Origin of the sequence: Collinsella sp. TF05-9AC, assembly GCF_003438495.1 — a bacterium.
In the GTDB taxonomy this organism is placed as follows: domain Bacteria; phylum Actinomycetota; class Coriobacteriia; order Coriobacteriales; family Coriobacteriaceae; genus Collinsella.
Map to the genome: position 1 here is coordinate 1 of NZ_QSSH01000002.1, position 115,343 is coordinate 115,343.

At 59.9% G+C, this 115,343-nt stretch carries 93 protein-coding genes, 7 tRNA genes and 1 riboswitch (1 of these 101 running past the window's edge); of the genes, 81 read left to right on the top strand and 19 right to left on the bottom strand.

Features of this window, described 5'->3' with window-relative positions; genetic code table 11:
• Window positions 1–118 precede the first annotated feature (118 nt).
• The 11 genes from DXC52_RS00675 to DXC52_RS00725 all read left to right on the top strand — a co-directional run bounded on the left by DXC52_RS00675 (window position 119) and on the right by DXC52_RS00725 (window position 10,606).
• Window positions 119–970: a type III pantothenate kinase gene (locus DXC52_RS00675; protein WP_117745749.1), complete on the top strand. Its 852-nt coding sequence runs from the start codon at window positions 119–121 to the stop codon at window positions 968–970.
• 84 nt (window positions 971–1,054) lie between these two features.
• Complete coding sequence (locus DXC52_RS00680) at window positions 1,055–1,579, top strand: dCMP deaminase family protein (RefSeq protein ID WP_099432128.1); 525 nt, start codon at window positions 1,055–1,057, stop codon at window positions 1,577–1,579.
• Window positions 1,580–1,751: 172 nt separating this feature from the next.
• Window positions 1,752–2,030, top strand: coding sequence for a NifU family protein (locus tag DXC52_RS00685; protein ID WP_117745750.1), 279 nt, complete (start codon window positions 1,752–1,754; stop codon window positions 2,028–2,030).
• Window positions 2,031–2,139: 109 nt separating this feature from the next.
• Complete coding sequence (gene lgt / locus DXC52_RS00690) at window positions 2,140–2,961, top strand: prolipoprotein diacylglyceryl transferase (RefSeq protein WP_117745751.1); 822 nt, start codon at window positions 2,140–2,142, stop codon at window positions 2,959–2,961.
• A gap of 143 nt (window positions 2,962–3,104) precedes the next feature.
• Window positions 3,105–5,288 (top strand): DUF6020 family protein, encoded by a 2,184-nt coding sequence (locus DXC52_RS00695; protein WP_233504698.1) that lies wholly within the window; start codon window positions 3,105–3,107, stop codon window positions 5,286–5,288.
• Between the two features lie 164 nt (window positions 5,289–5,452).
• Window positions 5,453–6,259: a YebC/PmpR family DNA-binding transcriptional regulator gene (locus DXC52_RS00700; RefSeq protein ID WP_006234926.1), complete on the top strand. Its 807-nt coding sequence runs from the start codon at window positions 5,453–5,455 to the stop codon at window positions 6,257–6,259.
• Between the two features lie 166 nt (window positions 6,260–6,425).
• Window positions 6,426–6,971, top strand: a complete 546-nt coding sequence (locus tag DXC52_RS10185; protein WP_233504699.1) for an alkaline shock response membrane anchor protein AmaP — start codon at window positions 6,426–6,428, stop codon at window positions 6,969–6,971.
• The gene (locus DXC52_RS10190) at window positions 6,964–7,341 is read left to right on the top strand and encodes a DUF2273 domain-containing protein (RefSeq protein ID WP_233504701.1); all 378 of its coding nucleotides are present in this window, start codon (window positions 6,964–6,966) and stop codon (window positions 7,339–7,341) included. Before DXC52_RS10185 ends, DXC52_RS10190 begins: the two co-directional genes overlap by 8 nt.
• 44 nt (window positions 7,342–7,385) lie before the next feature.
• Entirely contained in the window at window positions 7,386–7,901 is a 516-nt protein-coding gene (locus DXC52_RS00715; RefSeq protein ID WP_117745754.1) for an Asp23/Gls24 family envelope stress response protein, read from the top strand.
• A gap of 206 nt (window positions 7,902–8,107) precedes the next feature.
• Window positions 8,108–9,130 (top strand): YitT family protein, encoded by a 1,023-nt coding sequence (locus tag DXC52_RS00720; RefSeq protein ID WP_117745755.1) that lies wholly within the window; start codon window positions 8,108–8,110, stop codon window positions 9,128–9,130.
• A gap of 150 nt (window positions 9,131–9,280) precedes the next feature.
• Entirely contained in the window at window positions 9,281–10,606 is a 1,326-nt protein-coding gene (locus DXC52_RS00725; protein ID WP_255413385.1) for a DUF4013 domain-containing protein, read from the top strand.
• Between the two features lie 131 nt (window positions 10,607–10,737).
• Here DXC52_RS00725 and DXC52_RS00730 read toward each other — a convergent pair whose 3' ends face one another.
• Window positions 10,738–12,201, bottom strand: a complete 1,464-nt coding sequence (locus DXC52_RS00730; RefSeq protein WP_117745757.1) for a M20 family metallopeptidase — start codon at window positions 12,199–12,201, stop codon at window positions 10,738–10,740.
• Window positions 12,202–12,363: 162 nt separating this feature from the next.
• Between DXC52_RS00730 and DXC52_RS00735 the strand changes: the two genes are divergently transcribed.
• The 3 genes from DXC52_RS00735 (at window position 12,364) to groL (ending at window position 16,957) form a co-directional block, all read left to right on the top strand.
• The gene (locus tag DXC52_RS00735; RefSeq protein ID WP_233504703.1) at window positions 12,364–14,007 is read left to right on the top strand and encodes an amidohydrolase; all 1,644 of its coding nucleotides are present in this window, start codon (window positions 12,364–12,366) and stop codon (window positions 14,005–14,007) included.
• Between the two features lie 921 nt (window positions 14,008–14,928).
• Window positions 14,929–15,222, top strand: coding sequence for a co-chaperone GroES (gene groES / locus DXC52_RS00740; protein WP_040358989.1), 294 nt, complete (start codon window positions 14,929–14,931; stop codon window positions 15,220–15,222).
• A 97-nt stretch (window positions 15,223–15,319) separates the two neighbouring features.
• The gene (groL, locus tag DXC52_RS00745; protein WP_117745758.1) at window positions 15,320–16,957 is read left to right on the top strand and encodes a chaperonin GroEL; all 1,638 of its coding nucleotides are present in this window, start codon (window positions 15,320–15,322) and stop codon (window positions 16,955–16,957) included.
• A 145-nt stretch (window positions 16,958–17,102) separates the two neighbouring features.
• Here the strand turns inward: groL and DXC52_RS00750 are convergent, their stop codons facing one another.
• Entirely contained in the window at window positions 17,103–17,693 is a 591-nt protein-coding gene (locus DXC52_RS00750; RefSeq protein ID WP_117745759.1) for a hypothetical protein, read from the bottom strand.
• A gap of 169 nt (window positions 17,694–17,862) precedes the next feature.
• Between DXC52_RS00750 and DXC52_RS00755 the strand changes: the two genes are divergently transcribed.
• The 15 genes from DXC52_RS00755 to DXC52_RS00825 all read left to right on the top strand — a co-directional run bounded on the left by DXC52_RS00755 (window position 17,863) and on the right by DXC52_RS00825 (window position 37,481).
• Window positions 17,863–19,119: an RNA-binding domain-containing protein gene (locus tag DXC52_RS00755; protein ID WP_117745760.1), complete on the top strand. Its 1,257-nt coding sequence runs from the start codon at window positions 17,863–17,865 to the stop codon at window positions 19,117–19,119.
• A gap of 707 nt (window positions 19,120–19,826) precedes the next feature.
• The gene (locus tag DXC52_RS00760) at window positions 19,827–20,021 is read left to right on the top strand and encodes a hypothetical protein (RefSeq protein WP_117745761.1); all 195 of its coding nucleotides are present in this window, start codon (window positions 19,827–19,829) and stop codon (window positions 20,019–20,021) included.
• Between the two features lie 79 nt (window positions 20,022–20,100).
• A complete protein-coding gene (locus tag DXC52_RS00765; protein WP_117745762.1) occupies window positions 20,101–23,094 on the top strand; it encodes a SpaA isopeptide-forming pilin-related protein in 2,994 nt (997 codons plus the stop codon).
• Between the two features lie 39 nt (window positions 23,095–23,133).
• Window positions 23,134–24,990, top strand: coding sequence for a SpaA isopeptide-forming pilin-related protein (locus tag DXC52_RS00770; RefSeq protein WP_158554564.1), 1,857 nt, complete (start codon window positions 23,134–23,136; stop codon window positions 24,988–24,990).
• 166 nt (window positions 24,991–25,156) lie between these two features.
• Window positions 25,157–26,296: a class C sortase gene (locus tag DXC52_RS00775; protein WP_199409402.1), complete on the top strand. Its 1,140-nt coding sequence runs from the start codon at window positions 25,157–25,159 to the stop codon at window positions 26,294–26,296.
• 203 nt (window positions 26,297–26,499) lie between these two features.
• Complete coding sequence (locus tag DXC52_RS00780) at window positions 26,500–27,738, top strand: ATP-binding protein (RefSeq protein ID WP_117745764.1); 1,239 nt, start codon at window positions 26,500–26,502, stop codon at window positions 27,736–27,738.
• 174 nt (window positions 27,739–27,912) lie between these two features.
• Window positions 27,913–28,105: riboswitch (FMN riboswitch) on the top strand.
• A 5-nt stretch (window positions 28,106–28,110) separates the two neighbouring features.
• Entirely contained in the window at window positions 28,111–28,701 is a 591-nt protein-coding gene (locus DXC52_RS00785) for an ECF transporter S component (protein WP_117745765.1), read from the top strand.
• Window positions 28,698–30,602, top strand: a complete 1,905-nt coding sequence (locus tag DXC52_RS00790) for an energy-coupling factor transporter ATPase (protein WP_117745766.1) — start codon at window positions 28,698–28,700, stop codon at window positions 30,600–30,602. Before DXC52_RS00785 ends, DXC52_RS00790 begins: the two co-directional genes overlap by 4 nt.
• Window positions 30,602–31,402 (top strand): energy-coupling factor transporter transmembrane protein EcfT, encoded by an 801-nt coding sequence (locus DXC52_RS00795; RefSeq protein ID WP_117745767.1) that lies wholly within the window; start codon window positions 30,602–30,604, stop codon window positions 31,400–31,402. The genes DXC52_RS00790 and DXC52_RS00795 overlap by 1 nt, the downstream gene beginning before the upstream one ends.
• A 30-nt stretch (window positions 31,403–31,432) precedes the next feature.
• Window positions 31,433–31,879 carry a pyridoxamine 5'-phosphate oxidase family protein gene (locus DXC52_RS00800; RefSeq protein ID WP_117745768.1) on the top strand — a complete coding sequence of 149 codons (447 nt, stop codon included), beginning with the start codon at window positions 31,433–31,435 and terminating at the stop codon, window positions 31,877–31,879.
• A gap of 44 nt (window positions 31,880–31,923) precedes the next feature.
• Window positions 31,924–32,334, top strand: coding sequence for a pyridoxamine 5'-phosphate oxidase family protein (locus DXC52_RS00805; RefSeq protein WP_117745769.1), 411 nt, complete (start codon window positions 31,924–31,926; stop codon window positions 32,332–32,334).
• A 257-nt stretch (window positions 32,335–32,591) separates the two neighbouring features.
• A complete protein-coding gene (argC, locus tag DXC52_RS00810) occupies window positions 32,592–33,662 on the top strand; it encodes an N-acetyl-gamma-glutamyl-phosphate reductase (protein WP_117745770.1) in 1,071 nt (356 codons plus the stop codon).
• A 135-nt stretch (window positions 33,663–33,797) separates the two neighbouring features.
• Window positions 33,798–35,066, top strand: a complete 1,269-nt coding sequence (gene argJ / locus DXC52_RS00815; RefSeq protein WP_117745771.1) for a bifunctional glutamate N-acetyltransferase/amino-acid acetyltransferase ArgJ — start codon at window positions 33,798–33,800, stop codon at window positions 35,064–35,066.
• A gap of 81 nt (window positions 35,067–35,147) precedes the next feature.
• Complete coding sequence (gene argB / locus DXC52_RS00820) at window positions 35,148–36,128, top strand: acetylglutamate kinase (protein ID WP_055252306.1); 981 nt, start codon at window positions 35,148–35,150, stop codon at window positions 36,126–36,128.
• Window positions 36,129–36,197: 69 nt separating this feature from the next.
• Window positions 36,198–37,481 (top strand): aminotransferase class III-fold pyridoxal phosphate-dependent enzyme, encoded by a 1,284-nt coding sequence (locus DXC52_RS00825; RefSeq protein WP_117745772.1) that lies wholly within the window; start codon window positions 36,198–36,200, stop codon window positions 37,479–37,481.
• 609 nt (window positions 37,482–38,090) lie between these two features.
• Here the strand turns inward: DXC52_RS00825 and DXC52_RS00830 are convergent.
• Window positions 38,091–38,166 (bottom strand) — tRNA-Val (locus tag DXC52_RS00830).
• 187 nt (window positions 38,167–38,353) lie between these two features.
• Here DXC52_RS00830 and asnB point away from each other — a divergent pair.
• The 21 genes from asnB to DXC52_RS00935 all read left to right on the top strand — a co-directional run bounded on the left by asnB (window position 38,354) and on the right by DXC52_RS00935 (window position 63,997).
• Window positions 38,354–40,234 (top strand): asparagine synthase (glutamine-hydrolyzing), encoded by a 1,881-nt coding sequence (gene asnB, locus DXC52_RS00835; RefSeq protein WP_117745773.1) that lies wholly within the window; start codon window positions 38,354–38,356, stop codon window positions 40,232–40,234.
• A 111-nt stretch (window positions 40,235–40,345) separates the two neighbouring features.
• Complete coding sequence (locus DXC52_RS00840) at window positions 40,346–41,908, top strand: Mur ligase family protein (RefSeq protein WP_117745774.1); 1,563 nt, start codon at window positions 40,346–40,348, stop codon at window positions 41,906–41,908.
• Between the two features lie 107 nt (window positions 41,909–42,015).
• Window positions 42,016–42,927, top strand: coding sequence for an HAD family hydrolase (locus DXC52_RS00845; protein ID WP_055309432.1), 912 nt, complete (start codon window positions 42,016–42,018; stop codon window positions 42,925–42,927).
• A 51-nt stretch (window positions 42,928–42,978) separates the two neighbouring features.
• Entirely contained in the window at window positions 42,979–43,863 is an 885-nt protein-coding gene (murI, locus tag DXC52_RS00850) for a glutamate racemase (protein WP_117745775.1), read from the top strand.
• Between the two features lie 54 nt (window positions 43,864–43,917).
• Complete coding sequence (rph, locus tag DXC52_RS00855; RefSeq protein ID WP_117745776.1) at window positions 43,918–44,643, top strand: ribonuclease PH; 726 nt, start codon at window positions 43,918–43,920, stop codon at window positions 44,641–44,643.
• 145 nt (window positions 44,644–44,788) lie between these two features.
• Window positions 44,789–45,430: an RdgB/HAM1 family non-canonical purine NTP pyrophosphatase gene (rdgB, locus tag DXC52_RS00860; protein ID WP_117745777.1), complete on the top strand. Its 642-nt coding sequence runs from the start codon at window positions 44,789–44,791 to the stop codon at window positions 45,428–45,430.
• Between the two features lie 3 nt (window positions 45,431–45,433).
• Complete coding sequence (gene dtd, locus DXC52_RS00865) at window positions 45,434–45,880, top strand: D-aminoacyl-tRNA deacylase (RefSeq protein ID WP_055286755.1); 447 nt, start codon at window positions 45,434–45,436, stop codon at window positions 45,878–45,880.
• A 183-nt stretch (window positions 45,881–46,063) separates the two neighbouring features.
• Entirely contained in the window at window positions 46,064–46,360 is a 297-nt protein-coding gene (locus tag DXC52_RS00870) for a Veg family protein (RefSeq protein ID WP_006234957.1), read from the top strand.
• A gap of 2 nt (window positions 46,361–46,362) precedes the next feature.
• A complete protein-coding gene (gene ispE, locus DXC52_RS00875; RefSeq protein WP_233504705.1) occupies window positions 46,363–47,271 on the top strand; it encodes a 4-(cytidine 5'-diphospho)-2-C-methyl-D-erythritol kinase in 909 nt (302 codons plus the stop codon).
• A 37-nt stretch (window positions 47,272–47,308) separates the two neighbouring features.
• A tRNA-Pro gene (locus DXC52_RS00880) sits at window positions 47,309–47,385 on the top strand.
• A 112-nt stretch (window positions 47,386–47,497) separates the two neighbouring features.
• A complete protein-coding gene (gene tatA, locus DXC52_RS00885) occupies window positions 47,498–47,773 on the top strand; it encodes a twin-arginine translocase TatA/TatE family subunit (RefSeq protein WP_158554565.1) in 276 nt (91 codons plus the stop codon).
• 106 nt (window positions 47,774–47,879) lie between these two features.
• A complete protein-coding gene (gene greA, locus DXC52_RS00890; RefSeq protein WP_006234960.1) occupies window positions 47,880–48,350 on the top strand; it encodes a transcription elongation factor GreA in 471 nt (156 codons plus the stop codon).
• A gap of 78 nt (window positions 48,351–48,428) precedes the next feature.
• Window positions 48,429–50,393 carry a lysine--tRNA ligase gene (gene lysS / locus DXC52_RS00895; protein WP_117745779.1) on the top strand — a complete coding sequence of 655 codons (1,965 nt, stop codon included), beginning with the start codon at window positions 48,429–48,431 and terminating at the stop codon, window positions 50,391–50,393.
• A 321-nt stretch (window positions 50,394–50,714) separates the two neighbouring features.
• Window positions 50,715–52,283, top strand: a complete 1,569-nt coding sequence (locus tag DXC52_RS00900) for a threonine/serine exporter ThrE family protein (protein WP_199409403.1) — start codon at window positions 50,715–50,717, stop codon at window positions 52,281–52,283.
• 313 nt (window positions 52,284–52,596) lie between these two features.
• Complete coding sequence (locus tag DXC52_RS00905) at window positions 52,597–53,145, top strand: hypothetical protein (RefSeq protein ID WP_055285230.1); 549 nt, start codon at window positions 52,597–52,599, stop codon at window positions 53,143–53,145.
• Window positions 53,146–53,426: 281 nt separating this feature from the next.
• Entirely contained in the window at window positions 53,427–57,866 is a 4,440-nt protein-coding gene (locus tag DXC52_RS00910) for an acyl-CoA dehydratase activase (protein ID WP_117745780.1), read from the top strand.
• Entirely contained in the window at window positions 57,850–58,539 is a 690-nt protein-coding gene (locus DXC52_RS00915; protein WP_117745781.1) for a TetR/AcrR family transcriptional regulator, read from the top strand. Before DXC52_RS00910 ends, DXC52_RS00915 begins: the two co-directional genes overlap by 17 nt.
• A 192-nt stretch (window positions 58,540–58,731) precedes the next feature.
• A complete protein-coding gene (locus tag DXC52_RS00920) occupies window positions 58,732–61,374 on the top strand; it encodes an ATP-dependent Clp protease ATP-binding subunit (protein ID WP_117745782.1) in 2,643 nt (880 codons plus the stop codon).
• A 124-nt stretch (window positions 61,375–61,498) separates the two neighbouring features.
• Window positions 61,499–61,867 carry a type II toxin-antitoxin system RelB/DinJ family antitoxin gene (locus DXC52_RS00925; protein WP_158554566.1) on the top strand — a complete coding sequence of 123 codons (369 nt, stop codon included), beginning with the start codon at window positions 61,499–61,501 and terminating at the stop codon, window positions 61,865–61,867.
• On the top strand, window positions 61,864–62,391 hold the full coding sequence (locus DXC52_RS00930; protein WP_117745784.1) for a PIN domain-containing protein: 528 nt from the start codon (window positions 61,864–61,866) through the stop codon (window positions 62,389–62,391). Before DXC52_RS00925 ends, DXC52_RS00930 begins: the two co-directional genes overlap by 4 nt.
• Window positions 62,392–62,539: 148 nt before the next feature.
• Window positions 62,540–63,997: an aminoacyl-histidine dipeptidase gene (locus DXC52_RS00935; protein WP_117745785.1), complete on the top strand. Its 1,458-nt coding sequence runs from the start codon at window positions 62,540–62,542 to the stop codon at window positions 63,995–63,997.
• Window positions 63,998–64,124: 127 nt separating this feature from the next.
• On the opposite strand, the gene DXC52_RS00940 is transcribed toward DXC52_RS00935, so the two are convergent.
• The 3 genes from DXC52_RS00940 to DXC52_RS00950 all read right to left on the bottom strand — a co-directional run bounded on the left by DXC52_RS00940 (window position 64,125) and on the right by DXC52_RS00950 (window position 66,602).
• Window positions 64,125–65,429 (bottom strand): type II toxin-antitoxin system HipA family toxin, encoded by a 1,305-nt coding sequence (locus DXC52_RS00940; RefSeq protein WP_117745786.1) that lies wholly within the window; start codon window positions 65,427–65,429, stop codon window positions 64,125–64,127.
• 3 nt (window positions 65,430–65,432) lie between these two features.
• A complete protein-coding gene (locus DXC52_RS00945; RefSeq protein WP_158554567.1) occupies window positions 65,433–65,903 on the bottom strand; it encodes a helix-turn-helix domain-containing protein in 471 nt (156 codons plus the stop codon).
• A 120-nt stretch (window positions 65,904–66,023) separates the two neighbouring features.
• A complete protein-coding gene (locus DXC52_RS00950; protein ID WP_117745788.1) occupies window positions 66,024–66,602 on the bottom strand; it encodes a manganese efflux pump MntP family protein in 579 nt (192 codons plus the stop codon).
• A gap of 373 nt (window positions 66,603–66,975) precedes the next feature.
• Here DXC52_RS00950 and disA point away from each other — a divergent pair, with 373 nt between their 5' ends.
• The 6 genes from disA (at window position 66,976) to DXC52_RS00980 (ending at window position 72,480) form a co-directional block, all read left to right on the top strand.
• Entirely contained in the window at window positions 66,976–68,016 is a 1,041-nt protein-coding gene (gene disA, locus DXC52_RS00955) for a DNA integrity scanning diadenylate cyclase DisA (protein ID WP_369796797.1), read from the top strand.
• On the top strand, window positions 68,016–68,744 hold the full coding sequence (ispD, locus tag DXC52_RS00960) for a 2-C-methyl-D-erythritol 4-phosphate cytidylyltransferase (RefSeq protein WP_035137545.1): 729 nt from the start codon (window positions 68,016–68,018) through the stop codon (window positions 68,742–68,744). Before disA ends, ispD begins: the two co-directional genes overlap by 1 nt.
• On the top strand, window positions 68,734–69,228 hold the full coding sequence (ispF, locus tag DXC52_RS00965) for a 2-C-methyl-D-erythritol 2,4-cyclodiphosphate synthase (protein WP_006234975.1): 495 nt from the start codon (window positions 68,734–68,736) through the stop codon (window positions 69,226–69,228). The genes ispD and ispF overlap by 11 nt, the downstream gene beginning before the upstream one ends.
• A gap of 3 nt (window positions 69,229–69,231) precedes the next feature.
• Entirely contained in the window at window positions 69,232–70,698 is a 1,467-nt protein-coding gene (gene cysS / locus DXC52_RS00970; RefSeq protein WP_117745789.1) for a cysteine--tRNA ligase, read from the top strand.
• A gap of 186 nt (window positions 70,699–70,884) precedes the next feature.
• Window positions 70,885–71,799, top strand: coding sequence for a 23S rRNA (guanosine(2251)-2'-O)-methyltransferase RlmB (gene rlmB, locus DXC52_RS00975; protein WP_117745790.1), 915 nt, complete (start codon window positions 70,885–70,887; stop codon window positions 71,797–71,799).
• Window positions 71,800–71,802: 3 nt separating this feature from the next.
• On the top strand, window positions 71,803–72,480 hold the full coding sequence (locus tag DXC52_RS00980; protein WP_006234978.1) for an NYN domain-containing protein: 678 nt from the start codon (window positions 71,803–71,805) through the stop codon (window positions 72,478–72,480).
• Between the two features lie 27 nt (window positions 72,481–72,507).
• On the opposite strand, the gene DXC52_RS00985 is transcribed toward DXC52_RS00980, so the two are convergent.
• Complete coding sequence (locus DXC52_RS00985) at window positions 72,508–73,848, bottom strand: DNA-binding protein (protein ID WP_117745791.1); 1,341 nt, start codon at window positions 73,846–73,848, stop codon at window positions 72,508–72,510.
• A 224-nt stretch (window positions 73,849–74,072) separates the two neighbouring features.
• Between DXC52_RS00985 and DXC52_RS00990 the strand changes: the two genes are divergently transcribed.
• The 11 genes from DXC52_RS00990 (at window position 74,073) to rplA (ending at window position 79,342) form a co-directional block, all read left to right on the top strand.
• Window positions 74,073–74,147: transfer RNA gene (locus DXC52_RS00990), tRNA-Thr, on the top strand.
• Window positions 74,148–74,960: 813 nt separating this feature from the next.
• A tRNA-Tyr gene (locus DXC52_RS00995) sits at window positions 74,961–75,042 on the top strand.
• A gap of 10 nt (window positions 75,043–75,052) precedes the next feature.
• A tRNA-Thr gene (locus DXC52_RS01000) sits at window positions 75,053–75,128 on the top strand.
• A gap of 3 nt (window positions 75,129–75,131) precedes the next feature.
• A tRNA-Met gene (locus DXC52_RS01005) sits at window positions 75,132–75,208 on the top strand.
• A gap of 96 nt (window positions 75,209–75,304) precedes the next feature.
• A complete protein-coding gene (gene tuf, locus DXC52_RS01010; RefSeq protein WP_035137538.1) occupies window positions 75,305–76,495 on the top strand; it encodes an elongation factor Tu in 1,191 nt (396 codons plus the stop codon).
• A gap of 279 nt (window positions 76,496–76,774) precedes the next feature.
• Window positions 76,775–76,924, top strand: a complete 150-nt coding sequence (gene rpmG / locus DXC52_RS01015) for a 50S ribosomal protein L33 (protein WP_022093895.1) — start codon at window positions 76,775–76,777, stop codon at window positions 76,922–76,924.
• 13 nt (window positions 76,925–76,937) lie between these two features.
• Window positions 76,938–77,013 (top strand) — tRNA-Trp (locus DXC52_RS01020).
• 76 nt (window positions 77,014–77,089) lie between these two features.
• A complete protein-coding gene (gene secE / locus DXC52_RS01025) occupies window positions 77,090–77,428 on the top strand; it encodes a preprotein translocase subunit SecE (protein ID WP_035137537.1) in 339 nt (112 codons plus the stop codon).
• Between the two features lie 3 nt (window positions 77,429–77,431).
• On the top strand, window positions 77,432–77,968 hold the full coding sequence (gene nusG / locus DXC52_RS01030) for a transcription termination/antitermination protein NusG (RefSeq protein ID WP_099432095.1): 537 nt from the start codon (window positions 77,432–77,434) through the stop codon (window positions 77,966–77,968).
• Window positions 77,969–78,088: 120 nt separating this feature from the next.
• Window positions 78,089–78,517 carry a 50S ribosomal protein L11 gene (gene rplK, locus DXC52_RS01035; RefSeq protein ID WP_117745792.1) on the top strand — a complete coding sequence of 143 codons (429 nt, stop codon included), beginning with the start codon at window positions 78,089–78,091 and terminating at the stop codon, window positions 78,515–78,517.
• 117 nt (window positions 78,518–78,634) lie between these two features.
• Window positions 78,635–79,342 (top strand): 50S ribosomal protein L1, encoded by a 708-nt coding sequence (rplA, locus tag DXC52_RS01040; protein ID WP_022093892.1) that lies wholly within the window; start codon window positions 78,635–78,637, stop codon window positions 79,340–79,342.
• A gap of 125 nt (window positions 79,343–79,467) precedes the next feature.
• Here rplA and DXC52_RS01045 read toward each other — a convergent pair whose 3' ends face one another.
• From DXC52_RS01045 to DXC52_RS01090, 10 genes are all read right to left on the bottom strand, one after another.
• Window positions 79,468–80,178 carry a metallophosphoesterase gene (locus DXC52_RS01045; RefSeq protein ID WP_055250284.1) on the bottom strand — a complete coding sequence of 237 codons (711 nt, stop codon included), beginning with the start codon at window positions 80,176–80,178 and terminating at the stop codon, window positions 79,468–79,470.
• Window positions 80,175–82,091, bottom strand: coding sequence for a BMP family ABC transporter substrate-binding protein (locus DXC52_RS01050; RefSeq protein WP_117745793.1), 1,917 nt, complete (start codon window positions 82,089–82,091; stop codon window positions 80,175–80,177). Before DXC52_RS01050 ends, DXC52_RS01045 begins: the two co-directional genes overlap by 4 nt.
• A gap of 93 nt (window positions 82,092–82,184) precedes the next feature.
• Window positions 82,185–82,952 carry a mechanosensitive ion channel family protein gene (locus DXC52_RS01055; protein WP_055250280.1) on the bottom strand — a complete coding sequence of 256 codons (768 nt, stop codon included), beginning with the start codon at window positions 82,950–82,952 and terminating at the stop codon, window positions 82,185–82,187.
• 128 nt (window positions 82,953–83,080) lie between these two features.
• Window positions 83,081–85,105 carry a bifunctional UDP-sugar hydrolase/5'-nucleotidase gene (locus DXC52_RS01060; protein ID WP_117745794.1) on the bottom strand — a complete coding sequence of 675 codons (2,025 nt, stop codon included), beginning with the start codon at window positions 85,103–85,105 and terminating at the stop codon, window positions 83,081–83,083.
• A gap of 158 nt (window positions 85,106–85,263) precedes the next feature.
• Complete coding sequence (locus tag DXC52_RS01065) at window positions 85,264–86,058, bottom strand: ABC transporter ATP-binding protein (RefSeq protein ID WP_022093887.1); 795 nt, start codon at window positions 86,056–86,058, stop codon at window positions 85,264–85,266.
• Window positions 86,051–86,974, bottom strand: coding sequence for an ABC transporter permease (locus DXC52_RS01070; RefSeq protein ID WP_006234992.1), 924 nt, complete (start codon window positions 86,972–86,974; stop codon window positions 86,051–86,053). Before DXC52_RS01070 ends, DXC52_RS01065 begins: the two co-directional genes overlap by 8 nt.
• A gap of 203 nt (window positions 86,975–87,177) precedes the next feature.
• Window positions 87,178–88,158 (bottom strand): ABC transporter substrate-binding protein, encoded by a 981-nt coding sequence (locus DXC52_RS01075; RefSeq protein ID WP_117745795.1) that lies wholly within the window; start codon window positions 88,156–88,158, stop codon window positions 87,178–87,180.
• A gap of 160 nt (window positions 88,159–88,318) precedes the next feature.
• Window positions 88,319–89,104 (bottom strand): hypothetical protein, encoded by a 786-nt coding sequence (locus DXC52_RS01080; protein WP_117745796.1) that lies wholly within the window; start codon window positions 89,102–89,104, stop codon window positions 88,319–88,321.
• Between the two features lie 258 nt (window positions 89,105–89,362).
• The gene (gene asnS / locus DXC52_RS01085; RefSeq protein WP_117635367.1) at window positions 89,363–90,766 is read right to left on the bottom strand and encodes an asparagine--tRNA ligase; all 1,404 of its coding nucleotides are present in this window, start codon (window positions 90,764–90,766) and stop codon (window positions 89,363–89,365) included.
• A 181-nt stretch (window positions 90,767–90,947) separates the two neighbouring features.
• A complete protein-coding gene (locus DXC52_RS01090) occupies window positions 90,948–91,511 on the bottom strand; it encodes a PTS glucose transporter subunit IIA (RefSeq protein ID WP_040359007.1) in 564 nt (187 codons plus the stop codon).
• A 243-nt stretch (window positions 91,512–91,754) separates the two neighbouring features.
• On the opposite strand from DXC52_RS01090, the gene DXC52_RS01095 reads away from it, so the two are divergent.
• The 3 genes from DXC52_RS01095 to DXC52_RS01105 all read left to right on the top strand — a co-directional run bounded on the left by DXC52_RS01095 (window position 91,755) and on the right by DXC52_RS01105 (window position 97,467).
• Window positions 91,755–92,654 carry an alpha/beta hydrolase gene (locus DXC52_RS01095; protein ID WP_117745797.1) on the top strand — a complete coding sequence of 300 codons (900 nt, stop codon included), beginning with the start codon at window positions 91,755–91,757 and terminating at the stop codon, window positions 92,652–92,654.
• Window positions 92,655–93,076: 422 nt separating this feature from the next.
• Complete coding sequence (feoB, locus tag DXC52_RS01100) at window positions 93,077–95,488, top strand: ferrous iron transport protein B (protein ID WP_117745798.1); 2,412 nt, start codon at window positions 93,077–93,079, stop codon at window positions 95,486–95,488.
• Between the two features lie 314 nt (window positions 95,489–95,802).
• Window positions 95,803–97,467 carry a PTS transporter subunit EIIC gene (locus DXC52_RS01105; RefSeq protein WP_158554568.1) on the top strand — a complete coding sequence of 555 codons (1,665 nt, stop codon included), beginning with the start codon at window positions 95,803–95,805 and terminating at the stop codon, window positions 97,465–97,467.
• A gap of 62 nt (window positions 97,468–97,529) precedes the next feature.
• On the opposite strand, the gene DXC52_RS01110 is transcribed toward DXC52_RS01105, so the two are convergent.
• Window positions 97,530–98,282 (bottom strand): MurR/RpiR family transcriptional regulator, encoded by a 753-nt coding sequence (locus DXC52_RS01110; protein WP_158554569.1) that lies wholly within the window; start codon window positions 98,280–98,282, stop codon window positions 97,530–97,532.
• Between the two features lie 175 nt (window positions 98,283–98,457).
• Here DXC52_RS01110 and DXC52_RS01115 point away from each other — a divergent pair, with 175 nt between their 5' ends.
• The 5 genes from DXC52_RS01115 to DXC52_RS01135 all read left to right on the top strand — a co-directional run bounded on the left by DXC52_RS01115 (window position 98,458) and on the right by DXC52_RS01135 (window position 104,224).
• Complete coding sequence (locus tag DXC52_RS01115) at window positions 98,458–99,831, top strand: 6-phospho-beta-glucosidase (RefSeq protein WP_117646072.1); 1,374 nt, start codon at window positions 98,458–98,460, stop codon at window positions 99,829–99,831.
• Window positions 99,832–99,927: 96 nt separating this feature from the next.
• Entirely contained in the window at window positions 99,928–100,749 is an 822-nt protein-coding gene (locus tag DXC52_RS01120) for a hypothetical protein (RefSeq protein WP_138113115.1), read from the top strand.
• A 175-nt stretch (window positions 100,750–100,924) separates the two neighbouring features.
• Window positions 100,925–102,121, top strand: a complete 1,197-nt coding sequence (locus DXC52_RS01125) for an MFS transporter (RefSeq protein ID WP_117745802.1) — start codon at window positions 100,925–100,927, stop codon at window positions 102,119–102,121.
• Window positions 102,122–102,274: 153 nt separating this feature from the next.
• Window positions 102,275–103,651, top strand: a complete 1,377-nt coding sequence (locus DXC52_RS01130; protein ID WP_117745803.1) for an alpha-amylase family glycosyl hydrolase — start codon at window positions 102,275–102,277, stop codon at window positions 103,649–103,651.
• A gap of 3 nt (window positions 103,652–103,654) precedes the next feature.
• The gene (locus DXC52_RS01135; protein WP_117745804.1) at window positions 103,655–104,224 is read left to right on the top strand and encodes a uracil-DNA glycosylase family protein; all 570 of its coding nucleotides are present in this window, start codon (window positions 103,655–103,657) and stop codon (window positions 104,222–104,224) included.
• On the opposite strand, the gene DXC52_RS01140 is transcribed toward DXC52_RS01135, so the two are convergent.
• On the bottom strand, window positions 104,221–104,877 hold the full coding sequence (locus DXC52_RS01140; RefSeq protein ID WP_117745805.1) for a hypothetical protein: 657 nt from the start codon (window positions 104,875–104,877) through the stop codon (window positions 104,221–104,223). The genes DXC52_RS01135 and DXC52_RS01140 overlap by 4 nt on opposite strands.
• A gap of 93 nt (window positions 104,878–104,970) precedes the next feature.
• On the opposite strand from DXC52_RS01140, the gene DXC52_RS01145 reads away from it, so the two are divergent.
• From DXC52_RS01145 to DXC52_RS01170, 6 genes are all read left to right on the top strand, one after another.
• A complete protein-coding gene (locus DXC52_RS01145; RefSeq protein WP_117745806.1) occupies window positions 104,971–106,107 on the top strand; it encodes a pyridoxal phosphate-dependent aminotransferase in 1,137 nt (378 codons plus the stop codon).
• Window positions 106,108–106,611: 504 nt separating this feature from the next.
• A complete protein-coding gene (rplJ, locus tag DXC52_RS01150) occupies window positions 106,612–107,133 on the top strand; it encodes a 50S ribosomal protein L10 (protein WP_117745807.1) in 522 nt (173 codons plus the stop codon).
• Between the two features lie 102 nt (window positions 107,134–107,235).
• Complete coding sequence (rplL, locus tag DXC52_RS01155) at window positions 107,236–107,613, top strand: 50S ribosomal protein L7/L12 (RefSeq protein WP_006235005.1); 378 nt, start codon at window positions 107,236–107,238, stop codon at window positions 107,611–107,613.
• 314 nt (window positions 107,614–107,927) lie between these two features.
• Window positions 107,928–108,836, top strand: coding sequence for a UTP--glucose-1-phosphate uridylyltransferase (locus DXC52_RS01160; RefSeq protein ID WP_117745808.1), 909 nt, complete (start codon window positions 107,928–107,930; stop codon window positions 108,834–108,836).
• A gap of 350 nt (window positions 108,837–109,186) precedes the next feature.
• Complete coding sequence (locus DXC52_RS01165) at window positions 109,187–112,615, top strand: DNA-directed RNA polymerase subunit beta (protein WP_233504709.1); 3,429 nt, start codon at window positions 109,187–109,189, stop codon at window positions 112,613–112,615.
• 6 nt (window positions 112,616–112,621) lie between these two features.
• A protein-coding gene (locus tag DXC52_RS01170) for a DNA-directed RNA polymerase subunit beta' (protein ID WP_199409406.1) crosses the window boundary here: on the top strand, window positions 112,622–115,343 show its 5' portion. Its footprint extends 1,757 nt past the window's final position; the window shows 2,722 of its 4,479 coding nt (coding positions 1–2,722); the start codon lies at window positions 112,622–112,624; its stop codon lies off the right edge, out of view.

Sequence of the window (115,343 nt, forward strand, 5' to 3'; positions counted from 1 at the left end):
CGATATGGCACCGTGGGGACACATGTATGTCAATCCTGGTCTAACAGAGCCTTTTTAAATCCCCGTCCCAGAACAATCATCGGGATATACTGCTGGGCAGACGAAAGGAGCGCCGACGATGCTTAATGGGTGCGCATATATATTGACGGTCGACGTGGGTAACACGTTCATTCGCTTTGGTCTGTTTGCCGAGGATTCGGCCGCGGCGCAGGAATGCCCGCTTGCGACGTGCGAGATCACGACGCCGTTGAGCATTACGGCCGACGAAGTGCGTATGCGTCTCACTCAAGTCATGGCCGCGCTGGCGGCCGATGCGGGCATGCCGGGCGCACTTGTGCCCACGGCTGCCGTGCTGAGCTGCGTGGTGCCGGCGCTCGAGCGCCCGTGGAAGACGGCGCTTTCCCGTACCTGCACGAGACGCGTACTCACCGTGGGGCCGGGCCTCAAGACCGGCATGCCCGTGCATTACGACGACCCGGCCGAGATCGGCCCCGACCGCATCGCCGACGCCGTGGCGGCACGCGCCGTCTACGGCTCTCCCTGCATCGTGATCGACTTGGGTACCACGACCAATATCGAGGTCATCGACGCGCGCGGCACCTTTGTGGGCGGCGTCATCGCGCCGGGTCTGGCGCTTGGCGCCCGCTCGCTTTCGGCTGCTGCGGCGCGCCTGCCGCAGGTCGAGCCCTCGGCACCCGCGCATGTGATCGGTCGCAACACGCGCGAGGCCATGCGTTCGGGCGTGGTTCTGGGCGAGGTGGCACGCATCGACGGCATGCTCGACATGGTGCTCGCCGAGATGCGCGCGACCAAGGCCGCGGGGGAGGGCGACGTTCCCATCGTCATTACCGGCGACGACGCTGAGGCACTCGCGGCGTTGGTCGGCCACAGCCTGACGGTCGACGACGCGCTGACGCTGCGGGGTCTCGCCGAGCTCTACCGCATCAACCAAAAGCCCCGCCGCGTGTAAAAGTGAGGGCGCCGGTGGGACAAACGCCTCCACCTTTCACCTGCTACAATGGGTCAAACTATTGCGATTACGGAGGTGTCTGCCATGTCGGACGATCTTCATCAAACTTCGTCAGGCAAGCGCCTGGACGTCATTAGCTGGGACGAGTTCTTTATGAGCGTGGCCATCGCCGCGCAGCGCCGCAGCAAGGACCCCAACACGCAGGTGGGTGCGTGCATCGCCAGCACCAACCACCGCATCCTTTCGGTGGGCTACAACGGTACACCCTCGGCGCTCAACGACGACTTTTTCCCGTGGGGTACGAGCGACGACCCGCTGCAGGACAAGCACAACTACGTGGTCCATGCCGAGGCAAACGCCGTGCTCAACTACCGTGGCTCGCTCAAGGACCTCGAGGGTTCCACGGTCTACGTCACGCTGTTCCCGTGCCACGACTGCGCCAAGATTTTGGCGCAGGTGGGCGTGGGCGAGGTTGTCTACCTGGACAACAAGTACGCCGACACCGATGATGGACGCATCAGCCGCCGCATCCTCGATTCCTGTGGCATCAGCTACCGCCAGGTTATCGTCGATGTTCACATCGGCACCGAGGGGCAGGCTCAGCAGTAGCGCGTGGCAACGCCAGCTGGCAACAAAAGGCAGCTAAAAGAGCCCCGTCCCAAATTGACTGCTCGTGAAAGTCGTGTCCGCGCGCATGGATGGCTCGTGAGCGGGTACATGGCTGTAGTAACATAGCCCCTGTCCGCGGGCGTGCCCGCGTTATTGTGAGAAAGGAGCCCCTGTGGCTGTTAACGAAGAGCTGCTTAAGAAGGTTCTTGAAGAGATTCGCCCCAACCTGCAGGCTGACGGCGGCGATATGGAGTATGTGGGCGTCGACGACGAGGGCGTCGTCCAGCTTGAGCTTCAGGGTGCCTGCGCCGGCTGCCCTATAAGCGCACTGACCCTGTCCATGGGTATCGAGCGTATCCTCAAGGAGCATGTGCCCGGCGTTACCCGTGTCGAGCAGGTCAATGCCTCCGGCGAGACCGACGACCTGTACGACGAGTACGCGCCGTTCTAAGATGCGAAAGCTGCGGACGGCATACTCCGCATAGACGTTACGCCCAAATATGCGGCTGCGAGCGCAAGGCCCGCGGCCGCATTTGTATGTAGGGAGTAGGAGGGTCGACATGCTCAACGACTTCTACCATATGCTTGATCCCGTCGCGATTTCGGCGGGGCCCATCACCATCTACTGGTACGGCTTGGCCTATGTGGTCGGAGCTCTGCTCACGGCGGTCGTCATGTATCGCACGCAGCGCCGCTGGGGTTTCGACATTACGGTCGACGACCTGACGAGCGTCGTGGTCGGTGTGGTCTTTGGCCTTATCATTGGCGCCCGCCTGTTCTACGTCATTTTCTACGGCGACGGCTACTACTGGGCGCACCCGCTCGAGATCTTTGCCACCAATGAGGGCGGCATGAGCTTCCATGGCGGCTTGGTGGGCGGCATCTTGGGCGGCATCATCGTATGCCGCATGTATAAGCTCGACGCATGGACTTTGGCAGACCTTGCCGTCATTGGCGCGCCGCTGGCCTTGTGCCTGGGCCGTTGTGCCAATTTTGTCAACGGTGAGCTGTGGGGCAAGCCGACCGATCTGCCCTGGGGTGTGGTCTTTGGCGGCACCGCAGGCGATACGCCGCGTCACCCCTCCCAGCTCTACGAGGCATTTCTTGAGGGCATTGTGCTCTTTTGCATTTTGCAGGTGCTCAGCCGCAAAAAGCCGCTGCTACCCCAAGGCACGTTTATGGGCGTCTTTGTGATGGGCTACGGCATCGTTCGCTTCCTCGTCGAGTTCGTGCGCGTGCCCGATGCGCAGCTGGGCTATCTGCTGGGCGGCGTCATCACCATGGGTCAGCTGCTGAGTCTTCCGCTCGTAATCGCGGGCCTGGCGCTCATCATCTTTGCTCGTCGCCGCAACCAGCCCCAGCGCGTCTACCTGGACGCCTAACCACCAAAACCACCACAAAGGGGACAGGCGCCTTTGTGGTGGTTTGCTGGGCAACGATGACAGAACCGTAACGTTTCCCCAGATAAAACCTGCCAAAATAAACCTGTCCCTTTTTGGCAGGTTTCTAGAAAGGCTTTCGGACTGTGAAGGATTCCGATCTCTCCACAACGGCTGCGCGCGACGCTGCCCGCATCGTCTGGTTTAAGCGCTACCCCGCCAAGCAGACGCTCATCGCATTTTTGCTCGCGCTGTTGGCGACCACGGCGTTTTCCATCGATCCCGCCCCGGTGTCGAGCAACGCAGTCTTGGCGATTGACCCCAAAGCCTCGGGCATGCTGTACGTGTGCTACGAGGTGCTCCTCTCGTTTGCCGGCCATACCGACGCGGTCATGCTGCTTGCGCTTGCCTGCCTGCTCACTCTGCCGTTTCGCTACGTGTTCTTTGGCCGTGGCGACACCTGGCGCCCATCGATCATTCTGCCGTCGCTGTTCTTCGCCATCTGCATGGTGTTCGGCCGCAGCTACGATCTCACCGACTCGGCCGAGATTGTCCTTGGCGACAAAGCTCGCATCATCTGCGCCTGGATTGGCGGCGCGGGCTGGATGCTCCTAGCGATCGTGGCTTTCTATCTGGCTTTTGAGTGCCTGGATTGGCTGAGCTCCCGACGCATCCCGTTTTCCGAGGCGCACTTTGGCCGCATATGGCGCGTTGCCCACGCTGGGCTCTCAAAGCATCCCTTTGCCAGGCCCTTCCTGGTGCTTATGATCGCCTGGGCACCCACGCTCATCGCTTCGCTACCCGGCCTTTTTATGGGAGATACGGGTGCGCAGATTCGCCAGTGGTTCAACTACCCCAACGGCACGAGTGACTACCTGCGTCTGCTCAATCCCAATGTGTTACTCAACGGACATCACCCCGTGGTGCACACGGCTATCATCGGTTCGTGCGTCCAGCTGGGGCTTTCACTGTTCAACAGCGCCAACGCAGGTCTTGCCATCTACACTTGCACTCAGTTCGTCATTACGGCTGCCTGCATGGCCTATTCCATTTCGTCGCTGCGCAAACTGGGCGTGAGCCTGCCGGTTCGCGGTGCGATCCTGCTGTTCTTTGCGTTTATGCCGATGTTCTCTAACTACGCGGCGCTGCTCACCAAAGACGTGCTGTTCGCCGACGCGTTTTTAGTGCTGTTGGTGCAGACCGTGAAGCTCGTGGCCTGCGGCTTGCCCCGTCGCGATGCCAATGCCGAGCGTGCGGGCGAACAGAGGCCCGTTCTCTTTGCGCGCCACGACTGGCTGCTGCTCGCTCTGGGCGCCATGGGTTCCACGTTTCTGCGCAACGGCGGCCTGGTGTTTCCCCTGGCGGCATGCGTAATCGCGGCGGCGTTTTGCGCATGGGACGCGCATGTGGCTCGTCGTGCAGCCAAGCAGACTGGTACTGCGCCTTTGGGCGCCATCCCGCGTTTCCGCTGGGTTGGTGTTCTCGCGGTGCTCGCGCTCTGCCTTGCCTCTAATATGTACTTCACCAAGGTCTTTATGCCGGCGCACGATATCACGCCTGGTTCCAAGCGCGAAATCCTCTCGATTCCGTTCCAGCAGACGGCTCGTTTCGTCCAAAAGCACGACGGCCTCAACTCGGGCGTCAACCCCACGGTTAAGGAGGACGGCACCATCGTGGAGGCTCCTTGCGACGGTTCGGTGACCGACGAAGAGCGTGCCGTGATCGACCGGGTGCTCAAGTACGAAAATCTGGGCCGCCGTTACAACCCGGATAAGTCGGACGCCGTCAAAAATTGCTTTAACGAGTACGCCTCGCAGGAGGACATCGATGCCTATTTTGAGGTCTGGGCGCAGATGTTCAAAAAGGATTCCGAGTGTTATATCTCGGCGCTCATCAATAACTATTACGGCTACTTTTATCCGAGTGCCCGCGATGCGTGGGTCTACAGCACGGCGCGCAGTGCCGTGATCATGGCGCGTCCCGACAACCTCAAGTACTTCGACTTCCATCCGGTTGACAGCAACGCGGTGCGCTGGTGTGACCACCTGATCAATCTGTACCGTGTGGCGGTGCAGCGCATCCCGTTTATTTCGCTCACCATGAGCTCGGCCACCTATGTGTGGATCATGATCGCCGTGGTGGTCTACCTGCTGCGTCGTCATTCATGGCGTGCGCTGGCGATCTGGGTGCCGCTGTTGGGGGTGCTCGCCGTGTGCCTGATTGGTCCGTGCAACGGCTCGACCTACATGCGCTACCTGTATCCGGTCATCGCCTGCATGCCCTTCGCCATCGGCGCCACCGTTACCCGCAGCGACTTCCTCTGGTCCTAACTTGGTGCATTGGGGTCAGGTTTCTTTACACCAAAGGGGGCATCGTCACGACGCCTTCATTTTGGGGTTTATCTCGCAGGCTAGTAGGTATATCATAACGACGTTTGTTTATATTGCCCGAGCATTTGCGCTGGGCTTTAGGTCGAAACCGATAGGAGACACGTATGTCCGGACACTCTAAGTGGGCCACAACCAAGCATCGTAAGGGCGCGCAGGACGCCAAGCGTTCCGCCCTCTTCTCCAAGCTCAGCCGCAACATCACCGTTGCTGCCCGTCTCGGCGGTGACCCGCTGCCCGAGAACAACGCCAGCCTCGCCGCTGCCGTTGCCAAGGCCAAGGCTCAGTCCATGCCTAAGGACAAGATCAAGTCCGCTATCGACAAGGCTTTTGGTTCGGGTGCTGACGCCGCCGTCTACGAGAACATCGTGTACGAGGGCTACGGTCCCGCGGGTGTCGCCGTCTACGTCGACTGCCTGACCGACAACCGCAACCGTACCGCCGCTGATGTCCGTTCCGCCTTCTCCCACGCTGGTGGCAACCTGGGCACCTCTGGCTCCGTCGCCTTCCAGTTTGAGCGCAAGGGCCAGATCGTCGTCGCCAAGGAGATCCTGGACGAGAACGCCAAGAAGGAGACCATGATCGCCAACGGTGCTGCCGGTGACGAGGATGAGTTCATGATGGCCATCGCCGAGGCCGGTGGCGAGGACTACGAGGACGCCGGCGAGGAGTGGATCGTCTGGACTACCGCCAACGAGGTCATGGCTGTCTCCAAGGCGCTCGAGGAGCAGGGCGTCCAGGTCAAGGGCTCCGAGACCACCATGGTCCCGACCACCCCGACCGAGGTCTCCGGCGCCGACGCCAAGAAGGTTCAGCGCCTCATCGACCGTCTTGAGGAGCTCGATGACGTCCAGGACGTCTACAGCACCATGGACATGACCGACGAGGTCATCGCTGCCCTCGAGGAGGAGTAGCGCCAGCACGGATTGAGCCGTGCATATCTGGGCATAATGAAGCGAGCATGCAAGCCTCGTGGAATAGATGAGCCGGATCCGCGTGCGTATAGCACCGGACCCGGCTCTTTTATAATGATGCGAACCGTTTTGCATTTCGAGAGCCGAGATTTGAAGGGAGCGCCGCGTGCGCGTACTCAAACGAGCCCTAGCGATCGTGTATCTTGCCGCCACCATCGTGGCGCTGGGTACGCTTTTCTGCCAGTTTTGGGGTCCGTATACGTATCGCTTTATGCTGCTGATGCGCGACCCCATGCCGCGCATCGTCGTGACGGCGTGTGCCGGCGTCGTGGCGTTTGGCGTACTGCTGAGCTTTTTCCGCCTGATGTTCGCCCGTCGCGAGCCGTCCTGCGTGCATCCGGCGGGGGAGCGCAATATCGAGGTTACCCTTGCGGCGCTTTCTTCGTGCGCCAGGGTTGCTGCCGAGCGCGACGACCGCGTGATGGTCGAGCATGTCGAGGCCCGCGTCCAAGGCCCCGACGATTCGCACGTCCGTTTTAAGGTCGAGGCTATCGCGCTTGACGATAAGGACGTGGCATCTCTGGCTACCGCGATGCAGCAGCGCATCGAAGAAGCCTGCGATACCATGCTCGGCGCGCCGGGTACGACCGCGCGCGTCCGTTTTTTGCCGTCCAAGACTACCGTCCAGACCGTGGAGGTTTCCGGTGAGTGATACCAATCAAGATAAGACCGCTCGTACGCCGCGTCTGACGATTGACCAGAGCGCCACGCCGGCGAGCGAACCTGTCGATTCCAAAGCAGAGACAACCGAGTTACAAGAAGCGGCAGCCGCGGATTTTGACGAGGCTGTGGGTCTCATCAAGGGTACGGGTGCTGCCATCTGGAGCTATGCTGTGCGTCATCCCAACACCACGCTCGGCGCCGTCGCCGGCTTTATCCTCGCCGTGTTGGTGCTCACGTTGGGCCTGTGGGACACGCTCGTCATTGCATTCTTCGTGCTGATCGGCGCTGTGATCGGCCAAATTCGCGACGGCGAGAACGGGATCGTCAACTTCTTCGGCCGTCTGTTTAGCGGCCGCTAATATGTATTCGACTGTCGCATCCGCGGCAGGCATAAGGAGGAACCATGGCTTTTAATACGAAGGTCGATGTAGCCGATACCGAGCTCGAGGAGAACGAGGCGGTCGTCGCCGAAGCTGAGGATGTGACGCTCGAGGACGAGGCTCTCGTCGAGGCCGAGTCCGATACGGATGAGGACGACGAGGAAGCGGACGAGTCCGAGGACTCGCTGACCTATTCCAACGGTGTGATCGAGAAGATCGTTGCCATGGCCACCCGCGAGGTTCCGCACGTTCTGGGCATGAAGGGTAACCTCATGCACTTTGTGCAGGAGCAGTTTGGTGCCGAGAATCTGACCAAGGGCGTGACGGTCGAGGTCACCGATGACAATCGCGTGGTCGTCAACATCTCCGTCATCATCGAGTACGGCGCCTATGCGCCCGCGATCTTCGACGATGTCAAGGCACGTGTCACCGAGCGCCTTGCCGCGATGACCGGCCTTGAGGTGGCGGGCGTCAACCTGCGCATCGAGGATGTCATCACTCCCGAGGAGTATGAGCGCCGCACCAGCCAGCACGAATAACCTTCCAAAAAGGGATAGGTTTGTTTTGGCAGGTTTTATCTGCGAAAACGTTAAACGGCCGACCGCGCAAGCAAAAGCGTGGCCGGCCGTTTTTATATGCTCCCGATGTAGTCATACCGCTCGTCTAACTAGGGGTTGCAATCGTCGCGTTCCGCGTTACTCTAATGGGCGCATTGCTTCCAAATTGTTAACGAGGGGTTGCCGTAATGGCCGACGAGCACGAAACAGAAAGCAAGGCATGGGCAATTGAGGTCGCTGCGGCAAAGGCGGCGTCGCGTGCTGCCGAGGAGGTGCATCGTCCTCCCGTAGTGCCGATGGAGCGCGTGGTCGATCGCGATGTTATCGAGCGAGGCGAGCGCGCTGGTCGCAAGCGCAGCCAGGAGCCGGGCTTTCCGCGCTTTTTTGCCGAGCTCAATTTGGGCCTGATCCTCACGGCCTTTGCCATCGTCGCGTTTAAAACCCCTAATCACTTTGCTTTTGGCGGCACCTCGGGCGTGTCGGTCATTCTGTCCACGCTGTTCCCGACCCTGCCCGTCGGCGTTTTTATGTGGATTATCAACGCGGTCCTGGTCGTTCTGGGCTTTATTTTTTTGGAGCGCAAGGCAATCCTGTGGAGTGTCTTTGCCTCGTTTGCGCTGTCCGCCTATGTTTCGCTGTTTGAGCTCTTTATTCCGACCGATGTCTCGATGACGGGCGATATGTGGCTTGACCTGTGCTTTGCCGTGATTCTGCCGGCGCTCGGCAGCGCTATCGTCTTTGATATTGGCGCCTCGACGGGCGGCACGGACATTCTCGCCATGATCCTCAAACGCCGCACGACGCTCGAGATTGGCCGCGCCCTGCTGTTGGTCGATATCGGCATCGTGACCATCGCGGCCTTCTTGTACGGTCCGCGCGTCGGTCTGTATTGCGTGCTTGGCCTGTTTGCCAAGACGCTTGTGGTCGACAAAGCCATTGAGAGCATTCACCTTCGTAAGGTCTGCACGGTCATTTGCTCCGAGCCCCTTAAGGTCGAGGAGTTTATCGTCAAGCATCTCAACCGTACGGCGACTATCAGCCGCGGCTACGGTGCTTTCTCGGGCAAGTGCGTGACGGTGATTATGAGCGTGCTGAGTCGTCGCGAGGCCGTGCAACTGCGTCGCTACGCGCGCGAGATCGATCCGGGTGCCTTTATCACGATTGTTGACAGCTCCGAGATCGTCGGCAAGGGTTTTCGCGGAACGAACTAACGCGGACGCACTCATCAAACAATCGAAAAGTGCCCCGCGCGTTGCAAATACGTCATCTAAGAGTATTTGTCCCCACATTGGGTGATAATGATGCCAGAGACATCGTTCGCGATCCAGGTGATTCGCTCTAGATACGAAGGGATGATTTCGATGTTCTGTTCGCAGTGTGGCGCCCCTATGGGTGATAACGACAAGTTCTGCGGCGTGTGTGGTGCCCCCAATACCGGCGCTGCAGCCTCCGCCCCTCAGGGTCAGCCTCAGCAGTTTGCCCCTCAACCTGTCATGAACGTGTCCAAGGGCTGCACGGCTCAGGCGTTTGAGGATATGACCAAGACTCCGGGCGTGCTGCAGCGCGTATGCCAGATTGCCTTTTTGCCGGCGCTTATCTGTGTCGTGTCGGTGCTCGTGCTGTTCATTCCCGTTATCGGCGGTATTGCGGCTGCTATCGGCTTTTTGGCGGCCTGTGTGGCAAGCGCGTGCGGTTCGGGCTTTGGCATCGAATGGGGTCGCGACCTGTCGCTTAAGATCGATGACGGCATGGATCGTCCGCTGATGCGCTCCACGTCGTTTGGCCTTGGCGTCTTTTCGGGCGTTATTTCGAGCGTGCTCAAGGTTATCGCGGCTATTCCCGTTATTGGTGTAGCGCTTTCGCTGGTGGAGAGCGTGGTAATTGGTGCCGCGGGTGCGTACTCTTATTACGGCTCTTATGCGCTTGAGGCCGCGCTGTTTGGCTCGCTGGGCCTGTTTGTTCTGGCTATGATTGCCACGGCGGTCCTGGGTGTCTTCTTTACTATGTTCGCCGACATCGCCGTGATGCACTTTGCGGTGACCGGTCGCGTCGAGAGCGCGTTTTCGCTCGATAAGGTCTGGGCGGCCTTTAAGAACAATAAGACCAAGCTGTTCTGCGCATCGTTCCTTCCCGAGTTTTTGACGGGTCTGGTCGCCAACGTTGTCACATGGATCCTGACGCTCGTCTTTGGCACCATTGCCTCTGTCGGTATGTATAGCTACTACTACCGTCCTACGGCAATTGAGGCGCTTGTTACCGGCGGTGGCATTACGCTCGTATTGTTCTTGGTGCTGACGGCGTTTGTCACGGTATTCCTCACGGTCTTTGGCAGCATGCTCAAGCATCGTGCCGTTGGCTATTGGGTAGCGCGCTACGCAAGCGAGTGGGCCGACGAGGACAAGGACGACGTTCTGACTTTTGTGCTGCCGTTTGAGAAGAAGTCTGCTCCGGCTGGTTTTAGCGCCGACGCAGCGCCCGTATCCGATTCCGCTGCGGCGCCCGAGTCCGAGCCCGCGCCTGAGCCCGAGCCTGAGCCCGAGCCTGAGCCCGAGCCTGAGCCCGAGCCTGCGCCTGAGCCCGAGCCCATGCCGGAACCGGAGCCCGAGCCCATGCCGGAACCGGAACCGGAGCCCGAGCCCGAGCCCGAGCCTGCACCAAGCTCCGATGAGGACCCTCAGGACGAGTAGCCATGCCGTCTGCCATTTGGGGACGGGGTAGAAATGGTAGAAATAGCGCTTGACAAATGAGCGGGGGCGGACGTGTCGAAACGTCCGCCCCCGCTTTGCTTTAGCCAGGCTGTTATGGATGGGTGTGACGACTACTCGTCGTGTTTCTCCTCGCGGCGAGCGGCAGCGCGGGCTTCGTGGATGCCCTTGATTGCGGCATGGCGAGCCGTGCGGGCATCATGGATGGCGTCACGAGCCTCGGCGGTCGTCGCCTTGGCAGAGCGCAACTTGGCGGCCAGATCGGGGTTGGTTTCGGCGACCGCGGTAATCGCGGGGCCGTCGAGCTCCTCTTGCGTGGGCTCGGCCAAAAAGTCGATGGCATACTGGGCTGCCACCATGGAGCCCTTGGCTAGCACGCTCTCGTCAATCTTGTAAAAGCAGGAATGTTGGGCGTACGTGGCGCCAATCTTGGGGTTGCGCGTACCTACAAAGGCGAGCACGCCCGGCACGCGGCGCAGGTACTCCGAAAAATCCTCGCCCGAGAGCGTGCCACGGTAATGGCCTTGACCGGTGGGGCCCAGGCACTTGATTACGGCCTGACGGCAGCGCTCGCTCGAAGCTGCGTCGTTTTCGACCTTGTAGTTGGCGATGGTATAGTCGGTGAGCTCTGCCTCGGCGCCCAAGGCGGCCGCAGTATGCTCAACGATGCGGCGCATAAGCTCCGGCATTTCCTCGTGGGTCGAATCGCCGTAGGTGCGCACCGTGCCGGCGAGGTAGGCCGTGCCGGCGATAACGTTGCGCGCGGTGCCGCCATGCAGCTCGCCGACGGTGATGACGGCCGGCTCGTAGGGGCTGATCTCGCGCGAAACGATGGTCTGCAGGGCATTGACGATCTCGGCGGCCACCATGACGGCGTCGTGGCCGCGCTGGGGCATGGCGCCGTGGCACGAGGTGCCGCGAACATCGATGCGGAACCAGTCGGTATTGGCCATGCGCGGGCCGGGCTCGCAGCTTACGGTGCCGGCGTCGACCTCGCTCCAGATGTGCGCGGCGTAGGCACCATCGACGCCGTCGAGCACGCCCGTGCCGATCATGAGTTTCGCGCCCTGGCCGTTTTCCTCGCTGGGCTGGAAGACGATGCGGACCTCGCCGTGGATGTCGTCGGTCATATGGCGCAGGATCTGCAGCGTGCCGAGCATCATGGCGATATGGCAGTCGTGGCCGCAGGCGTGCATGCAGCCCTCGTTGACGCTGGCGAAATCCTCGCCGGTCTGCTCGGTGACGGGCAGGGCGTCGATATCCGCACGCAGCAGGATGCGGCGGCGCGGCGTGCCGTCCTCGCGGTAGGCGTCGGGCGCGGTGCCGCGAAGGGTCGCCACCAGACCCGTCTTAAGGGGGCGCTCGTAGGGGATATTCATGGCGTCGAGCTGGTTGGCGATGTCGGAGGTCGTGCGCTCCTCGGCGAGGCTCAGCTCCGGGTGCTTATGGAAGTGCCGGCGCTGCTTGATGATATAGGGCTCAAACTCGGCGGCGATATCTCGGATGGCCGCGGTGACGTCGTCTGCCGCGCGAACCTCGGTTGCCGCCATAATCTGCTGTGCCTTGGTCTTCGTCATGGTCGATTTGCTCCTTGCTGGGTTGATCGCAAAATCGTACAGGCTCTCTCCAGTATGCCACCTGCCGCTAGGGCTGGTAAAGTTGCCGTTTGCCGCTTGGGGTTTTGTTACAAGGGCGGGGGAGTACACTCGGGGGTGTTGAATTTCCTGCCAGAGATGGGGATGCCCATGCAACATATCGATCGGATTATCCGCTCCAAGAACGTCTTTACCGCGCAAGACGGCATCGATACCGCCCGCGAGCTGGCGATTGCCATCGCAGGCGACCGTATCGTCGCAGTCGGTGCGCCCGATGACGTGATTGCCGCCGCGCCTGCCGCCACGCCGGTTATCGACTACGGCGAGCAGTTTGTCTGCCCCGGTTTCCACGATGCGCACCTGCATTTCTTCCATACTTCGGTTGGCTCCTCGCCGTACATGCTCATGGATATGGGCACGTCCGAGGCTGCGCTGGTGCAGCACGCGCTCGAGTTTTCCCAGGACCTGCCCGATGACGCTTGGGTTGTGACGCAGGGCTGGCGCGACTACCGTTGGGACCCGCCCGAGCATCCTACCAAGGCGTCGCTCGATGCGGCATTCCCCGATCGTCCCTGCGTTATGTATTCGGGCGACGGGCACACGCTTTGGCTCAACAGCCGCGCACTCGAGGCGCTCGGCGTCACACGCGACAGCGAGCCGCCAGCGGGCGGCAGTTACGACAAGGATGCAAATGGCGAGCTCACGGGCATTGCTCACGAGGCAGCTGCCATGCAGCTGCTACCGCGCTGCCTTGAGTGGCTGGGCGAGGATCGCATCGCAAGCGCTTACGCCGATCAAATGAGGCGGATGGCCGAGCAGGGCATCACCTCGATATGCGATATGTCGCTCATGCCCATGCCGGGCTGCGACTTTATCCGCGACGATGTCTACGACAAACTGCAGGCAGCCGGCAAGCTGGGCATCCGCGCCCATTTGTTTCCCACGCTGCTGGATGACCAATCGCGCTTGGAAGAGCTACAGGCCCGCTACGCGAACAACGCGCTGCTCTCGGCGCCAGGCTTTAAGCAGTTCTTCGACGGCGTGTCGAGCGAGCATACCGCATACCTCACTGAGCCCTATACCAACCCGCGCTTCCCGGGCGACCAGGGCCGTCTGACGGTCCCCGTCGAGCGCATGCGCAAGTTGGTTCTGGCGGCAGCCGAGCGTGGCCACACCGTGCGCATCCACGTTATCGGCGACGGTGCCATCCATGCTGCGCTCGATATCTTTGAGGAGGCGGCAGAGCTGTACGGCCTGCCCCAGCACGGTCATAACACGCTCGAGCATCTGGAGAATCTCCTGCCCCAGGACATCGATCGCCTGCGCAAGCTCAACGTGGTCGCCTCGAGCCAGCCCTGCCACATCACGCTCGATCCGGGTGGCCCAGAGCGCGACCTTGGCCTGGAGCGAAGCCGAATCATGTGGCCGTTCGCAACCTATAAGCAGCGCGGCATCCGCCAAGCCTTTGGTACTGACAGCCCTATCACGCCCGTTACCAGCATGAACGTGCTCTACACGGCCATCACGCGCCAGGACCCCAAAAGCCACTGGCCCGAGGGCGGCTGGTTGCCGAGCGAGCGCATCGATGCGGCAACGGCTCTGCGCAACTACACCCTGGGCAGCGCCTATGCAGCGGGCGACGAGCAAAACCTCGGCAGCCTGGAACCCGGCAAATACGCCGACCTGGTAGTCCTGGACCAAAACCCACTCACCATCGACCCCCAAGAACTCCAAGCCACCAAAGTCCAAGCCACCTACCTAGCCGGCAACCTGATCTACGGGCGCTAAGTATTCATGTCTTACCGTTAAACGCGGCTCGGGCAGCTTATTTTGGGATGGCGCTCGAGCCACGTTTGCGTTTCGGTGGGGATCCGCCATGAGCGTCCCTGCTCTGTTGGATTTGGGCGCGGGGTTGAGGTGCTACTGCTCCGTGCGTTCAATTTGGACATCAGCAGTGAAACCTCATGGTGTTTTGCATACTTCCAGTTGCAGATTGCATAAAAAAGCTGAGATGTTCTTTCCGGCCCTGATGTACCCCCGCCTGGGCCGTGCAAAAAACGGAGTATTCAGCACCGCGAGCTCTGCCGGTGCCGCTGCGGCTGAGTAACGTTACGGAGATTGACGTCATTTTGGGCTCCGGTACGGCGCGAAGTACGCCCATTTGTCCCAACGGGGTCTGCCCACCGACCAAAACCGCCCGCTGAAGGCGTTCTAGGGACCAATAAGGTATGTCCGGCGCGTATGCAGCCACCCTGGCCTGCTGAATACTCCCAAAAATGCACGGTGCTCCCCAGGGGACCCGTGCGCGCAGCGAAAACCATGCCCACGTTCCTAGCCGCATCGCCATTTTGCTGCACTGACTTTTCTGAATGCCGGGACCGAATTAGTTAACCTGCCTCCCGTGTGGCTCCGGAGGGGCGGGGCATAAGGTTTATCGTGAGTTCCGCACGAGCCGAAGGCCACTTAATGTGGCCTTCGTGCGAGCAGGACTGCCCGAGCAGGAAACCTTATGCCCCGCCCCTCCGGAGCCACACGGGAGGCATCGCTAAGTTATCCCCCGGCATTCAGAAAATCTAAGTGCCAAAAAATAAGATTTTTTGACTCCGTGTTGTATAACCCGCCATTCGTGGGTACCATTCAACGCGTACGCAAACAAAAAGGGTTAATTCGCGTGGTATAACCGCGCGGCCCAAAAAGGAGGAGACAAGCATGTCGTCTTTGAAGCCGCTTGCAGATCGTGTTCTGGTCAAGCCCGACGAGGCCGAGCAGAAGACCGCTTCTGGTCTGTACATCGCCAGCAACGCCCAGGAGAAGCCGCAGCGCGGCACCATCGTTGCCGTGGGCGCTGGCAAGGTCAACGACAAGGGTGAGCGTATCCCCATGGACGTTCAGGTTGGCGACGTTGTCATCTACGGTAAGTTCGGTGGCAACGAGGTCAAGGTCGACGGCGAGAAGTATCTGCTGATGCGCGCCGACGACATCTACGCTGTCGTCGAGGCCTAGTCTCGTCAGAATCGTCTGATTCGTCTTTGAACGCGCTCGCCGCATAGGACTCGGAAGCGACGACGCGAGTCACATTTCTTTTGGAGGATTACCTACCATGGCAAAGAACATTACGTTCAACACCGATGCCCGCGCTAAGCTCGCTAAGGGCGTCAACACTCTGGCCGATGCCGTTACCGTCACCATGGGCCCCAAGGGCCGCTACGTCGCTCTGCAGCGTTCGTTTGGCGCCCCGACCATCACCAACGACGGCGTTTCCGTCGCTAAGGAGATTGAGCTCGAGGACAACATCGAGAACATGGGCGCCCAGCTGGTGAAGGAGGTCGCCACCAAGACCAACGACACCGTGGGTGACGGCACCACCACCGCAACCCTGCTTGCCCAGGCCATCGTCAACGACGGTCTGCGCAATGTCGCCGCTGGCGCCAACCCGCTGGCGATTCGTCGCGGCATCGACAAGGCTGTTAACGCCGCCGTCGCCGAGATGAAGAAGCAGGCTAAGCCGGTCGAGACCAAGGAGCAGATCGCTTCCGTCGGTACCATCTCTGCCGGTGACCCCGAGGTCGGCGAGAAGATCGCCGAGGCTATGGAGGTCGTGGGCAAGGACGGCGTTATCACCGTCGAGGATTCCCAGACGTTCGACATTACCATCGACACGGTCGAGGGCATGCAGTTCGACAAGGGCTATGTCTCCGCTTACTTCGTCACGGACAACGACCGCATGGAGGCCGTGATGAAGGATCCGTACATCCTCATCACCGATCAGAAGATCTCCAGCGTCCAGGACATCATGCCCGTTCTCGAGGCTGTCCAGCGCGCCGGCCGCGGCCTGCTCATCATCGCCGAGGACATCGACGGCGAGGCTCTGCCCACCCTGGTCCTCAACAAGATCCGTGGCGCCCTTAACGTCTGCGCCGTCAAGGCCCCGGGCTACGGCGATCGCCGCAAGCGCATGCTCGAGGATATCGCTGTCCTCACCGGTGGCCAGGCCGCTCTGGACGAGCTGGGCGTGAAGGTCGCTGACATCACCGCCGATATGCTCGGTACCGCCAAGTCCGTCACCATCTCCAAGGACAACACCGTCGTCGTCGGCGGCGCTGGCTCCAAGGAGGCCATCGACGCCCGCATCGCTCAGATCAAGGGCGAGATTGAGAACACCACCTCTGACTTCGACCGTGAGAAGCTCCAGGAGCGCCTGGCAAAGCTCTCCGGTGGCGTTGCCGTCATCAAGGTTGGCGCTGCTACCGAGTCCGAGCTCAAGGAGATCAAGCACCGCGTCGAGGACGCCCTGCAGGCTACCCGCGCTGCTGTCGAGGAGGGTATCGTCGCCGGTGGCGGCGTCGCCTTTATGGACGCTGTTCCTGCGCTCGACGCCGTCGAGATTGACGACCCCGAGGAGAAGATCGGCGTCAACATCGTCAAGAAGGCTCTGACCGCCCCGGTCGCCACCATCGCCAAGAACGCTGGCTTTGAGGGCGCCGTCGTGGTTGACAAGGTTGCCGAGCTGCCCGCCGGCCAGGGCCTCAACTCCGCCAACGGCGAGTGGGGCGACATGATCGAGATGGGCGTCCTCGACCCCGTCAAGGTCAGCCGCGTCACCCTGCAGAACGCTGCTTCCGTCGCCAGCCTGATTCTCATCACCGAGGCCACCGTCTCCGATGTGCCCAAGAACACTCAGCTTGAGGATGCTATCGCTGCCGCTACCGCTGGTCAGCAGGGCGGCGGTATGTACTAAGGCCGACAAGGTCTAGAACTCCCACCGGGAATCCGCAGGGCGCGACGGGGTTTCTCCCCAGAACGTCCTCGGACATGCAAAGAGGCTCCGCATCGCGCTTCGCGCTGCGGAGCCTCTTTGCGGAATGTTCTGGGGAGAGGCCCCGTCACGCCGCGCGGCCGTTTTGTGCCACGGCCTTCCAGAAGGGGTATTTGATGATGACGGGTGTGTTGTCCCCGACGCCCAGCTCCAGGTACAGGATGCGGTTGCCGGAGTGCGCCTCGCAGAACGCGCGGTAGCGGGCGACCGCATCGTGCCATCCGCGGTCCTCGCAGAAAGAGCCGTCGATGCGCAGGTTGGGAACCATGGGCGCCCCGCAGCGCGGGCAGCGGGGAACGAGCTCGCTCGGCACCCGCTGGTCTTTCTGGCGGCCCGCCATCTCGCGGACCTGCCGCTCGTTGTCGTACGTCTCGCCGGAGCAGTTGCGGCTGCATTGGAACAGGCCGTAGTCCCCCTGCGTGTAGAACAGCCGTGCCTTGTCGAACCCCGCCAGCTGGAACTGGTGGTCGACGTTGGTGGTGAGGAGGAAGTAGTCCCGCCCTTCGAGGATGCGCTGGAGGTCGAGGTAGGGCTTACCGACCCCCGCCTCGTAGCGATTGAGCAGGATGGCTCCTCCTTGGGTGCATCTAAGGAGGAGCCCCTCAGAAGCGCCCCAAGGGGCGCTTTTTGTGTATATAAAGGCAAAAGGGATATTCAATGAAAACCCTGGCTGATCTGTGGTCCTCGTTTATTTCGGCTGGCCATATTACAGATTCTCGCTGACCTTGCGCAGCAAAGGCAAAACGCTCCGTAGTCGTTGCGTCGTATCTACAACGATTTGATAATCGTTGTACAATCGTTGCAACGATTTAGGGATAGGAGCGGCTATGCAGAGAGAAACTGATGACCTGGAATACAAACCCGAAATCAACAGGGGCTTTTTGAAGACGGTGAGCGCGTTCGCCAATTTCAACGGCGGTCGCATAGTGTTCGGTGTTGACGACGATGGCGCTGTGGTGGGACTCGATAACCCTAAGCAGGCATGCCTAGACATCGAGAACAGGATCAACGACACGATTTCGCCGCGTCCGTCGTTTCTTCTTGAGATAGGAGAAAATGGAAGAACGGTCGAGCTTTCGGTAGAGGAGGGGCTTGATAAACCCTATTTGAGCGGCGGTAAGGCCTACAGAAGGTCGGACTCCGCAACGGTTGAGGTGGACGGCGTGGAGCTGAAACGTCTCATACTGGAAGGGCAGAACCTCAGCTTCGATGCGCTGCCCGCCCGTTCTGGCGACCTTGAATTCACCGTTTTGGGAAAGAGGCTGTCAAGTGCTTTGGGCGTCAATGCCCTGACGAACGACGTCATGAGGACACTCGGCCTGCTCGACGGAGACGCGTTTACCAATGCTGCGGCGTTGCTCGCCGACGAGAATGCGTTCTCAGGAATTGACATGGCTAAGTTCGGGGCGGACCACGATACTATTCTTGATAGGGAAACCGTAAAGGGCGTTTCTGTGATCGCTCAGTTCGACCGCGCGATAGCGTTTTTCGAAAGGTATTGCGAGTACGAGGCCATTGAGGGCGCAGACAGGGTGTCGGTGGAAAGGATTCCGAAAAAAGCCTTCCGCGAGGCCATTGCGAATGCCCTCGCGCATCGCACCTGGGATGTGGACGCATGCGTAAGGATCTCGCTTTCAGATGACGATGCGGAGATCGTCTCGCCGGGAGGGTTGGTTCCGGGAATGACGAAAGAAGCGTACCTCGAGGGTCGTTTCTCCCTGCTCAGGAACCCAGTGCTTGCCGAGAGCATGTTCCGCGCGGGGCTCATTGAGAAGTTTGGGACGGGCGTGCGCCGTATAAGGCGTGCGTACGAGGGCACCGGGTCTTCACCGAGTTTCGAGGTGGGCGACGGCTACATCTCCGTCAAACTCCCCTTCGTCGATAGACGATGCGCGCTGACGGACGAGGAACGGCTGGTGCTCGATGCCATTCCGGAGAACAGGCTCGTGTCGCGCTCGACCGTGTCGGAGGTGACCGGATACGAGAAGACGAAGACGGTGCGTCAGCTGAACTCCCTTGTGGGCAAGGGCTACCTAAGGCAAGAGGGGGAAGGCCGCGGAAGAAGATATGCTCGTGCAGATTAAGGCTTCAGGCTGCGAGTGGGAGCAAGTTCGTCCTTAAAAATGTTCCGACAATCATTTTTACGTCCCTATTTTGTGCCAAATAGATTTGCTCACCCAGCGGCTCGTCCCAAATGCCCGGCGAGGATGCGCGCAATCCATTCCGCGCCGTAATGGCTCCGATTGAAAAAGTCGGAGCCATTCCTTTATGCAGAGGGACCATCGCGCGTTGGACAAAACTACCACGAAGGGGACAGGCACCTTTGTGGTGGTATTTGTCCCGAGGCGAATCGACGCGGGGAACAAGCGGCAGTTTCTTGAATAGATATATGGACATGTTGGCGTTAACATTGGCTGTATGGGAATTGACTATCTAGTTTGTAGGGTATCCTTGCAGGTAAACGAGCGACCACTCACAGCAAAATATCGACCGTTCGCAGATTGAGTGGGTTAAAACAAAACGTTGTGCAAAAAACAACAGAGTGTCATTTATCTATATTTGCCAACAACGCTACCTGCGGTTTTCCAAAACTGAAAAATCGAATAACACTGCATAGTTTGAACAAATGTCAAGAAAAAGATACTGAGAAAAGAAATCGATAGAATCGGGCTTTTCGTTGTTTAAACAATGAGTAATAATATGTATATCTTGCGCGATCAATTATAGGTTGCGCGCTCTATACTAATTCGTGAAAGAGCGAGATCGCGGTCTCTTGGGGGAGGAGGCATCGATGACGGCAAATTCAGATAAATCTAAGCAGAACAATAAAGCGGCACATCGTGTGCTGGCAGGTGTTTTGTGCGGAGCTTCCGTTTTGAGCCTGGTGCTGTCGCTCGTTATGCCCCCGATCTCGCAGGCCATCGCCAACGACACCCAGACAGTTTCTGCTGAGGAAACTGTAATGGGGGGGGGGTTCCTCAAGTGACTCCGCTGCTGTAGGTAACACCAACGAGGATGCCGAAAACCAGAATAGCGCCGCCACCTCTGCGAGCGCGGCTACCACTGTGGGCAAGGGCATCTACAAGCCCACGTCTATCGGTATCGGTACGAATATCGATGTCTCCACCCCCGATCCCGGCGTGGCCACCTTCGTCGGCCGCGACATGTACATCGGTGGTAAGCCGAGCAACCCTAGCATTCTTGGTGCGGAAAACGCCCCCACCGGTTCATATGCCGTTGAGGCGGAGGGCCTTACCGTGGTCCGTGGCAAGCTTGCCATGAATCCACTCAAAGAGAGCTGGCCCTATAATGGGTCTGGCGCTGGTTTTCGCTTTGGCACCGTCGGTTTTGGTTCCCAGTTCCGTCCTGTCGTCGGCAGCACTGTGCTTGCGGTGGCCGGAATCAACAGTGAGATCACCAATATGAGTGTTGGTTACAACGGGGACTCGCCGAGTACGACTACCGTTGGCGCTTGGAACAAAGGCGCTTGGGTCGGACAGCAGAAATCTTCTGAGGGCGCGACTCCTTCCGGCTTTGCCTACACCGCGCAGATCGCAGGTCCCATCACATACTGGAAAGATAACGATCGACGCCAATCCGTGGTGACAACGCAGGGCAATTGGCACGAGGGCGAGACCCCTAAGGATAGCAATCTGTTCAATAAAAATGCTGGTTTGACTGATGTCAACGGTAAGAATTACACCAATTTCCTGGAGTCCGAAGTAAAGGCGAAGATATCCACGCCCCTTGCAAAGCTTGCTGCTACCGGGAGTTACACGGTCGATGTTGCCAAGACGGCGGACAACTACACCATTAAAAAGTACAACAACTCGGATAACAGACCCACGTACGGTCTCAAGTTCGATAACTCCACTAAGACTTTTACTCGCAAGACGAATTACACCGATGTAAACGGCAACAACGCTTCCGCCCAGGTGAAACTTGTCAACAACGAGAAGCTCATCACGTTTACCGGCAATGCGAACGAAAGCGGCAACGGTTCTCCGCTTCAAGTCTTTAACCTGAAGGCGTCGGATCTTACCAACTCCATTGGCGACACGACCTACCGTGGCGTGGACTTCAGCTTCGAGAACATACCCGAGGGCGCTTCCGTGGTCGTCAATATCGTCGATGAAAAGGGCCACTCTGCGACCCCGGTCGAGTTCAACACTGGTTGGCGTTTCTGGTGGAATGGTAAGGAAATCTCCCGCGGGTACGAGGAGGATGGCGACGGCAATACTCGGTCTCTGTACTCCACTGCCGCCCAGAGCATCATGTGGAATTTCGCAACGGCCAAGCAAGTCACCATCCGAGGCGGTATGGCCCTTGAGGGCAATAAAGAGCTTAATTCTAACGCAGACGGGAAGTGGACCGACGACGACCCGGCAGCCGCCATGTTGGGCAGCATAGTTGTTCCCAACGGCAGCTTCGAGGATCACGTGACCACCAACGGACGCGTTTATGTTGGCGAGGACTTCCAGATGTACAACCCCACGGTCGCGGGAAAATTCACTGAGGGTGACTCGGCTTCCGTCATCGATATGGACCAGGAGCGTCACAATTTCCCGTGGTCCGGGTCGTATACACCGGACGGTTCCTCCATTGCATGGAGCAAGGTGGATGCTGCGGACCGCACCACGCCGCTCGCAGGTTCTGAGTGGGCGATTTACGCGAGCGAGAATGATGCGAAGAACAAGCAGAACAGCATCGTCTCCATTGTGGATAACGGTATGAATGACTTCGATCCTACCGTTGGCACCATTCAGTTCAACTACCTGAACCAGAAGGCCAATATTGGCAACCCTGATAACAAAGACTACTTCACGTACTACATTCGCGAGACTAAGGCGCCGGAGGGCTACGAGCTTTCCAATGAGATCTATACCTCGAAGATGTTCCACACGGGCGATGAACTCAACCTTGTGGGCAACGTGGACACCAGCGGCAACGAGAATTCCAAGCCGCAGAGCGCCATCCCCAACGCCAAGATCACCGGTACGGTGTCTTGGACCAAGGTGGCGGAGGACGATTCCTCGAAAACGCCGTTGAAAGGTTCCGAGTGGAAGCTTGCGAAACTGGGTGCCGATGACTCGACCGAGGAGAAGTCCTGGACCGTGAGCGACCGGGTGAGCGACCAGTCGACTTCGAGCGATACCACGTGGGCAGACACCGACACCGCGCCTGGCAAGTTCACGCTCGAGGGCCTGCAGCCGGGCACGTACACGCTTGTTGAGACCCAGGCTCCGTTTGGTTACGAGAAGAACCCGAAGGATTACAAGTTCACGGTGTCCAGCACGGACGGCTCCATCACGTGGACCGAGGACAAAAAGCCGACTTTCGACGAGGGCGGCAACGCGTACATTTCCGATTCTCTCACCACCACGTCCGTGACGGTCCCGGTGACCAAATCTGTTCGCAATACGGATTGGCCGAAGGATTCCAGCGGTAAGTACGTTGCGTTCAAATTCAGCATCGCGGCTACAGGGGAAAATAAGGGTAACGCACCTAAGCCCGAACCGACGACTATTTCCGTTGTTCCCTCAGGCTCCACTAAGCTCAACGACGCCACGGCGACCTTTGGCGCCATGACGTTCAACAAGTCGCACCTGTCCGATACCCACGGTAAGGCGGGTGACTACGCCAAGACCTACACCTACACGGTGAAGGAGGTCGCGCCTACCTCCGATGCCATTGACAAACTCCGCTACTCCAAAGCTGAGTACCAGATTGCCGTCACGGTGAAGGCTGTCATGGGTGAGACCACTGGCAAGTACACTGGCCTCACCACCTCCACCACGGTCACGCAGGTGAAGGACGACATGGGCAACACCGTTAATAAGGTCATCGGCACCGTCGATGCGCCTAAGGACATTCCCGCCTCCACCTTCACCAACGTGAAAGTCCTCACGGACCTCCCGCTTACCGGCGCGGGTTGGACCGAGAACTCCATGCTCCTCGTGGGCGCCGGTCTCATGCTTCTGGGCGGCATCGCTGCGGGAGCGTATTGGTTTGCTACAAAGCGCCACCAGGACGATTCGTCCGATGGCGCCGGTAGATAGATGTTTTTAAATGTCGGGGTCATTTCTGAAAGGGGAATCATGAACCGATTCGTACAAAAGCTGATCGCCGGCGCCGCCGCCGTAGCGATCGCCGTAACCGGCCTAATGGGCGGCGCGTCCACGGCCAAGGCTGCGGATCCCGCACAGCCGACGGAGGGTACCATCACCATCATCAACAACGATTCCGCATCATATGACCATACGTTCGAGGGCTGGAGGCTCGCCACCCTGAAGAACGTTACCGTTGCCGGTACGGGTGAGAATACCTCTATCAACTTCGAGATCGATACCACTGACGAATTCGTTGACGTTATTGTCGAAGTCATGAGTGAGATGACCGTGGACGGCAAAAACGTTAAGACCGAGTACGAAGCTGACAATAACTACAACGGTAAGGTGGATGGTACCGAGGCAAACCCTATGGGCTACCTTATCGACAAGGTGTTCAAGGATGATGAGAAAGCTACTTTCGAAAACACTGAGACGCTGTGGATGAACAGTTCCTCTGCTCTCCGTAAATTCGCGACTAAGCTTTCCGCAAAGACCCTGACCACCTCCGTGGCTGACAATCACAAGACGGATTTCAAGAGCGGTACTGCGACGACCGGCGTGAATGAGTGCAAGCAGGGTTTCTGGTTCCTGGTGGACACGACCGCCGATCCGAAGGACACCGCTAACGCGAATGCTATCGAGTCTCAATCCATCCCGATGCTGCTCGCTACCAAGCTCGTTAACCTGACTGGTCAGGGTGCTCCTGACTACGCTGGCGCTACTGCGAACCTAGGCACCGTGACCCTTAAGGCCAACGAGCCTTTCATCAGCAAGGAGATCACCAACGTCAACGAGGCTAATACCGATTCCAAGACCAAGGCGGACGCTCGTATCGGCGACAAGATCACCTATACCCTTACCACCAAAATCCCGAACTACACCGGTTACAACGACGGCTCCCGCGTGCTGCAGCTTATCGATACCGCTGCTCACGGCCTGAAGGACGTTACAGTTACCAAGGTTATGGTTGGCAACTCCGAGCTTAAGACTGATGATGCTACCGATAACAACGGCTACGTCCTGACGCAGCTCAAGAATCAGACCGATCCCCTAGACAACTGTAAGAAGGATGACGCCACCGTCACCACGGTTGACCTTGCTCACTACGTGAACTCGAACGACAACATTGACTCTGGTGCTACGGTTACCGTTACCCTGACCGCTGTTGTCGACTCCGATGCCGTTATCGCTGGCGTTGGTAATCCCAACACCGTTGAGCTTGCATACTCTCGTACCCCGAGCGGTGAAAAGCATCAGGTTCCGGGCCCCACCGTTCGCGTGTACACCTACGATTTCAGCATCCACAAGACCAACATGGCTGGCAACGAGTCGCTTTCTGGTGCTCAGTTCGCGATTGCCCGCGTGGATGCGAACAATACTGAGACATTCATGAAGGTTGACGCCAACGGAATGTGGTCTGATGCGACGAACGCCGACCTCACCGAGGGTAAGCCGACCGTCGGTGGAGACGCAGCTTTCAGCACTAATGGCGCCGGCAATATCTCCATGAAGGGTCTGCCTGCTGGCACGTATCACGTCTACGAGATCAAGGCGCCTGATGGCTACACCAGCATCGGCCTTCCCGATTTCAAGTTCACCATCGACCCGAAGTTTGATAACGCCAGCACGACGGTAGCGTCCGTGGCGTACACGAAGGCCGCCAACACCGACGCACGCATCGCCTTCGACACCGACACCCCCTCTCAGGCCAACGTCAAGAACGCCAAGAATCTCACCGAGCTGCCTATGACTGGTGACCTGGGCATCAAGGTTTTCATCACCGTGGGCGTGCTGCTCATGGCTGCTGGCGCCGCCTTCGCCCTGAGTGCACGTATGCGCGCTTAATTCCCTAGATTGATGACGCGGCGAGCGGGCGATCGTCATCTCCTATCAGCGCCCGCGCGCTGCGTCCTCATATTCTCCTTTCGCCGCACCCCGTCGCGCTTGGACCCGCGGCGGGGCGCGGTGCTTTAACCGTGCCCTCGCACCCACACCCCTGGAGGTGAACCACATGAAGGCAATCAGGCCCGTATCGACGATGCGCACGCCGAGCGGCGGTTCGAACCCGGCTTCCCCCAGCCGGCGTAAACCGCCCCTCGTCCTGCGCCTGCTTTCCCTTCTGTGCTTTGCCGCCGGCTTTGCCATCGTGGCCACGCCACTCGTCCTGCGCGCTATGTCCCAGGCTGAGCAAACGGCCGCCGTTACCGCTGCGCAAAGCACCGTGGACGGCTGGCCCTACCCGCAGGCCGAGGAGGCCCTCGCGGCCGCCCGCGCCTACAACGAGCAGCTGGCTGCCGGCGGTCAGGACGTCATCGGCGAGGTCGTGGACCCGTTCGGTAGCACCTCCGGCGCTTCCACCGCCTCTGGCTCTGAGGATTCCATCGCCTCGCAAGACACCGCCTACCAGGGCCTGCTCGACGCGGGTTCGGGCATTATGTGCTCGGTGCGTATCCCCAAGATCGATGTGAACCTGCCTGTGTACCATGGCACCTCCACCGAGGTGCTCGCCGCGGGCGCCGGCCACCTGTGCGGAACGTCGCTGCCCGTGGGTGGCGAGAGCACGCATGCCGTGCTCACCGGACACCGTGGCGTGCCGGGCTCGCTCCTGTTCACGCGCCTGGACGAACTGCAGGTGGGCGACTCGTTTTACATCGAGGTGATGGGCGAGGAACTGGGTTACAAAATCGACCGCATCGACGTGATTGAGCCCGACGACGATTCCAAGCTGCGCGTGACCGCCGGCGAGGACCGCGTGACGCTCATGACCTGCACGCCCTACGGCGTGAACTCGCACCGCCTGCTCGTCTCGGGCGTGCGCGCGGATATTCCCGACGAGGTCCCGGTGCCCGAGGACGCACAGGGTATCAACACTACCGCCGTGGGCCTGGGCGTTTTGGGCGCGCTGCTGGCCATTGTGATTGGCCTTTTCGTGGCCGGGCACATGCGCAAGAAGCGCCGCGCGGCTCAGCGTGCGGCCGTGGCGGCTGCGGTGACGCTGGGCGCCGACGCGGCTGCTGGCGATGGCGGAAACGGGTGGACCGTGGGAGCCTCCGGGCATGTGGCCCGTTCCGTCTCCTCTGCTTCAGCCCCTTCGGCTTCCCCCGATTCCGATGCTGATACCCCCGCCTATCGCGGGCGACACCTGCGCTAGCGCCTGCGCTCGACGACATCCTCGCCGGCCAGGACGCGCCCGGCATGGTCAACGTGGGCACGTTCGACTGAGCTGTTTCGATATTTCGGACACTAAGCGCCGGTGTTTGCAGAGAGTGCCGAATAGCAGAATGAGAACTATACTTCACAATCGTGTTAGAATGACTGAAAGTAGTAAACATACTTAACACTCAGGAGCAAGATATGACATTCGACAACCTGTATATCGAGCGTCCTCGGTATCAAAAGCTCCTCGAGTCGTATAAGGGCACCCCTTCGGTCAAGGTACTTCAAGGTGTCCGGCGGTGTGGAAAATCGACCCTTCTAGACATATATCGAAAAAGCCTGCTAGATGGTGGGGTCGAAGATCGTAATGTGTTCTGCCGAAAGTTAGATAGCTTGGCTGTTGGTTTGGACGTCACGGCCGAAACGCTGTTGGATGACTTTACGAGGTTCTACGCGCTTGCTGATTCCAATCTGCCTGTGTACGTTTTTCTCGACGAAATTCAAGAGGTGGACGGCTGGGAGAAGGTCGTGCGCAAGCTGCGGGCGCAGCCGGGTGTGGATGTTTATGTCACGGGCTCCAATGCAGATGTGCTGTCGCGGGAGTTGGCTACGCTGCTAGCTGGCAGATGCACCACGCTCGACGTACACCCCTTGTCTTTTGCGGAGTACCTTGAGTTCTGGAAGGCGCGCAGGGGCGCGCTTGATTCTGTTGACGAGGCATTTGCGTATTATCTGCGCTACGGTGGCATGCCGGGGCTCTTCTATGTTCCAGAAGGAGAGGAATTTTGGCGTCGTGAGCTTCGAGGGATATACGAAAGCGTGCTGTTGAAAGACGTGGCCCTGCGTTGTGCGGTTCGCGATATGGTCGCCCTCGATAGGCTGGCTCGTTACGTGCTCATGATGGGTGGCAATTTGTTTTCGACAAGGAAGGTCGCTTCGGCGCTCGCTGCTAGCGGGCTGAAAGTATCGCCTTCTACGGTAGACGGATACCTCGATGCGTTGGCAAAGGCGTATTTGGTGTACCCCTGTATGCAAGAGGGCCTTGCGGGCAAGAAGGTGCTCGCTCCGCAGAGGAAGTTCTACGCGGTGGACAGTGGCCTTACGGGGTTGGCTAGAGATTTTCGGGCGCGCGATACCGGCTATGCGCTCGAAGGCGCGGTTCATATGGAGCTTGTGCGGCGCGGCTACAGCGTTGCCGTGGGAACGTTGCTTGCCGGGGAGGTTGATTTTGTTGCGCGTAGGCACGATGAAACGGTGTACGTGCAGGTTAGCCAGACCATTCTTGCAGAAGAGACGTATGCGCGTGAAGTTGAGCCGCTCGAAGCGATTCGCGATTCTTTCCCTAAGGTGATTATCACGCTGGACCGCGTTGGGTTGGGAACAACAAAGACGGGGATCAAAATCGTGAATGCAGTGGACTGGATGCGGGCGGGGTAGGCACATCGCCGCTTTCGTTTGCAAGAACGCTGAGACTCACTCTTCGCTCGCCTCGGCCGCGTCGCCCCTCAGTTGCGCGTTCTGTGAGCTGTTTCAATATTTCGAACACTAAGCTGCCAGTTTTAATTACCCTCGGCATACTTGCGCGAAAGCCTACTGGTGCTACACTTGCAAGTGCTGTTTCAGGGCGGGGTGAAATTCCCCACTGGCGGTAAATCGGGCGGTGCCAAAGGGGTGCCGTGGCGCAGGCGAGGCGTCTGCGACCGAGCCGATGAGTCCGCGACCCGTGTGTGCGTTGGTTCGCATGCCGGCTGAACTGGTGAGATCCCAGTACCAACGGTTAGAGTCCGGATGAAAGAGGCAGGTGATCTTATGTCTGAACAGTCGCAGCATATCCATTTTGAGAACACGAATAGGTGGAGCACCAAACAGCTCGTTACCATGGCGTTGATGTGCGCCTTGGGCGCCCTGTTTATGTACGTGCAGCTGCCTATCCTTCCTTCGGCGCCGTTTTTGACGTATGACCCGTCGCTGGTGCCGGCGATGGTGTGCGGTTTTGCGTATGGTCCTGGCGCCGGCACTGCTGTTGCCGCCATGGCGATCGTTATCCATGCGCTCACCACGGGTGACTGGGTCGGCGCGCTTATGAACCTGGTTGCCACGCTGGGCTACATTCTGCCCGCGGCTACCGTTTACCAGAAGATGCACACCTATAAGGGTGCCGTGATTGGCCTGGTGCTCGGCGTCATTGCCGCTACGGCGCTGTCTATGGTCGCAAACCTTACCATTGGCGTTTGGTTCTGGTATGGCTCGGTCGATGCGATCGCCCCGCTCATGATTCCTGCCGTACTGCCGTTCAACCTTATCAAGACCGTGCTTAACTCGGTGTTGACGCTGGTGGTGTATAAAGCAGTCTCCAACCTCATCACGCCTAAAAAGGACCAGGTCAAAGGCCGCGCATGATTGAGTGTCGGGGCGTTTCCTTTAGCTATGACGGTGCCGTGTCGGCACTCGACGGTGTCGATCTGAACATCGAGGACGGGGAGTTTTTCTGCATCCTCGGTGGCAATGGGTCGGGCAAGTCGACGTTTGCCAAGCATCTGAATGCGCTGCTGCAGCCCGATGCGGGCACGGTGCGCATTAACGGCATGGATGCGTCCGATCCCGAGCTGGTCTACGACATTCGCTTGACTGCTGGCATGGTGTTCCAGAATCCCGACGACCAGCTTGTGGCGACGCTTGTCGAGGACGACGTTGCGTTTGGTCCCGAGAACTTAGGGGTCGAATCGGCCCAGATCGCGCAGCGCGTGCGCGAGGCGCTGAAGGCCGTGGGTCTGGTGGGCTTTGAGCGCCACGAGACCCATGCGCTCTCGGGTGGCCAAAAGCAACGCGTGGCGCTTGCCGGCGTGCTCGCCATGGAGCCGCGCGTTCTCATTTTGGATGAGGCCTCCTCGATGCTCGATCCGCGCGGACGCAAGGGTCTTATGAAGGCCTGTCATGCGCTGCACGAACGCGGCATGACCATCGTGATGATTACGCACTTTATGGAAGAGGCCGCTGAGGCCGATCGCGTTGCTGTCTTCCAAGCGGGCCGCGTTGCCATGTTGGGCACGCCCGAGGAGATCTTGACGCAGGCGGACGAACTCGCGCAGCTCAACCTTGATATGCCGGAGTCGTGCCGTTTGGGCGTGGCGCTTCGTGCGAAGGGCGTGCCCGTTTATGCGCAGGTGCGCGAGGCGGATGTGGTCGCCGGTATAGCGCAGGCTTATGCCGAGCGGAGTAGGACAGGCATCGCCGGGTGGCCTTTCGCATTCGATCCTCGTATTCCCGACAACGTTTCCTCTGCGCTCGATGGCGCAGACGCGCTGGAGCCCGTTATCGAGATTTCGCACCTTTCGTTTAGCTATTCGCTGAGCGCCCGCGAGCGCCGCCGCTGGCATAAGCGCTCGGCCACTGCGGACAAATCGAGCAAACAGGCTCTCTGGGGAAACGTCCCCAGCAGCCCGTGGGCGCTGCGCGGTGTATCGCTGACGGTGCGTCGCGGCGAGTTCCTGGGCTTGGCAGGTCATACCGGTTCGGGTAAGTCGACGCTGGTCCAGCATCTCAACGGTTTGATTCGCCCTCAGGAGGGATCCGTTCGCGCGCTGGGGCTCGATCTGTCAAACAAGAAAGACGCCGCCGCGGTTAAGGCCAAGGTCGGCGTGGTGTTTCAATATCCTGAGCGTCAGCTGTTTGCCGAAACCGTGGCGCAGGACGTGGCGTTTGGTCCGCATAACCTTGGCTTGCCGCAAGATGAAGTCGACCGTCGTGTCGAGTCATCGCTCTCGCGCGTGGGCCTCGACCTTTCCACGGTCGGCGACAAGAGTCCCTTTGAGCTTTCGGGCGGTCAGCAACGGCGTGTGGCATTCGCCGGCGTGCTCGCCATGGAGCCCGAAGTCCTGGTGCTCGATGAACCCATGGCGGGGCTCGATCCGGCTGCGCACAGTGATTTCCTGGAGCTCATCGATCGACTCCATCGCGAGGGCCTGACCGTTGTCATGGTTTCGCACAGCATGGATGACCTGGCCAATTGCTGCGACCGTATCGTCGTAATGAACGAAGGTGCGGTGTTTGCCGAGGGAACCCCCGCTCAGGTGTTTGCGCATGCGGATGAGCTTAAATCAATCGGCTTGGGTGTTCCCGCTGCCCAGCGCATGGCGCTGGCGCTTGCGAAGGCAGGCGTGCCGCTGCGCTTTGACGGCCTTTATACGGTTGAGTCGCTGGCAGACGAGTTGGTGGACCTGCTAATCGGTCGCTCGGGCGGTCCTTCTAACGTCGCGGACATTGCTAAATCCAAGACGGTCGCGCGAGAGGAGGGCTGCTAATGGAGGCGTTTTCGTTTGGCAGCTACTATCCCGGCGATAGTGCGATCCACCGCCTGGACCCGCGAACTAAGTTGCTCTTGGGCTTTGTGTTTCTGATCACGACGCTCACAGTCAGCAGCTTCCGCGGACTGGTCCCGGTCGCAATCTTCGTTGTCCTGATCTATACCGTGTCCCGGGTGCCGTTGCGCCGGGTCCTATCATCGATGGCGCCGCTGCTGGCAATCGTCGTCGTGGTCGCGGTGCTCAACTTGTTTACCGATCAGAGTGGGCGCATCTTGTGGCAGCTCGGCTTTCTGCAGATAAGCGAGGGCTCGCTGCGTTCTGCGGCGTTTATGGCGTGCCGCCTGACCCTGATGATGGCCGGCATGAGCGCCATTACGCTCACCACCCCCACGCTCGACCTCACCGCGGGCTTTGAGCGTCTGCTCGCACCGTTTGCGCGCGTGGGGCTTCCGGCGCATGAGCTCGGCATGATCATGGGTATCGCGTTGCGCTTTATGCCGCAGTTCGCTACCGAGATGAAGCAGACGGCCGATGCGCAGGCGAGCCGCGGTGCGCGCGTGACGGGCGGTCCGCTCGGTGGCGTACGCATGCTCGGCAGTGTGGCGATCCCGCTGTTCACGGGCGTGTTCCGTCATGCCGAGACGCTTTCGGCCGCCATGGATGCGCGTTGCTATCACGGCGAACAGGGACGCACGCGTCTGCATGCACTTACGTTTGGCCGCGGCGATGCGTTGGCGGCGGTGGTGACGGCGTTGCTGCTCATCTGCGTCATCGTCATCAACCTTCAACTTGTTTAGGCGCGATTCGAGCGCAAGAAAGGGGTCCCTATGACCGACAACGACCGCACGGCTCAGCTTGAGCTCGCCTGTTCGTATCTCAGGCGCATTCCGGCGTGGTATCTGGCCACGACCGATGTAGCCGACGGGCATCAGCCTCGCGTGAGGCCGTTTTCGTTTGCCATGGTCGATGACGGTAAACTGTGGTTTTGTACGTCGCGCGACAAAGATATGTGGGCGGAGCTGAGCGCGAATCCCAAGTTTGAGCTCTCGGGCTGGAAGCCGGGGGAATGTTGGATCGTATTGACCGGCGAAGCCGCACTTGAGGACGACGCAGTTGCGAGCGACAAGGTGCGTCAAGCGGGTTTTAAGCACATGGTGGGCATTGGCGAGGAACACGAGAGTGCCAACGACGGCCGCCTTGCTTTCTTTTCGGTCCGCAACATTGCCGCGCGCTTCTGTGATATCGACGGCAGCGAGGAGCGCCTGGAGCTCTAGCTCGCACAAACCGGGCTCCCAAACTAGCTAGTACAGGAGGAAACGTGGACGGATTGAATACGGTGTTGGAGTATCTGACGTCGGTGCCGGCATGGTATTTGGCGACGAGCGTTGACGGACAGCCTCATGTGCGTCCGTTTTCGTTTGCGCAGATCCAGGATGGCAAGCTGTGGTTTGTAACAGCGCGCACCAAAGATGTGTGGCAAGAGCTGCTGCAAAACCAGCGCTTTGAGGCCACGAGTTGGTGGCCGGGCCATGGCTGGCTCATCTTGCGCGGGCGTGCCGGCTTGGATGACCGGGCTTTAGACGAAATGCGCGAAGCCGGGTGGAAGCATCTAGAGCACCTGGGCGAGCACTATGAGGGGCCTAACGACCCCACGCTCGTCTTCTTTAGCGTCGAGGATCCCGAGGCTTTTATCTGCAATCACGACGAATGGGTGCCGGTCGAGCTCTAGCCAGCTGGCTCATCCTAACAACTTGGTTTTCGCATGGGCGGGCCCCGTATTGCCCGGCGCCGTTAGGAGCGCCGGTCAATACGGGGCCCGCTCCATTTGTCAATTCCTTCAAGCGAATGTGTCGGGAATGTTTCAATGCATGAATATGCAAGCCATTTACGTGTTCATGCATCTTTTGGTGCTAAAGTTTCAACCCACTTCATAACGACCGCTGCGAAATGCGCATCGGTGCATAAATCGCAGACAAGGAGTCTGATATGTCTTTGAAGGTTGGAATCGTCGGCGCGGCTGGATATGCCGGCGCCGAACTCATTCGCCTCATGCTTGGCCATCCCGAGTTTGAACTTGTTGCCATTACGTCCAACGCCGATGCCGGCCAGCCGCTGTCCGCGGTGTATCCGAGCTTTGCTGGCGTGAGCGATCTGGTTTTCACCACGCATGACGCCCCCGAGCTCAAGAGCTGCGATGCGGTTTTTCTTGCCGTGCCGCACACGGCTGCCATGGCACAGGTGCCCGCGCTGCTTGCCGCGGGCGTTTCCTGCTTTGATCTTTCGGCCGATTACCGTCTGAGCGACGCGTCCGTCTTTGAGGCATGGTATGCCGCTGAGCACACGAGCCCCGAGTTGCTCAAGACCCGCGCTTTTGGCCTGCCCGAGCTGTTCTGTCAGGACTTAGAGACTGCTGCTTCCAGCCATGCCGCCGGAAAGCCCGTGTTGGTCGCCTGCGCCGGCTGCTATCCCACCGCAACGAGCCTTGCAGCCGCTCCTGCCGTGCGTGCGGGCTGGGTGGCCGAGAGCGGTCCCGTGATCGTTGACGCTATCAGCGGCGTGACGGGTGCCGGCAAGTCCTGTAACGCCCGCACCCATTTTTGCAGCGCGGACGAGAACCTGGAAGCCTATGGCGTGGGCAAGCATCGTCATACGCCCGAGATCGAGCAGATACTCGGCCTAGCCGACCGCATCGTCTTCACCCCGCACTTGGCACCGCTCAAGCGCGGCCTGCTTTCCACGGTGACGATGCCGCTCGCGCCGCAGGCTCTCGACGCGCTGGTTCTTGAGGATGTCGTCGACCATTACAAGAAGTTTTACGCCGGTCGCACCTTTGTGCGCGTGCTCGATGCCGGCCAGCAGCCCAAGACGGCTTCGGTCGTCGGTACCAATGCCGCCCAGATTGGCCTTGCGCTCAACAAGCGTGCAGGCGTGCTGGTGGCGACGGGCGCCATCGACAATTTGTGCAAGGGTGCTGCGGGCCAGGCGGTCCAGTGCGCCAACATCGTTTTTGGCTTTGACGAGCGACGAGGCTTGCTCACAGTGGCGTGCCCGGTGTAGCACATTCGATTGTTAGCGATTTGGTAGTCGGGTATCGAGTTGGGCGCCACTTTTAAGCTGGTCTAGTAGTTGCGACCGGTATGGCGTGCCAGCCGATGCCCGCTTTTTTGTTTGATATAAGGAGTCGTAGGGACGATGAACACCGACCTGATTGATATCAAGATTCGCGCCGTCGAGGGCGGCGTTACGGCGGCTGCCGGCTTTAAGGCCGCAGGCATCCATGCGGGATTCCGGAAGAATCCCGAGCGCTTGGACTATGCGCTCGTCGTGCCTGATAAACCCTGTCCCGGCGCCGGCGTGTTTACGACCAACCGCTTTTGTGCGGCGCCCGTGCAGGTGAGCCGTGCCAACCTGGGCGGTGCGGACAAGGGCTATGGCATTATCGCCGGTGTTTCGGTCAACTCTGGCAATGCCAACGCCGCCACGGGTGAGACAGGCCTTGCATGCGCGCGCGAGACGTGCAGCATCGCATCGCAGGTCATCGGCTGCGAGCCCCAGCAGATCCTGGTTGCCTCCACGGGTGTGATCGGGCAGATTCTGCCGATCGACACGTTTGAGACCGCCATTCCTGCTGCCTACGAGGCACTCTCCGCCCACGGTGGCGCCGATGCCGCTCGCGCCATCATGACGACCGACACGCACTCCAAGGAGTACGCCGTGTCCTACGTCAGTGAGGCCGCGGGTCATGCGGGCAATGTCTATACGGTAGGCGGAATGTGCAAGGGCTCGGGCATGATCATGCCCAACATGGCCACCATGATCGCAGTTATCACCACCGATGCCCACGTCGAGCCTGCGGCACTTCATGCCCTACTGCTCTCGACCGTCAAGCAGACCTTTAACAAGGTAACGGTCGATTCCGACACCTCGACCAACGACACCTGCATCATGCTTGCCTCCGGCGCCGCTGCCGCAGATGCCGAGCCTATCGTCGAGGGCTCCGATGCCTTCGACGAGTTGGCATTTGCCGTGCACGAGGTGTGCGAGAGCCTGGCGCGCAATATCGCCGCCGATGGTGAGGGCGCATCCAAGCTTGTTACGGTCAACGTTACCGGCGCCGTGAACGACGAGGAGGCCGATATCGCCGCCCGTGCCGTTGCCAACTCGCCGCTCGTCAAGACCTGCATCGCCGGCCACGACTGCAACTGGGGCCGTGTTGCTATGGCGCTTGGCAAGTGCGGCGTTAAGTTTAATCAGGAAGACGTTTCCATCGACATGATGGGCATGCCTGTCTGTCGCGACGGTCTGACTGTTCCCTTTGACGAGGACGAGGCTCTACGACGTTTCGAGGCGCCCGAGATCGTGATCTCGGCCGACCTGGGCGCAGGCGACACGGCAACGACCGTGTGGACCTGCGACCTCACGCATGAATACATCTCCATCAACGGCGACTACCGTTCCTAGATTCCAGGCATGCTGCGCATCTTGCCGCGATTGCGGACGGCGGAGTACGGCGCGATAACGATACGAAAGACGAGGCAGATTATGAAATTCGCACGCGATTGTCGTTCGAGCGAATCCAACGAAGCAACCGCGCAGCTGCTGTTCGAAGCGCTGCCGTGGATTAAGAACCTGACCGGCAAGACGGTTGTTATCAAATATGGCGGAGCCGCCATGGTTGATGAGCAGCTGCGCCGCGACGTGATGAGCGACATCGTTTTGCTCAAGATCATCGGTATGCGTCCCGTCATCGTGCATGGCGGCGGCAAGGCTATCAACGAGGCGCTGAGCCATTACGATATTCCCGTCGAGTTTAAGAACGGCCAGCGCGTGACCACGCCGGCGACTATGGATATCGTGCGCGAGGTGCTGGGCGGCAAGGTCAACCAAGAGCTGGTTGCTGCCATCAACCACCACGGCAACCTGGCCGTGGGCGTGTCGGGCAGCGATGCCGGCACCCTTATCGCCGAGCCACTCGACCCAGAGCTCGGCCGCGTAGGCAAGGTCACGCACGTCAACACCGACTATATCGAGCGCCTGCTCGATAGCGAGTACATCCCCGTCATCGCTACCGTCGCGGCGGGGGAGGACGGCGGTTTCTTCAACATCAACGCCGACACCGCCGCCGGTGCCGTTGCCGCGGCGCTCCACGCGCATAAGGCAATCTTTTTGACCGACGTCGATGGCCTGTACAAGGACTTTAGCGACAAGGACTCGCTTATCTCCAACCTAACGCTCGACGAGGTCAACGAAATGCTCTACGGCGGCGAGGTCGATAAGGGCATGATTCCCAAGCTGCGCGCGGCCGTCGATGCGCTTACCGGCGGCGTATTTCGTGCCCACATCATTAACGGTACTACGCCGCATTCGCTGCTCCTGGAGCTGCTGACCGATGCCGGCGTCGGCACCGTGATCCATTCCACCGAGACGGCTTACGAGTTCGATACGCATCCGCATCCGCTTTCGACGTTTGCTGCGCGTCTGACCGAGAACCTTGACGAGGTCGAGAAGCTTCAGACGGTCTAGCTGACCCGCAGCCGCCCCATTCCTGCACCCATAGCCCCGCGCCGTCTGGCGCCCAACGAAAGGCATCCCATGTCACTTGCAGCTCAGCAATCGCTTGAATCCCATTACGTTATGCATACCTTTGGCCGCTCTCCGGTCGAGTTTGTCGAGGGTCACGGCATGAAGCTCACCGGCGACGATGGCCGTGAGTACCTCGACTTTCTTGCCGGCATCGGCGTGTGCAGCCTAGGTCATGGCGACCCGGCTGTGCTCTCGGCGCTCGAGGCACAGACCAAAAAGCTCATGCATGTCTCCAATTACTTCTACATTGAGCAGCGCGGACAGGTCGCGGCGCTGCTGTCCAAGCTTGCTAACGACGACGTAGATGGTGCGCGCGTGCTTGCCGATGCCATTGCCGCCGGCGATGAGACCACGGCAGCTGCTCTTGGTGCCCCGGCTGCGGATGAGCAGGTTTGGGAGACCTTCTTTGCCAACTCTGGCGCCGAGGCCAACGAGGGCTCGATGAAGCTCGCGCGCCTGTACGCCAAGCGTGCCGGTAATGGCGGCAACACCATCGTGTGCATGCGCGGCGGCTTCCACGGCCGTACGCTCGAGACCATTGCCGCCACCATGCAGGATTGGCTGCAGGACAGCTTCCGCCCGCTGCCGGGTGGCTTTGTGGCCTGCACGCCCAACGATGTGGATGAGCTGCGTGCGATCTTTAAGCAGCTGGGGAGCGAAATTTGTGCCGTGATGCTCGAGCCGATCCAGGGTGAGAGCGGTGTGCATCCCATGACCGAGGAGTTTATGGCTACGGCGCGCGACCTGGCACACGAAGTGGGCGCCGTGCTTATCGCCGACGAGGTCCAGTGCGGCATCTTCCGCTCCGGCAAGCCGTTTGCGTTCCAGACCTATGGCGTGGAGCCCGACATCATGAGCCTTGCCAAGGGCATTGCTGATGGCGTGCCCATGGGTGCCGTCGTGGCGAAGAAGGAGATTGCCGACGTGTTTAAGCCGGGCGACCACGGCTCGACCTTTGGCGGTAGCTGCTTGGCCATCGCGGCGTGTGCCGCGACGCTCTCCGCGCTTGTGCGTGGCGATTATGCCGAGCATGCTGCCAAGGTGGGTGCCTATATGGAGGCAAAGCTCGCCAAGCTGCCGCACGTGACCGAGGTACGTGGTCGCGGCTTGATGCTCGGCTGTGATTTGGATGATGCCGCGGGCGACGCGCATGGTGTTGTTGCCCGCGCGCTGGCCGCCGGTGCCGTGATCAACGCTACGGGTGCGCATACGCTGCGTTTCCTGCCGCCACTCGTCTGCGAGGAAGCCGACGTGGACAGTCTGATCGAGATCCTGTCGGGTGTTTTGGGCTAACGCGGCGCAATAACTCAATTTGGACCGAGTTCCGGACTGCGGACGTGCCCTATGCGGCATGATTCAGCGGTCTGGAGCCCGTTTTGCCTTAGATTTGCTAAGGCAGGGAGACCTGCTGGTCAAAAAACATCAAATATGAGTACTGTTACCGATTTGGTAGCAGCAATTTTGGACTAATAAGGCCAGATGGCAAGTCGAAATGGCGATGAATACACGATTTTGATCTGACTGTTAGTCCTTATAATGGACATATGTTGCGTAACCTAAGCAAACACTATCTGTTTATATGTTGCAAGCAAAGTAGCAGTACTCATTTTTGCCATTATTTGGCCACGGCCTTTGTGACAGACGTGCTGGCGGGTTCGAATCCCATGCGCTGGGCCCAAAAAAGAAAGGCTCCCATTGCTGGGAGCCTATCAAATCAGTGGTGGGCGATGAGGGATGTCCGCGTGCGGCTCCGCCGCCCGCATCCGCTTCGTCGCTTCGCTCCTCGCGTGCTGCGCTGGAAAACGCTTCGCGTTTCCTCAGCTCCGCACCCTTGCGGGTTCGAATCCCATGAAATGGGCCCAAACAAAAACGGTCCCCTTTCGAGGACCGTTTCCAATTCAATGGTGGGCGATGAGGGATTCGAACCCCCAGCCTTGTGCGTGTAAAGCACCTGCGCTAACCGTTGCGCCAATCGCCCGTGCGGAGAGAGTATAGCAAAACAATCGCCTCATTCACCTCATATCCATTAAAGGTAACTCGCGCGTGTCACAGCGGAGCTGATTCAGTTGAGATTGCCTGAACATTCCGCCCCTCTTTACGCCCTCGGGTATACTCAAAAGCTACTGATTCGATTTGATGCCCAGCAACAGCAGAGGGGATAGTATATGTGCGGTTTTGTCGGTTTTGTCGGTGGGACGGATAACCAATCCGAGGTGCTCACCAAGATGATGGACCGCATCGTCCATCGCGGTCCCGACATGGGCGGTCAGTTTATCGACGGCCGCGTTGCCCTCGGCTTCCGCCGCCTGTCGATCCTCGACCTGACCGAGGCCGGCGCTCAGCCCATGGCCAATGAGGACGGCAGCGTCGTCATTGTCTTCAACGGCGAGATCTACAACTTCCAAGAACTCCGTTCCGAGCTCGAGGCCAAGGGCTACAAGTTCCACTGCGGCGCCGACACCGAGAGCCTCCTGCACGGCTACGAGGAGTGGGGCGAGGCCGTACTCGATCGTCTGCGCGGTATGTACGCCTTCGTCATCTGGGACAAAAAGAAGAACAAGCTTTTTGGCGCCCGCGACATCTTTGGCATCAAGCCGCTCTACTACTATCCCATGGCCGATGCGGGCGACGGCGCTCCGGGCGTGCTCTTTGGTTCCGAGATCAAGAGCTTCCTGGACTACCCGCACTTCCACAAGGCGGTCAACAAAAAGGCTCTGCGTCCGTACATGACGCTGCAGTATTCGGCGACTGAGGAGACCTTCTTCGAGGGTGTCTACAAGCTGCCGCCGGCGCACTACTTTACCGTCGATATCCCGACCGGCAAGATGAACATCGAGCGCTACTGGGATTGCGATTACTCTGCCGTCGAGAAGCCGTTCGAAGAGTATGTCGATGAGCTGGACGAGGTCGTGCACGAGAGTGTCGAGGCCCATCGCATCGCCGACGTCAAGGTCGCGTCGTTCCTCTCCGGTGGCGTCGACTCCAGCTACATCGCCGCTTGCCTCATGCCCGACAAGACCTTCTCGGTGGGCTTTGACTACAAGAACTTCAACGAGACCAACTACGCCAAGGAACTTTCCGATAAGCTCGGCGTCGAGAACGTTCGCAAGATGATTACCGCCGACGAGTTCTTCGGTGCGCTCGAGGACATCCAGTATCACATGGACGAGCCGCAGTCCAACCTGTCTTCCGTGCCGCTGTGGTTCTTGGCCGAGATGGCCCGCAAGGACGTTACCGTCGTGCTTTCGGGCGAAGGCGCCGACGAGCTCTTTGGCGGCTACGCCTACTACGAGGACACGGTCCCGGTGCGCAAGTACAAAAAGATGGTGCCGCTGCCCATCCGTCGCGCGCTCGGTAACCTGGCGCTGCATATGCCGTACTTCAAGGGACATAACTTCCTGGTCAAGGGTGCCGAGATCCCCGAGAAGTCGTTCCTGGGACAGGCTCTGGTATGGCCGGAGCGCGAGGTCGACGGCGTGCTCAAGCCCGAGTACAACACCGGCGATGGCGCCTTTGAGCTCGCTGCACCCATCTACGCACGCGTGAAGGGTCAGCCCGAACTGGTCAAGAAGCAGTACCTGGACATGAACATGTGGCTCCCGGGCGACATTCTGCTCAAGGCCGACAAGATGTGCATGGCGCACTCGCTGGAGCTGCGCGTGCCCTTCCTGGACCGCAAAGTCATGGAGTTCGCCGAGCACATTCCCGATCGCTACCGCATCAACGAGAACGGCAACAAGCAGGTACTCCGCCACGCTGCCAACAAGTCGCTGCCCGATGAGTGGGCCACCCGTCCCAAGGTGGGCTTCCCGGTGCCGATTGTCTACTGGCTGCGCGAGCAAAAGTGGTACGACTATGTCAAGGAGTACTTCACCGCGCCGTGGGCAAGCGAGTTCTTCAATACCGACGAGCTCATGCACCTGCTCGATCTGCACTTTGCGGGCAAGGGCGATTTCCAGCGCAAGATCTATACGCCGCTCGTGTTCCTAGTGTGGTACAAGCGCTTCTTTATCGACGAGGACCAGCCCGCTGTTCAGGCTGCCTAGCCTCGGCTTACGAACGCCTGCGCGTAACGGCTCCTCCGGGAGCCGTTTTTGCGTGGGTGCGTTTCAGTTACTATAAAACCGTCCCTGCCAAATGGCTGAGAAAGGTGAAAGATGCACCATTCGGATTCCGCGACCGTGACCACGGTCGATACGCTTGCCAAGCTGCTCGATGTGTGCGGCGAGCTGCGCGCATCAGAGCAGGTTGACGGGCGTGCCGTGACCGGCTGCTCGTTTGATTCGCGCGCGGTCTCGGCAGGTGACGTGTTCTTCTGCAAAGGTGCTGCCTTTAAGCCCGCGTTTTTGAGCATGGCGCTCGATGCGGGCGCCGTCGCATTTGTGTGCGAGGAGCCGCTGGTCGAGTCTCTGGAGCCGCTGGCGCAGGAGAGCGGCGCGGCGATGCTGGTCGTGGATAGCGTCCGCACGGCCATGGCCCTGTTGCCGCCGGAGGTCTACAACCGCCCCGACCACGACGTTAAGATCGTGGGCATCACCGGTACCAAGGGAAAGACCACGGCCGCTTTTATGCTCCAGTCCATCATCAAGGCGGCGGGCGAGTCCTGCGGCATGATCGGCTCGGTGAGTACCGACGATGGTATCGAGTGCTACGAGAGCACCAATACTACGCCCGAGGCCCCCGAGGTCTGGCGCCATATCGCCAACTGCCGCACGTCCGGTCGCCAGTCCATGGTCATGGAGGTTTCGAGCCAGGCGCTCAAGTACCAACGCGTCGAGAATCTGCCGTTTGACGTGGCGTGCTTCCTCAACATCGGCCGCGACCACATCTCGCCGATCGAACACCCCACGTTTGAGGATTATTTTGAGAGCAAACTCAGGATCTTTGACCAGGCAAAGACCGCCGTGGTGAATCTAGGCACCGAAGAGGTTGACCGTGTGCTAGAGGCAGCGTCGACGGCCGATCGCTTGGTGACCGTTGGGGTCGAGCATCCCGAGGCGAGCCTGTGGGCAAGCGACGTACGCATGGTCGGCTTTAGCATCGAGTTCAACTTGCATGGCCTGTGTGCCGACGAGTCCGAGACGGGGGAGAAGGTCCTGCTGGGCATCGCGGGCGACTTTAACGTGGAAAACGCGCTGGTCGCTATCGCCGCTGCGCGCGAGATCGGCATCGGTATCGAGGCTATCAAGAAGGGCCTCTCCAAACTGCGTGTGCCGGGCCGTATGGAGGTCGTGGAGTCGAAGGACGGCCGCGTGATCTGCGTCGTCGACTATGCGCACAACCAGCTTTCGTTCCGTTCGCTTTTCTCGTCGGTGAAGCGCGCGTTTCCCGCTAGCCCCGTCATTGCGCTGTTTGGCGCTGCCGGCGGCAAGGCGCAGGAGCGCCGCGAGCAGCTTCCGCGCGAGGCCGCACCGTATTCCGACCTGATGATCTTTGCCAACGAGGATCCAGCTCACGAGGACCCGATGAAGGTCTGTCGCGAGCTTGCCGAGCATGTTCCCGACGATACGCCGAACAAGATCATCCTCGACCGCGAAGCCGCTGTGCATGCGGCGTTCAAGGCGGCGCGCGAGGAGTACGTCAACCCCGATGCTCCCACCATTGTCTTGCTGCTGGCAAAGGGTGACGAAGGGCTCATGCACGTGGGCGACGAGTTCGTGCCCATCGAGAGCGACCTTTCGTTGGCCAATCGCCTGATCGATGTTACCCAGTTTGACTAATGAACCATGATGGCGGCGGCGCCCTGAGTGCGCTGTCGCCATAAGCGTGTTCCCTCAATCAAAACATGCCGTCCAAGTCCAAACCCTTCTACGTAAACGGAGTAACCATGTCCCACAATACCCTGCCGACCGTCGCTGAGCTTTCGGGCGAGATGCGCGAGCGCTTGGCCAAGGTCAAGTACGTCTTTACCGACCTGGATGCCACGATGCTCGCACCCGGCTCGTGCGTGCTGCGCGACAACGACGGCAACCCCTCGACCAAACTCGTCGAGGCCGTCGTGGCGCTCGCTCGCGCTGGTATTCAGGTGGTTCCCACCTCGGGCCGCAACCGTACCATGATCCACGAGGATGCGCGCGTGCTCGGCCTCAACTCCTACATCGGCGAGATGGGCGGCCTGGTCATGTACGACCTCAAAGCCAACGATTGGGAGTATCTGACCGGCGACATGCCCTACGACTCCTCTTGCGGCCTCACGCCGCACCAGGTGATCGAGCAGACCGGCGTGTGCGAGAAGATCCTCGCCCGCTGGCCGCACAAGATCGAGTATCACAACGACATGTCGACCGGCTACAAGTACCGTGAGGTCACCGTCGGCATGCGCGGCGATGTGCCCGACGATGAGGTCCAGGCCATCCTGGACGAGGCCGGCTGCGGTCTGATCTGGGCTTGCAACGGTCACCTGACGCATCTGTCCAAGCCGACGACGCTCGAGCTCGATCGCGTCGAGGACGGTCGCGCATTCAACATCAATCCCGCCGGCCTCAACAAGGGCGTTGCCATTGCGCGCTTCTGCGAGCACCTGGGTATCGAGCGCGAGGAGACGCTCGCGCTCGGCGATTCCGAGTCCGATTTCTACATGGCCGATCACGTGGGCACGTTCTGCCTGGTCGAGAATGGCCTGACGAGCGCCGGCGCGCCCGAGTTCCTGGCTGCCTGCGAGAACGCTTTCGTTACGCGCGGCAAAATTGTCGACGGTTGGGCGGCGACGGCAGAGCTGCTGGTCGCGGCGCGTTCGTAGCGCGGCGTCGCCGCACTTGGACATGTCTTTTCGAGAGAGACTGGTGAGGTAATGTCCGATATCGAGAATCCGGCAGGCGACACGCGCCCGATTGGCGTGTTCGATTCTGGTTTGGGCGGTCTGACGGTTGCGCGCGCGATTGCGACGGCGCTGCCGCACGAGTCCGTCTACTACTTTGGCGACACCAAGCGCTGCCCCTACGGCACGCGCACCGAGGATGAAGTGCGCTCGTTTGCGCTGCAGGCGGGCCGTTGGCTTTCGAAGCACGACGTCAAGATTATGGTCATCGCCTGCAACACGGCGACCGCTGCGGCCTTGCGTCTGGCCCAGCAGGTGCTCGACGTTCCCGTGATCGGCGTGATCGCGCCGGGTGCCCGTGCGGCAATCAACAGCACCCGCTCGCGTCGTGTGGGCGTGCTCGCCACCAACCTCACCATTCGCTCGGGCGCCTACACGCGCGCCATTCAGGATCTAGATGCCGGCGTCGATGTATACGGCTGTCCTGCCTCGAGCTTTGTCGAGGTTGTCGAACACGAGCTCGCCTCGGGTGCACATCTGCAGGAACAGTGGCTTGAGAACGAGGACATCTTCGATACGCCTGCCGTGCGTGCGCTGGTGGGTGCCACGGTTGAGCCGCTGCGCGACCACGGTATCGATACCGTGGTGCTCGGCTGTACGCATTTTCCGCTGTTGGTGGGACCTATCCGGCATGCGCTGGGGCCTGGGGTGCGCGTCGTGAGTTCCGCCGAGGAGACCACGCGCGAGCTGACCGATATCCTCACGCGCCGCGAGCAGCTGGCGGGCGACGCCGCCGAGCCGCAGCATCGTTTTGCCACGACGGCCGATAACATTGCCGAGTTTGCGGTGGCGGGCAGCTTTATCTTTGGTCAGCCGCTCAAGAGCATCGAACACATCGATATCGATGAGCTGAAATAGATGTAAGGCAGCCGCCAAAGCCTTCGCCACATCTTTTGCCGAAAGGATATTTCTATGGAGTACATGCAGGTCAACCGCGCCAACGGTCGCGCCGCCAACGAGTTGCGCCCCGTTAAGCTCACCCGTGGCGTCATGAAGCACGCCCACGGCTCGTGCCTGGCCGAGTTCGGCGACACGCGCGTGCTGTGCGCCGCCACTATCGAGGAGGGCGTGCCGGGCTGGCGAAAGGGAGCTAAGGCCGGCTGGGTGACCGCGGAATACGCCATGCTGCCGGCGTCGACCGGCAAGCGCTGCAAGCGCGAGCACGCCAACCGCAAGGGTCGCTCCATGGAGATCGAGCGCCTCATTGGCCGCAGCCTGCGTACCGTCGTCAACATGAAGGCGCTCGGCGAGTACACCGTCACCGTCGACTGCGATGTGATTCAGGCCGATGGCGGCACGCGTACAGCGAGCATCACCGGCGCCTGGGTGGCGCTGCACGACGCCCTCGCCATGTGGGTCGAGGCGGGCAAGATCGATCGCATCCCGCTTACCGGCCAGGTGGCTGCCATCTCCATGGGCGTTGTCGACGGCAATACGCTGCTTGACCTCGATTATTCCGAGGACAGCCATGCCGAGGTCGACATGAACCTCGTCGCCACCGACACCGGTGAGATGATCGAGCTCCAGGGTACCGGCGAGCAGGCGCCCTTCGACCGCAAGCGCCTCAACGCCCTGCTCGACCTGGGCGACAAGGGTATCGCCGAGCTCATCGAGCTTCAGCGCCAAGCCATCGTCTAACCTGCCAAAAAGGGACAGGTTTATTTTGGTAGGTTTTATCTGGGAAAACGTCGAAGTATAAGACTGCCGTTGATTGAGAGGGGAGAGAGGCCGAGGTCCTCGTCGTCCTCAACACGGCATTGCTATAGAGACAAGGAGGCCAGCTATGGCACTTGAGAAGATTGACATCGACACCCTCGACCCGGCGGCGACTATCGTCGTGGCAACAGGCAACGCCCATAAGCTCACCGAGATCGAGGCCATTCTGGGCAAGGTCATGCCCGAGGTGCGCTTTGTGGCGCTCGGCCAGCTGGGTGATTTTGACGATCCCGAGGAAAACGGCACGACGTTTTTGGAGAACGCCATCATCAAGGCGCAGGCTGCGGTTGAGGAGACGGGCCTTATGGCCATTGCCGACGATTCGGGCTTGGTCGTCGACGCGCTGGACGGTGAGCCCGGTGTGTATAGCGCGCGCTATGCGGGCGTGCACGGAGACGATGCCGCCAACAACGCCAAGCTTCTCGTTAACCTGGAAGGCGTGGCAGATGAGGACCGCACCGCACGCTTTATGAGCGTCGTTGCGCTCATCGACACGGACGGCTTGGTCACCTATGGCGAGGGCGCTTGCGAGGGCGTTATCGCGCACGAGGGCCGCGGCGATCACGGCTTTGGCTATGACCCGCTGTTCCTGCCGGTCGACACGCCGGGCAAGACCATGGCCGAGCTCACGGCGGATGAGAAGAACGCCATCAGCCATCGATTCCATGCGCTCGAGCATCTGTCCGCCAAGCTGACGGGCGAGGAGTAGGCCGTGCGCGCGGTGGTGCAGCGCGTACTCAACGCCGGCGTGACGGTCGACGGCGAGTGCGTGGGCCGCATTGGACGCGGCTACCTGGTGCTGCTGGGTGTGGGCCATGGCGATACGCGTGCCGAGGCCGATAAGCTGTGGGGCAAGCTCCGCGGGCTGCGCATCAACGAGGACGAGAACGGCAAGACCAACTTGGCGCTTGCCGATGTCGACGGCGAGGTGCTCGTGGTGTCGCAGTTCACGCTGTTCGCCGACTGCCGCCACGGTCGCCGCCCATCGTTTACGGATGCCGGCGCCCCCGATGTCGCCAACGAGCTCTACGAGTACTTCCTGACGCTTGTTCGTCAAGATGTCGAACACGTAGCACATGGCATCTTCGGCGCCGATATGAAAGTCGACTTGGTCAACGACGGTCCATTCACCATCGTCCTGGACACCGACAACCTTTAGGTTACGCGGTTTTACCAAACCGCGTAACAACTGGTCATGCGAGATTGTCGTCTGGTACGTATTTGGGACGGGGCTTATTTAGCTACTTGCGTATGGCGGCAGCAGGGTGCTATAGTATTAGAGTTTTGTCTATCTTAGGGGTATTATCCCCTTTTTGAATTGCACCTTCTGGAGGCTCTGTTCATGGAAGAGATGGAAGTCAATCACGTCGACGACATCCACGAGAAGCTGACCGATATGGTGGGCGATCGCGTCAAGGTTAAGGCCAACATGGGCCGTACCCGCGTCGTCGAGCGCATGGGCACCATCAAGAGCGTTCACCCCGCCGTCTTTATCGTCGAGGTCGACGAGCGCCGCGGCCGCAAATCGCGTCAGTCCTACCAGTATATCGATGTCCTTACCGGTCAGGTCGAACTGTTCGACCCCGAGAGCGGCGAGCACATCTTTACCCCGCTCGGCAATCAGCTCGAGGAGCACTAACGGTGACCGATTGGTCCCTGACCCTTTCTGCGCCGGCAAAGATAAACCTCTACCTGGGGGTTCATACCGAGCGTGACGACCGCGGCTACCACAAGGTCGATTCCCTGATGGCAGCCGTCAGTCTTGCCGATATCGTGACGGTCGCCCCGGCGCAGGAGCTGGCCGTCCAGACGGTTCCGGCATCCGACTTTCCCATGCAAAAGAATACGGCTTATCGTGCTGCGCTCGCTATGGCTGAGCGTTATGGTCGGGAGGCCAACGTTTGCGTGACGATCGAGAAGCACATTCCGCTGTGTGCTGGTCTGGGCGGTCCTTCGACGGACGCCGCGGCGGTCATTGTCGCTTTGGCGGAGCTGTGGGGTATTGATCGCACCGATCCTGCGCTCGATGACATCGCTCGCGGTATCGGTGCCGACGTGCCATTCTTTTTGCACGCGAGTCCCGCGTTCTACGTGGGCGGGGGAGATGTGCTGGCAACTGAGTATCCCGCGCTGCCCGCAACGCCCGTTGTGCTGATCAAGCCGCGCGAGGCGAGCGTTTCAACGGTTGAAGCGTATCGACGATTTGATGAGAACCCGGTACCGGCAGACAAGCCTGGTGCGATTGCTTCTGTCTTACGCGCCGGCGACGCCGAGGCGGCATATGCGCTCGTTCATAACAATCTGGGCGTCATTTCCGCTCAGATGGAGCCGCAGATCCAGACGGTCCTCGACTGGCTGAGCGCGCAGGAGGGAACCGTTGCTGTGGACGTGTGCGGGTCGGGTGCCTGTTCGTTTGCCATCTGCGATACCGCCGCTACGGCAGTCTATCTTGCGGAAGCTGCCCAGCAAAATGGCTGGTGGGCCTGCGCGACTGAGCTTATTCCCAACACGGTTCAAATCGACGCGCCAAAGAAATATAAATTTCTCTAGCACACGGCGAAAATCTTTGTTACTATAGTCAAGCTAACGGGTTGTGGCTCAGTTTGGTAGAGCACTGCGTTCGGGACGCAGGGGTCGCTGGTTCAAATCCAGTCAACCCGACCAGAGCATGAGGAGGGACCGCTTCTTGCGGTCCCTTTTTTTAGCTAGTGTTGTGATACCGCGACACCCGCGGTATACTCATTCGAGCTTGTCTCGCTGTATTGTGGAGGTCTACATGTTTGGACTGAGGGCTCCTGAGCTCATCATTATTCTCGTCGTTGTCTTGATCATCTTCGGGCCTAAGAACCTGCCGAAGCTCGGCAAGTCCCTCGGCTCTACCGTCAAGAATATCCGCGAGGGTATGGAGGGCGACGATAAGGGCGAAACCAAACAGGCCGAGGACGTTGTGGTCGAGGAGTCCAAGGAGGACAAGGAGATCGCAGAGCTCGAGGCCAAGCTCGCTGCTGCCAAGAAAAAGCAGGCAGAGGACAGCGACGCGGACGCAGAGTAGTCCCATCCCTTTGGGGTGAGCACCTGACCGGCTTGCCCGCAGGCTAGCCGGTCTTTTTCGTTTTGTTGACAGTTGATCGTTACATCATAGTTGGGGAGATATCCGTATGGACGCAAGCCAGATCGTACTGACCGCTGAGGGCCGCCAGAAGCTCGTCGAAGAGCTCGCTTGGCGTGAGGGCGATTACGCCAAGGAGATCGTCGAGGACATCAAGGAAGCCCGCGCGTTCGGCGACCTTTCGGAGAACTCCGAGTACGATGCCGCCAAGGACAAGCAGGCCCAGAATGCTGCTCGCATCGCCGAGATTCAGGCTATTCTCGCCAACGCCCAGGTTGCTGCCACCACGGGTGATCTGACCGTCTCCATCGGCTCCACCGTTTCGCTGATTGATCCCAACGGTGAGGTCATGGAAGTCACGCTCGTCGGTACCACCGAGACTAACTCGCTCGAGCACAAGATCTCCAACGAGTCTCCGGTCGGCCACGCCATCATCGGTCACGGCGAGGGTGACTCCGTCGAGGTCGTTACGCCTTCGGGCAAGACCCGCGTCTACACTATCGCAAAGATCGCACGCTAGACCACGGTCCCGCGTAAAGGTATGTTTTCGCTCCCCGGGACCGAATCCTGGGGAGCGTTTTAGTTTGAGGAGCTAACTATGGCAGAGAACCAGAACGCCGCCGAGCAGGCATCGACGCTCAACGACGAGCGCGCCACGCGCCTGGCCAAGCGCGCCGCCCTGTTCGAGGCGGGCCAGAACCCCTATCCCGAGCACTCCGAGATCGAGGACTACGTTGCCGACATCGAGGCTAAGTATGCCGAGCTTGCCGATGGCGAGGACACCGAGGACGTCGTGAAGATCGGCGGCCGCGTGGTCGCCAAGCGCGGTCAGGGCAAGATCATGTTCATCGTCGTGCGCGACGCTACCGCCGAGATTCAGCTGTTCTGCCGCATCAACGACATGGATGAGGCAGCCTGGAATACGCTCAAGGCCCTCGATCTTGGCGATATCCTGGGCGTGACCGGCGTGGTCGTGCGCACCAAGCGTGGCCAGCTTTCCGTCGCCCCCAAGAGCGCGAAACTACTCTCCAAGGCCGTTCGCCCGCTGCCCGAGAAGTTCCATGGCCTCTCCGACAAAGAGACCCGCTATCGTCAGCGTTATGTCGACCTGATTGCCAACGACGATGTTCGCGAGACCTTCCGTAAGCGCTCGCAGATTCTTTCCACCTTCCGCCGCTTTATGGAGTCCGACGGCTACATGGAGGTCGAGACCCCCATTCTGCAGACTATCCAGGGTGGCGCTACGGCCAAGCCGTTCATCACGCACTTTAACGCGCTCGATCAGGAATGCTACCTGCGCATTGCTACCGAGCTGCACCTCAAGCGCTGCATCGTCGGTGGCTTTGAGCGCGTCTTCGAGATCGGCCGCATCTTCCGCAACGAGGGTATGGACCTCACCCACAACCCCGAGTTCACCACGATGGAGGCCTATCGTGCTTTCTCCGATCTCGAGGGCATGAAGGCGCTCGCCCAGGGCGTCATCAAGGCCGCCAACAAGGCCATCGGCAACCCCGAGGTTATCGAGTACCAGGGCCAGACCATCGATCTTTCCGGTGAGTGGGCAAGCCGTTCCATGACCGATATTGTCTCTGACGTGCTCGGCGAGCAGGTCACCATCGACACGCCAGTCGAGGAGCTTGCCGCCGCCGCGCGCGAGAAGGGCCTGGAGATTAAGCCCGAGTGGACTGCTGGCAAGATCATCGCCGAGATCTACGACGAGCTGGGCGAGGACACCATCGTCAATCCCACCTTTGTGTGCGATTATCCCATCGAGGTCAGCCCGCTCGCCAAGCGTTTTGAGGACGACCCGCGTCTGACCCACCGCTTTGAGCTGGTTATCGCCGGCCACGAGTACGCCAACGCATTCTCCGAGCTCAACGACCCGGTTGACCAGGCTGAGCGCTTTGCTGCCCAGATGGCCGAGAAGGCCGGTGGCGACGATGAGGCCATGGAGTACGACGAGGACTACGTGCGCGCCCTCGAGTACGGTATGCCTCCTGCGGGCGGCATCGGCATCGGCATCGACCGCGTGGTCATGCTGCTTACCAACCAGGCCTCCATTCGCGACGTCCTGCTGTTCCCGCACATGAAGCCCGAGAAGGGTTTCCAGTCCGGTGCCGCTGCCGCCAAGGCTGCCGAGGCCGGCAACGCCGCGAGCCCGTTCGTTAAGTCGCTTAAGCCCACGCTCGATTACTCCAAGATCGCCGTTGAGCCGCTGTTTGAGGAGTTCGTCGACTTCGATACTTTCTCCAAGAGCGATTTCCGCGCTGTGAAGGTTAAGGCGTGCGAGGCCGTCAAGAAGTCTAAGAAGCTGTTGAACTTTACACTCGACGACGGCACCGGCACCGACCGCACCATCCTCTCCGGTATTCACGATTATTACGAGCCCGAGGACCTGGTCGGCAAGACTCTGCTCGCCATCACCAACCTGCCTCCGCGCAAGATGGTGGGTATTCCCAGCTGCGGAATGCTGATCAGCGCTATCCACGAGGAGGAGGGCCAGGAGCGCCTCAACCTGATCCAGCTCGACGCTTCCATCCCCGCCGGTGCAAAGATGTACTAGGGGGTTACGGCGTTTTGCCAAACGCCGTAACCAGTTGACGCTGCAAGCCCGCCAGAGCGGCAATCTGCCTTTCAACTTCGGCGGCATGACCAAAAGGTCAATGCCGCCTTGTTTCAAGGCACCTTGCTCGCTCTGGCGGGCTTTCGCTGTCGTTGCCAAGGCATCGGCGTTGCCTTGGCTGTCAATAGTCATTGTGGACGTTCTTAAACGACTACCCAACGGCTATTGTGCACATGGCTGGCGCGGCAGTCGTCTCTTTTATGTTTCCTTTAGCCGTCGCTGTCTAGGATGGGGGTTAGTCGATAGGAAGGGAGCACCGGGATGGACGATGCGAGCGAGCGCGCAATCGAAGAGGACATGCTCGATCAGTTCAATTACTTTGATGATGAGGATGAGGAGCTAATCGATCGTCGCGAGCCGGCATCGCTTGACTCATTTGATCTGGTCGATGAAGAGCCCGACGAGGACGAGGGCGAATTAACGGAGCCCCCACAGCCTTCGCGCCTTGACTCGCTGCTTTCGAGAGCCCCCATGCACCACGGCGTTCGTGCCGGCGCGCTCCATATGAAAACTGACTGGCACCAGATCGTGACGGCAGGCGATGAGCTTGCCGTCGATGCGCCGCTCACCGATAAGTCATCCATCATCTGCCGCACCGGCATGCTTATGCTGGCAAGCGGAACAGGTGCCTGGCGCGTGCGCGATACCATGAATCGTGTTGCTGCCGTACTCGGCGTCACGATTCACGTCGACCTGAGCCTTCTGTCGTTTGAGTGTACTTGCATCGAAGATGGCCACTGCTTTAACGAGGTTGTCAGCCTGCCCACAACGGGAGTCAATACCCATCGCATTTGGATGATGGAGAGTTTCCTCAAGGAAATCGAGACCTATGGTCGCCGCTTCACGGTACACGAGTACCACGAGATGCTCAGGACCGTTGAGAGCTCAAAACCCGATTACGCTCCCTGGCAACAGGGCCTTGCGGCAGCCTGTGCTTGCGGCGCCTTCGTCTTTTTGCTCGGCGGCGGCCCTATCGAGATGGCCTGCGCATTCGTAGGCGCTGGTGTCGGTAACTTTGCTCGCTCCCATATTCTCAAGCAGGGTCTTGGCCAGTTTAGCGCGCTGACGACGGGCGTTGCGCTCGCTTGCGTTTCGTATCTGCTGGCATTGCTCGGCCTTGGCCAGGTCGTACCGGGGGCAATGTCGCACCAAGAAGGCTATATCGGCGCCATGCTCTTCGTGATTCCCGGCTTTCCCCTCATTACGGCAGGCCTCGACATCGCTAAGCTCGATATGCGAAGCGGCATTGAGCGTCTTTCGTATGCCGTGTCGATTATTGTGATGGCGACCCTTGTGGGCTGGATGGTTGCCGAGTGTGTGGGGCTGGCACCGGATGATTTTGCCCCGCTCGGCCTTTCGCCGCTTGCCCTTACGCTCCTGCGCGTGGTGATGAGCTTCGTTGGCGTATTCGGCTTCTCGGTGATGTTCAACAGCCCAGTAAAGATGGCCGCGGCAGCTGGGTTGATCGGCGCCGTTTCCAATACCCTGCGCCTTACGCTCGTCGATGCGCCGACGATGATTCCCTTCCTGGGCCTCAGCACGGGAATGCCTCCCGAGGCAGCAGCGTTTATCGGCGCGCTGGTATCGGGTCTGCTGGCAAGCTTGGCCGAAGTCAAGCTCACCTACCCGCGTATCGCTCTCACGGTGCCTTCGATTGTCATTATGGTGCCGGGTTTGTATCTGTATCGCTCGATGTATTACATGTGCACCTTCGACACAGTCAATATGCTCGGTTGGTTTGTGCGTGCAGTGCTCATCGTGGCGTTTTTGCCCGTTGGTCTGGGTGTGGCACGTACACTCACCGACCCTCGCTGGCGCCACACCAGCTAATTGGTGCAAGGGGGACATGTTACTTTGCACCAAATGAGTTGCGGTGAAATAGGGACTGAATTGCTGCTTAAAGGGTCAAAACAGTCCGTATTCCACCGCAACTTAGGGGGTCGGGGGATTATCGGTGCCCTGCATCTTCATAAACTCAACGCTTACGAAGCGCATGCGTTTCGTGCTAGGCTGGTTCCACCACATAAGTAGTCGCAGACGCGCGTACCACGGGCGGGCGAGATGAAGTTCCAACAGCTCCATCTTGCCCGCCCGTTTTTGTTGCGTGGCGCCGCGGCACAACACAGAGAGGAATCTGCCCTTTATGCCTATCAACAAACGAGAGAGCCTGCTGTTCACCTTTATCATGTGCTTTTGCATGGTGCTCTGGATGAGCATCTACAACGTTGCCCTACAGCACGGGGCCATCAACGGCGAGGTTGTTGCCGCTGCGTGGCTCGGCTTCCCCGTTGCCTACATTTTTGCCATGTGCTGCGACTGGTTCGTCGCCAGCCCGCTCGCCAAGGGTTTCGCCTTTAAGTACTTGGTCACGCCGGGCAAGAGCTCGCCACTTGCCATGACGCTCGCCGTCAGCTCCTGCATGGTCGTTCCCATGGTCATCATCATGTCGCTTTACGGTGCCTGCGAGGGTCTGACGCACATGCCCGGCGGCATCCTTGCGAACCTGTATTCCGTGCCCGCGATCTGGATGATCAACATCCCGCATAATTTTGTGATGGCGCTGCCGTGGAACCTTTTGGTAGCCGGTCCGATTTCCCACTTCGTCTTCCGTCGCGCCTTCCCTGTGGGGACGGTTTTCGAGGAGGAGCATGCCGAGCTCTTGGAGCAGGCTATGGCTCCTGAGTGCGAGTAGCTCGCTTAGGGATCTGCTGAGCGCGGGCGACTTGCTTGGTTGGAGCCCTAAGCGTGGATAGCTCTCTCGGCGACATCGCGGGCGTGAGCGGTGCGCATGACCGGAGGGCCCGTGCTGCTCCGTTGCCCGACGTGCTAGCGCGCAGAACAATCTGTTGGTGAATTCGGCGGCTGCTGAAGCGTTTCGGCAGCCGCGTTTTATACGGAGTTTAAATACAACAGTCTGTTGTATTACGTAGAGTGGTATATCTCTAGCAGGAAAAATGCGAGAGACGGAGCATTATGGCGTTGCTAGTAGGACTGGACGTAGGGTCGACGACGACCAAAGTTTACGCGATGCACGAGGATATGACCGAGGCGTGGTGGGGATATCGCCGCCACGGGGCGTGTCAGACAGCGAGCGTGCGCGCCATGCTCGGCGAGCTCGCCGAGCGCTTTCCCCATGAGTCGCTGCGCGTTGCGGTGACCGGCTCGGGTGCGCGCGATATCGCGACCGCGCTGGGCGCCTCGTACGTTCAGGAGGTGGTCGCCAACGCGCTCGCGATCAGCAGGTTCTATCCGCAGACGCGCTGCGCCATCGAGCTGGGCGGTCAAGACGCCAAGATGATCTTCTTCCGCACCAACGATAAGGGAGACATCGAGGTTGCCGACATGCGCATGAACGGCTCGTGCGCAGGCGGTACCGGTGCATTTATCGACGAGATGGCAAAGCTCATGGGGGTCGGCACCGAATCGGGCGAGTTCGAGCAGCTCGCAAGCCGGGGAACGACCGTCCACGAGGTCTCGGGCCGCTGCGGCGTGTACGCAAAGACCGATATCCAGCCGCTGCTCAACGAGGGCATTCCTACCACCGACCTGGCGCTTTCGGCGCTTCACGCGGTCGCTCGCCAAACGATCGGCGGTCTGGCCCAGGGTATCGACATCGAGCCGCCGGTAATCTTCGAGGGCGGTACGCTCGCCTACAACCCCACGCTGGTCCGCGTGTTCCGGGAGCAACTGGATCTATCGGACGATCAGGTTATCGTCCCGCGCGATCCGCAGATCATGGTCGCGCGCGGTGCCGCCCTGTCGCTGACCGACATGTTCGCATCGTCCCAACCGATCGACCTTCCCGACGCTTTTGTCCGGCTGGATAAGCTCGAGACTGTCGCGCCCGCAAGCGGGGAGGGACGTCTTGCCCAGCCCTTTTTTGCCACACCTGCCGAGCAGGCGGATTTTACGGCACGCCATGGCAAAGAGACGCCGGCAAAGGGTCCGGATGCGTATGCGCCCGGAGAGACGGTGCGTGTGGCGCTCGGTATCGATTCGGGGAGCACGACGACCAAGTTCGCCCTGGTCGATGAGGCGGGTGAGCTTGTCGATTCGTTCTACGCGTCTAATAACGGCAGACCGCTCGACGTCGCCCAACAGGGTCTTGTCAGCTTGAAGAACCGCTGGGAGACAGCGGGAGTCACGCTTGCGATCGATGCCGTGGGCACCACGGGATACGGCGAGGAGCTTTTCGCGCGCGCGTTCCACGCCGACTACCATACGGTCGAGACGGTCGCGCACGCCCGCGCCGCGTGCGCATGCGTTCCCGATGCGACCTTCGTGCTCGACATCGGCGGACAGGATATGAAGGCCATCTGGCTCAACCACGGCGTGCTGACCGATATCGTCGTCAACGAGGCGTGCTCTGCGGGCTGCGGCTCGTTCCTCGAGGGTTTTGCCAAAAACCTCGGAATAGCCATTGAGGATATCGCGACCGAGGCATTTTCGTCCAAAGCCCCCGCCGTTCTCGGCAGCCGCTGCACGGTGTTCATGAACAGCAGCGTCGTTTCCGAGCAGCGGCGCGGTAAGGGTCCGGGCGACATCATGGCCGGTCTCTGCCGTTCGATTATCGAGAACGTGTTCACCAAGGTCATTCGCGTTTCAAATCTCAACCGTCTGGGCGACAAAGTCGTCGTCCAGGGCGGCACGTTCCGAAACGACGCGGTGCTGCGCGCATTCGAGCAGTATCTGGGCAAACCCGTCACGCGTGCGCCCCACCCGGGGCTGATGGGCGCTATCGGTATCGCCCTGCTCGCGCGCGAGGAATGCCGCAAGGGCGACGCCGGCACGTCGTTTATCGGGCTCGATGCCGTGGAGCGCTTCGAGCATCGCGAGTTCGGCGGCGTTACCTGCCGTCGGTGCAACAACCGCTGCCAGCGCGCGGTCGTGGCATTTGGCGACGGCTCGCTTTACGTCACGGGCAATCGCTGCCCGCGCGGCGGCGCCATCTCATGGGATGAGCTCGTGCGCGAGGTTCCCGCGGCGGAGGAGCTGCGTCCGCAGGGTGCTTGCGAGGCACAGGCACCCGGCACGGGGCGCGACCGGACCGCGGCTGCCCCCAATCTCTTTGTCGACCGCGAGAAGCTGCTGTTCGAGTCGTACCCCACGGTTCCCGTCTGCGGGGGGCGCGATGTCACGATCGGCATTCCCCGTGTGCTCGAGTTCTGGGACACCATGCCGTTCTGGTCGACGTTCTTCAGCGCGCTCGGCTTTAAGGTGCGCGTCTCGGGACGCAGCACCAAGGCGATGTACGAGCGCGGTCTGGCGCACGTCACATCCGACACCGTGTGCTTCCCGGCCAAGCTCGTCCACGGGCACATCCGCAATCTCGTCGACGCCGGCGTCGACCGCATCTTCATGCCCATCATCACGACGGTGCCCACCGAAAACACCGCCTCTACCAGCGAGTGGATGTGCGCCGTCGTAAAGGGATACCCCTACGTGATGCGCAATTCCGATAACCCGGAGGAGCGTTTCGGCGTTCCGTTCGATACGCCGCTGTTCCACTGGTACGACGAGGGCGACCGAAACCGCCAGCTCAAGGCGTGGTGCAAGGAGACCTTCGATGTCGATGCCGACCTGGTTGCCAAGGCGACCGAGCAGGCGGACCGCGCGCAGCAGACGTTTGAGAACCAGCTGCAGCTGCGCGGCGGGCAGGTGCTCGAGAACGTGCACGAGGACGGCGGCTACGCGGTGGTGATCGCTTCGCGCCCGTACCACAACGACCCGCTGGTCAACCACGGGCTGCCCAAGCTCTTCTCTGAGCGCGGCATCCCCGTGCTGACGCCCGATGCGGTGCCGGGGGTCTGCAACGTCGATCTTTCCAACAGCCGCATCGACATCGTGAACAACTACCATGCGCGCATGCTGTCGTGCGCGGTCATCGTCGCATCGACGCCCGAGCTCGAGCTCGTGCAGATGGGCAGCTTCGGCTGCGGCCACGATGCGTATCTCACCGACGAGATCGCGCGCATGATGGGCGAGATGGGCTCCAAGGTTCCGATGATGATCAAGCTCGATGAGAGCGACGTCGCCGGTCCCATGGGCATTCGCGTGCGTTCGTTTATCGAGTCGGTCAACCGTCGTCGCGCGGAGGAGCGTGCCGAGGGCGCCCGGGTGCACGCGGTCCATCCGCTCGACGACCCGTATAAGGTCAAGTACACCAAGCGCGACCGGCACGACAAGATCGCGCTGGTCCCCAACACCTCCCATGCGTTCTGCAGGCTCATGACCGCGGCGATGCGCAATCAGGGCGTGCGCGCCGAGGCCCTTGATATCGGGCGCGAGGATGCCATCCGCCTGGGCAAACGCTATGTGCACAACGACATCTGCTTCCCCGCGCAAATCGTGATCGGCGAGGCGCTCGCGGCACTCGAGAGCGGTAAGTACGACCCGCACGACGTCGCCGTGGTGACTGGCAAGTATATCGGCGACTGCCGCCTGACGCACTACATGCCCCTGCTGCGCCGCGCGCTCGACGACGCGGGATACGACTATGTCCCGGTGCTCACCAACGACGACGTCGATGCCCACAATGCGCATCCGGGCTTCAAGCTCGGCCTTGGCCCGAGCATCCAGATCGCCTACGGTCTTCCCATGATCGATGCCCTCGAGGCCATGCTTAGGCGCATCCGTCCCTACGAGCTCGAGAAGGGCGCGGCGGACGCTGCGTTCGACCGCGCGCTCGATGAGGTTATCGAGGGCATGGAGCGCTCCGGGCTGAGAGGCCAGGCGACGGGCTTCAAACGCGCGCTTGCGATCATGGACGCCGTTCCGTACGACCGCTCGAACCCGCATCCGACCGTTCTCATCGTGGGCGAGTACCTGCTCAATTTCCATCTCGGCGCCAACCACGAGATCGAGCGCTACCTCGAGGACAACGGGCTCGAGGTCATCGAGGCGCGCATGACCGACGTGATCCGCAAGACCTATTTCTACAAGCATGCGCAGTCGCGCGAGTTCCACGTCGACCTGTCGCTGCCCGAAAAGGCCTGGTACGCCACGGCGGACAACCTGTTCGAGCTCGCGCACGACCGTTGCGACCGCCTGGGCGCGGCGAGCCCGCTCTACGAGCCGCCGACGCGCATGCCCGAGCTCGTGCGCGCGAGCGATAAGATCCTGCACCATACGTTCGATGCGGGCGAGGGCGTGCTGATTCCGGCGGAGATCCTCGAGCACGCCAAGCGCGGCTGCCGCAACTTCGTGATCCTGCAGCCGTTCGGGTGTCTGCCCAACCATGTCGTGGGGCGCGGGCTCATCCATGCGCTCAAGGAGCAGTATCCCACGGCGCAGTTCCTGCCGCTCGACTACGATCCCGACGTGAGCTTCGCCAACGTGGAGAACCGTCTTCAGATGCTCATCATGAACGCCAAGGCGCAGGGGTGCGGTGAGGCGCATGGCGAGACCGCGTAAGGACGCCGATGCGCCCGATGCGCGCACCCGTATCATCGAGGCGTTTTGGGAGCTCATCGAGAACAACAGCATCTTCGAGCTGTCGGTTGGCGAGGTGACCCGCGCCGCCCAGTGCAATCGCGGAACGTTTTACTACTATTTTCACGATTTCGATGAACTCGTCGCCATCGCCATAGCCCAGCTGCTGCAGGATAACGAGCTCATCACCGATGCCCTCTGGCATTTTTCGAGCGAGGGCGACCTTTCGGCGTTCGACCGGCGCGGCGTCCGCTGCCTGCTGCGGCGCATCGTCATCACCATGAGGGCGGGTGCCGCCGAGCAGGTCGTGCAGGGCATCCATACGATCATCATCGACCGCGTGAGAGAGATCGTCCACCCCGACGGAGAAGAGCTCAAGGCAGATTCGAGCTTTGCGGTGGGCTTTCTGGTCTCGGGCATCATGGGCTTTGTGATGGCGGTCGGCTTTGCCCGGGAGGGCGGCGAGGAGATAGACCTCGAGCAGCTGGGGGACAGCGCGTGCGCGTACCTGAGGGCGGTCGCCATGCAGACGGTGGAAACGGTCGCGCAAGTCGAGGGCGTCGATACATCCGAGCTGCTCGAACGCGTCTCCAAGGAGGCCGATGCCTATCGCGCATCGCGTGCGACGAGTCCCGACGTGGTGAAAGACGCCTAGGGTTTCTCTTGCGGGGCGCCTGTCGCGCATCGCGCGGTGAGTCCCGCGATGCGGTCATAACCTGCATTCATGTGAGCCGGGTTTATAGATATTCCTCCAGCTGTTAACATAGACAACCTGTGGGTAAAGAGACAAAAGCGCCGCCGACGGGCGGGCGTTTTGATTGCGATGAACTCATGTAAGGAAACGAGCATGTTAGATAGATTTACCGATCGAGCGCGTAAGGTCATGTCCATGGCCAAGCAGGAGGCGCTCGATCTTCATTCAAATAAGGTGGGCACCGAACACCTGCTGCTCGCGCTTGCCAAGGAGGATGAGGGCATTGCCGCCGAGGCACTGCGCTCGCTTGATATCTCCTACGACGACATCATGGACACCCTCAAGGAGGTCCAGACCACGGTTCCCGAGCCCAGTGAGGAGACCGAGGCGGCTAAGCTCGCCTTTACGCCGCTCGTCATTAGCGTTATGGAGCGTTCATTCCGCGTGGCGCGTGAGAATAACCAGACCTACGTGTCGACCGAGCACTTGCTGATCGGCATCGTCGAAGAGGGCAACGGCATGGCCATGGACATCCTCATGCGCCTGGGTGTGTCGTCCGCCTCTATCAAAAAGGCTATCGAGAAACTCACCGCCAAGGACCAGGACAAGAAGCGTCCGCTCGCCGGCGCCGGTGCTGGTCGTCCCGGTGCGGGCCTGCCGTTCTTTAGCGGCTCGGATGCCTCTCAGCAAAAGGGGAGTGGCACCGATACGCTTAAGCAGTTCGCGACTAACCTCACGCAGAAGGCGCGCGACGGCGAGCTCGACCCTGTAATTGGTCGCGAAAAGGAAGTCCAGCGTATGATGGAAATTCTTTCGCGCCGCACCAAGAACAACCCGCTCATTCTGGGCGACCCCGGCGTGGGCAAGACGGCCATCGTCGAGGGCCTAGCTCAGCAGATTGCAGCCGGCAACGTGCCCGAGAACCTCATGAACCAGAATATCTGGACGCTCGATCTGCCGGGTCTTGTCGCGGGCGCCAAGTATCGCGGTGAGTTCGAGGAGCGCCTCAAGAACGTGATCCAGGAGGCAACCGAAGCCGACGACGTCATCCTGTTTATCGACGAGATGCACACCATCATCGGTGCCGGTTCTGCCGAGGGTTCCATCGACGCGAGCTCCATGCTCAAGCCCGTACTTGCGCGCGGTGCCTTCCAGATTATCGGCGCCACCACGGCCGAGGAATTCCGCAAGTACCTCACCAAGGACCCGGCCTTCGAGCGTCGCTTCCAGACCATCGATGTCGAGGAGCCGAGCGTCGAGGACACGGTCAAGATCCTGACCGCGCTCAAGCCGCGCTACGAGGAGCACCACCATGTGCGCTATACGCAGGGTGCTATCGAGGCTGCCGCGAACCTTTCCAACCGCTACATACAGGATCGCTTCCTGCCCGATAAGGCCATCGACCTCATCGACGAGGCCGGTGCCCGCGCTCGCATCGCCGCGAATCGCGCGCCCGAGCCGGTGCGTGAGGCCGAGCATCGCATAGAGGAGCTCAAGGCCGCCGCGCAGGAGGCCACCGAGAGCGACGATATGAACAAGGCCGCCGAGATCACCGAGCAGCAGAAAGCTGCCGAGATTGAGCTCGCCGAGGCCAAGGCCGCCTGGACGGCCGAGCTCGACGCCAGCCCGCTCACCATCGACGTGAGCCAGATCGCCGATATCGTGTCCGTGACTTCGGGCGTGCCGGTGTCCTCGCTTACCGAGAGCGAGAGCCGTCGCCTGCTGCAAGCCGAAAGCGTGCTCAAGACGCGCATCATCGGTCAGGATGAGGCTGTCGAGGCCGTTGCCAAGGCCGTGCGCCGCAGCCGCTCGCCGCTCAAGGATCCGCGTCGCCCCGGCGGCAGCTTTATCTTCCTGGGTCCCACCGGCACGGGCAAGACCGAGCTCGCCAAGACGCTCGCCGAGTACCTCTTTGGCAGCAAGGATGCACTCATCAGCTTCGACATGTCCGAGTTCGGTAGCGAGTTCGAGGTCTCCAAGCTCATCGGTAGCCCTCCGGGTTACGTCGGTCACGACGAGGGCGGCCAGCTCACCAAGGCCGTTCGTCGTCACCCGTACTCGGTCGTGCTGTTCGACGAGATCGAGAAGGCGCACCCCGATATCTTCAACATCTTGCTGCAGGTGCTGGAGGAGGGCCGCCTGACCGATAGCCAGGGCAAGACGGTCGACTTCCGCAACACCGTGATCATCATGACGTCCAACGTGGGCGCCCGCGAGATTGCGCAGGATGCGAGCGTTGGCTTTGGCACCACCGGCGAGCAGGGTCTCACGTCGAGTGAGATCCGTGGTCGCGCGATGGGTGAGCTCAAGCGTCTGTTCCGCCCCGAGCTGCTCAACCGTATCGATGACATTGTGGTGTTCCAGAAGCTCTCGGGCGAGAATCTCACCAAGATCGCGCACCTGCTGGTGGACGACCTGCGTCAGCGTTTGATTGCCAACGGCATGAACATCAAGCTCACCGACGCGGCCTATGACAAGATCGTGGCCGAGGGCACCGACCTCACCAACGGTGCGCGTCCGCTGCGCCGTGCCATCCAAAAGCTCATCGAGGACCCGCTGTCCGAGGAGCTTCTGGCCGGCGAGTGGGGCGAGGGCGATACCGTCCTGTGCGACGTGGCCGATGGCAAGTTTGTCTTTAGCCACGGCACGGGCGAGATCCCGGCACCGCGTCCGGCGGGCACGCTCGGTGGCGATACCGCCCCGGCGGCACCGCACACCGGCAACGCCGCGCCCGTGAGCGGCGGCGTGACCTCGGGCCCCGGCGGCATGATGCAAGCCGGCTCTGGTGCGCTGTAGGGATTAAACATACCTTGTATAACGGGGGCGTTTCCGATAAGGAGGCGCCCCCGTTTCTATTGAAATGTGCTTCAATCTGCTTTGCTATACTGAAATCGAGATTCAGTATAGCAAAGGAGTTGATATGCCTACATCAATACTCGACACGCGGCCAGTTCAGATGAACGTGCGTATAGATCGCCAGCTCAAAGAGGCAGGAGACGCCGTACTGACTCATATTGGCATGACGCCGTCGCAAGCTGTGAGGGAGCTGTGGCAGTACTTGACCGAGAACGGTCATATGCCCGTCGCAAAAAAGAATGATGACGAAGTCCTGCCTGACGACATACGATCGAAGGCGAGTTCGTCCCGCGTCTCGGAAGGGGCTGCGTTAATTTCGAATTTTTATGAGCGGTTCTCGATTCAGAGGCCGAGCCCCGATGAAGCCTTTGATTACGACGAGTTATACGATCAAATGATGAGCGAGAGATTCAGCGATTGGATCGAATTATGAGCGGCGTCGGAACGAAACGTGTGCTCAAGCTGCTGATCGACACGAACGTCTGGCTAGATTACTTTCTCGCTCGCACGAATGCGACCAGGCCGATAGTCGAGCTCCTTTCTCGCGCGGCGGAAGCGGAGGATATCGTCCTCTTCTCGTCCTCCCTGTCTGTCAAAGACGTCTATTACATTCTGGGAAGGACGATGAAGGCCGACGCCCGCCGCGAGGGGGCTCTCACTCCCGAAGCCATCGCCGGTGCCGACGAGACAGCGTGGGCGTGCGTTCGCCTGATTCGGCAAAAGTCGATTATTGCCTCGGTCGGTGCAGACGAGGTCTTCGACTCCTTTGTGTTCAAGTATCATCACAACGACTTTGAGGACGACCTGATGCTGGGCGTCGCCAATCGCATTGATGCCGATTACGTCGTGACAGAGGACAAAAATCTCATCAAACATACCAATGGTGTATGCATTAATGTTCAACAGGCGTTGAAGTTGGTTGAAGGGTCCAACGTCCCTTCGGCACGGCCCGTCTAATATGCTTTATCTTGATAAAGTGGCGTTTCCTCGCCGTTAGCCGATGATGCGAGGGCGCTCGGCGTTTTCGACTGGTTTATGCACGCAAAGTCTGGGAATATACAAGTCGCATGTCTTACTGTCTAACCAGTTGCGCCAAGGAGGCACCATGGACTACAAGATTACCGGCTACGAGCCCGCCCAGCTGTTCCATTTCTTTGAGGAGATCAGCGCGATCCCCCGTGGGTCTGGCAACGAGAAAGGCATCAGCGATTTCCTGGTCGCGTTTGCCAAGGAGCGCGGTCTCGATGTGTATCAGGACGAGGTCTACAACGTCATCATTCGCAAGCCCGCATCTGCCGGCGCCGAGAATGCCCCGACCGTGATGCTGCAGGGCCACATCGACATGGTGTGCGACAAGCTGGGCTCCGTTGAGCACGACTTTACGACCGATGGTATCGACCTGGTCGTCAAGGACGGCGTCCTCACCGCTAACGGCACCACTCTGGGCGCCGACAACGGTATTGCCGTCGCTCTGATGCTCACTGTTCTCGATGATGATTCGATCGTTCACCCCGCCCTCGAGTGCGTATTCACCACCGACGAGGAGACTGGCCTGGTCGGCGCCGAGACGCTCGACAAGTCCCAGATTAGCGCCCGCACCATGATTAACCTTGACTCCGAGGAAGAGGGCGTTGCCACCGTCAGCTGCGCCGGCGGCGTCGTCGTTACCTACACCTGCCCCATCGTGCGCGAGCACAAGACCGGTAGCACCCTCACGCTCGACATCTCCGGCCTGCTGGGCGGTCACTCCGGCAGCGATATCAACCTGGAGCGCGGCAACGGCAACCTCATCATGGCCCGCATCATCGACCGCCTGATGGTTGCCGGCGAGCCCGCCATCGTTAGCTTTAACGGCGGCACCAAGGACAACGCCATCAACCGTGAGTGCAAGGCTGTTCTGGTCTACGCCGACCACGCTGCCGCCGAGGCCGCGGCCCAGATCGCAAAGGGCATCATCGCCGACGTTACTGCCGAGCTCGAGGTCTTCGACCCCGGCTTTACCTGCACGGTTGAGATTGCCGACAACGCTGAGGTCGAGGCCATGGACGAGAAGTCCGCACTTGCCCTTATTCGCGCTCTGCGTCTTGCCCCCAACGGTGTGATCCGCCGCAACGTCGCCACCGACGGCTCCGTCGAGGTTTCCTCCAACATCGGCGTGGTTGCCACCTCCGATGACGAGGTCAAGATCATGCTGTCCCCGCGCTCCTCGATCACCTCGCTGCAGAACGAGTTCAAGGACCGCCTGCAGACGCTGGCCGATGTCCTGGGATTCGACGCCAAGTTTGAGTTCGAGTATCCCGGCTGGAGCTATGCCGAGCATTCGCCGGTCCGCGACATCTTTGTCGAGAGCTATCGCGAGCTCTTTGGCTCCGAGCTGCGCATCGAGTCCATTCACGCCGGCCTTGAGTGCGGCCTGTTTGCCGAGGCCCTGCACGGCCTGGATGCCATCGCCGTGGGCCCGACGCTCTCCGATGTCCACACCCCGGACGAGAGCATGGAGCTCGCTTCTGCCGAGCGCTTCTACGAGCTGCTCATCGACGTCCTCAAGCGCCTTGCCGCGTAAAGGTTGCGCTAGCAGCAGTCCGAGTCACGTGCTAGCGGATTGCAAATGACATTACGAGAGGGGGCATTCGAGCGTTTGCGACGGGTGCCCCCCCTCTTTTGTTTGATAATTGCGAAATTACGGTCACCTAGTCCATTTCTGCCCTGATGAGGTCGAGGGTGCGCTGGCAGTTTTCGCGGACGGGGCCGAGCATATGCTCGCGCAGGTCCGCCATGCCGGGCAGGTCGGCGTATTCGTCCATGACCTCTTCCATGCAAATGGGTACCTCGTAGGCGAGGTCCATCATGGTCGCAAAGCAAAACTTCTCGGATAGCCCGGCATCGGTAAGCGCCGTCTCCAGCGCGGGATCGCCCATACCGTGGTATCGGCGGATAGCGCCTGGACCGATTCGCCCCACACGATTTTCGCCGCCAACGCTCATGGCGAGGCGCGCCCGGCGGCGCATGCGCTCATACGCCAAACCCGACGCGACATCGTACATTCGAGCCATCATGGCTGCGCCGTCGTTTCCAAGGAGCAGGGAATAGTTTTTCGCGTGCGCATCCGGTGCGCCGATAATGGCGTTGAAGAACAGTATCTGCGTAAACAGATACAGGTTAAGTTGATGGTGGCTCGTATTTACGAGGAGCTCTTGAATGTCGCGGGTGGTCGGGCCGCCGTCTGCTGTGTACTTTTGGGCGGGCATCACCCCAAGTGCCTGACAGAGGTCTTCTTGATGTAGGCGCCTGATCATTCCGTCTTCGACTTTCACGCGGTCATAGCGCTCAACAATGAGGGCAGGTTCGTCCTCAAACATACGATATTCGACGTTTGCCGTTGCGATACCGGCGCGCTGGGCGCTTTTCATGCAGACAAACTCATTGAGAGCCTCAAGTTTAAATCCGATGACGCCATTTTTGAAAATATGCGTCGTGGGCGAGGAGCCCACGCATTCGCACCAGCGACCGTCTATGAGTGCGAGAGCGAACTTGCCCTGATTGCCTCCAAGTGACCAACTTTCATCTAGGCCCATCCACGATGCATTGCGGTCATCTCTGATTGACTTGAGTCGCAGTGCAATCTCGTGATCGCCTATAGGGCGGTATTCGCTGGTGCGATGCAAGACGGCGTTGACGTCTTCTTCGGCGCAAAACTGCACTCCACCCGGACAGTCAAGTCCGATATGGCTGAGTAGCGCAACGGCATTGTTGGGTCTAACGTCGAATTCGGCAGCAATCGCCTTTCGCTGATCCTCGCTGTCGGGTAGAAGACCAAACAAGTACGGATTCATGACCTGTTGGCCGTATGTGCGATTTGATATGGGAATGTTGGTCGATAGGGCTGGCCCGTCATAATCTTGATCGTAGACAAAACTGACTAGACTGCTCTCATCTTGCATGAGCGTTCCTGCGGGTACGCCGCAAATAATAGTCCGAAGCGTTTTTCTGGCCATTGGCTATCTCCCTTCGGGCTTGGTTTGGGCAGATGCGCTTGTGGCAATCGAGACTCCGAGATTGGACATGGCGAAATCGGCGAAGGCCTTGTCGTAGAGCTCGGACGTAAAGGGGGCGTCTGCAAGAACCGGAATGGCGGCGCAGCGACGGTGGCTATGAGAGGGACGTTGAGCGTGATGGCACCTGGGGGTGCTACAAGGTTGCAAATCGGCATGCGGGGCGTCGACTGGTTGCTCGTTATTCGTTTTGGCGATATCCCCTTGAGCGGCGAGCGCCAGTCCGAGAGCATTGAAGATTGCCAACAGCTTGTCGAGCCGAATGCCCGTGGCATCTCCCAGCTCGAGCGATGCGAGCAGGCGCTCCGAAACACCGGCCTTATTAGCGAGGGCGGCACGGGTGAGACCCTGAGCCTCGCGTGCCTGGCGCACGTAGATGCCAGCTTGGCGCGGTGTGGTGATGGGAAGGGTATCCACGGCGATCTCCTAACGTGCAGACTTTTGCATCATAGTATGACATGCAAAAGTCTGCATGAAAAGGCCTCATGCAAAACTCTGCATTAGGCCTCATCCGGACGTTTAGTTTTGAAGGGTGTTTTACAGCGCCAAAATCCCCAGATGCTCCAGCAAAATCTTGAGGCCGATGAGGACGAGCACGACGCCACCCACGATGGTGGCGGGCTTTTCGTAGCGCGCGCCAAAGGTGTGGCCGATCGCTACGCCGGCAACGGAGAAGACAAAGGTCGTGATGCCAATGAGCGACACGGCGGGAACGATATCGACCGAGAGCGCGGCAAACGAGATGCCCACGGCAAGCGCGTCAATCGAGGTGGCGATGGCAAGGATTAGATATTCGCCCAGGTCGATCTTTTCGGCATCCTTGCCGTCGCCTTCGTTCTCGTCCTCAGTAAAGGCTTCCCACAGCATCTTGCCGCCGATAAAGGCGAGCAGGATAAAGGCGATCCAGTGGTCGATGGGGCTGATGATGCCCATGAACTGGCTACCAAGGGCCCACCCAATTACGGGCATGCCGGCCTGGAAACCGCCAAAGAACAGGCCGAGTATCACGGCGACCTTAAGGTTGATCCTTTTCATGCCAAGGCCCTTGCAGATGGATACGGCAAAAGCGTCCATAGAAAGGCCGATAGCGAGCAACACAAGCTCTGCGAGTCCCATAGTCTGGCTCCCTCTCTGCGGGCGGGCCCGCGTGTACCTCTTGGGGGAGTAACAAAAAAGACCCGTGGCGTACGCGTTGCGCGCACAGCCACGAGTCTCGTTCATTAAGGCAAGCCAGGCCGCATCGGCCAGTGTGTTGACTTGCCGCGCCACCGGAGGCGAACCCGATCACGCGACTACTCCCTCATTTATGCGAATCCCGATGCTACCACATGAACAGCTGATTTGGGTTGGGCTCTCAGCTGTGTTCGCTCATTCTGTAAGCATCGGATTTCGCAAGCGCCGCAGGGACAAACCGTGAGAAACTATTTAGCGTTTATGGAGCGTATACGATGGGAGCGATGCCTTGGATAAGAACGAGCTGCAAAAGCGTATGGAACAGGCCATCCGCCTGACGGCACCTGGTCAGCCGATCCGCACCGCCCTCGACATGATCATCGCCGGTCACCTGGGCGCCCTTATCTGCGTCGGCGACACCGAAAACGTGCTCGCTGCCGGTAACGACGGCTTCCCGCTCAACATTTCGTTTACCTCGAACCGCCTGTTCGAGCTTTCCAAGATGGACGGCGCCATCGTTATCGATGGCGACCTCACCCAGATCCTGCGCGCCAACTTCCACCTCAATCCCGATCCCTCGCTCGCCACGAGTGAGACGGGCATGCGTCACCGTACTGCTGCTCGCATGTCGGTGCTCACCGATGCCATCGTGATCTCGGTTTCGGCTCGTCGCGCCGTCGTCAACGTGTACGTCCACGGCAAGAGCTACGAGATTCAGCCCGTCACCACCATCATGAGCTCGGTCAACCAGCTCGTCGCCACGCTCCAGACTACCCGTCAGTCGCTCGATCGCTCCCTGTTGCGCCTGACGGCCCTCGAGCTCGACGACTACGTCACACTCGCCGACATTACCGGTATTTTCTCGAGCTTCGAGATCATGCAGCAGGCAAAGACCGAGCTTAAGGATTGCATTGTCAAGCTGGGTAACCAGGGTAAGCTCGTGCAGATGCAGCTCGAGCAGCTCGCGGGCTCCAGCATGGATACCGAATACGACTTGATGATCCGCGACTACGCGAGCGATTCCTCTGAGGCCAACGCCGAGAAGATTCGCGCCGAGCTGAGCCGTATGACGCCTAAGGACCTGTCCGACCCGCAGCACGTGGCGGCAGTTCTGGGCTATGACGACTTGGACGAGGACTCCGTCATGACGCCGCTGGGCCTGCGCACGCTTTCGCGCGTGTCCGTCGTGCGCGACGGCGTGGCCGAGAAGATCGTCGACGAGTACGGCTCGCTGCAGGAGCTCATGGACGACATCAGCGAGGATCCGGAGCGCTTGGGCGACTTTGGCGTCAACAACCCTGCCATTCTTGCGGACTCGCTGTACCGCATGAAGGGCACCAAACAGGGGAACGCATAATGGCGCCCGTATGCGCCGTGGTCGTTGCCGGCGGCAGCGGCCAGCGCTTTGGAAATCCCGGCGGCAAGCAGCTCGTTAATGTGGCGGGCCGTCCGCTCATGAGCTGGTCCATCCGCGCGTTCGATCGTAGCGATAAGGTCGGCCATATCGTCGTGGTTTGCCCTGCCGAGCGCCGTGCCGAGATGCGCCGCCTGGCCATTGACCCGTTTGACTATGACACGCCCATCAGCTTTGCCGATGCCGGCGATACCCGTCAGGATTCCACCCGTGCCGGCGTGCATGCGGTTCCGGCGGGTTTCGAATATGTCGCCATCCACGACGGCGCTCGTCCGCTCATTACGACCGAGGCCATCGACCACGCTATCGACGTGCTCGTGAGCGACCGTGCCCTCGACGGTGTCGTGTGCGGTCAGCCCGCGATCGACACGCTCAAGATCGTTGACGGCGATAATATCGTCGAGACGCCGCCGCGTGAGCTCTACTGGGCAGCGCAGACGCCGCAGATCTTTAGCGTCGATGCTATGAAGCGCGCCCACGCTGCAGCCATTGCCGAGGGCTTTATCGGTACCGATGATTCGTCGCTGGTCGAGCGCATGGGTGGGCGCGTCCGCTGCGTCCAGAGCCCACGCGATAACCTTAAGGTGACGGTGCCCGAGGACCTGCGTCCCGTAACCGCGATTCTGCTTGGCCGCATGGCCGAGGGAGAGGACCTTCCCCATGTTCAGTAACCTGCGCATTGGCCATGGCTACGACGTTCACCGTCTGGTGGAGGGGCGTCGATGTATCATCGGCGGTGTCGACATTCCCTACGAGCGCGGCCTGCTGGGCCACTCGGATGCCGATGTGCTCGCGCACGCCTTGGCCGACGCCATTCTGGGCGCCTGCCGTGGGGGAGACATCGGCAAGCTATTCCCCGACACCGACCCCGCCTACGAGGGTGCCGATTCGATGGTGCTGCTTGCCCGCGTGATGGACTATGCGCGTGAGCTGGGCTTTGAGTTTGTCGATGCCGATTGCACCATTGCCTGCCAGCAGCCTAAGATCACCCCGCATCGCGATGCCATGCGCGCCAACCTTGCCCATGCCCTGGGCGTTGACGTCGAAAACGTGGGCGTCGCCGCCACTACGACCGAAAAGCTCGGTTGGGAAGGCCAGGGCGAGGGAATCGGCGCCTGGGCCGTCTGCCTGCTACAGAAAACCGTTAAGGAGTAACGAATGCGTATCTACAACAGCGCTACCCATAAAAAGGAAGAGTTCCAGCCCATCGAGTCCGGCAAGGTCCGCATGTACGTGTGCGGCCCCACGGTCTACGACAACATCCACATCGGCAACGCCCGTACGTTCATCAGCTTTGACGTGATTCGCCGCTGGCTCATCGCGAGCGGTTACGAGGTCACGTTCGCCCAGAACCTCACCGATGTCGACGACAAGATCATCAAGCGCGCCAACGAGCAGGGCCGTACGGCCGCCGAGGTCGCGACGGAGTTCTCCGACAAGTTCATCGGCGTCATGCGCGCCGCCAACGTGCTCGATCCCGATGTGCGCCCCCGCGCCACCAAGGAGATCGGCCCCATGATCGCCATGATCAAGACGCTTATCGAGCAGGGCCACGCTTACGCAGCCGATAACGGCGACGTGTACTTTGCCGTGCGCAGCGATCCCAACTATGGTCAGGTCTCGGGCCGCAACATCGACGACCTTATGGTTGGCGCGCGCATCGAGGAGAACGAGGACAAGAACGACCCGCTCGACTTTGCCCTGTGGAAGGCCGCTAAGCCCGGCGAGCCCAGCTGGCCGAGCCCCTGGGGCGAGGGCCGTCCCGGTTGGCACACCGAGTGCGCCGCCATGGTGCATCGCTACCTGGGCACTCCGATCGACATCCACGGCGGCGGCTCCGACCTTGCCTTCCCGCATCACGAGAACGAGTGCGCCCAGGCCACCTGCGCCTGGCACCAGGGCTTCTCCAACACCTGGATGCACACGGGCATGCTGCTGGTAGACGGCGAGAAGATGTCCAAGTCGCTCGGCAACTTCTTTACGCTGGCCGAGGTCCTCGAGCAGCACTCCGCTGCCGCCCTGCGCCTGCTGATGCTGCAGACGAGCTATCGCTCGCCGCTCGACTTTTCTTGGGAGCGCCTGGAGGGTGCCGAGAACTCGCTCACGCGTATCGCCGGTACGGTCGAGAACCTGCGTTGGGCCGCGAACCACGCGACGGCCGATGCCGACGAAGCGGCTGCCGAGGCGTTTGCCGCCAAGGCCGCCGAGACCCGCACCACCTTTAAGGAGTGCATGGATGACGACTTTAACACCGCCGGTGCCATGGGTGCTGTCTTTGGCTTTGTGACCGAGTGCAACCAGTACCTGGAGCAGGCGGGCGATGCTGCCGACAAGGCCGCTGCCCTGGCCGCCGCCGATACGCTGGTCGAGCTGCTCGATACGTTTGGCGTCGAGCTTCCCGAGCCCAAGGTCGAGCTGCCGCTGGGCCTGCTGGGCGTTGCCGCCGGCCTGGTCGCCTACACGGGCGACGACGTGGACGAGGCTGCTGCCAAGATTCTCGAGGCCCGCGCCGAGGCCCGTGCCGCCAAGAACTGGGATCTGGCCGACGCCATCCGCGACCGGCTAAAGGACCTCGGGTTGACGATTGAAGATACGGCCGCGGGCACCCGTATTAAGACTCTCTAATCCCTTCGGGTTTCCCAAGCGCCCGACCTTGCCGTTCAAACCGTCGCTCGCGTACTCAAGTACGCGTCGCTCCTCTTTCACGGCAATCTCGGGCACTTGGAAAACCCGTACCGACCGCCCGAATTAATATTCATGGGCGGTCGTTTATTTTGTTTCGTTTGATAGTTGTATTTAGGAGGTCGCTTTATGGCCGACAATCGCAAGCGTGCGCCTCGTGGCGGCAAGCAGGCTGCTTCTGGCTCGCGTCCGATTCGCCGCAATGACCGCGCTGCCGCTCCCAAGGGCCAGCGCGATCGCGCCCAGGCCGCACGTCCGCAGCGCGATCGCAACCGCGACGCTGTCCAGGCTCCCAAGGGCGAGTTTATCGAAGGTCGTCGTGCTGCCGCCGAGGCGCTACGCACTGGTTTTCCCATCAAGTGCGCGCTCATTGTCGAGGGTGGAGAGCGCGATGCCGCCTTGTCGCGCCTGGTCGACGACCTCAACGCCGCGGGCGTCCGCATTAAGTATGTGCCGCGTGCGCAGCTCGACGCACTGTCGAGCCATGGCGCTCATCAGGGCATCGCACTCGAGGTTGGCAACTTCCCCTATGCTGATGTCGCCGATATTCTCGACCGCGCAGGCGAGGGCCCGGCACTTGTCGTGGTGCTCGACCACGTGACTGACGACGGCAACTTTGGCGCCATCGTGCGCTCCGCCGAGGTTGTGGGCGCGGCGGGCGTCGTCATTGCCAATAAGCGTGCCGCCGGCGTGACCGTGGGCAGCTATAAGACCTCAGCCGGTGCCGTCATGCATCTGCCTATCGCGCAGGTTCCCAATATCGCCCGTGCGCTCGACGATTTTAAGGCCGCTGGTTTTTGGGTGGGCGGTGCTTCCGAGCACGCCGAAGGCAGTTGCTGGGATGCTCCTTTCGAGGGCCGCGTGGCGCTCGTCATGGGCTCCGAGGGCGACGGCATCTCGCGTCTGGTGCTCGAGAAATGCGACTTTTTGACCAAGCTTCCCCAGCGCGGTATGACCGAGAGCCTCAATGTTGCCCAGGCGACCACGGCGCTGTGCTTTGAGTGGCTGCGCCGCAACGCCGGCGAGCTGATGGGGGAGGAGTAGCGCATGTCCAAAAAGAACCGTGCCAAGTCCAAGGCCAAGCGCTTTGGCGAGGGCTCGGCCAAGCCGATTGTTTCGGCCGCGACCTATGGCGTGGGCGGCAATGCGTTTGCGCAGGCTATCGCCGACCCAGTCTCGACGGTGCACTCCAACAAGCCCGAGCTGCTGGTGGTCGACGGTTACAACGTGATCCACTGCACGCCGCGCTACGAAAAGCTCGTGTACGACCATTCCGACGATCCGTATTCCAGCGACGTTCACGATATGGCGCGCACGGCGCTCATTAATGACGTAGCTGCGTTTGCCCAGGGCCGCTACGAGGCCGTGATCGTATTTGACGGCGCGGGCAATATCTCCAGCGAGCGCCCCAACCTACCGGCCCGCGGTGTGCGCATTGAGTTTTCGCCGACGGGTGTTTCGGCCGATACCGTGGTGCAGAAGCTCTGCATCGAGGCGCGCGAGGAAGGCCGCGCGTGTTCTGTAGTGTCGAGCGACGGCACGATCCAGGCCGTCGTCATGGGCAAGGGCGTTACGCGCATCTCGAGCCGTATGCTGGTGGACGAGATCAAACAGATCGACAACGACGTGCACGAGGCCGAGGAAGCTCCACAAATCAAGATGACTCTGGGCAGTCGCCTGAGCCCCGATGCCCTGGCCAAGCTCAAGGCCCTGCGCGGGAGGTAGGGAAGTTGGCGGGGCAATGCTGCCTCGCTAACTCCATTCAGCGATGTCGATCATTCTTTCGAGGCGCCACGTTAGCGCCTCTTTTAGATATGGCAGCCTTGCCGTGAGCGCGTCGTTTCTGGAAAGAATCTCGATTGCCTCGTCAACGAAGCCTTCGAGTTTGTCGCAGCCAAACCAGTCCATGTCCTCGACGAGCAACATTTGTTTGGCGGGGCTTGAATGAAATTGTGCGCTGGTAAAACTGTGCTCTCCCGCCCTAAGCTCCTCTAGTGATATGTTGCACCAGAGCGATGAGCCCGAATCGAAGATGGGGGCAGGTCTGCAAGCTTGCGTGTTGACGTTTCGCACGAGGCCGAAGTTGCGCCAATGACGATCGTAGTTGGCAATGATGTCGTCACATACGATCATGCGGTCAAGGGCATCCTTGACGCCTGTCACCCCGAGCTCCTCGCAGTTTGCTACATATCGCTCGTAGTCGGTTAGCCGTTCATCTGCGTTTGCGTGCTGGTTTACATAGAACGCAGGGACATACTCTTCTTCATCAGTTAAGAAGACATCGCATGTGCTCAGGGCGGAAGTGCCCGTGCCCTCGAGCGAGTAAGGCACATAATCGCAGGCGTTTAGGATGCGACGGTGGAGCGCGGTCGCCACCAGCTCGTTATAAGGTTCCTGGTCCAGGTGCGCTCCTGCCTTATGCAGAATTCGACGTTCGCCCTCGCACGTCCAGTACTTTTGAAGATTGCCGTCCGAGGTGTTATCGGGCTTTGCGGCAGCCGCTTTTCCCTCTGGGGCAAAGGGTGCAATGGACAGCGAGACGTCATCAAAGGCGTTATTGAAGAAGTTGATATCCTCCCAGGTGAGAGCGGAACCTTGGGGCCTAATCCAATACTGGTCGGATAAGGAGAGGCCGAGATTTCGCTGGATGAGTTCATCGGGAACATCGACTGCGGCTTCTGCAAGCAGGGAGGCTAGCCCAATGCGTGCGAGCGGGATACCGCGGCCGCGCCACCAGATGCGGAAGGAGTCTAGCGATATGGGGCTATTAGGGCCAAATACTCCAATAGGGGCGTGGGCGTAATCGATGTCGGCACCGATGTGGGTAAAGTCTTTTCGCGATGTACTGTAGACCAGCTGAGCGACTTCGTACGTGCGGTTCATGAGGGTGAACGCGATCTCGCTCTTACCGTGGCCGCGGCGGGGACGTCCCCCCGTTTTGGTCACAGAGCGGAGTCGCGTGTCGACGCTGTCTTTGTCGATGAGCCATACACCAGAAGCCTTGCGGGCCTCAAGTGCTCCGTTTTTTATGAGCTCCTGCACCCTGCGCGGAGTGATGCCGAGCAGCTCGGCGGCTTCTTTGGTAGTAAGCATCGCGAAACCCTTCGCCAGAACGAATAGTTTTATATATAGCAATTGTAATTAAAACTATTCGTTCTGGCGAATGGTTTTAAGATTGAGGGCGCACTGACAGAAATGAACGGGCCTGGTACGCGTTGTTGCTGGATTTTGCATATTTGTATAACGCCGTGCGGCCTGTTGCGCCCCGTCCGCAATTCCTTTATTCTTAACTCGCTTCGCGTGAAAGCGCCAAGTGTGCCAGTGTGGCGCAACGGTAGCGCAACTGATTTGTAATCAGTGGGTTGCAGGTTCGATTCCTGTCACTGGCTCCATGAGAGTTTCGGGCTCTGTTTCCTTGTGGGACAGGGCTCGTTTCTATTTATGTCGATAAGTCAGCGTGTTTGGCGCCAACCAAGCTTCAGGTTTGTCTCGATCCGTAACACGAGTGGGCTGAAGACCCTCCTTATAGTTACAGATCGAAACATTGCCAAGGGAAGGCCGATAACATCTCGATCCGTAACACGAAGAGGCTGAAAACCGTTCTTACTGTTACAGAATGAGACGTAAGCGGGGGTTTCTGCGAAACATCTCGATCTGTAACAGATAGGGGAGGAATAACCCTCTTACTGTTACAGGTCGAGACATAGGCCGGGGCGAGGTTGGTCATCGTCATCGAGCGTGGATTATCGGACACACGAGCGTGGAAAATCTTCCGCCTAGTGAATGAGCGTGGATAATCTGCCACTTTGGATTCGATGGCACGGCAAAGTGGGAGATTATCCACGCTCGATTTCAAACGGAAGAAAATCCACGCTCGATTTTGCCTGGGAAGAGCAATCTTCTGTCTGGGCAGCCCCGATCTCGACCTATATATAGGTGCAAATAAGCTGGTATCGAAGTTCGATACTGAAGGTGTACTCCACTACAGCAAAGTGTTACCTTGGGAAACGTCACCTCAGTATCCAAAACCACTGTCCTTCATATCCAAACTCAATAAAACCGCAGGTCACGGCTATATAGATACGCCCGGCACCGTGTATCTAGAGGTTTTCGTTGACAGCCCCCAAGGTGGCATCGTATTATCTTCTTCGTTCGCGGGGGCGGCGGTCCAAAAGACCAAAGGACCTGCGGATACTTGAACGATTGGGAGTTTGCCCGAGTGGTTAATGGGGACGGGCTGTAAACCCGTTGGCTCTGCCTACATAGGTTCGAATCCTATAGCTCCCACCCGTCAAGTGCCTGTATAGCTCAGTCGGTAGAGCACTTCGTTGGTAACGAAGAGGTCACCAGTTCAAGTCTGGTTGCAGGCTCCATCCGGCGGTGTAGCTCAGTTGGTTAGAGCACACGGTTCATACCCGTGGCGTCACTGGTTCGAATCCAGTCACCGCTACCATAGGTAACACGGTGGCTTCTCAATAGTATGTTGAGAGGCCACTATGGTATAAAGGCAAAGTCCCGTCCGGGGACGACCTGTTAAGAGGAGGGCTTTATGGCCAAAGAGAAGTTTGAGCGCACTAAGCCGCATGTTAACATCGGCACCATTGGTCACGTCGACCACGGCAAGACCACGCTGACCGCTGCCATCACCAAGGTTCTCTCCGAGACCGAGGGCTGCAAGGCTGACTTCACTGCGTTCGAGAACATCGACAAGGCTCCCGAGGAGCGCGAGCGCGGCATTACGATTTCCGTCTCCCACGTTGAGTACGAGACCGCTGCCCGTCACTACGCTCACGTTGACTGCCCGGGCCACGCTGACTACGTCAAGAACATGATTTCCGGCGCTGCTCAGATGGACGGCGCTATCCTGGTCATCGCTGCTACCGACGGCCCCATGGCTCAGACCCGCGAGCACATCCTGCTCGCCCGTCAGGTCGGCGTTCCCTACATCGTCGTCTTCCTGAACAAGTGCGACATGGTCGACGATGACGAGCTCATCGACCTCGTCGAGATGGAGACCCGTGAGCTCCTCTCCGAGTACGATTTCCCCGGCGACGACATCCCCGTCATCCGTGGCTCCGCTCTGGGCGCTCTCGAGGGCGACGCCAAGTGGATGGACGCCATTCGCGAGCTCATGAAGGCCGTCGACGAGTACATCCCGACGCCTGCTCGTAACAACGACCTCCCGTTCCTGATGGCCGTTGAGGACGTTATGACCATCTCCGGCCGTGGTACCGTTGCTACTGGCCGTGTCGAGCGCGGTGAGCTCAAGCTCAACGAGCCCGTCGAGATCGTCGGCATCAAGGATACCCAGAACACCGTCGTTACCGGTATCGAGATGTTCCGTAAGTCCATGGACTTCTGCGAGGCTGGCGACAACGTCGGTCTGCTGCTCCGCGGCATCAAGCGTGAGGACATCGAGCGCGGCCAGGTTCTCTGCAAGCCCGGTTCGGTTACCCCGCACACCAAGTTCACCGGCGAGATCTACGTTCTGACCAAGGAGGAGGGCGGCCGTCACACCCCGTTCTTCGATGGTTATCGTCCTCAGTTCTACTTCCGTACCACCGACGTTACCGGTACGGTCAAGCTCCCCGAGGGCACCGAGATGGCTATGCCTGGTGACCACATCACCATCGAGGGCGACCTCATCCACCCGATCGCCATGGAGGAGGGCCTGCGCTTCGCTATCCGCGAGGGTGGCCACACCGTCGGTTCGGGCATCGTCTCCACGATCATTGAGTAAATTAGCTCTTTGATATAGCTGACTTAGAGAACCCGGCACTTATATGGGTGCCGGGTTCTTTTCTGCAATGGATATTGAGCCGTTGCTGGTGTCGAGAGGATCGATAATGGTCCTGGATGCACCGTCGATTAGCTCTCGATGGCTTCATTGATGTGTTCCAAATATGAATGGATCCACCGAGAACCAATTGACTCGAGGTTTTCATTGACAGCACTTACGTGGAGCTGATAAAGTAACAACTCGTGCCCGTACGGGGCGGAAATGAAAGGTTCAGGATACATGCGTACTCTAGTTACTCTTGCGTGCACTGAGTGCAAGCGCCGCAACTATACGACCACCAAGAACAAGTCGACCATGCCTGATCGTATGGAGATCAAGAAGTATTGCCCCTGGTGCCGTCACCACACGCTGCACAAAGAGACTCGCTAGTCTCTAGTCACATACGCCAGTAGTTCAATTGGTAGAGCATCGGTCTCCAAAACCGAGTGTTGAGGGTTCGAGTCCTTCCTGGCGTGCCAGTCATTATTCCGTAAGCTCCCACTTGGGGGCTTACGGTTTACTCATGTATAAGCGCATTGCGCGGAGGTAACCCAAATGGCCAACAAGAAGAACAAGAAGAAGGCTCAGCAGCCGGCACCTGCCAACAAAGCTGCCGCCAACTCCAAGGTTGAGGCCAAGAAGGCCGTTGCCAAGAAGAACGAGAAGGCTGCGAAGTCCAAGAAGAACGAGAAGCCTGGTTTCTTCGCCCGCACCAAGAAGTATTTCGCTTCGGTCAAGTCCGAGATGAAGCGTGTCACGTGGCCCGATAAGAAGGAGCTCGTGAACTACTCGGTTGTTGTTTGCGCTTCTCTGATCGTCGTCGGCGTCGTCATCGCTCTGCTCGATGCTGGCTTTGGCGAGGCTCTTGCTCTGTTCTCTGGATTGAGGGGCTAAACCATGTCTAAGCGTTGGTACGTCGTTCACACTTACTCTGGATACGAGAACCGCGTTAAGTCCGATCTCGAGCATCGCATCGAGACTATGGGCATGCAGGACCGTATCTTTGATATCGAGATTCCTATGGAGCGCGTCACCGAGATTAAAGAGGGTGGCAAGCGTGAGACCAAGGATTCCAAGATCTTCCCGGGTTATGTCCTGGTCCGCATGGAGATGGATGACGATGCTTGGACGTGTGTTCGTAACACGCCTGGCGTCACCGGTTTCCTAGGCGGCAACGGCAAGCCCGCTCCGCTTTCCCGCGACGAGTACAACAAGATGACTCGTCGTCCCGGTAAGGGCGATTCGCCCAAGCGCACCTCGGTTGATATTGAGGTCGGTACGTCCGTCCGCGTCACCGATGGCCCGCTTACCGACTTTGATGGCAAGGTCTCCGAGGTTAACACCGAGGCTGGCAAGCTCAAGGTCACGCTGATGATCTTTGGCCGCGAGACGCCGGTCGAGCTCGACTTTAACCAGGTCGCTGTCATCGCTTAAGTTTTCGTCCGTTCGCGCGAGCGTGCTTCTTCTGTGACTGCTCATCTCAGGAGTGCTTCTAACACGTGCGTGCTTACGATATAGCAAGTACTTCACACTCGTGATTCGAAAGGAATGACCATGGCTGAGAAGAAGGTTGCCAACGTCATTAAGCTCCAGATTCCTGCTGGTGCAGCAAACCCCGCTCCTCCCGTCGGCCCCGCCCTGGGCGCTGCTGGCGTGAACATCATGCAGTTCTGCCAGGCCTTTAACGCCGAGACGCAGGACAAGAAGGGTGACATCATCCCCGTTGAGATCTCTGTCTACGAGGACAAGTCCTTCTCCTTCATCACCAAGACCCCGCCGGCGGCTCACCTTATCAAGAAGGAGCTGAACCTCAAGTCTGGTTCCGCTAAGCCCCAGGCTGACAAGGTTGGTCAGCTCTCCCAGGAGCAGCTCACCAAGATCGCCGAGATCAAGATGCCGGACCTCAATGCCAACGACATTGAGGCCGCCAAGAAGATCATCGCCGGTACCGCCCGTTCCATGGGCGTCACCATCGCTGAGTAGCGATTTCTTATGGTAACGGCGGGTGCTCCGACCGGGGCGCCCGTTAAATGTGTGCAATAGGGCACACGATACGATGTGGGAGGGCTCACGCCCGTTTAACCACAGGAGGTAATGCACATGGCTAAGCATGGTAAGAGCTATAACGCCGCTGCCGAGAAGATCGACCGCGCCACGCTCTACACCCCCCTTCAGGCTGCCAAGCTCATCAAGGAGCTCGACACCGCCAAGTTCGACGAGACCGTCGAGGCTCACTTCCGTCTGGGCATCGATACTCGTAAGGCTGACCAGAACATCCGTGGTTCCATCTCCCTGCCCCACGGCACCGGCAAGACCGTTCGTGTTGCCGTCTTCGCCGAGGGCGAGAAGGCCCGTGAGGCTGAGGCTGCCGGCGCCGACATCATCGGTTCCGACGAGCTCGTCGCCCAGATTCAGAAGGGCGAGATCAACTTCGACGCCGCTATCGCTACGCCGAACATGATGGCCAAGGTTGGCCGCATCGGTAAGATCCTTGGTCCCCGTGGCCTCATGCCGAACCCCAAGCTCGGCACCGTGACCATGGACGTCGCCAAGATGGTCTCCGAGCTAAAGGCTGGCCGCGTTGAGTACCGCGCCGACCGCTACGGCATCTGCCACGTGCCCCTGGGCAAGAAGTCCTTCTCTGAGCAGCAGCTCGTCGAGAACTACGCTGCCCTGTACACCGAGATTCTGCGCGTCAAGCCCTCTTCTGCTAAGGGCAAGTACGTCAAGTCCATCTCCGTGTCTTCCACCATGGGCCCTGGCGTCAAGGTCGATCCCGCTGTCCAGCGTGACTTCCTGGCTGAGTAACTGCTAGTTACTGCCTGAGTACAGCAAGCATTGCTAAAGAAACCCGGTTCTGCCTTGTGCAGGACCGGGTTTCTTGCTATCGCGTCAAAAGCACCATAAAGGGGACAGTGTCCCCTTTATGGTGGTTACCAGGGCGTTCTTGCGGTTGAGGACTCGATGGCATCGTGGCGTTTGAGCTCGCGGCGCATGGTTTGCGAATTGAGCCAGGCTGCCTGCCAGCCACGGATGGGGTAGCGCGTCTGGTCGAGCTCAAACTGCGTATAGCCGCAGGCGTTGATGATCGTCGTTCCACACACATGCTGCCGCTCGCGCTGAAAATCGTAACCGTAGCTTTGGTGTACATGCCCATGCACCATGTAGTCGGCCCCCCAGGACTCAAGCGCCGTGTTAAAGCACTCAAACCCTCGATGCGGCAGATCGTCCAGATCACCCATACCGGCGGCGGGTGCATGGGTAAGCAGAATGTCGCAGCCGCCGACCATCCTCACTTTGCGGGACAACTTGCGCATACGCTTGGCCATCTCGCGCTCGGTGTACATGTTGGCGCCGTCGCGATAACGCATGGACCCGCCAAGGCCCGCAATGCGAATCCCTCGGTACGTGTACACGCTGTCTTCCACGCAGATACATCCGCCCGGTGCATGACGTGCGTAGCGGTCATCGTGATTTCCGCGCACGTAGATGAGCGGTTTGTTGATGACCGTAACCAAAAACTCAAGATAGTCCGGGTCCAGATCGCCGGCGGACAAAATCAGGTCGACGCCCTCAAAGCGTTCCTTGCGAAAGCACTCCCAAAGGCATCGTTCTTCGGTATCGGCTATGGCAAGGATTTTCATAGGACAGGGACTTTCGGCTCATCGTCGAGCTGCGGAATGGTGCCTACCACGTTATCCGCCAGCCAATTCATCTCGACAATCTGCGTGCTCGGCAGCGGAGGGAAGCCTTCGATCTGTACCACGCCGTTCTGGCTGTGGAGCTCGCCGCCAAAGGGGTTGATGGATCCCTCGACAATGCCGTTGCGGAGCAACTGCACGAGTTTGCGCGTCTGGTAGGGTAGGCCCGGAGCGTAACGGATGTCGATAACGCCGGAGCTCATGCCGTACCAGTAGTTGACGGCGCGCACTTGGTCGTCATCGCTGGTCTCGTCCCACGTGCCGTGCAGAAGGCTGCGAACGATGAGCTCGTAGTAACGGCCCCAGTTCCATACCGGCATGGCGATGCCGGAAACCTTGCCATCGACCAGGCGGTGGAGTCCGTAGGCCGTAGGGTCTTCGAGCGACTTTGACATGTCAGCGCCGGTCATGACGCTCACGCCTTCGCGGCACATGGCCTCGGCAAGACCGCCGGCGGGCACATCGCCCCAGGTGAGGATAATTTGCGCGCGGGGGTCGAGCAGCGAGGCACCGATGGCAAAGGCATTGATCTCGCTGAGCGCTCCGGATGCGAAGACCGACGCGTGGTAGCCGATGCGATGGTTGTCCGCCATGCTGGCGGCAAGGGCGCCCAGGAGGAACTTGGCCTCGTACATCTTGCCAAAGTACGAACGGACGCTTTGGTGGGGAAGGCCGATAGAGCAGTTAAGGAACCGAACCTGGGGATACTCAACGGCAGCTCTGAGCGTGTATTCCATCAGGCGGTGCGAGGTCGAGAAGATGACGTTGTCTCCGTGTTTGACAGCCGTTTCCACGGCGGCGTAGAACACGTCCGGATCGTGACAGTCCTCGAACGCCTCGGTGCGCACGATACCGCCAAAGTGCTCATCGAGATACTGACGCCCTTGGTCGTGCAGGCTGTCCCAGCTCGACGTCGCACAGGGGAACTCATGGATAAAGGCGATGCGCAGGGGGTTGGCCGCCGAATAGACGGTCTTGCCCATAAAGAAGTTGAGCACGCCGGAGGTGGACTTGGCGGGCGACTCCTCCTCATCGACGCTCGGCGCTTCGACAAGATCGACCTTGTCCTCGTCATTTTTGCCGGCAATGACCAGCTCGCGCCAAATCTTGCACAGGCGGTTTACGACGATATCCGTTGGCGTATCCAGCAGACGGTCCTGGTTGTACACATTGAGGTACACGAGCATGGCGTCGGCAGGCGTAATGTCCAGGTGGTCGCCGCCTGCGCGAAGGTAGGCGCGCTTAAAGAGCAGGAAGGTATGGCGCATGTAGTCGACCTTTTTCTGCGGCCAATTTTCGATAAGGTTCTGACCGAGCATCTTGGCGAGCGTCTCGTAGCTTCCCTCACGCGAGAACTCGATCTCGTATAGGGGGCAGACGCGCCAAAACGCGCAGAACTCACCGTACAGGCGGCTTTCGACGGAATCCCATGTGCCGGGGTAGAGACGGGTGACCTTGGCCGAAACCGTCGGGGCGTCTAGGAATTTGAGGACACTGACGCGTTTGTTGCCTTCCTGGACATAGAACCGATGCATGAACTCGGTGACGATGATGGGGTCGCGATAGCCCTCGGTCACCTGGATGTCGTAGAGGTTGGACCACTTGCGGGCGAACTCGGTGCTAAACGGAAGCAGGGGCATAAAGTTACACGAAAAGGCGGACTGACGGCCCTTGGTGACCGTGCCGACGACCATTTCGAGCGGAATATCCCTTAGGCCGACATTCTCTCGCTGACCTAAGGGGAGCTGAGCAACCAAGCTATCGAGGTCCGTAAGGTATGGATGCTCGCTTTGGCTGATGGCGCGACGGCGTCCCTGCTCGCCGCGCTTGCGTGCTTGACGATAGGCCTCTTCCATGGTGTCTACTCCCTTAGTCGTTTAAACAACGATATGAACCATGGTACCACGAATGAAAACCACCACAAAGATGCCTGTCCCCTTTGCGGTGGTTTAGGCGATGATGGGGGCGATAGCGCGGATGCAGGCGTCGGCAGCGGTGAAAGTGGTGCTGTCGTCGCTGACGATAAAGATGATCTTTCCTTTGATGCCAAAGTCGCCGATTTCGCTAAAGAGCACGTAGGGCTCCTTGTCAAAGCCCGAGATGGGCGAGACGGCCGTTTTGGTTGCGCTCGTGAGCTCGTCTGCCAGCGCGTCAAGGGAAGCCCACTTAGACGTGTCCTTTACGGCAACGGGCACGGCCACGCGCCCAAAGGGCATCAAATGCACGAGCGTGTTCTTGGAGATGTTGGAGTTGGGCACAATGATGGTCTGTCCACAGGCATCCTCAATCGTTGTATGGCGCCAAGTGATGTCTTGGACCACGCCGGATACGCCGCCGACCTCGATATTGTCGCCGGGTTTGATGATGCCCATAAACGTCACCTGCATGCCGCCGATAAGGTTTGACAGCGTGTCCTGAAAGCCGAGCGAGATGGCGATGCCGCCGACGCCAAGAGCGGCGACGAGGGCGTTTGCGTTAATGCCAAAACAGTTGTCGAGGATAAAGCTGCCGCCGATCATCCAGATGACGGCGCGCGCGATGTTGATGAAGATACTCGATGCCGGAAGCGGGTTATCGTCTCGGTTGAGCAGATGGTTCAGGGTCTTGGATACGACCTTGGCGGCGACGGCGGTGCCTATCGCCAAGATGACGGCCCAGATGATGTTGTGGACCCACCGTTGCTCAAAGAAATGAAGAATCGGCTCAAACAATTCCATGTAGGGAAACCTCCTAATGATCGTCCAACCATGATACCCACCAAGAAGCCCGTCCGATCAAATTCGGACGGGCTTCTGTGCTCGATATAAGGTTTACGCGGCGGGGCTGTAAGGCCCGGCGGTGTAGCTTAGCGTCGACGCTTCCAGATAATGCCGAGCATGATGACGATGATGCCGCCGATAAGGCACGCGCCAACTACTGCCAGCGTGCGGTCTCCCGTTGCGGCGAGCTTACCGGTCGTCTTCTTGGTGATGACCTTCGTGGTCGTCGTGTCCGTCTTAGGCGAGGGCTTAGGCGTCGGGGCCGGTGTGGGCGTGGGGTCCACGGCAGCGGAGCCAAAGCTGATGGTGCCAGCGAGCGAGGTCATCTTGCTCTCCCAGCTGTCCTGCCCGATCAGCGCCCTTAGCGCTGACTCGCAGGTACCCCACTCGGTGTACTTGGTGGCGTGTGCAAAGGTGGGAAAGTCGGTCGTGTTGGTGATGATGTAGTTGTTGGTGGCGACGGTATAGGTCTTGGCGGGGTCGAGCGTGCTGCCGTCTTTGGTGAGTGTGGCACTCACAATGCGCTTGCCCTCGGGCTGTGTCCAATCAATCGTCACGTTGATGCCGCCAAAGGAGAGAACGCTGCCAGAGTCATCGCGCCACTTGTACTTGTCTTGCGCCTCCTGCTCGGTGTGACCGGCCGCCACATAAGCCTGCTGAAGCTCGTAGCTGTCGTTGCACTCGTCGCTGATCTGCAGTGAGTGCTCGAGCGCTGTCAGGAAGTCCGCGCCGGTCATGGTCCAGGTCTCCACGGTGTTGCCGTAGGGCGAGATAGCGATGACGTTGCCGGCAGTCACATCGCCCGCAGCGATGCCGCCGCGGATGCCACCCGCGTTCTCGATGGCAAGGTCTGCGCCCGTCAGGGCAAGATAGGAGCCGCAAATCACGTGGCCGATGGTCTGGGCCTTGGTGGTATCGCCCTCCTTGCTGGGGCGGAAATCGGTGGTGCGCACCATTTCCCAACCATGCGTGCCTGCGGCGTCCTCGCCGTAGAAATAGTTGGTGGTGGATGTGCCGAGCACCTTGTTCGATTCGTTTTCAAAGTCCTCGTCGAGCGGCTTGATCTTGTTGCGGACGGCTTCAAGGCGGCTTTGGTAGTCGGAGCCCTTGTCGGGGTCTGTCAAAAGGTCGTTGACGTTCTTGGCGGTGTAGAGCTTCTCGTCGCTGCCGTCTGCAGGGACCGTGACCGTGTCATCGTCGGTCGTCTCGGTGCCATTCGTGTCGTATTTGTACGGAATGGAAAGCAGCCCCACCTCGGCAAAGGCGCTGCCTGCCTCGACAACGTGGATCGTCTTGCCGTCGGCTCCCGTCACCTTCTCGTTAAGGTTGATGTGCTCGTGGCCTGCGATAAGGGCATCGACGCCACGGAGCCGCGTGGCAAAGGTCTTTGCGTCGAGCGTGTGCGCGATACACACAACAACATCGCAGCCCTCCTTGCGCAGCTGCTCTGCCTCGGCATTGATGGCGTTCGCGGCACTCGAGAAGCTGGTGCCCGCGACCAGGTCCGCGCGCAGCGAGGAACCTAGCGACTCATCCATGGCTCCGACGACGCCGACCTTGATTTTGTAGTCGAATGTGGAGTGATCCTCGCTATCCTCCCAGGTGCGATCGAGCGTCTTCGTGATGCTCGAGCTCCATACGCCGTTCGAGGACGTTGCATTCGCGCAGAGCATGGCGAAGGGCGTGCCGGTGGTGCTGTAGCCGGTCATGGTGCGGAGTTTGTCCGCGCCGTAGCTCCAGTCGTGGTTGCCTGGCGTGGTTGCGTCGTAGCCGTCGGCGTAGAAGGTGTCCATGAGCTCGGCGATGCTCTTGCCCTCGCTCATGGTGGCGAAGGACTGTCCGTGGAAGGTGTCGCCCGCATCGAGTAAAAGATCGGGGGCGCTGCTTTGGGCGCTATAGAGAACCGCCAGTCCGTCAAAGCCCACAGTGCCGGTGCCCTTGCTTGCGTTGTAGCTGTACTTGTAGCTGCCGTGGATATCGTTGGTGTGCATGACGGCCACGGAGCCGTCAATAGCGGCGGGCAGGTTTCCCGCGAAAGCGAGGCTTGGGATGCCTGCGAGCGCGCCGGCAAACAACGCGGCGGCCAACGCAAAGCGGGGGAGTCTTTTCATGGCAGTTTCCTTAGTCCTTAGCCAGAATGTCTGGTTGAATATCGGATTATCGACATAATATGCGAAAACCGCCGCAAGGGCCTCTGTCCCTTTGCGGCGGTTTTGGCGTTTGCGCAGATAAAACCTACCAAAATAAACCTGTCCCTTTTTGGCAGGTTTTAGCTTAGCAGCATGCGGTCGTTGGCGAGCTCGCCGCCCGAGACCTCCTCGAACTTCTGCAGCAGGTCGGCCACGGTGAGCGACTTCTTCTCGTCGCCGGCCACGTCGTAGATCACATGGCCCTCGTGCATCATGATCAGACGGTTGCCCAGACGGATAGCGTCGTTCATGTTATGCGTGACCATGAGCGTGGTGAGGTGGTTCTCGTCGACGATCTCCTCGGTCAGATTGAGCACCTTAGAGGCCGTCTTGGGGTCGAGGGCCGCGGTGTGCTCGTCGAGCAGCAGCAGGCGTGGCTTGGTGAGCGTGGCCATGAGCAGGGTGAGTGCCTGGCGCTGGCCGCCCGAGAGCAGGCCGACCTTGGCGTTGAGACGCGTGTCCAGACCAAGGTCCAGGCGCTTGAGCAGCTCAACGTACTCATCTTTCTCGGCCTTGGTGACGCCCCACGAAAGGCCGCGACGCTGGCCGCGACGCTTGGCGAGGGCCAGGTTCTCGGCGATTTGCATGTCGGCAGCGGTACCGCGCATGGGGTCCTGAAACACGCGGCCCAGGTACTTGGCGCGCTGCGACTCGCTCAGGCGCGAGATGTCGGTGCCGTCGAGCTCAATAACGCCCGAATCGAGCGGGTACACGCCGGCGATCATGTTGAGCAGCGTGGACTTGCCGGCGCCATTGCCGCCGATCACGGTTACAAAGTCGCCGTCATTCAGGGTGAGGTCGACGCCGGTGAGCGCGCGCTTCTCGGTGACGGTGCCCTTGTTAAAGGTCTTCTTGACGTGCGAGAGCTTAAGCATCTGCCTCATCCCCCTTCGTGTAGGAGCTGCGGAGCTTATAGCGCTCCCAAACCACGGGCACGCACAGGGCCACGGCGACGATCACGGCGGAGAGCAACTTCATGTCGTTGGCGTCCATGCCCAACTGCAGCACGATGGCGCGGATAAGGAAGTACACCACGGAGCCAAAGACGGCGGAGGCAAGACGGACGCTAAACTGCGTGAGGCCGCCGGGCAGCAGACGGCCGAGCACCTCACCGATAACAATGGCGGCAAGACCGATAACGATGGCACCGGTGCCCATACCAATGTCGGCATACTTCTGGCTCTGGCAGATAAGCGCGCCCGAAAGGCCGATGAGGGCGTTGGAGAGCACGAGGGCGATCATCTTGGTGGAGTTGGTGTTGACGCCCAGAGCGCGGATCATGTACTCGTTGTTGCCGGTGGCGCGCAGCGCCGAGCCGATCTCGGTGCCAAAGAACCAATACAGGATGGCAACGATAGCCACGGCGAGCAGGATGCCCAAGATGATGGCAACGGTGGACTGCGGCAGACCGGTCATATTACTGACGGCCGAGAACACGGTGCCCTTGGCAAGAATTGGCGTATTGGACTTGCCCATGATGCGCAGGTTGATGGACCACAGGCTGATCTGGGTGAGGATTCCGGCGAGGATCGCGGGAATCTCGAAGACGGTGGTCAAAATGCCCGTGACGGCACCCGCGATGGCGCCGGCGCACATACCGGCCAGCACGGCGAGCAGCGGGTCGACGTTGTTATTGACGATGAGCACAGCGCAGACGCAGCCGCCGAGGGCAAAGCTGCCGTCGCAGGTCATATCGGGAATGTCGAGCAGGCGGAACGTGATAAACACGCCAAGCACCATAATGCCCCAGAGGACGCCCTGCGAAACGGCGCCCTGCAATGCAATGAGCATGCTTCATACCTCCTAGGATAGGGTGGACACGTGATTCACCATAATAGCGGTAACAATGCATAGAAGAGCTGCGGACAGACGTTTTGTTTTACCTGAAACAAGCAGGGCGGACGCCGGTCTACAGCGCCCGCCCCTGTGGCTCAGATATTGAATAACGCAGCTAAAGCGCGAGCACGGGCTCTAGACGCATGCCGCGTATAGCATTACGCGTCCAGAGCGGAAAGGTCGATGCCCAGGGCCTCGGCCATCTCGTCGTTCTTGACGACGACCAGGTCCTTGCTCGAGAGGTGCTTGATAGGCATGTCTTCGGGCTTGGCCTCGCCCTTCAGGATCTTAACGGCCATTTCGCCCGCGGCGTAGCCCAGGTCCTCATAGTTGATGGAGAGGGTGAACAGGCCGCCGGCCATGCACATGCCCTCCTCGCCGGTCACGAAGGGAAGCTTGTTTTCCTTGCAGATCTGGCCGACCTGCGAGGCACCCGCGGCGATGGTGTTGTCGGTGGGGGAGTACAGCGCGTCGACCTTGCCCACGGCAGACTCGACGACGGACTGAATCTCGTTGGAGCTCGAGACGGTGAAGTCAGTGTACTCGAGGCCAAGCTTGTCGAGCTCCTTCTTGGCGGCCTTGATTTGGACGTCGGAGTTGGACTCGGCGGTGCAGTAGAGCAGGCCGACCTTCTTTACGTCGGGCAGGACCTTCTGCATCATCTCGAGCTGCTCGGCGACCGGGGTGAGGTCGGAAGCGCCCGTGACGTTGGTGCCGGGCTTGTCGTTGTCCTGGACCAGGCCGGAGGCGGCGTAGTCGGTGATGGCGCAGCCCACGATGGGGATATCGGCCGTGGCGCCGGCGGCAGCCTGCGCGGCGGGCGTGGCGATGGCATAAATCAGGTTGACGTTGTCGCCCACAAACTTGTCGGCAATGGACTTACACGTGGACTGGTCGTTCTGGGCGTTCTTCTGGTCGATCTTGACCTTAAGGCCGCTCTTCTTGATGGCCTTGACGAAGCCGTCGTTGGCGGCATCGAGCGCGGAGTGCTCGGTGAGCTGCAGAACGCCGATGGTGTAGTCGGAACCGGCGGCAGCGGAGCCGGAACCAGAGCTGCCGCCGCATCCGGCGAGCGGGGCGAGCGCGAGCAGGCCGGCGGAGACCAGAAGGCTCCTGCGGCTGATGGTGATGTCCTTCATATCATTACCCCCAGTATAAAAATGGCTGGAAACACTGCACTGGGACAAAGTGCAAGTGGGACTATAGTAGCGCTGATGTCCATTTTTACAACAGCCTGGCGGGTTTTTTAATACAGAATCGGATGGGCGGTACGGGTAGTCGAATGGGCGGCGGAGGGTCTTATGCGGCGGAGGAGGCGTCGTCCTCGTCCAGGGCGGCGAAGAGCTTCTTGCCGTCGAGCAGGCGCGTGCTGACGTTTCTCATACGGGCGATCTCGACGGTGCGCAGCGTATCGTCGGTGCCTCGGGCGTCGTAGACCGTTCCCAGCAGATACGAGATGCCATCGCGCTGCCTGATGGCAAAGGGACGGAGTGTCATCCGTGCTGCTTCGGTTTCGCCGCGTGTCGTGACGCTCGAAATATCAAAACTCACCGTGGTTCCGTGGTCGATGGCCTGCTCGACGAGCTCGCACGTGTCGATGCGCTTGATGGGCGTGCGTGTTGCCTTGGTAGCCTTGCTGCCTGCGCTTGGAGCGGGTTCGGGTGTATCGAGGTAGCCGCGAACGTCGGCGCTCGCCATGGCAACTAAGTGCTGCGCCATGCTCTTGCGGATAGCGATAGGCGTGGAGCGGTTGCGCATGACCATACCGTGGAGCCGGATGATCTCTTCATCGGTGAGCGGGCGGGTAAGAAGTTTGTAGCCCACGCCGCGTTTGTATTCAATTTCGTATCCGGCATGGCGAAGCGCGGAGATGGCGGTGTAGATGCTGCGCCGCGCCGCCGAGATGGGCATGCGGGCGGGGTCGTCGGGATGGGCGAGGCGCCGGATCAGCTCATCGGAAAGCATGGCCTTGTCTTCGCCGGTGTTTTCGCTCAAGAGCTGCAGGATACGAACGGCGCGATAGGCTGCCATCGAGGCGGCGCCCCTCGTCGTGGTGTCGTAGGTTTCAACAGCGGCTTCGGTCATGGTGCCCACGTCCTTTCCGTTTTGGGTGGCGACGGTATGGAGCCTAGGACGCGGGGCTTTCCCAGGGGCGCAGGGCGCTCTGGGCGGTCGGTAGTCGTCGGCAAACGGCGGGTCGAGTTTTCAACAGCCCTGCTCAACTGACCAAAAACTTGCCAAAAGCTTGACGGATGCTGTTGAAAAAAGCGTCTCTCGACCGATGTCGAGAGACGCTTGTGCGATGAGCGTTGGCGTGTGGCGACGCGAGCTAGCGTTCGACGATTAGAAGTCGGCGTTGCCCACGGTGCGCGGGTGCGGCAGGACGTCGCGGATGTTGCCCACGCCGGTCAGATACATGACCAAGCGCTCGAAGCCCAGACCGTAGCCGGCGTGCTTGCAGGAACCGTAGCGGCGCAGGTCAAGGTAGTACTTGTACTGCTCGGGATTCATACCCAGGTCCTTGATGCGGGCCTCGAGCAGATCCAGGCGCTCCTCGCGCTGGGAGCCACCGATGATCTCGCCGATGCCCGGCACCAGGCAGTCGGCGGCGGCGACGGTCTTGCCGTCCTCGTTCATGCGCATGTAGAACGCCTTGATCTCGGCCGGGTAGTCGGTCACGAAGGTCGGGCGCTTAAAGTGCTCCTCGGTCAGGAAACGCTCGTGCTCGGTTTGCAGGTCGATGCCCCAGCTCACGGGATAGTCAAACTTGTGACCGGCGGCGACGGCCTGCTCCAGGATCTCGACGGCCTCGGTGTAGGTAACGCGGGCAAAGTCGGAGTTGGCGACATGGTCCAGGCGCTCGAGCAGACCCTTGTCCACAAACTTGTTGAGCATATTGAGCTCGTCGGGGCAGGTTGCCATGACGTCCTTAAGGACGTACTTGAGCATGGCCTCGGCGTTATCCATGTAGTCGTTAAGGTCGGCAAAGGCCATCTCGGGCTCGATCATCCAAAACTCGGCGGCGTGGCGCGTGGTGTTGGAGTTCTCGGCACGGAAGGTGGGGCCAAAGGTGTACACGTCGCCAAAGGCCATGGCAAAGTTCTCGGCATTGAGCTGGCCGGACACGGTGAGGCTTGCATGCTTGCCAAAGAAGTCCTGGCTCCAGTCGACCTCGCCGGACTCGGTGAGGGGCGGATTTTTGGGGTCGAGCGTGGTCACGCGGAACATCTCGCCGGCGCCCTCGCAGTCACTCGTGGTGATGATGGGGGTGTTGACGTAGACAAAGCCCTGCTCCTGGAAGAAGCGGTGGATGGCGGCAGCCGCGACAGAGCGGATGCGGAACACGGCGCGGAACAGGTTGGTGCGCGGACGCAGGTGCTGCTGGGTGCGCAGGAACTCGACGGTTGCGCGCTTCTTCTGCAGCGGGTAATCCGGGGCGCTGACGCCCTCGACCTCGATGGAGGTGGCAGAAAGCTCGAAAGGCTGGGGCGCATCGGGGGTCAGCTTGACGGTGCCGGTGCAAATGAGTGCGGCCGAGACGTTTTGATGGGCGATCTCGTCGTAGTTGTCGAGTGCCTCGCGGTTCATGACGACCTGCAGGTCGCGGAAGCAGCTGCCGTCGTTGAGCGTAACAAAGCCGAAGTTCTTCATGTCGCGGACGGACTTGACCCAGCCGGCGACGGTGACGGTCTGGCCGCCGAGCGACTCGGCATCGGCATAGAGCTGCGCGATTTTGGTGCGGTTCACGTATCCTCCCATAACGGTTGAATGATAGTTATCCATACAGTTCGATATTTTAGCAGCTCGGCTCATTTGGGCTATACAGATAAGGCATTGGCGGGATGGTTTTTCAAACGAAAAGCGCCCGCGGCCTAATGGTCGTGGGCGCTTGACGAGGTGCCTTTTGGCTGTGTGGCGCGGGGCCTGGCTACTTGGTCTTGGCAACCAGCAGCGGGTCGCCAAGCTTGACGAGCGGGTTGCCGCCGATAAGCGTTCCAGACTCGCCGACATGGTCGATGCTCTTAAGACGATCGAGCTCGGAGACGATGACGGTCACGATGTCCTCGTGACCAGCGGCCTTAATGGCCTCGCGGTCGAAGCTGATGAGCGGCTGGCCTGCCTTGACCACATCGCCCATCTCGACAAAGCGGGCAAAACCCTTGCCGTTCATTTCCACGGTGCCCAGGCCAACATGGATGAACACGCGCAGGCCGTCCTCGGTAATCATGCCGATGGAGTGGTTGGTGACAGTGGTGGCACCGATGCGGCCGTTGGCGGGCGCATAGATGGTGCCGGTAATGGGCTCGATGCCATAGCCCTGGCCAAGCATGCCCGAGGCGATCGTCTCGTCGGGAACCTCGTTCAGGTTGACGAGCACGCCGTTGACGGGGGCATAGATGACGCCTTCGCGGGTAGCGAAGCTTGCTGCGGGCGGAACGGACGCCTCGCCGGTCGAGGTGAAGGTGGACTTAAGCGAATCGAGCAGACCCATAGTTGCCTCCAACTTAAATAGGCGCATATCGCGCGTTTGGTTTGCCGGAAACGTTTCATATGTGTTTCGCGGCTTGGTCAACGCCCCTATTCTACGCTGCTCAAAGATACCTCTGAGCTGGGATTATGTGATATATCAGTTGAAGGGAAACTTATTGCCGGAGTGTTTCTGCGCCACGGGTTCAAGTGGGGTACGCTTGAAGGCAAAAAACAAGGGCGCTTAATTTGCGCGAAGGGAGCACATATGATTGTCGAGAACCATGCGCTGTGGGGCGAGGAGCCGACCGAGGAATATCCGGCGACCTTTACGTATTTGGGTGCCGAGCCGCTGCCCGATAAACCGAATGGCCGCCGCCCTGCCGTGATTATCTGCGGCGGAGGTGCGTTTACGCATATCGCTCCGCATGAGCAGGATCCCGTGGCGTTTGCGTTTTTGGATCACGGCTACCAGGCCTTTGTGCTCAACTATGTCACGAGTTCTACGGGTGACGTGAGCTTTCCGCACCCCCAGGCAGATCTTGCCAAGATGGTCGCCACGGTGCGCGCCAACGCTGACGAGTGGCATGTCGATCCCAAGCGCGTGTGCGTCGTGGGCTTTTCTGCTGGCGGCATGATTTGCGCTTCGCTGGCAACACAGTGGAAGACCGGCCCCTTCGCGGCACTTGCCGGGGCGCGTCCGGACGACATTCGTCCCGATGCCGTGGTGCTGGGCTATCCATTGCTCGACTTTGCCTATGTGCGCGACATACAGACGCGCGATCCGCGCATTGACTTGCGCGTGCCCAAGACGGGCGGCAAGACGGGACGCGATTTGCTCAACGACTACCTGTCGATGGTGACGGGCGGCGAGGCAACTGACGAGCATCTGGCCGACATCTGCCCCACCACGCATGTTTCGCGCCAGATGCCACCGACCTTTGTGTGGGGCGTGTCCGACGACAAGACGGCGCCGATCGCGCAGGTCTACCCGTTTGCGCAGCGCATGGCCGAGGAGGGCGTTGCATGCGAGATGCACGTCTTCGACCAGGGTGGTCACGGCCTTTCGCTCGGCAACGCCAACACCGCGGTCGACAACGAGGACAAGCAGGTGGCGGTCCGCCCTTGGATTCGCCTAGCCTTCCGCTTCCTGGAGCGCCATCTGTAAGAGGACGGGCATCCCAGCCCTTCAATAACTTGCGGTGAAATAGTTCCGATCTGGGGCATCAACCAGCCCATCCAGGAACTATTCCACCGCAACTTTGTTTTTGATGCCCCGCCCGGAAACTGCGTCCCAGTTTTGCCTTTCAAGGTGGGACACGGTTTCCCATAGGGCCTCGACTGGGAAAGTGCGTCCCGTTTCGAGTGGGGATTCCGGGATGCATTTTCCGTAAGAGGCCTGTTTGGGAAACCATATCCCGTTTCGAGCCAGAATTCTGGGATGTAGTTTCCCCGAGAGGCCTCATCGGGAAACTATGGCCCTGAACTCTCCTGCCTGTCCCCATTGCGCCAATCTGCTGATTGAACGTCATTGTGTGTTCACGCTATCATGTAAGCTTAAAATTGGTTAGCCATGGCAAACGGTTAGCCATGGTGAACATAAATGCAACGCCCTGTGGGCGCCGGGGGAGGAACACGGACGTGAGGCTCGATACACTCGAGATTGGAAAGGACGCCGTCGTCGCATCGGTGACATCGGACGACCAGGCACTCCGACAGCATATTTTGGACATGGGCCTAACGCCGGGCACCGAAGTCACCATGATGAAGTACGCCCCCATGGGTGACCCGCTCGAGATCCGCCTGCGTGGCTACGAGTTGACACTGCGTAAGGACGATGCCGCTCGCATCGAGCTCGTGGGTATTCACGACACCGATACGGGTCCGCGCGCTAACGCCGCAATCGGCACGACGGAGCATCCGGCCCTGGGCGAGGGGACGTATTCGCCCCGTGCGGCAAAGACGGCCGTGCCCGAGGGCGCGCCGCTGCACTTTGCCCTCGCCGGCAACCAAAACTGCGGCAAGACCACGTTATTCAACCAGCTGACGGGCTCCAACCAGCACGTCGGTAACTTTCCCGGCGTGACTGTCGACCGCAAAGATGGCACCATCCGTAACCATCCCGAGGCGAGCGTTACCGATCTGCCTGGCATTTACTCCCTGTCGCCGTACACAGGCGAAGAGGTCGTGAGCCGTCAGTTCATCCTCGACGAGCGCCCGGACGCCATCATCGACATCATTGACGCTACCAACATCGAGCGTAACCTGTACTTGACACTGCAGCTCATGGAGCTCGACCGCCCCATGGTCATCGCGCTCAACATGATGGACGAGGTGACCGCCAACGGCGGCGCCGTAGACGTCAACTTGCTCGAGAGCCTGATGGGCGTGCCCGTTGTCCCCATTAGCGCTGCCCGCAACGAGGGTATCGGCGAGCTGGTGGATCATGCCTTGCACGTCGCGCGGTTCCGCGAGCGCCCCGGTCGCCTGGACTTTTGCGCGCCCGACGGTCCGGACGGCGGTGCGCTGCATCGCTGCATCCACGGTATTGCTAACCTGATCGAGGACCATGCCGTGACGGCGCACATCCCGGTGCGCTTTGCGGCGACCAAGCTGGTCGAGGGCGATGAGCTGGTAACCGAGGCGCTTCACCTGGATCGCAATGAGCTCGACGCTATCGAGCACATCATTACCCAGATGGAGGGCGAGGCCGGCACCGACCGCCTATCTGCGTTGGCCGATATGCGTTTTAGCTTTATCGGCGACGTGTGCGGGCGTTGCGTCGTCAAGCCGCACGAAAGCCGCGAGCACGTGCGCTCCGTCAAGATTGACCGCATCCTGACAGGTCGTTACACAGCCATTCCGGCGTTTCTGGTGATCATGGGCCTCGTCTTTTGGCTGACGTTTGGCGTGATCGGCGCGGCGTTGCAGGGACTTATGGAGGACGGCATCGCTGCCATCATCGCTTCGGCCGATGCAGGCCTCAAGGCGTTCGGCACCAACGACGTGGTGCGCTCGCTGGCTGTCGACGGCGTGCTTACGGGCGTGGGCAGTGTACTGACCTTCCTGCCGATTATCGTCGTGCTCTTCTTGTTCCTCTCCATTCTGGAAGACTCCGGCTACATGGCACGCGTAGCCTTTGTCATGGATAAGGTGTTGCGTCGCTTTGGCCTGTCGGGCCGCAGCTTCGTGCCCATGCTCGTCGGTTTTGGCTGCACCGTGCCGGCTATCATGTCGACCCGTACGCTCCCATCCGAGCACGACCGCAAGATGACGGTCATGCTCACGCCGTTTATGAGCTGTTCAGCCAAGTTGCCGGTTTACGGCTTGCTGTGCGGGGCGTTTTTCCCGCAGGCGACGGTTTCCGCCATGGTCTCGCTCTATCTGATCGGTATCGTGGTCGGCTGCATCGCGGCTTTGGTGCTCAACCGCACGGCATTTAAGGGCGACCCGGTGCCGTTTATCATGGAGCTTCCCAATTACCGCCTACCGAGCGTCAAGACGACGGTGATGCTGGCATGGGATAAGGCCAAGGACTTCATCACCAAGGCCTTTACCATTATCTTTGCCGCTACGGTGGTCATCTGGTTCCTTCAGACGTTCGATATCCGCTTTAACGTGGTCGCCGACCAGTCGCAAAGCCTGCTTGCCGGTCTGGGTAGCATCATCGCGCCGGTGTTGGCCCCGCTCGGTTTTGGCGACTGGCGCGCATCCACGGCGCTCGTCACCGGACTTATTGCCAAGGAGAGCGTCATCTCGACGCTCACGGTGCTTTTGGGCGCAACGTCGCCCGCGGCGCTGTCGACCATGTTTTCGCCGTTTACCGCCTACGTGTTCTTGGTCTTTACGCTGCTGTACCCGCCTTGCGTGGCGTCCATCGGCGCCGTCAAGAGCGAGTTGGGCGCGCGCTATGCCGTGGCCGTGTTCGCGTTTCAAGTGACGGTCGCCTGGATCGTGGCGTTTGCCGTGCATTCGGCGGGCATATTGCTGGGGTTGGCTTAGGGGCGCGTTGATGCTCCGCGCTTTTGGGCGAGCAACAATTAAACAAATATGAGCCAAAATACCGGTAATTGTCGGCCTGCGGGGACTGTCCTACGCTGCAGGTTGCCGTTCGCTGCCTATTTGCTGCCGTTTGCGGATTCGTAAATACTTGCAATCGTCGGTCGATTTAACCGCATTACGCGATGCCGATGCACATTTTTTGTGCCCCTTTCTACAATCACTTTGTGTCTATTGCCGAGCATGTCTTCCGTTTCGCCTGTGTGGGGACGTGGGGTGCAATAGTCGTTTGCAGAGGCTCATTGAGGAGGGAATTGATGAAAGAAAAATTCCAATCGTTCGGAAAGGCAATGCTCGTTCCGATTACGCTCATTGCCATTTCCGGTCTCTTTTTGGGTATCGGTAGCGTTTTTACGACCGAACTGACCCTTGTGTCCCTTGGCGTTAATTGGGACTGGTATGCCGCTTCGCCGCTCTTTACGTTCTTCTCGGTATTTAAGGGTCTCGGCGAGGTAATCATTGGAAACCTCGGTGTTTTGTTTGCTGTCGGCTGCGCCTTCTCCTTGTCTCGCAAAGAGAAGGGCTGGGCTGCCTTTTCTGCCCTTGTCTGCTATCTCACCATGCTCAAGACGGTTGAGATTCTGCTTGGAGCAGCTGGCTTGGCTGCCGACAATACAACGGTGGAAGCTCTTCAGAAGGTCGGCCTTACGTCCATTCAGGCGAGTGAGCAGTCCGCACTCTACACTACCTCGCTCGGCTTTTTTGGCTACAGCTCTGGTGTCTTTGGCGGCATTATCGTGGGCTGCCTGGTCGCCTGGATCACCGGCCGCTTTTACAAGACCAAGCTTCCAACGGCGCTGGCGTTTTTTGCGGGCAGTCGAACGGTCCCCATTGTATCGCTGGTCGCCGGTGGCATCCTGGGCGGCATTATGTACTTCGTCTGGCCCGTCATCGGTGGATGCTTCTCGGGTATTGCGACGTTCGTGAAAGGCTCCGGTCTGGTCGGTACGTTTGTCTATCGCTGGGTGCTCGAGAGCCTTGTGCCGTTTGGCTTGCATCCGTTGCTCGAGACGCCCATGTATTGGACTGAGCTTGGCGGCTCCATGGTCGTCGATGGAACGCGCGTGGTGGGCAATAGCGCCATTCAGCTTGCACAGCTCGCTTCTCCCAGCAGTGACAAGCTCTTGGTTAGGGCCTTCATGGCTGGCTATGGCATTAACGATTACGCGTTGTTCCCGGGCATCGCCCTTGCTATGTGGTCTTGTGCCAAGCCCCAGAACCGCAAGAAGGTTGCTGGTCTTTTAATCCCCACAGTGATTTCGACTGTTTTCTTTGGCGTTACGGAGCCTATTCTCTTTACGTTCCTGTTTGCCGCCCCCTGGCTCTACTTTGGCGTTTACGCTCCGCTTTCCGGACTGGGTGAAGTTCTCTCGGAGGCAATGGGCGTTTCGGTGTACCAGGGAAATATCAAGGACCTGATCCCATTCTTATTCCGCCCCGAGAAGCTTAATCTGCTTCCATACCTTATCCTGCTCCCCGCCTTTTTCCTGGCAGCTTTCTTCCTCTTCCGGTTCTTTATTACTAAGTTCGATATCAAGACGCCCGGTCGAGACGATGGTGACGATATTGAGTTGATCAACAGCAGAGCCGAGTTCGAGGCAAAGGCCGCTGAGGCAAAGGGCGAGTCTGATAGCACTCCCGAGAAGGCAGTCCAGGGCCGTGCGGCCAAGGACAGCGCGCTTGCTGTTGGCATTGTCGAAGCGCTTGGTGGAGCCGACAACATTGATGATCTTGACAACTGCATCTCACGTCTTCGCGTGATTGTCAAGGATGGTTCTAAGGTTGCAGACGACGAGGTGTTCACCAAGAATCTTGAAGCTATGGGCGTTATCCGCCTGAGCGACAAGGCAATCCAGGTCATTTACGGTCCTCGTGTCGGCGAAGTCGCTTCTGAGGTGCACGAAGTTCTCGGTGACGAGTAAAACGCGCAAGTGGCTTTCAATTGCATAGCGCAATTCCAGGGCTTGGCTTCCTATCGCATGATTTAGGGGGCCAGGCCTTCTTGTTTTAGATTGTCAAGGCAGATACTCAATAGTTCTTCGAATGCGAGAATACAACTTCCGGTAAAGCAGTTAGGCTTAACGTTCTTAAGATCCATTGGGTGATCGTCATGTATCGTAAAGATCGCGTCTGCCGTCTTGGCGAGCTCGCTGTCTTCGTTGCCGGTAAACGCGAGGGTCGTAATGCCCGCGTCGTGGCATGCCCTTGCGGTTTCCAGGATGGCTTCTGTCTGGCCCGATTTGGATATGAGCATCATGCAGCTGAGCGTATTTCGGTTGGATTCGACAAACTGATCGGTTTCTAGGAAGACCTGTATGACGGCCAAAAAGCCAAGTCCAACGAGCTTAGTCGCCATGTACTGCGCAACGATGCGTGAGAAGCCCTCTCCGTTTACTCCGATCATTCTGTTGCGATGCAGTGCGGCGATGAATACGTCTACATCTCCGGTGTGACATACGAAGTGGACGCTACTGTCTTTGAGTGATTGATTCATTTCGCGGGAGACATGCTGAAGGTGCTTGAGATCGTACATCATTTCGCGGTAGCCACGGTAGCCGAGCTTTTTCGAAAGCCTGATGACTGTCGTCATGCTGGTAAAGCATGCCATGGCGACGGGTTTTATGCCAATATCATCGAGGGTGTCGATATTGTTGAGTAGGTATTCGAGTACGCTTTGCTCGGTTTCGGATAGCTTTGCGGCTGAGTAGAGCTTGGAAATCTGCTTTTTATCAACCATCGGTGCTTCCTTCCCGCCGGACGTGTGTGGCCGCTTCCGTTGCGTAAATAATAACTCCTTGGGGAATTCCTTTCCCGCCTTGCAACCGGGGCGGGAAGCGGCCCTCCATGCTGGATACAATATCCAAACACAGGCGAACCATGCAATATTGAATGTGCTAATTGGGGGTTTCGATATGAAACTTACGGTCATAGGTGGCGGTGGCGTCCGCTCCATGTTTTTGGCAAAGAGCATAGCCCAGCAGGCGTCATCGCTTGGAATCGACGAACTTGTGTTTATGGACAATGATCCCGAGAAGCTGCGCATCTACGGTGGCCTTGCCGCCCATGTCTCGGGCATGCTTTGCCCCACGCTTAATTTTTCACTGACGGGCGATGCAGTCGAGGCCGTTAAGGACGCCGATTACGTGATCACGACGATTCGCGTCGGTGGGGACCATATGCGCGTTCGCGATGAGCGCATTGCTCTTTCGCATGGGGTTCTTGGCCAAGAGACGACTGGCGCAGCCGGCGTGTCTTTTGCCATGCGTTCCGTCCCTGCGCTTGCTTCGTATTGCGAGTTAATCAAGAAGTACGCAAAGCCGGACGTCAAGGTGTTTAACTTTACTAATCCCGCTGGCGTCGTATCTCAGGCCCTACGCGATATGGGCTATGATTTTACTTATGGCATTTGCGATGCTCCCTCGGGCATGTTGCATCAGTTTGCCGAGTATAAAGGCGTTGATCCCGCATCGGTTCAGGGCGAGTGCTATGGACTCAACCACCTCTCGTTCTTCCGCAATGTGACGGTTGACGGCGAGGACATCATGTCCGACTTGATCCACGACGACGGGGCATATGCTCATACAGATCTTAGGTTCTTCGAGAAGGACCTCGTTCTAAATCGCGGATGCGTGCCAAATGAGTACCTATACTATTTCTACTATCGCGAGCGCGCCGTTGCCAACGTTCTCTCTTCGCCCCAGACGCGCGGTGAACTAATCGAAGAAATTAATCGAGAAATGACGAGCGAGCTTGCATCTATCGATATTGAGAACGACTTCGAAAAAGGCCTCGCGTGCTTTGAGAAGTGGTACGGAATGCGCGAAAACAACTACATGGCGGCCGAGACGGGTATTCATCGCGACAAGCCGTGGACGTTTGACGTGTACGGCAAAGATGCTGGCGGATACGCAGGTGTCGCGCTCCGCTTCATGGATATTGCTCGCTCTGGCAAGACGCAGCAGATGATCCTGTGCACCCCCAACAATGGCGCCATCCCCGGCCTTCTCGATACAGATGTCATTGAGTCAACGTGCGATATCTCCACCGATGGCTGCGTGCCGCATCGCGTCGAAGCCGATTCTGTGCCCGCGGGAAACCTCGAATTGATTCGTCGCGTCAAGTACTACGAGCGCACCGTGGCGCGTGGCATCGTTAACCGATCGAAGCGCGACATTGTCGAGAGCCTCGCGATGCACCCGCTCGTTAATTCGTACTCCTTGGCGAAAGATATCGCCGCGCAGTACTTTGAGCTTAACCGCGACTACATCGACGGCTGGACAGACTAGTCTGGACGTTAAAACTAGAAATTATGGATGGGCGGACCGGCGTTTATATTGGCGCCCGTTCGCCCTGCTTAGTAAGAAAACGGGTATAGAGTGAACTTGCGAGAGAACTTCAATGTCTTTCTGGAATCGGGCGATCGGGCGAAGGAATGCCGGAGTGGCTGCACGATGGCGTTATATATCCCCTTGTTTGTTATGAGCGCGCTTCAAATTGGTGTATCAAACGTTGCAACTGAGCTCGCCTATATCAATCCGTCCATTACGCTTATTTGCACTGTGGTCGCGGCCTTTTTAAACCTGCTTCTATCGAATGTGGCTTTTTCATTATTTGCCGTCGACCGGTCCAAAGAGACGGTGCAACCTGCTCGAACCCCTCCGGTTTATCTCTTGGCCTCGACGGTTCCCCTCCAGATTTCTGGGGCGCTGCTAATTTATTTGGTTCACTTGATTTTATCGGCAATTGTAGTCTTTGCCTCGCTTGCGAGCAGTCAGCTCGGGGTGTTGTGCTCGCTTGTGGTGGCAGTAATCGTGACGCTTCTTTCCGCGTCGTTCGTATTCGTGTTAATTGAAGATGCGGACGTGGAGCAGAGGGGACTACGAGGCATTCGGTTTGCACCACGCTACATCATGCGTTCGGTCACGGTGCTTCGTTCCTCCTGGAGAGAAATCGCGCGTCCCGCAACGCTGCTGGTGGCATGGAACCTGGTTGCAAGTTGCGCTATCCAGGTTCTTGTTGGATGGGTAGTTTCGAGTGCGGCGCTGCCGTCGGCACTTTCAGTGACGGCGCTTGTGCATGAGGGACTTTATTATGGGGCGTTTGCTTATATGCTGCTTTTGCTAGTTCATTGTGCGGTTGCGAGTTGGCTCGAAATTGACGTGCTCATGGGGGTGTCCTTGTGCGTATCCGAGCAGGATCGATAGCCCGAAGATGAAGCCGCGTTTTCGACATTGAGTTCCTGCGTACCTTGCTTTCTAAGCAGAATTGGCGCGCCGTTTGTTAACAATCGTTTTCCAAGAATTCTTTTGTTGCTCATTTTATAGACTTCTCATTGCTATAATCGCCCACCGCTCAAGATAATCGGAGAGGTTTTCCTATATGGCTCAAACAAAGCAAGACGGCATCACGCTCAGGCAGTGGCTCCCGCTCATCGGGCTCACCTGCTGCGCGTTCGTGTTCAACACGTCGGAGTTTATGCCCATCGGCCTTTTGACTGATATCGCCGCGTCGTTCTCGCTCACCGAGGCCCAGGCGGGCATCATGATCTCGGTCTATGCCTGGGGCGTCATGCTGCTGTCGCTGCCGCTCATGGTGTTCGCCTCGCGTTTTGAGTTCAAGCGGATGCTGCTGGGCGTGCTGGCTGTGTTCTCGCTCGGTCAGTTCCTGTCCGCTGTGGCGCCGACCTATCCCATCCTGGTCTGCGCGCGCCTGGTGGTCGCTTGCGCACATGCCGTGTTCTGGTCAGTCGCCTCGATTATGGCCTCGCGCCTGGTCGACACTCGCCACGGCGCGCTCGCCATCAGCATGATCGCTACGGGCTCGTCCATCGCGCAGATCTTTGGCCTGCCGCTCGGTCGCGCCATTGGCTTGGCCGTGGGCTGGCGCATGACGTTTGCCGTGGTCGGGGGCCTCTCAGCCATCGCGGTCGTCTACCAGGCAGCGGTGTTCCCGGCCATGCCGGCGGGTGAGCGCTTTACTGTCAAACAGCTGCCCGAGCTGCTCAAGAACCCGCTCCTCATCGCGCTCTACGCAGTCACGGTCTTCATGGCGACCGGCTATTACGCAAGCTACAGCTATATCGAGCCCTTCCTGGCGCAGGTCGCGCACGTCGATGCGGGCGCCATTACCATGACGCTGACGGCGTTTGGCTGCTCTGGTTTGCTCGGAAGCTGGCTGTTTGGCCGCCTGTTCGATGGGCATCGCTTCCCGTTCTTGGCTATCACGCTCTCCGGCGTGCCGGTGGCCCTGCTGCTCATGGGGCCGGCCGCATCGTCGCTCGTGACAGTGCTTGCCGTCTGCGCACTGTGGGGTTGCTGCGCCACGGCCTTTAACGTGGCGTTTCAGGCCGAGCTCATCAAGCACACGCCGGCAGATTCGTCGGCCGTCGCCATGTCGATCTTCTCGGGCCTGTTCAACCTCGGTATCGGCACGGGTACCGCGATCGGCGGAGCCGTGGTTTCGGGTCCCGGTATCGCCTGGATCGGCTTTGTGGGCGGGGCGATTGCCGTCGTGGGCGTCATCCTCGCCATCACCGTGCTGTTTCCGGCCATCCGCCGCGCCAAGCCCGTCGCCTAACCATATCCCCTCATCAGTTGCGGTGAAATACGGATTGTTTAGCCCAATAAACCTGGCAAACAGTCCGTATTTCACCGCAACTTATTTTAGGGAAGGGGGTGCACGCTGGGCATACAATGGATGTCGTTGTGTTGAGCTTACCGGGAGGTTGCTATGTGGGCATACGAGACGACGTTCTATCAGATCTATCCGCTGGGCTTTTGTGGAGCTCCGCGCGAAAACGCCGCCCCTGTTGCCGAGGATGAGCTCGCCCAGGCCGCCGATGCCACAGCTAGCCCCGATGCGCCCATCATGAAGATTGCCAAATGGGCCGACTACCTGCAGGAACTCGGCGTTGGCACTGTGCTCATCAACCCGCCGCTCGAGTCCGATAGCCACGGCTACGATACGCGCAGCCTGCGCCATATCGACCGCCGCCTGGGTGGGGATGTCGACTTTGCCGCCGTGTGCGACACACTGCATGCCCACGGTATCCGCGTGGTGCTCGATGCCGTCTTCAACCACGTCGGCCGCGGTTTTTGGGCCTTCCGCGATGTGCAGGAGCGCAAGTGGGATTCGCCGTACAAGGATTGGTTCCACATCAGCTTTGACGGTGACTCGTGCTACGGCGACGGCTTTTGGTATGAGGGCTGGGAGGGCCATTTTGAGCTTGTGAAGCTCAACCTGCAAAACCCCGCCGTGGTCAATTACCTGCTTGAGTCCGTGCGTCGCTGGGCCGAGGTCTTTGGCGTCGACGGCCTGCGCTTGGACGTTGCCTATATGCTCGACCGCGACTTCATGCGCCGCCTGCACGCTTTTACCCGTGAGCTCAAGCCCGACTTTGTGCTGATTGGCGAGACGCTCCACGGCGACTACAACCAAATCGTCAACGACGAGATGCTCGACTCCTGCACCAACTACGAGTGCTACAAGGGCCTGTACTCCAGCTTTAACTCGGTCAACATGTTCGAGATCGCCCATTCGCTGCATCGCCAGTTTGGCGGCGACCCCTGGTGCATCTACCGCGGCAAACACCTGCTGTCGTTTGTCGACAACCACGACGTGCCGCGCCTGGCGAGCATCCTCACCGACAAGTCGTGCCTGCGTCCCGCCTATGGCATGCTCTTTGGCATGCCGGGCATTCCGTGCGTCTACTATGGCAGCGAGTGGGGAATTGCTGGTGAAAAGGGCGGCCCCGATGGCGACTGGGCGCTGCGCCCTGCGCTCGATGAGCCTGCGCCCAACGAGCTGACGGCCTTCATCACGCAGCTGGCGCACCTGCGCTCGGCAAACGACGCGGCGGCCCGTGCTCTCAACTACGGTGCCTATCGCAATGTGGTGATCCAGAACAAGCAGCTGCTGTTCGAGCGCGCCTGCGACGACGCGACGGTGCTCGTGGCGGTGAACGCCGTGGACGAGCCTTACACCTTTGGCGCCGGCGAGCTCAACGGCTCCTTTGTCGATTTGCTTGCCGACGGCGTGCCCACGGTCGAGCTGGCGGGCTCCCTTGAGCTTGCGCCCTACGAGGTGCGCTATCTGTTGAGGGCCTAGGCCATGGCAGCGTCTGACGAGGGCTATCAACATATTGAGCATGGGTTTGAGCCCGTGTTCGACCAGCACTCGCGCGTTTTGGTGCTCGGATCGTTTCCCTCGGTGCTGTCGCGCGCTAATGCCTTTTATTACGGCAACCCTCAGAATCGCTTTTGGCGTGTGATGGCCACGTGCCTCGGTATGCCTGTGCCGCCCAACGAGGGCGATCCTTTGGCAAGCGGTGAGCCCGCGACGCTCGATGCCTCCATTGCCGCCAAGCGGGCCATGCTGCTGAACGGCGGCGTGGCCCTGTGGGATGCAATCGAGAGCTGCGACATTAAGGGCTCGAGCGACGCGAGCATCCGCAACGTTGTGCCGGCACATATCGAGCGCATTACCGGCGCAGCTCCCATTGAGCAGGTGATATGCAACGGTGGTACAGCTGGCCGGCTCTACAAGCGCTATCTACAAGAGCGCACCGGGCTGCCGGCCATCGTTCTGCCGTCGACAAGTCCCGCCAATGCGGCGTGGCGTCTGGAACGCCTTGTCGAGCGTTGGAGCGGCGCCGCTGATTGGCAGGCTTTTTCGATTTAGCAGTTTGAGTGCTCGGCAAGATGCCTCATAACGGCGTGCCAGATCGGTGTGGGCAGTGCAGGCGTGGCGCGCACCATGCCGTCGGTGTCGACGCCGCCCGTTGCGGCGCCACTGAGCTTCTGCGCGTGTTCGACGGAACACCCCATACGAACGGCGCCCACGAGCTTGTCCATGGCCTCCGAAAACGGTCGCCGCAAGAGTCCCATGCGCGGGGAGCGACGAAGCGCCGCAATGCCGCTGCCAGCGCAGATGGCAACGCCGCCACACCACAATTGGTTATGGCGCTCACATGCCTTGTGCAGGCGAACGGCGGTCTCACGCGCCTGCTCAGTGCCCTGTTGTGCGGCTCGAATCGCGGCGTAGACACGCGTTCCCGTACCGCCAAAGCGCTCAAGCGCCTGCTCGATGGCTGTCAACGTCTTATCGTCAGCCACATCTTCAATGGCCAGCACGATGCCATCGGCAACGCTGCCGGCGTCATTTGCCTTCAAGTCGACCGGGTGGGGGAGTGCGGTGCCGGAAAGCTGTGCATAGGCGGTGATGGCATCCTGCAGGTCCCAGAGCAAAAACTCAAGATCGTCGCTATTGGGAATGCTGATATACGCAATGGTTTGCAGTGTTTTTGGTACATCGCCGCGTGCGGTCGTCTCCATGCTGCCTCCTTTCCGGTTGGTTTCCGTTTAGGTTACACCGTCTGGTGGCGCCCCGCCGCGCTATCCTAGTGCAACCCTTACGAAAGGAACGCCATGCGTCTGCCCATGAATACCTCGCTTGCCACGCTCAAGCCCTCCGGCATCCGTCGGATTAACGCGCTCGCCGCCCAGCATCCGGGGTGCATCGCGCTCGCGCTCGGCGAGCCCGATTTTCCCACGCCCGATGTGATTAGCGCCGAGGTGACCGCCGCACTGGACCGCGGCGACACGCACTATCCGCCCAACAACGGTCGCCCCGCCCTGCGTGAGGCGTTATCTGCCTACATGGGGGATGCGGGCCTTACGTTTTCGGCGGACGAGGTCATTCTGACCGACGGTGCGACCGAGGCCCTGTCGGCAGCATTCATGGCTATGCTCAACCCAGGCGACGAGGTCATTATTCCCACGCCGGCCTTTGGCCTGTACGAGAGCATCGTCGTGGCCAATCACGCCAAGGCGGTCTTTTTGGATACGGAGCCTGCGCAATTCCAGATTGACGAGGACGCACTTCGTGCTTACGTGACGCCGGCGACCAAGGCCATCGTCATCTGCTCGCCCAACAATCCTACGGGTTGCATCCTCAACACGGCGTCGCTCGACGCCGTGGCGCGCGTGGCGGAGGAGGCGGGCATCTACGTGGTCTGCGACGATGTATACAACCGCCTGGTCTACGTGGACGGCTACGAGCGCTTTGCCCAGCGCCACCCGGAGCTACGCGAGCAGACGGTAGTCATCGAGAGCTTCTCCAAACCCTGGGCCATGACCGGCTGGCGTTTGGGCTGGCTCGCAGCCGCAGCCCCCGTCATCGCCGAGATCGCAAAGGCCCACCAATACTTAGTATCGAGCGCCGTCTCCTTCGAAATGGACGCCGCAGCCCGAGCCCTGACCGTCAACCCAACCCCCATGCTCGAAGTCTACCGAGCCCGTCGCGAGCGCGTACTCACAGCCCTAGACGCCATGGGCCTCGACGTAGTAGAGCCCGCAGGAGCCTTCTATACTTTCCCGAGCATCAAAAAGTTCGGCCTAACCAGCGAAGACTTCTGCATCAAAGCCATCAAAGAAGCAAATGTAGCCCTAGTCCCGGGAGACTGCTTCGGAACCGAAGGCCACATCCGCCTCAGCTACTGCGTTTCCGACAAAGACCTGGACGAAGGTCTCCGCCGCCTGTCCACCTTCATTTCAACCTTGTAGCCCTCAGGGGTGCAACACATCAGCCCACCGACCCAAGCATTATGAGTGGGGCGCGTCGCTCAACGGACACGAGGATTCGCAGCAAAGGCAACGTAGCTCCGGCCGGGAGGGGCAGGGCGAGTTTTCCGTAGATTCCGCACGAGCCGAAGGCCACTTAATGTGGCCTTCGTGCGAGCCCAGGACTTGACCGAGCGGAAAACTCGCCCTGCCCCTCCCGGTCGGAGCGTATGCAGGGTTTGTGTACGAATCCTCGTGTCCATTGACCGACGCCGGGGTCCCCGCCATAATACTTTCGGATCACGCACGAATCCGCTGCCAGAGACAGCCGGCGCAAACGGGTCTTACCCGCGAGCTTAATGGGACTTCCCGCCAGCCGAGGTGGTCGAGTAGATATGTCTTCTCGCCCCCGTCGCTCATGCAGCGCGGGGGCTTTCTTTTTGGACATGCCCCCGTCACGTCCTTGTGGCGGACCGTGCCCGGAAAGAATTCGAGGAGGTGTAATTCATGCCCCAGCAGTACAAAATCGACAAGGTTGCAGAGATCGAGTCCCGTATCGCCGAGAACGCCGGTCTGTTCGTCGTCAACTACAACGGTCTGACGGTTAAGCAGGCTCAGGAGCTGCGTCATCAGCTTCGCGAGTGCGGCGCCGAGATGAAGGTCTACAAGAACAACCTGGTCAAGATCGCCCTCAAGAACCAGGAGCAGCCCGAGATCGACGAGATCCTCGCCGGCCCCGTCGCTTATGTGTTCTACGAGTCCGAGCCGGTCGAGGCCGCTAAGGCCCTTAAGGACTTCTCCGCTAAGTCCAAGGGCGTCCTTGAGATCAAGGGCGGTATCTCCGACGGCAAGGCCGTTTCCGCTGATGATGTTAAGGCTATCGCCGAGCTGCCCACCAAGGATCAGCTTCTCGGCCAGATCGCCGGTCTCATCTCCGGTTTCGCTCGCGACATCGCTGTCTGCGTCAACGGCGTTTCCTCTGGTCTCGCTCGTTCGATCCAGCAGGTCTCCGAGCAGAAGGCAGCCTAGTTGCTGTTTTCACCCGCGGCGGCAACGCCGCACCCCTGGCGCATTCGCGCCGTGTTTTAACTGATCTCCGTGCATCCGCACGGAAACCGAAAGGACTTAGAAATGGCTAAGCTTACCACCGATGAGATCATCGATGCTCTTAAGGAAATGACCCTTCTCGAGGCTTCCGAGCTCGTTAAGGCTATCGAGGACACCTTCGGCGTTTCCGCCGCTGCTCCTGCCGCTGTTGTCGCCGCTCCCGCTGCTGGCGCTGCTGAGGCCGAGGAGAAGACCGAGTTTGACGTCGTGCTCGAGGGCTTCGGCGACAACAAGATCCAGGTCATCAAGGCCGTCCGTGAGCTCACCAACCTTGGCCTGAAGGAGGCCAAGGAGGTCGTCGAGGGCGCTCCCAAGGCTGTTCTCGAGGGTGCCAAGAAGGAGGACGCCGAGGCTGCCAAGGAGAAGCTCGAGGCTGCTGGCGCTGCTGTCACCCTCAAGTAATCAGGCTTTCTCGCCAGATTTCTTTGCAGACGGGGTTCGCATTGCGAGCCCCGTCTTTTTTGTTTTTCGGTCCCTCGACATCGGTAGCTCAAACTGCCATGTTCTGTGATTTGCGTCGTATCGGGCACCCTGCCGTTGGGCAATAAAATTGCACCATTCGAGCAATAATTTGCGTTGACCTGCTGAAGAATTGTCTCTGCCTTGTAGCGACATATAGTTCCAGCGGTAAGATGCTTGGGTATCGCAATTTGGTCTGCGGCTGTGTGCCGCACGCATGGGGCGCTTTTGCGCCTGCGAAAGGATCTTTGAATAACATGAAGGCAATCATCCCCGCCGCCGGTCTTGGCACGCGTTTTCTGCCTGGCACCAAGTGCACGCCCAAAGAGATGCTGCCGGTGCTCGACAAGCCCGTCATTCAGTACGTCGTCGAGGAGGCGCTCGACCCCGAGGAAGTCGACGACGCCATCATCGTTACATCTCCCGGTAAGCCCGAGCTACTGAACTACTTCCAGCCCGATCGCTCGCTCGAGAACCTGCTGCGCGAGCGCGGCAAGAACGCCTATGCCGATGCCGTCGCCCACGCTGGCGGTATGCCGGTCGACTTCCGTTATCAGTACGAGCCCAAGGGCCTCGGCCATGCTATCCGCTCTGCTGCCGACGCCGTGGCAGGGGAGAACTTCCTGGTTCTTCTGGGCGACTACGTTGTGCCTAATCGCGACATCTGCGACAAGATGCTCGCCGTTTCCAAGGAGCACGGTGGAGCTTCGGTTATCGCCGTCGCTGCTTGCTCGCCCGAGGAAGTCAGCCGCTACGGCGTTATCGCCGGCGAGCGCGTCGGTTCGCTCGAGGGCGCCGAGGACGTTGCCGATGCAGAGCCGGGCGCTGTCTGGCGCATCGGCGGTCTGGTCGAGAAGCCCGCTCCCGAGGCGGCTCCGTCCAACCTGTACATTGTCGGCCGTTATCTGCTGAGCCCGCTGGTCATGGACCTGCTCGCTGATCAGCAGGCCGGCAAGGGCGGCGAGATTCAGCTTACCGACGCCATGGCCCGCTCGCTCGACCGCGAGGCCATGTACGCGGTCGTCATCGACCCGCTGTCGGGCTACGACACCGGCACTCCCTCTGGCTGGATGGCCACCAACGCTCTCATGGCTGCAAGCGATCCTCGCTTTGCAAGCGCCTTCTGGGACGCCATCGACGAGCGCGGCGGCTTGATGCGCAAGTAAGCCTTCGGACATCGACATTTACGGGCGCGGACCTCGGTTCGCGCCCGTTTTTTATAAGAGCTGCGATTGCCGGCTCTCTGTTCACAGAAAATATATGAACAGATGTTCGGTATACCACTATCTACCTGCGTGTTTTCTGTCGAAAAACTTTGCTACTCCAAAAACTCAATCGCGTCAAGGCTTTTCTTGCCCAACGGTCGGTACCTGATAAACTATTAGGTTGCGATAACTGGCGAAGCTATGCCTCGCCAACCCACCGAGCATTTCCGTGAAGGAGGAAAAACCTGGTGACCTACGCATACACTGCCACTGAGCGCAAGCGCGTCAGCTTCGGGAAAATCCCGGAGGCCATGGAGCTCCCCAACCTTATCTCTGTTCAAAGGGAATCCTTTGAGCGTTTTAAGGACGAGGGCCTTCGTGAGGCGTTCAAGGAATCCAGCCCCATCCAGAGCCAGAACCATGTTCTCGAGGTTACCTTCGGCGAGCATCAGTTCGGCGACCCCGCGCACACCGTCGAGGAGTGCCGCGAGAAGGATATGACCTATCAGGCTCCGCTTCTGACCGACGTCCGTCTCACCAACAAGGAGACCGGCGAGATCAAGGAGCAGCTCGTCTTTATGGGCGACTTCCCCATGATGACCGATCAGGGCACCTTCATCATCAACGGTACCGAGCGTATCGTCGTCTCGCAGCTCGTCCGCTCCCCGGGCGTGTACTACAGCTCCGAGATGGATTCGGGCAAGCAGATCTACAAGGCCCAGATCATCCCGTCCCGCGGTGCCTGGCTTGAGTTTGAGGTCGACAAGCGCGACCAGCTCATGGTCTCCATTGACCGTAAGCGCAAGCAGAGCGCCACGATGTTCCTGCGCGCCCTTGGCATCGCTGTCACCAACGACGACATCATCGAGCTGCTCGGCAACTCCGATGTGATCAAGCGCACCCTCGAGCGCGATACCGCCCTCACCCGCGAGGATGCCCTTATCGAGATCTACCGTCGCCTGCGCCCGGGAGAGCCTCCCACCGTGGACGCTTCCCGCAGCCTGCTCGAGGGCCTGCTCTTCAACCCGCAGCGCTACGATCTGGCCCGCGTCGGTCGTTACAAGGTCAACAAGAAGCTCAACCTCACCACCGAGGAAGAGGTCACGGTGCTCACCGACGAGGATATCGTCGCGACGCTGCGCTACCTGCTGTCCCTCGCTGCCGGCGAGCAGGGCTTCAAGGTCGACGACATCGACCACTTTGGCAACCGCCGCATCCGTACCGTCGGCGAGCTCGTCGCCAACCAGTTCCGTATCGGCATGAGCCGTATGGAGCGCGTCGTCCGTGAGCGCATGAGCTCCCAGGACATCGACGAGATCACCCCGCAGTCGCTCATCAACATCCGCCCGATCGTGGCCTCCATCAAGGAGTTCTTCGGTTCCTCGCAGCTCTCGCAGTTCATGGACCAGGCGAACCCCCTGACCGGTCTGACCCACAAGCGCCGTCTGTCCGCACTCGGCCCTGGCGGTCTTGCCGGCCACAAGTCTGGCTCCAGCCGCCGCACCAACGTGCCGACGGCCGTCCGCGACGTCCACAACTCGCACTACAGCCGCATGTGCCCGATCGAGACCCCCGAAGGCCCCAACATCGGCCTGATCGGCTCGCTCGCCCTCTACGCCCGCGTCAACGAGTACGGCTTCATCGAGGCTCCGTTCCGTCGCGTCGAGAACGGCGTTGCCACCGACCAGATCGACTGGATGACCGCTGACGAGGAAGAGAAGCACGTCATCGCGCCGGCCAACACGCCGCTCGACCCCAAGACCAACGAGTTCATCACGACCGATGCCGAGGGCAAGATCGTCCGTCCGCACACCGTGATCGCCCGTACCCGCGACTTCGACGGCTCCTTCGGCGCCCCCGCCGACGTGCCCGTCGAGGACGTCGACTACATGGACGTCTCGCCGCGTCAGATGCTCTCCGTCGCAGCCACGCTGATTCCGTTCCTGGAGCACGACGACGCCAAGCGTACGCTGATGGGCGCTAACATGCAGCGTCAGGCCGTGCCGCTGGTTCACCCCGCCGCTCCCTATGTCGGTACCGGCATGGAGCGTCGCGCCGCTCTGGACTCCGGCGAGGTCACCCTGGCCAAGAACGCCGGCGAGGTCATCTTTGCCGACGCCTCCAAGATCATCGTCAAGCATGCCGGCGGCATGGACGAGTATCACCTGGCCAAGTACCAGCGCTCCAACCAGTCCACCTGCATCAACCACCGTCCGCTCGTGCGCGTCGGTGACACCGTTGAGCAGGGCGAGCCTCTGGCCGACGGTCCTTCGACCGATCATGGCGAGCTCGCACTGGGCCAGAACCTCACCGTGGCCTACATGCCGTGGGAAGGCTTCAACTACGAGGACGGTATCGTCGTGTCCGAGCGTCTGGTGGCCGAGGACCTGCTGACGACCATCAATATCACCCGTCACGAGATCGACGCCCGCGACACCAAGCTCGGTCCCGAGGAGATTACTCGCGAGATCCCGAACCTCTCCGAGGACATGCTTGCCAACCTCGACGAGGACGGCATCATCCGCATCGGCGCCGAGGTCGGCCCTGGCGACATCCTGGTCGGCAAGGTCACGCCTAAGGGCGAGAGCGCTCTGACCGCCGAGGAGCGCCTGCTGCGCGCCATCTTCGGTGCCAAGGCTCACGATGTTCGCGACACCTCCCTTAAGATGCCTCACGGCGCTTATGGCCGCGTCATCGACGTCGTCCGCTTTAGCCGCGAGAACGGCGACGACCTGGCCCCCGGTGTCAACGAGCAGGTGCGCGTCTACGTCGCCCAGCGTCGTAAGATCCAGCAGGGCGATAAGATCGCCGGCCGCCACGGCAACAAGGGTGTTATCTGTAACGTTCTGCCGGTCGAGGACATGCCCTACATGGCTGACGGTACCCCGATCGACGTTATCCTCAACCCGCTGGGCGTTCCTTCGCGTATGAACGTCGGCCAGCTGCTCGAGTGCCACCTTGGCTGGGCTGCCGCCTGCGGTTGGGATACCGAGCAGGCCGACTCCGACAAGTACGTCCCCGGTCCGTTCTTCACCGCGACGCCCGTCTTCGACGGCGCCAAGGAGGACGAGATCGCCGAGGTCATTCGTCGTGCCAACAAGAACATGCTCAACAAGGCCACTGCTGCCTTTGGCGATCATATGCGCCCCGAGTTCGTCACCCAGCTTGACGAGCGCGGCAAGACCCGTCTGTTCGACGGCCGCACCGGCGAGGAGTTCCGCGAGCCCATTACCGTGGGTACGTCCTACATCCTCAAGCTCGGCCACATGGTCGACGACAAGATCCACGCCCGTTCGACCGGCCCTTACAGCCTGGTTACCCAGCAGCCTCTGGGCGGCAAGGCTCAGTTCGGCGGCCAGCGCTTCGGCGAGATGGAAGTTTGGGCACTGTACGCTTACGGTGCTTCCAACGTCCTGCAGGAGATCCTGACCGTCAAGTCCGACGATACCGTGGGCCGCGTCAAGACCTACGAGTCCATCGTCAAGGGCGAGAACGTTCCGGTCCCGGGTATCCCCGAGTCCTTCAAGGTTCTCGTCAAGGAGATTCGCTCCCTCGCACTGGACATCGAGCCCATGCACGATGCCGACGAGGACGCCTCCGCCCCTGTGACCGCCGAGGAGACCTCTGCCCTCGATGACCTGGCCGCGCTCGCCGGCGTTGATGCCGACGTCGAAGCCCAGGATGCCGAGACCGCCGAGGCACCCGAGGCTGTCGCCGCCACGACCACTGATAAGGAGTAGTTGACTGTGGCAGATTTCGAAGCTACTGATTTTGACTCGGTAAAGATCTCCCTTGCCTCCGCCGACCAGATCCGTTCCTGGTCGCACGGTGAGGTCAAGAAGCCGGAGACCATCAATTACCGTACCCTCAAGCCCGAGAAGGACGGCCTGTTCTGCGAGAAGATCTTCGGTCCCGCCAAGGACTGGGAGTGCTCCTGCGGCAAGTACAAGGGCATCCGCTTTAAGGGCATCGTCTGCGAGCGCTGCGGCGTCGAGGTCACCTCGGCCAAGGTGCGTCGCGACCGCATGGGCCACATCGAGCTCGCCGCTCCCGTGTCCCACATCTGGTACTTCAAGAGCCCCACGAGCTTCCCGATGAGCCGTATGCTCGACATCAAGTCCAAGGACCTCGAGAAGGTTCTGTACTTTGCCAGCTACATCATCACCGAGGTTGACTACGAGGCTCGCGAGGCCGATGCCGACGACCTGCGCGAGGAGCTCGCTGCCGATCTGGAAGAGATCGATGCCGAGTGCGCCCGTCAGATCGAGTCCCTCAAGGAGCAGGGCGACCCCGAGAACTTTGACGAGTTCTCCGACGAGGAGCCGCTGACCCCCGAGGAGATCGCCTCTGGCATCGTCGACATCGAGGAAGAGTGCAAGGACGAGAAGCAGCTCCGCACGGACGCCTTCAACGCCTTCATGAAGCTCAGCGAGCGCGACCTCATCTCCGATGAGCCGCTGTTCCGCGAGATGACCCGTTACTACTCCATGTACTTCAAGGGTGGTATGGGTGCCGAGGCCGTCCGCGACCTGCTCGCTGCCATCGACCTCCCCTCCGAGGCCGAGAAGCTCAAGGCCATCATCGCCGACGAGGATTCCCAGAAGCAGAAGCGTGAGAAGGCCGTCAAGCGCCTCGAGGTCGTTGACGCCTTCCTGAAGGGTGGCAACAGCCCCGCGAACATGATTCTGGACGTCATCCCGGTCATTCCGCCCGATCTGCGCCCGATGGTCCAGCTCGACGGCGGCCGCTTCGCCGCGTCCGACCTCAACGACCTGTACCGTCGCGTGATCAACCGTAACAACCGACTCAAGCGCCTGCTCGACCTGGACGCCCCTGCGATCATCGTGAACAACGAGAAGCGCATGCTCCAGGAGTCCGTGGACGCCCTGTTCGACAACGGCCGTCGTGGTCGCCCGGTCTCTGGCCGTGGCGGTCGCCCGCTCAAGTCGCTCGCCGAGGCCCTCAAGGGCAAGCAGGGTCGTTTCCGTCAGAACCTGCTGGGCAAGCGTGTCGACTACTCCGGCCGTTCGGTCATCGTTACCGACCCCAAGCTGCTGCTGCACCAGTGCGGTCTGCCCAAGACCATGGCGCTGGAGCTCTTCAAGCCCTTCGTCATGAAGCGCCTGGTCGAGCTTGGCAAGGTCGAGAACATCAAGGGTGCCAAGCGCGCTATCGACCGTGGTGCCACCTTTGTGTGGGATATCCTCGAAGAGGTCATCGACGGCCGCGTCGTGCTGCTCAACCGTGCACCGACCCTGCACCGTCTGTCTATCCAGGCCTTTGAGCCGGTGCTGGTCGAGGGCAAGGCTATCCACCTGCATCCGCTGGTTTGCTCGCCCTTCAACGCCGACTTCGACGGCGACCAGATGTCTGTCCACGTGCCGCTGTCCAGCCAGGCTCAGGCCGAGGCCCGCGTGCTCATGCTCTCTGCGAACAACCTGCGCTCGCCGGCATCCGGCAAGCCGGTTAACATCCCTTCGCAGGACATGATCATCGGTGTGTACTACCTCACCCAGGTTCGCGAGGGTCTGCCGGGCGAGAACCACGTGTTCTCGAGCTTCGACGACGCGCTGCACGCCTATGACTGCCGTTCCGAGGTCGACATGCAGGCCAAGATCCAGGTCCGCGTGTCCGCTGCCGATGCCAACGTCATCAACGAGGACGGCACCCGTATCTTCCGCGTCAAGAACGGCAAGAACGAGTTTGTCGACTACGATGTCACCGGCAACAAGACCGCGCGCTTCGAGACCTCTATCGGCCGCATCATCTTCAACCGCCAGTGCCTGCCCGAAGACTATGAGTTCATGAACTACAAGATGGTCAAGGGCGATGTGGCCAAGCTGGTTGCGGACTGCTGCGATCGCTATCCCGAGGCCAAGGTCGGCCCGATTCTCGACGCCATCAAGTACTCCGGCTTCCACTACGCTACCCGCGCCGGTCTCACCATCTCGGTGTGGGACGCTCTCATCCCTGCCGAGAAGCAGGAGTTGCTCGACCGCGCCCAGGCCAACGTCGACCAGATCAACGAGTACTTCGAGGAGGGCTTCATCAACGAGACGGAGCGCCACATCGAAGTCGTTAACGAGTGGACCGCTTGTACCGACAAGGTCGCAGCGCTCATGCTCGACATGTTCGACGAGGAGAACCCGCTCTACATGATGGCCGACTCCGGCGCCCGTGGTTCTAAGACCCAGCTGCGTCAGCTCGGCGGCATGCGTGGCCTGATGGCAGACATGTCCGGCGAGACGATCGACCTTCCCATTAAGGCGAACTTCCGCGAGGGCCTGCTGCCGCTCGAGTACTTCATTTCGACCTACGGCGCCCGTAAGGGCCTGGTCGATACCGCATCCCACACCTCGGACTCTGGTTACCTGACCCGTCGTCTGGTCGACGTGGCCCAGGACGTCATCGTCCGCGAGGAGGACTGCGGTACGCACGAGGGCGTCACCTACAACCTCATCATCCCCG

What these genes read in the sequence shown, in the direction of transcription:
- argB (WP_055252306.1), top strand. Translation starts at nt 35,148, where the DNA reads ATGAAATTCGCACGCGATTGTCGTTCGAGCGAATCCAACGAAGCAACC.
- DXC52_RS00730 (WP_117745757.1), bottom strand. Translation starts at nt 12,201, where the DNA reads ATGACGAAGACCAAGGCACAGCAGATTATGGCGGCAACCGAGGTTCGC.
- argJ (WP_117745771.1), top strand. Translation starts at nt 33,798, where the DNA reads ATGAACACCGACCTGATTGATATCAAGATTCGCGCCGTCGAGGGCGGC.
- rpmG (WP_022093895.1), top strand. Translation starts at nt 76,775, where the DNA reads ATGCGTACTCTAGTTACTCTTGCGTGCACTGAGTGCAAGCGCCGCAAC.
- DXC52_RS01055 (WP_055250280.1), bottom strand. Translation starts at nt 82,952, where the DNA reads ATGGAATTGTTTGAGCCGATTCTTCATTTCTTTGAGCAACGGTGGGTC.
- groL (WP_117745758.1), top strand. Translation starts at nt 15,320, where the DNA reads ATGGCAAAGAACATTACGTTCAACACCGATGCCCGCGCTAAGCTCGCT.
- rlmB (WP_117745790.1), top strand. Translation starts at nt 70,885, where the DNA reads ATGGCCGACAATCGCAAGCGTGCGCCTCGTGGCGGCAAGCAGGCTGCT.
- rplA (WP_022093892.1), top strand. Translation starts at nt 78,635, where the DNA reads ATGGCTAAGCATGGTAAGAGCTATAACGCCGCTGCCGAGAAGATCGAC.
- DXC52_RS00900 (WP_199409403.1), top strand. Translation starts at nt 50,715, where the DNA reads ATGGACGATGCGAGCGAGCGCGCAATCGAAGAGGACATGCTCGATCAG.
- lysS (WP_117745779.1), top strand. Translation starts at nt 48,429, where the DNA reads ATGGCAGAGAACCAGAACGCCGCCGAGCAGGCATCGACGCTCAACGAC.
- DXC52_RS00755 (WP_117745760.1), top strand. Translation starts at nt 17,863, where the DNA reads ATGCAGAGAGAAACTGATGACCTGGAATACAAACCCGAAATCAACAGG.
- DXC52_RS00935 (WP_117745785.1), top strand. Translation starts at nt 62,540, where the DNA reads ATGGACTACAAGATTACCGGCTACGAGCCCGCCCAGCTGTTCCATTTC.
- DXC52_RS00790 (WP_117745766.1), top strand. Translation starts at nt 28,698, where the DNA reads ATGATTGAGTGTCGGGGCGTTTCCTTTAGCTATGACGGTGCCGTGTCG.
- DXC52_RS00845 (WP_055309432.1), top strand. Translation starts at nt 42,016, where the DNA reads ATGTCCCACAATACCCTGCCGACCGTCGCTGAGCTTTCGGGCGAGATG.
- DXC52_RS00735 (WP_233504703.1), top strand. Translation starts at nt 12,364, where the DNA reads ATGCCCATGCAACATATCGATCGGATTATCCGCTCCAAGAACGTCTTT.
- DXC52_RS00725 (WP_255413385.1), top strand. Translation starts at nt 9,281, where the DNA reads ATGTTCTGTTCGCAGTGTGGCGCCCCTATGGGTGATAACGACAAGTTC.
- tuf (WP_035137538.1), top strand. Translation starts at nt 75,305, where the DNA reads ATGGCCAAAGAGAAGTTTGAGCGCACTAAGCCGCATGTTAACATCGGC.
- DXC52_RS00920 (WP_117745782.1), top strand. Translation starts at nt 58,732, where the DNA reads ATGTTAGATAGATTTACCGATCGAGCGCGTAAGGTCATGTCCATGGCC.
- DXC52_RS00795 (WP_117745767.1), top strand. Translation starts at nt 30,602, where the DNA reads ATGGAGGCGTTTTCGTTTGGCAGCTACTATCCCGGCGATAGTGCGATC.
- argC (WP_117745770.1), top strand. Translation starts at nt 32,592, where the DNA reads ATGTCTTTGAAGGTTGGAATCGTCGGCGCGGCTGGATATGCCGGCGCC.
- DXC52_RS01070 (WP_006234992.1), bottom strand. Translation starts at nt 86,974, where the DNA reads ATGCTCATTGCATTGCAGGGCGCCGTTTCGCAGGGCGTCCTCTGGGGC.
- DXC52_RS00785 (WP_117745765.1), top strand. Translation starts at nt 28,111, where the DNA reads ATGTCTGAACAGTCGCAGCATATCCATTTTGAGAACACGAATAGGTGG.
- DXC52_RS01145 (WP_117745806.1), top strand. Translation starts at nt 104,971, where the DNA reads ATGCGTCTGCCCATGAATACCTCGCTTGCCACGCTCAAGCCCTCCGGC.
- DXC52_RS00870 (WP_006234957.1), top strand. Translation starts at nt 46,064, where the DNA reads ATGGAAGAGATGGAAGTCAATCACGTCGACGACATCCACGAGAAGCTG.
- DXC52_RS01075 (WP_117745795.1), bottom strand. Translation starts at nt 88,158, where the DNA reads ATGAAGGACATCACCATCAGCCGCAGGAGCCTTCTGGTCTCCGCCGGC.
- DXC52_RS01095 (WP_117745797.1), top strand. Translation starts at nt 91,755, where the DNA reads ATGATTGTCGAGAACCATGCGCTGTGGGGCGAGGAGCCGACCGAGGAA.
- rplK (WP_117745792.1), top strand. Translation starts at nt 78,089, where the DNA reads ATGGCTGAGAAGAAGGTTGCCAACGTCATTAAGCTCCAGATTCCTGCT.
- DXC52_RS00775 (WP_199409402.1), top strand. Translation starts at nt 25,157, where the DNA reads ATGAAGGCAATCAGGCCCGTATCGACGATGCGCACGCCGAGCGGCGGT.
- DXC52_RS00925 (WP_158554566.1), top strand. Translation starts at nt 61,499, where the DNA reads ATGCCTACATCAATACTCGACACGCGGCCAGTTCAGATGAACGTGCGT.
- DXC52_RS00950 (WP_117745788.1), bottom strand. Translation starts at nt 66,602, where the DNA reads ATGGGACTCGCAGAGCTTGTGTTGCTCGCTATCGGCCTTTCTATGGAC.
- DXC52_RS00930 (WP_117745784.1), top strand. Translation starts at nt 61,864, where the DNA reads ATGAGCGGCGTCGGAACGAAACGTGTGCTCAAGCTGCTGATCGACACG.
- DXC52_RS00700 (WP_006234926.1), top strand. Translation starts at nt 5,453, where the DNA reads ATGTCCGGACACTCTAAGTGGGCCACAACCAAGCATCGTAAGGGCGCG.
- groES (WP_040358989.1), top strand. Translation starts at nt 14,929, where the DNA reads ATGTCGTCTTTGAAGCCGCTTGCAGATCGTGTTCTGGTCAAGCCCGAC.
- ispD (WP_035137545.1), top strand. Translation starts at nt 68,016, where the DNA reads ATGGCGCCCGTATGCGCCGTGGTCGTTGCCGGCGGCAGCGGCCAGCGC.
- DXC52_RS01090 (WP_040359007.1), bottom strand. Translation starts at nt 91,511, where the DNA reads ATGGGTCTGCTCGATTCGCTTAAGTCCACCTTCACCTCGACCGGCGAG.
- DXC52_RS00770 (WP_158554564.1), top strand. Translation starts at nt 23,134, where the DNA reads ATGAACCGATTCGTACAAAAGCTGATCGCCGGCGCCGCCGCCGTAGCG.
- DXC52_RS01080 (WP_117745796.1), bottom strand. Translation starts at nt 89,104, where the DNA reads ATGACCGAAGCCGCTGTTGAAACCTACGACACCACGACGAGGGGCGCC.
- DXC52_RS00840 (WP_117745774.1), top strand. Translation starts at nt 40,346, where the DNA reads ATGCACCATTCGGATTCCGCGACCGTGACCACGGTCGATACGCTTGCC.
- asnB (WP_117745773.1), top strand. Translation starts at nt 38,354, where the DNA reads ATGTGCGGTTTTGTCGGTTTTGTCGGTGGGACGGATAACCAATCCGAG.
- DXC52_RS01125 (WP_117745802.1), top strand. Translation starts at nt 100,925, where the DNA reads ATGGCTCAAACAAAGCAAGACGGCATCACGCTCAGGCAGTGGCTCCCG.
- DXC52_RS01105 (WP_158554568.1), top strand. Translation starts at nt 95,803, where the DNA reads ATGAAAGAAAAATTCCAATCGTTCGGAAAGGCAATGCTCGTTCCGATT.
- DXC52_RS01160 (WP_117745808.1), top strand. Translation starts at nt 107,928, where the DNA reads ATGAAGGCAATCATCCCCGCCGCCGGTCTTGGCACGCGTTTTCTGCCT.
- DXC52_RS00915 (WP_117745781.1), top strand. Translation starts at nt 57,850, where the DNA reads ATGGCGAGACCGCGTAAGGACGCCGATGCGCCCGATGCGCGCACCCGT.
- DXC52_RS01140 (WP_117745805.1), bottom strand. Translation starts at nt 104,877, where the DNA reads ATGGAGACGACCGCACGCGGCGATGTACCAAAAACACTGCAAACCATT.
- rplL (WP_006235005.1), top strand. Translation starts at nt 107,236, where the DNA reads ATGGCTAAGCTTACCACCGATGAGATCATCGATGCTCTTAAGGAAATG.
- DXC52_RS01065 (WP_022093887.1), bottom strand. Translation starts at nt 86,058, where the DNA reads ATGCTTAAGCTCTCGCACGTCAAGAAGACCTTTAACAAGGGCACCGTC.
- DXC52_RS01130 (WP_117745803.1), top strand. Translation starts at nt 102,275, where the DNA reads ATGTGGGCATACGAGACGACGTTCTATCAGATCTATCCGCTGGGCTTT.
- rdgB (WP_117745777.1), top strand. Translation starts at nt 44,789, where the DNA reads ATGGCACTTGAGAAGATTGACATCGACACCCTCGACCCGGCGGCGACT.
- DXC52_RS00680 (WP_099432128.1), top strand. Translation starts at nt 1,055, where the DNA reads ATGTCGGACGATCTTCATCAAACTTCGTCAGGCAAGCGCCTGGACGTC.
- feoB (WP_117745798.1), top strand. Translation starts at nt 93,077, where the DNA reads ATGGTGAACATAAATGCAACGCCCTGTGGGCGCCGGGGGAGGAACACG.
- tatA (WP_158554565.1), top strand. Translation starts at nt 47,498, where the DNA reads ATGTTTGGACTGAGGGCTCCTGAGCTCATCATTATTCTCGTCGTTGTC.
- DXC52_RS01060 (WP_117745794.1), bottom strand. Translation starts at nt 85,105, where the DNA reads ATGAAAAGACTCCCCCGCTTTGCGTTGGCCGCCGCGTTGTTTGCCGGC.
- rplJ (WP_117745807.1), top strand. Translation starts at nt 106,612, where the DNA reads ATGCCCCAGCAGTACAAAATCGACAAGGTTGCAGAGATCGAGTCCCGT.
- DXC52_RS00760 (WP_117745761.1), top strand. Translation starts at nt 19,827, where the DNA reads ATGACGGCAAATTCAGATAAATCTAAGCAGAACAATAAAGCGGCACAT.
- DXC52_RS00675 (WP_117745749.1), top strand. Translation starts at nt 119, where the DNA reads ATGCTTAATGGGTGCGCATATATATTGACGGTCGACGTGGGTAACACG.
- DXC52_RS00980 (WP_006234978.1), top strand. Translation starts at nt 71,803, where the DNA reads ATGTCCAAAAAGAACCGTGCCAAGTCCAAGGCCAAGCGCTTTGGCGAG.
- DXC52_RS01135 (WP_117745804.1), top strand. Translation starts at nt 103,655, where the DNA reads ATGGCAGCGTCTGACGAGGGCTATCAACATATTGAGCATGGGTTTGAG.
- DXC52_RS00720 (WP_117745755.1), top strand. Translation starts at nt 8,108, where the DNA reads ATGGCCGACGAGCACGAAACAGAAAGCAAGGCATGGGCAATTGAGGTC.
- DXC52_RS00715 (WP_117745754.1), top strand. Translation starts at nt 7,386, where the DNA reads ATGGCTTTTAATACGAAGGTCGATGTAGCCGATACCGAGCTCGAGGAG.
- greA (WP_006234960.1), top strand. Translation starts at nt 47,880, where the DNA reads ATGGACGCAAGCCAGATCGTACTGACCGCTGAGGGCCGCCAGAAGCTC.
- lgt (WP_117745751.1), top strand. Translation starts at nt 2,140, where the DNA reads ATGCTCAACGACTTCTACCATATGCTTGATCCCGTCGCGATTTCGGCG.
- DXC52_RS00825 (WP_117745772.1), top strand. Translation starts at nt 36,198, where the DNA reads ATGTCACTTGCAGCTCAGCAATCGCTTGAATCCCATTACGTTATGCAT.
- DXC52_RS01115 (WP_117646072.1), top strand. Translation starts at nt 98,458, where the DNA reads ATGAAACTTACGGTCATAGGTGGCGGTGGCGTCCGCTCCATGTTTTTG.
- DXC52_RS00780 (WP_117745764.1), top strand. Translation starts at nt 26,500, where the DNA reads ATGACATTCGACAACCTGTATATCGAGCGTCCTCGGTATCAAAAGCTC.
- DXC52_RS00800 (WP_117745768.1), top strand. Translation starts at nt 31,433, where the DNA reads ATGACCGACAACGACCGCACGGCTCAGCTTGAGCTCGCCTGTTCGTAT.
- rph (WP_117745776.1), top strand. Translation starts at nt 43,918, where the DNA reads ATGGAGTACATGCAGGTCAACCGCGCCAACGGTCGCGCCGCCAACGAG.
- DXC52_RS00905 (WP_055285230.1), top strand. Translation starts at nt 52,597, where the DNA reads ATGCCTATCAACAAACGAGAGAGCCTGCTGTTCACCTTTATCATGTGC.
- DXC52_RS00910 (WP_117745780.1), top strand. Translation starts at nt 53,427, where the DNA reads ATGGCGTTGCTAGTAGGACTGGACGTAGGGTCGACGACGACCAAAGTT.
- cysS (WP_117745789.1), top strand. Translation starts at nt 69,232, where the DNA reads ATGCGTATCTACAACAGCGCTACCCATAAAAAGGAAGAGTTCCAGCCC.
- disA (WP_369796797.1), top strand. Translation starts at nt 66,976, where the DNA reads ATGGAACAGGCCATCCGCCTGACGGCACCTGGTCAGCCGATCCGCACC.
- DXC52_RS00985 (WP_117745791.1), bottom strand. Translation starts at nt 73,848, where the DNA reads ATGCTTACTACCAAAGAAGCCGCCGAGCTGCTCGGCATCACTCCGCGC.
- DXC52_RS01110 (WP_158554569.1), bottom strand. Translation starts at nt 98,282, where the DNA reads ATGGTTGATAAAAAGCAGATTTCCAAGCTCTACTCAGCCGCAAAGCTA.
- DXC52_RS01050 (WP_117745793.1), bottom strand. Translation starts at nt 82,091, where the DNA reads ATGGAAGAGGCCTATCGTCAAGCACGCAAGCGCGGCGAGCAGGGACGC.
- DXC52_RS01165 (WP_233504709.1), top strand. Translation starts at nt 109,187, where the DNA reads ATGGAGCTCCCCAACCTTATCTCTGTTCAAAGGGAATCCTTTGAGCGT.
- DXC52_RS00940 (WP_117745786.1), bottom strand. Translation starts at nt 65,429, where the DNA reads ATGGCCAGAAAAACGCTTCGGACTATTATTTGCGGCGTACCCGCAGGA.
- secE (WP_035137537.1), top strand. Translation starts at nt 77,090, where the DNA reads ATGGCCAACAAGAAGAACAAGAAGAAGGCTCAGCAGCCGGCACCTGCC.
- murI (WP_117745775.1), top strand. Translation starts at nt 42,979, where the DNA reads ATGTCCGATATCGAGAATCCGGCAGGCGACACGCGCCCGATTGGCGTG.
- ispF (WP_006234975.1), top strand. Translation starts at nt 68,734, where the DNA reads ATGTTCAGTAACCTGCGCATTGGCCATGGCTACGACGTTCACCGTCTG.
- DXC52_RS01045 (WP_055250284.1), bottom strand. Translation starts at nt 80,178, where the DNA reads ATGAAAATCCTTGCCATAGCCGATACCGAAGAACGATGCCTTTGGGAG.
- nusG (WP_099432095.1), top strand. Translation starts at nt 77,432, where the DNA reads ATGTCTAAGCGTTGGTACGTCGTTCACACTTACTCTGGATACGAGAAC.